Source organism: Methylobacillus draconifructus (assembly GCF_045984385.1).
Lineage (GTDB): Bacteria > Pseudomonadota > Gammaproteobacteria > Burkholderiales > Methylophilaceae > Methylobacillus > Methylobacillus flagellatus_A.
Genome location: NZ_JBJQIJ010000001.1, coordinates 576,716 through 689,903, shown reverse-complemented (window position 1 = coordinate 689,903; position 113,188 = coordinate 576,716). Strand labels below are relative to the sequence as shown.

At 58.2% G+C, this 113,188-nt stretch carries 112 protein-coding genes (2 of these 112 cut by a window edge); 43 read left to right on the top strand and 69 right to left on the bottom strand.

The genetic code is table 11. The features are described from left to right. From cydB to ACKF11_RS03365, 3 genes are all read left to right on the top strand, one after another. On the top strand, positions 1 to 437 hold the final stretch of the coding sequence (gene cydB, locus ACKF11_RS03375; protein WP_407994205.1) for a cytochrome d ubiquinol oxidase subunit II. The gene continues 571 nt to the left of window position 1, outside the view; 437 of the gene's 1,008 nt are visible here — the last part of the coding sequence; its start codon lies off the left edge, out of view; its stop codon occupies positions 435 to 437. Beyond that, positions 424 to 573 (top strand): DUF2474 domain-containing protein, encoded by a 150-nt coding sequence (locus ACKF11_RS03370; RefSeq protein ID WP_309564882.1) that lies wholly within the window; start codon positions 424 to 426, stop codon positions 571 to 573. Before cydB ends, ACKF11_RS03370 begins: the two co-directional genes overlap by 14 nt. Positions 574 to 735: 162 nt before the next feature. After that, a complete protein-coding gene (locus tag ACKF11_RS03365; protein ID WP_309564881.1) occupies positions 736 to 1,050 on the top strand; it encodes a DMT family transporter in 315 nt (104 codons plus the stop codon). 28 nt (positions 1,051 to 1,078) lie between these two features. On the opposite strand, the gene speG is transcribed toward ACKF11_RS03365, so the two are convergent. The 3 genes from speG to ACKF11_RS03350 form a co-directional block, all read right to left on the bottom strand. Next, the gene (gene speG, locus ACKF11_RS03360; RefSeq protein WP_407995946.1) at positions 1,079 to 1,651 is read right to left on the bottom strand and encodes a spermidine N1-acetyltransferase; all 573 of its coding nucleotides are present in this window, start codon (positions 1,649 to 1,651) and stop codon (positions 1,079 to 1,081) included. Between the two features lie 106 nt (positions 1,652 to 1,757). Beyond that, positions 1,758 to 2,624, bottom strand: a complete 867-nt coding sequence (locus tag ACKF11_RS03355; RefSeq protein WP_407995945.1) for a TraB/GumN family protein — start codon at positions 2,622 to 2,624, stop codon at positions 1,758 to 1,760. Positions 2,625 to 2,639: 15 nt separating this feature from the next. Then, on the bottom strand, positions 2,640 to 4,871 hold the full coding sequence (locus tag ACKF11_RS03350) for a YgiQ family radical SAM protein (RefSeq protein ID WP_407995944.1): 2,232 nt from the start codon (positions 4,869 to 4,871) through the stop codon (positions 2,640 to 2,642). 90 nt (positions 4,872 to 4,961) lie between these two features. Here ACKF11_RS03350 and ACKF11_RS03345 point away from each other — a divergent pair, with 90 nt between their 5' ends. Further along, complete coding sequence (locus ACKF11_RS03345; RefSeq protein ID WP_407995943.1) at positions 4,962 to 6,233, top strand: OmpP1/FadL family transporter; 1,272 nt, start codon at positions 4,962 to 4,964, stop codon at positions 6,231 to 6,233. A 36-nt stretch (positions 6,234 to 6,269) separates the two neighbouring features. On the opposite strand, the gene ACKF11_RS03340 is transcribed toward ACKF11_RS03345, so the two are convergent. The 5 genes from ACKF11_RS03340 to ACKF11_RS03320 all read right to left on the bottom strand — a co-directional run bounded on the left by ACKF11_RS03340 (position 6,270) and on the right by ACKF11_RS03320 (position 11,619). Further along, positions 6,270 to 6,833 (bottom strand): hypothetical protein, encoded by a 564-nt coding sequence (locus ACKF11_RS03340; RefSeq protein WP_407995942.1) that lies wholly within the window; start codon positions 6,831 to 6,833, stop codon positions 6,270 to 6,272. A gap of 12 nt (positions 6,834 to 6,845) precedes the next feature. Continuing rightward, on the bottom strand, positions 6,846 to 7,022 hold the full coding sequence (locus ACKF11_RS03335; protein WP_407995941.1) for a hypothetical protein: 177 nt from the start codon (positions 7,020 to 7,022) through the stop codon (positions 6,846 to 6,848). A 15-nt stretch (positions 7,023 to 7,037) separates the two neighbouring features. After that, positions 7,038 to 7,415 (bottom strand): hypothetical protein, encoded by a 378-nt coding sequence (locus tag ACKF11_RS03330; protein WP_407995940.1) that lies wholly within the window; start codon positions 7,413 to 7,415, stop codon positions 7,038 to 7,040. An 18-nt stretch (positions 7,416 to 7,433) separates the two neighbouring features. After that, positions 7,434 to 9,101, bottom strand: coding sequence for a GGDEF domain-containing protein (locus ACKF11_RS03325; RefSeq protein ID WP_407995939.1), 1,668 nt, complete (start codon positions 9,099 to 9,101; stop codon positions 7,434 to 7,436). A gap of 310 nt (positions 9,102 to 9,411) precedes the next feature. Beyond that, entirely contained in the window at positions 9,412 to 11,619 is a 2,208-nt protein-coding gene (locus tag ACKF11_RS03320; RefSeq protein WP_407995938.1) for a heavy metal translocating P-type ATPase, read from the bottom strand. A 134-nt stretch (positions 11,620 to 11,753) separates the two neighbouring features. Here ACKF11_RS03320 and ACKF11_RS03315 point away from each other — a divergent pair, with 134 nt between their 5' ends. After that, entirely contained in the window at positions 11,754 to 11,945 is a 192-nt protein-coding gene (locus ACKF11_RS03315) for a heavy-metal-associated domain-containing protein (RefSeq protein WP_011479302.1), read from the top strand. A gap of 28 nt (positions 11,946 to 11,973) precedes the next feature. On the opposite strand, the gene ACKF11_RS03310 is transcribed toward ACKF11_RS03315, so the two are convergent. Together ACKF11_RS03310 and ACKF11_RS03305 are read right to left on the bottom strand one after the other, a co-directional pair. Next, positions 11,974 to 13,341 carry a multicopper oxidase family protein gene (locus tag ACKF11_RS03310; protein ID WP_309565127.1) on the bottom strand — a complete coding sequence of 456 codons (1,368 nt, stop codon included), beginning with the start codon at positions 13,339 to 13,341 and terminating at the stop codon, positions 11,974 to 11,976. Next, positions 13,341 to 14,738: a TolC family protein gene (locus ACKF11_RS03305; protein ID WP_407995937.1), complete on the bottom strand. Its 1,398-nt coding sequence runs from the start codon at positions 14,736 to 14,738 to the stop codon at positions 13,341 to 13,343. The genes ACKF11_RS03310 and ACKF11_RS03305 overlap by 1 nt, the downstream gene beginning before the upstream one ends. 11 nt (positions 14,739 to 14,749) lie before the next feature. Between ACKF11_RS03305 and ACKF11_RS03300 the strand changes: the two genes are divergently transcribed. Beyond that, complete coding sequence (locus ACKF11_RS03300; protein WP_407995936.1) at positions 14,750 to 14,992, top strand: hypothetical protein; 243 nt, start codon at positions 14,750 to 14,752, stop codon at positions 14,990 to 14,992. 113 nt (positions 14,993 to 15,105) lie between these two features. Here ACKF11_RS03300 and ACKF11_RS03295 read toward each other — a convergent pair whose 3' ends face one another. Then, the gene (locus tag ACKF11_RS03295; RefSeq protein WP_407995935.1) at positions 15,106 to 15,471 is read right to left on the bottom strand and encodes a hypothetical protein; all 366 of its coding nucleotides are present in this window, start codon (positions 15,469 to 15,471) and stop codon (positions 15,106 to 15,108) included. 101 nt (positions 15,472 to 15,572) lie between these two features. Between ACKF11_RS03295 and aat the strand changes: the two genes are divergently transcribed. The 11 genes from aat (at position 15,573) to ACKF11_RS03240 (ending at position 24,902) form a co-directional block, all read left to right on the top strand. Beyond that, the gene (gene aat / locus ACKF11_RS03290; protein ID WP_407995934.1) at positions 15,573 to 16,268 is read left to right on the top strand and encodes a leucyl/phenylalanyl-tRNA--protein transferase; all 696 of its coding nucleotides are present in this window, start codon (positions 15,573 to 15,575) and stop codon (positions 16,266 to 16,268) included. Next, complete coding sequence (locus ACKF11_RS03285) at positions 16,265 to 17,023, top strand: arginyltransferase (protein WP_407995933.1); 759 nt, start codon at positions 16,265 to 16,267, stop codon at positions 17,021 to 17,023. The genes aat and ACKF11_RS03285 overlap by 4 nt, the downstream gene beginning before the upstream one ends. 182 nt (positions 17,024 to 17,205) lie before the next feature. Further along, positions 17,206 to 18,087, top strand: a complete 882-nt coding sequence (locus tag ACKF11_RS03280) for a prephenate dehydrogenase (protein WP_407994221.1) — start codon at positions 17,206 to 17,208, stop codon at positions 18,085 to 18,087. A gap of 2 nt (positions 18,088 to 18,089) precedes the next feature. Continuing rightward, on the top strand, positions 18,090 to 19,379 hold the full coding sequence (gene aroA, locus ACKF11_RS03275) for a 3-phosphoshikimate 1-carboxyvinyltransferase (RefSeq protein WP_407995932.1): 1,290 nt from the start codon (positions 18,090 to 18,092) through the stop codon (positions 19,377 to 19,379). A 24-nt stretch (positions 19,380 to 19,403) separates the two neighbouring features. Continuing rightward, the gene (cmk, locus tag ACKF11_RS03270; protein ID WP_407994223.1) at positions 19,404 to 20,093 is read left to right on the top strand and encodes a (d)CMP kinase; all 690 of its coding nucleotides are present in this window, start codon (positions 19,404 to 19,406) and stop codon (positions 20,091 to 20,093) included. Positions 20,094 to 20,177: 84 nt separating this feature from the next. Further along, positions 20,178 to 21,887: a 30S ribosomal protein S1 gene (gene rpsA / locus ACKF11_RS03265; protein ID WP_407994224.1), complete on the top strand. Its 1,710-nt coding sequence runs from the start codon at positions 20,178 to 20,180 to the stop codon at positions 21,885 to 21,887. A gap of 12 nt (positions 21,888 to 21,899) precedes the next feature. Next, complete coding sequence (locus ACKF11_RS03260; RefSeq protein WP_309564865.1) at positions 21,900 to 22,187, top strand: integration host factor subunit beta; 288 nt, start codon at positions 21,900 to 21,902, stop codon at positions 22,185 to 22,187. Positions 22,188 to 22,297: 110 nt separating this feature from the next. Further along, positions 22,298 to 22,555 carry a LapA family protein gene (locus ACKF11_RS03255; RefSeq protein ID WP_407995931.1) on the top strand — a complete coding sequence of 86 codons (258 nt, stop codon included), beginning with the start codon at positions 22,298 to 22,300 and terminating at the stop codon, positions 22,553 to 22,555. 71 nt (positions 22,556 to 22,626) lie between these two features. Next, positions 22,627 to 23,790 carry a lipopolysaccharide assembly protein LapB gene (gene lapB / locus ACKF11_RS03250; protein ID WP_309564863.1) on the top strand — a complete coding sequence of 388 codons (1,164 nt, stop codon included), beginning with the start codon at positions 22,627 to 22,629 and terminating at the stop codon, positions 23,788 to 23,790. After that, positions 23,787 to 24,485 carry an orotidine-5'-phosphate decarboxylase gene (pyrF, locus tag ACKF11_RS03245; RefSeq protein ID WP_407995930.1) on the top strand — a complete coding sequence of 233 codons (699 nt, stop codon included), beginning with the start codon at positions 23,787 to 23,789 and terminating at the stop codon, positions 24,483 to 24,485. The genes lapB and pyrF overlap by 4 nt, the downstream gene beginning before the upstream one ends. A gap of 117 nt (positions 24,486 to 24,602) precedes the next feature. Beyond that, on the top strand, positions 24,603 to 24,902 hold the full coding sequence (locus tag ACKF11_RS03240; protein WP_407995929.1) for a ComEA family DNA-binding protein: 300 nt from the start codon (positions 24,603 to 24,605) through the stop codon (positions 24,900 to 24,902). Positions 24,903 to 24,962: 60 nt separating this feature from the next. Here the strand turns inward: ACKF11_RS03240 and metG are convergent, their stop codons facing one another. Continuing rightward, positions 24,963 to 27,026: a methionine--tRNA ligase gene (metG, locus tag ACKF11_RS03235; protein WP_407995928.1), complete on the bottom strand. Its 2,064-nt coding sequence runs from the start codon at positions 27,024 to 27,026 to the stop codon at positions 24,963 to 24,965. A gap of 118 nt (positions 27,027 to 27,144) precedes the next feature. Between metG and apbC the strand changes: the two genes are divergently transcribed. Continuing rightward, a complete protein-coding gene (gene apbC / locus ACKF11_RS03230) occupies positions 27,145 to 28,233 on the top strand; it encodes an iron-sulfur cluster carrier protein ApbC (RefSeq protein WP_407995927.1) in 1,089 nt (362 codons plus the stop codon). A gap of 68 nt (positions 28,234 to 28,301) precedes the next feature. Here the strand turns inward: apbC and pgl are convergent, their stop codons facing one another. After that, positions 28,302 to 29,009 carry a 6-phosphogluconolactonase gene (gene pgl, locus ACKF11_RS03225; protein ID WP_309564858.1) on the bottom strand — a complete coding sequence of 236 codons (708 nt, stop codon included), beginning with the start codon at positions 29,007 to 29,009 and terminating at the stop codon, positions 28,302 to 28,304. A 148-nt stretch (positions 29,010 to 29,157) separates the two neighbouring features. Here pgl and gnd point away from each other — a divergent pair, with 148 nt between their 5' ends. From gnd to ACKF11_RS03205, 4 genes are all read left to right on the top strand, one after another. Beyond that, positions 29,158 to 30,069, top strand: a complete 912-nt coding sequence (gene gnd, locus ACKF11_RS03220) for a phosphogluconate dehydrogenase (NAD(+)-dependent, decarboxylating) (protein ID WP_309564857.1) — start codon at positions 29,158 to 29,160, stop codon at positions 30,067 to 30,069. A gap of 62 nt (positions 30,070 to 30,131) precedes the next feature. Further along, positions 30,132 to 31,610, top strand: a complete 1,479-nt coding sequence (gene zwf / locus ACKF11_RS03215; protein ID WP_407995926.1) for a glucose-6-phosphate dehydrogenase — start codon at positions 30,132 to 30,134, stop codon at positions 31,608 to 31,610. A 224-nt stretch (positions 31,611 to 31,834) separates the two neighbouring features. Next, on the top strand, positions 31,835 to 32,401 hold the full coding sequence (dcd, locus tag ACKF11_RS03210) for a dCTP deaminase (protein ID WP_309564855.1): 567 nt from the start codon (positions 31,835 to 31,837) through the stop codon (positions 32,399 to 32,401). A gap of 132 nt (positions 32,402 to 32,533) precedes the next feature. Continuing rightward, the gene (locus tag ACKF11_RS03205; RefSeq protein ID WP_309564854.1) at positions 32,534 to 34,774 is read left to right on the top strand and encodes an Orn/Lys/Arg family decarboxylase; all 2,241 of its coding nucleotides are present in this window, start codon (positions 32,534 to 32,536) and stop codon (positions 34,772 to 34,774) included. Positions 34,775 to 34,850: 76 nt separating this feature from the next. On the opposite strand, the gene ACKF11_RS03200 is transcribed toward ACKF11_RS03205, so the two are convergent. Continuing rightward, positions 34,851 to 35,336 (bottom strand): dihydrofolate reductase, encoded by a 486-nt coding sequence (locus tag ACKF11_RS03200; protein WP_407995925.1) that lies wholly within the window; start codon positions 35,334 to 35,336, stop codon positions 34,851 to 34,853. A 142-nt stretch (positions 35,337 to 35,478) separates the two neighbouring features. Between ACKF11_RS03200 and ACKF11_RS03195 the strand changes: the two genes are divergently transcribed. The 4 genes from ACKF11_RS03195 (at position 35,479) to ACKF11_RS03180 (ending at position 39,534) form a co-directional block, all read left to right on the top strand. Next, positions 35,479 to 36,915: a HAMP domain-containing sensor histidine kinase gene (locus ACKF11_RS03195; RefSeq protein ID WP_407995924.1), complete on the top strand. Its 1,437-nt coding sequence runs from the start codon at positions 35,479 to 35,481 to the stop codon at positions 36,913 to 36,915. After that, the gene (locus ACKF11_RS03190; protein ID WP_407995923.1) at positions 36,912 to 37,493 is read left to right on the top strand and encodes a hypothetical protein; all 582 of its coding nucleotides are present in this window, start codon (positions 36,912 to 36,914) and stop codon (positions 37,491 to 37,493) included. The genes ACKF11_RS03195 and ACKF11_RS03190 overlap by 4 nt, the downstream gene beginning before the upstream one ends. After that, positions 37,490 to 38,860 (top strand): sigma 54-interacting transcriptional regulator, encoded by a 1,371-nt coding sequence (locus ACKF11_RS03185; protein ID WP_309564850.1) that lies wholly within the window; start codon positions 37,490 to 37,492, stop codon positions 38,858 to 38,860. Before ACKF11_RS03190 ends, ACKF11_RS03185 begins: the two co-directional genes overlap by 4 nt. 281 nt (positions 38,861 to 39,141) lie before the next feature. Continuing rightward, on the top strand, positions 39,142 to 39,534 hold the full coding sequence (locus ACKF11_RS03180) for a hypothetical protein (protein ID WP_407995922.1): 393 nt from the start codon (positions 39,142 to 39,144) through the stop codon (positions 39,532 to 39,534). A 123-nt stretch (positions 39,535 to 39,657) separates the two neighbouring features. On the opposite strand, the gene ACKF11_RS03175 is transcribed toward ACKF11_RS03180, so the two are convergent. The 7 genes from ACKF11_RS03175 to ACKF11_RS03145 form a co-directional block, all read right to left on the bottom strand. Beyond that, on the bottom strand, positions 39,658 to 39,855 hold the full coding sequence (locus ACKF11_RS03175) for a YjfB family protein (RefSeq protein ID WP_309564848.1): 198 nt from the start codon (positions 39,853 to 39,855) through the stop codon (positions 39,658 to 39,660). Between the two features lie 158 nt (positions 39,856 to 40,013). Then, the gene (locus ACKF11_RS03170) at positions 40,014 to 40,538 is read right to left on the bottom strand and encodes a PepSY domain-containing protein (protein ID WP_407995921.1); all 525 of its coding nucleotides are present in this window, start codon (positions 40,536 to 40,538) and stop codon (positions 40,014 to 40,016) included. Positions 40,539 to 40,634: 96 nt separating this feature from the next. Then, positions 40,635 to 42,515 (bottom strand): putative bifunctional diguanylate cyclase/phosphodiesterase, encoded by a 1,881-nt coding sequence (locus ACKF11_RS03165; protein ID WP_407995920.1) that lies wholly within the window; start codon positions 42,513 to 42,515, stop codon positions 40,635 to 40,637. Between the two features lie 120 nt (positions 42,516 to 42,635). Continuing rightward, positions 42,636 to 43,430, bottom strand: coding sequence for a thymidylate synthase (locus ACKF11_RS03160; RefSeq protein WP_407995919.1), 795 nt, complete (start codon positions 43,428 to 43,430; stop codon positions 42,636 to 42,638). Between the two features lie 12 nt (positions 43,431 to 43,442). Continuing rightward, the gene (thrC, locus tag ACKF11_RS03155) at positions 43,443 to 44,870 is read right to left on the bottom strand and encodes a threonine synthase (RefSeq protein ID WP_407995918.1); all 1,428 of its coding nucleotides are present in this window, start codon (positions 44,868 to 44,870) and stop codon (positions 43,443 to 43,445) included. A gap of 52 nt (positions 44,871 to 44,922) precedes the next feature. Beyond that, positions 44,923 to 46,236 (bottom strand): homoserine dehydrogenase, encoded by a 1,314-nt coding sequence (locus ACKF11_RS03150; protein ID WP_407995917.1) that lies wholly within the window; start codon positions 46,234 to 46,236, stop codon positions 44,923 to 44,925. Between the two features lie 49 nt (positions 46,237 to 46,285). Further along, positions 46,286 to 47,575, bottom strand: coding sequence for a pyridoxal phosphate-dependent aminotransferase (locus ACKF11_RS03145; RefSeq protein WP_407994242.1), 1,290 nt, complete (start codon positions 47,573 to 47,575; stop codon positions 46,286 to 46,288). A 110-nt stretch (positions 47,576 to 47,685) separates the two neighbouring features. Between ACKF11_RS03145 and ACKF11_RS03140 the strand changes: the two genes are divergently transcribed. Both ACKF11_RS03140 and ccoG read left to right on the top strand, forming a co-directional pair. After that, positions 47,686 to 48,054, top strand: coding sequence for an Mth938-like domain-containing protein (locus tag ACKF11_RS03140; protein ID WP_407995916.1), 369 nt, complete (start codon positions 47,686 to 47,688; stop codon positions 48,052 to 48,054). A 124-nt stretch (positions 48,055 to 48,178) separates the two neighbouring features. After that, a complete protein-coding gene (gene ccoG / locus ACKF11_RS03135) occupies positions 48,179 to 49,588 on the top strand; it encodes a cytochrome c oxidase accessory protein CcoG (RefSeq protein ID WP_407995915.1) in 1,410 nt (469 codons plus the stop codon). 137 nt (positions 49,589 to 49,725) lie between these two features. Here ccoG and ACKF11_RS03130 read toward each other — a convergent pair whose 3' ends face one another. Beyond that, the gene (locus ACKF11_RS03130) at positions 49,726 to 51,150 is read right to left on the bottom strand and encodes a metallophosphoesterase (protein WP_407995914.1); all 1,425 of its coding nucleotides are present in this window, start codon (positions 51,148 to 51,150) and stop codon (positions 49,726 to 49,728) included. A gap of 538 nt (positions 51,151 to 51,688) precedes the next feature. After that, a complete protein-coding gene (locus ACKF11_RS03125) occupies positions 51,689 to 53,536 on the bottom strand; it encodes a methanol/ethanol family PQQ-dependent dehydrogenase (protein WP_407996034.1) in 1,848 nt (615 codons plus the stop codon). A 302-nt stretch (positions 53,537 to 53,838) separates the two neighbouring features. Between ACKF11_RS03125 and ACKF11_RS03120 the strand changes: the two genes are divergently transcribed. Further along, positions 53,839 to 55,737, top strand: a complete 1,899-nt coding sequence (locus ACKF11_RS03120) for a sigma-54-dependent Fis family transcriptional regulator (RefSeq protein WP_407995913.1) — start codon at positions 53,839 to 53,841, stop codon at positions 55,735 to 55,737. A 55-nt stretch (positions 55,738 to 55,792) separates the two neighbouring features. Here ACKF11_RS03120 and ACKF11_RS03115 read toward each other — a convergent pair whose 3' ends face one another. Continuing rightward, entirely contained in the window at positions 55,793 to 56,635 is an 843-nt protein-coding gene (locus ACKF11_RS03115) for a ferritin-like domain-containing protein (protein ID WP_407995912.1), read from the bottom strand. A 131-nt stretch (positions 56,636 to 56,766) separates the two neighbouring features. Here ACKF11_RS03115 and ACKF11_RS03110 point away from each other — a divergent pair, with 131 nt between their 5' ends. The 3 genes from ACKF11_RS03110 to ACKF11_RS03100 are packed head-to-tail and all read left to right on the top strand — an operon-like array spanning position 56,767 to position 60,191. Next, positions 56,767 to 58,272: a phage tail sheath family protein gene (locus tag ACKF11_RS03110; RefSeq protein WP_407995911.1), complete on the top strand. Its 1,506-nt coding sequence runs from the start codon at positions 56,767 to 56,769 to the stop codon at positions 58,270 to 58,272. Beyond that, positions 58,272 to 59,906 (top strand): phage baseplate assembly protein V, encoded by a 1,635-nt coding sequence (locus ACKF11_RS03105; RefSeq protein WP_407995910.1) that lies wholly within the window; start codon positions 58,272 to 58,274, stop codon positions 59,904 to 59,906. Before ACKF11_RS03110 ends, ACKF11_RS03105 begins: the two co-directional genes overlap by 1 nt. A 15-nt stretch (positions 59,907 to 59,921) precedes the next feature. Next, positions 59,922 to 60,191 carry a PAAR domain-containing protein gene (locus ACKF11_RS03100; protein ID WP_309564827.1) on the top strand — a complete coding sequence of 90 codons (270 nt, stop codon included), beginning with the start codon at positions 59,922 to 59,924 and terminating at the stop codon, positions 60,189 to 60,191. Between the two features lie 5 nt (positions 60,192 to 60,196). Here the strand turns inward: ACKF11_RS03100 and ACKF11_RS03095 are convergent, their stop codons facing one another. Beyond that, entirely contained in the window at positions 60,197 to 60,454 is a 258-nt protein-coding gene (locus ACKF11_RS03095; protein ID WP_407995909.1) for a Rossmann-fold NAD(P)-binding domain-containing protein, read from the bottom strand. A gap of 119 nt (positions 60,455 to 60,573) precedes the next feature. Here ACKF11_RS03095 and ACKF11_RS03090 point away from each other — a divergent pair, with 119 nt between their 5' ends. After that, a complete protein-coding gene (locus ACKF11_RS03090; protein WP_407995908.1) occupies positions 60,574 to 62,949 on the top strand; it encodes a phosphoketolase family protein in 2,376 nt (791 codons plus the stop codon). An 18-nt stretch (positions 62,950 to 62,967) separates the two neighbouring features. On the opposite strand, the gene ACKF11_RS03085 is transcribed toward ACKF11_RS03090, so the two are convergent. Next, positions 62,968 to 63,600 (bottom strand): hypothetical protein, encoded by a 633-nt coding sequence (locus ACKF11_RS03085; RefSeq protein ID WP_407995907.1) that lies wholly within the window; start codon positions 63,598 to 63,600, stop codon positions 62,968 to 62,970. A 241-nt stretch (positions 63,601 to 63,841) separates the two neighbouring features. Between ACKF11_RS03085 and ACKF11_RS03080 the strand changes: the two genes are divergently transcribed. Beyond that, positions 63,842 to 64,186, top strand: coding sequence for a helix-turn-helix domain-containing protein (locus ACKF11_RS03080; RefSeq protein WP_309564822.1), 345 nt, complete (start codon positions 63,842 to 63,844; stop codon positions 64,184 to 64,186). Between the two features lie 135 nt (positions 64,187 to 64,321). Here the strand turns inward: ACKF11_RS03080 and ACKF11_RS03075 are convergent, their stop codons facing one another. From ACKF11_RS03075 to ACKF11_RS03040, 8 genes are all read right to left on the bottom strand, one after another. Next, positions 64,322 to 65,188 (bottom strand): SMP-30/gluconolactonase/LRE family protein, encoded by an 867-nt coding sequence (locus ACKF11_RS03075; protein ID WP_407995906.1) that lies wholly within the window; start codon positions 65,186 to 65,188, stop codon positions 64,322 to 64,324. 104 nt (positions 65,189 to 65,292) lie between these two features. Beyond that, positions 65,293 to 66,504, bottom strand: a complete 1,212-nt coding sequence (locus ACKF11_RS03070) for an MFS transporter (protein ID WP_407995905.1) — start codon at positions 66,502 to 66,504, stop codon at positions 65,293 to 65,295. 115 nt (positions 66,505 to 66,619) lie between these two features. After that, complete coding sequence (locus ACKF11_RS03065; protein WP_407995904.1) at positions 66,620 to 67,189, bottom strand: hypothetical protein; 570 nt, start codon at positions 67,187 to 67,189, stop codon at positions 66,620 to 66,622. Positions 67,190 to 67,208: 19 nt separating this feature from the next. Then, positions 67,209 to 68,420, bottom strand: a complete 1,212-nt coding sequence (locus tag ACKF11_RS03060) for a PQQ-dependent sugar dehydrogenase (RefSeq protein ID WP_407995903.1) — start codon at positions 68,418 to 68,420, stop codon at positions 67,209 to 67,211. A 187-nt stretch (positions 68,421 to 68,607) separates the two neighbouring features. Further along, the gene (locus ACKF11_RS03055) at positions 68,608 to 69,087 is read right to left on the bottom strand and encodes an ankyrin repeat domain-containing protein (RefSeq protein WP_407995902.1); all 480 of its coding nucleotides are present in this window, start codon (positions 69,085 to 69,087) and stop codon (positions 68,608 to 68,610) included. A gap of 123 nt (positions 69,088 to 69,210) precedes the next feature. Beyond that, entirely contained in the window at positions 69,211 to 73,104 is a 3,894-nt protein-coding gene (purL, locus tag ACKF11_RS03050; protein WP_407995901.1) for a phosphoribosylformylglycinamidine synthase, read from the bottom strand. A gap of 78 nt (positions 73,105 to 73,182) precedes the next feature. Then, positions 73,183 to 73,344, bottom strand: a complete 162-nt coding sequence (locus ACKF11_RS03045) for a hypothetical protein (RefSeq protein WP_407994258.1) — start codon at positions 73,342 to 73,344, stop codon at positions 73,183 to 73,185. 4 nt (positions 73,345 to 73,348) lie between these two features. Further along, on the bottom strand, positions 73,349 to 73,477 hold the full coding sequence (locus ACKF11_RS03040) for a hypothetical protein (RefSeq protein WP_407994259.1): 129 nt from the start codon (positions 73,475 to 73,477) through the stop codon (positions 73,349 to 73,351). Between the two features lie 358 nt (positions 73,478 to 73,835). Between ACKF11_RS03040 and ACKF11_RS03035 the strand changes: the two genes are divergently transcribed. Beyond that, entirely contained in the window at positions 73,836 to 75,011 is a 1,176-nt protein-coding gene (locus tag ACKF11_RS03035; RefSeq protein ID WP_407995900.1) for a GGDEF domain-containing protein, read from the top strand. Here ACKF11_RS03035 and ACKF11_RS03030 read toward each other — a convergent pair. The 13 genes from ACKF11_RS03030 to htpG form a co-directional block, all read right to left on the bottom strand. Continuing rightward, entirely contained in the window at positions 74,989 to 76,083 is a 1,095-nt protein-coding gene (locus ACKF11_RS03030) for an endonuclease/exonuclease/phosphatase family protein (RefSeq protein WP_407995899.1), read from the bottom strand. The two genes, ACKF11_RS03035 and ACKF11_RS03030, sit on opposite strands and share 23 nt — an antisense overlap. 37 nt (positions 76,084 to 76,120) lie before the next feature. Continuing rightward, positions 76,121 to 76,534: a p24 family protein gene (locus ACKF11_RS03025; RefSeq protein WP_407995898.1), complete on the bottom strand. Its 414-nt coding sequence runs from the start codon at positions 76,532 to 76,534 to the stop codon at positions 76,121 to 76,123. Between the two features lie 61 nt (positions 76,535 to 76,595). Continuing rightward, complete coding sequence (locus ACKF11_RS03020; RefSeq protein ID WP_407995897.1) at positions 76,596 to 76,928, bottom strand: DMT family transporter; 333 nt, start codon at positions 76,926 to 76,928, stop codon at positions 76,596 to 76,598. 3 nt (positions 76,929 to 76,931) lie between these two features. Further along, positions 76,932 to 77,303: a glyoxalase superfamily protein gene (locus tag ACKF11_RS03015; protein ID WP_407995896.1), complete on the bottom strand. Its 372-nt coding sequence runs from the start codon at positions 77,301 to 77,303 to the stop codon at positions 76,932 to 76,934. 138 nt (positions 77,304 to 77,441) lie between these two features. Beyond that, positions 77,442 to 78,002 carry an RBBP9/YdeN family alpha/beta hydrolase gene (locus tag ACKF11_RS03010; RefSeq protein WP_407995895.1) on the bottom strand — a complete coding sequence of 187 codons (561 nt, stop codon included), beginning with the start codon at positions 78,000 to 78,002 and terminating at the stop codon, positions 77,442 to 77,444. 86 nt (positions 78,003 to 78,088) lie between these two features. Then, on the bottom strand, positions 78,089 to 78,769 hold the full coding sequence (locus ACKF11_RS03005) for a DUF4197 domain-containing protein (RefSeq protein ID WP_407995894.1): 681 nt from the start codon (positions 78,767 to 78,769) through the stop codon (positions 78,089 to 78,091). 77 nt (positions 78,770 to 78,846) lie between these two features. Further along, positions 78,847 to 81,327: a glycogen/starch/alpha-glucan phosphorylase gene (locus ACKF11_RS03000; RefSeq protein ID WP_407995893.1), complete on the bottom strand. Its 2,481-nt coding sequence runs from the start codon at positions 81,325 to 81,327 to the stop codon at positions 78,847 to 78,849. 331 nt (positions 81,328 to 81,658) lie between these two features. Further along, positions 81,659 to 82,084 carry an ExbD/TolR family protein gene (locus ACKF11_RS02995; RefSeq protein WP_309564809.1) on the bottom strand — a complete coding sequence of 142 codons (426 nt, stop codon included), beginning with the start codon at positions 82,082 to 82,084 and terminating at the stop codon, positions 81,659 to 81,661. Continuing rightward, the gene (locus ACKF11_RS02990; RefSeq protein ID WP_407995892.1) at positions 82,081 to 82,830 is read right to left on the bottom strand and encodes a MotA/TolQ/ExbB proton channel family protein; all 750 of its coding nucleotides are present in this window, start codon (positions 82,828 to 82,830) and stop codon (positions 82,081 to 82,083) included. Before ACKF11_RS02990 ends, ACKF11_RS02995 begins: the two co-directional genes overlap by 4 nt. Positions 82,831 to 82,881: 51 nt before the next feature. Further along, on the bottom strand, positions 82,882 to 83,652 hold the full coding sequence (locus ACKF11_RS02985; RefSeq protein WP_309564807.1) for an energy transducer TonB: 771 nt from the start codon (positions 83,650 to 83,652) through the stop codon (positions 82,882 to 82,884). Between the two features lie 46 nt (positions 83,653 to 83,698). Further along, the gene (locus ACKF11_RS02980) at positions 83,699 to 83,854 is read right to left on the bottom strand and encodes a hypothetical protein (RefSeq protein ID WP_309564806.1); all 156 of its coding nucleotides are present in this window, start codon (positions 83,852 to 83,854) and stop codon (positions 83,699 to 83,701) included. Positions 83,855 to 84,172: 318 nt separating this feature from the next. Next, complete coding sequence (gene rpsD, locus ACKF11_RS02975; RefSeq protein WP_309564805.1) at positions 84,173 to 84,790, bottom strand: 30S ribosomal protein S4; 618 nt, start codon at positions 84,788 to 84,790, stop codon at positions 84,173 to 84,175. A 274-nt stretch (positions 84,791 to 85,064) separates the two neighbouring features. After that, entirely contained in the window at positions 85,065 to 86,951 is a 1,887-nt protein-coding gene (gene htpG, locus ACKF11_RS02970) for a molecular chaperone HtpG (protein ID WP_407995891.1), read from the bottom strand. Between the two features lie 187 nt (positions 86,952 to 87,138). Between htpG and ACKF11_RS02965 the strand changes: the two genes are divergently transcribed. Then, the gene (locus ACKF11_RS02965; protein ID WP_407995890.1) at positions 87,139 to 89,547 is read left to right on the top strand and encodes a TonB-dependent receptor; all 2,409 of its coding nucleotides are present in this window, start codon (positions 87,139 to 87,141) and stop codon (positions 89,545 to 89,547) included. Positions 89,548 to 89,655: 108 nt separating this feature from the next. Beyond that, positions 89,656 to 89,919, top strand: a complete 264-nt coding sequence (locus ACKF11_RS02960; RefSeq protein ID WP_309564798.1) for a hypothetical protein — start codon at positions 89,656 to 89,658, stop codon at positions 89,917 to 89,919. Positions 89,920 to 89,928: 9 nt separating this feature from the next. On the opposite strand, the gene ACKF11_RS02955 is transcribed toward ACKF11_RS02960, so the two are convergent. The 5 genes from ACKF11_RS02955 to recO are packed head-to-tail and all read right to left on the bottom strand — an operon-like array spanning position 89,929 to position 93,510. Further along, positions 89,929 to 90,732, bottom strand: a complete 804-nt coding sequence (locus tag ACKF11_RS02955) for a tRNA threonylcarbamoyladenosine dehydratase (RefSeq protein ID WP_407995889.1) — start codon at positions 90,730 to 90,732, stop codon at positions 89,929 to 89,931. Next, complete coding sequence (locus ACKF11_RS02950) at positions 90,722 to 91,651, bottom strand: surface-adhesin E family protein (RefSeq protein WP_407995888.1); 930 nt, start codon at positions 91,649 to 91,651, stop codon at positions 90,722 to 90,724. Before ACKF11_RS02950 ends, ACKF11_RS02955 begins: the two co-directional genes overlap by 11 nt. A 3-nt stretch (positions 91,652 to 91,654) precedes the next feature. Then, positions 91,655 to 92,035 carry a holo-ACP synthase gene (gene acpS, locus ACKF11_RS02945; protein WP_407994276.1) on the bottom strand — a complete coding sequence of 127 codons (381 nt, stop codon included), beginning with the start codon at positions 92,033 to 92,035 and terminating at the stop codon, positions 91,655 to 91,657. Positions 92,036 to 92,056: 21 nt separating this feature from the next. Next, positions 92,057 to 92,782 carry a pyridoxine 5'-phosphate synthase gene (gene pdxJ, locus ACKF11_RS02940; protein WP_407996033.1) on the bottom strand — a complete coding sequence of 242 codons (726 nt, stop codon included), beginning with the start codon at positions 92,780 to 92,782 and terminating at the stop codon, positions 92,057 to 92,059. After that, positions 92,776 to 93,510: a DNA repair protein RecO gene (recO, locus tag ACKF11_RS02935; protein WP_407995887.1), complete on the bottom strand. Its 735-nt coding sequence runs from the start codon at positions 93,508 to 93,510 to the stop codon at positions 92,776 to 92,778. Before recO ends, pdxJ begins: the two co-directional genes overlap by 7 nt. Before the next feature lie 129 nt (positions 93,511 to 93,639). Here recO and pagP point away from each other — a divergent pair, with 129 nt between their 5' ends. Beyond that, positions 93,640 to 94,194 (top strand): lipid IV(A) palmitoyltransferase PagP, encoded by a 555-nt coding sequence (gene pagP / locus ACKF11_RS02930; protein WP_407995886.1) that lies wholly within the window; start codon positions 93,640 to 93,642, stop codon positions 94,192 to 94,194. Between the two features lie 246 nt (positions 94,195 to 94,440). Here pagP and era read toward each other — a convergent pair whose 3' ends face one another. The 9 genes from era to rpoE all read right to left on the bottom strand — a co-directional run bounded on the left by era (position 94,441) and on the right by rpoE (position 102,765). Further along, the gene (era, locus tag ACKF11_RS02925; protein ID WP_407995885.1) at positions 94,441 to 95,331 is read right to left on the bottom strand and encodes a GTPase Era; all 891 of its coding nucleotides are present in this window, start codon (positions 95,329 to 95,331) and stop codon (positions 94,441 to 94,443) included. Continuing rightward, on the bottom strand, positions 95,328 to 96,008 hold the full coding sequence (gene rnc, locus ACKF11_RS02920; protein ID WP_309564792.1) for a ribonuclease III: 681 nt from the start codon (positions 96,006 to 96,008) through the stop codon (positions 95,328 to 95,330). Before rnc ends, era begins: the two co-directional genes overlap by 4 nt. A 75-nt stretch (positions 96,009 to 96,083) precedes the next feature. Next, positions 96,084 to 96,449 (bottom strand): DUF4845 domain-containing protein, encoded by a 366-nt coding sequence (locus ACKF11_RS02915; protein ID WP_407995884.1) that lies wholly within the window; start codon positions 96,447 to 96,449, stop codon positions 96,084 to 96,086. 30 nt (positions 96,450 to 96,479) lie between these two features. After that, positions 96,480 to 97,226, bottom strand: coding sequence for a signal peptidase I (gene lepB, locus ACKF11_RS02910; RefSeq protein WP_309564790.1), 747 nt, complete (start codon positions 97,224 to 97,226; stop codon positions 96,480 to 96,482). Next, positions 97,223 to 99,016: a translation elongation factor 4 gene (lepA, locus tag ACKF11_RS02905; protein WP_407995883.1), complete on the bottom strand. Its 1,794-nt coding sequence runs from the start codon at positions 99,014 to 99,016 to the stop codon at positions 97,223 to 97,225. The genes lepB and lepA overlap by 4 nt, the downstream gene beginning before the upstream one ends. A gap of 118 nt (positions 99,017 to 99,134) precedes the next feature. Then, positions 99,135 to 100,568: a DegQ family serine endoprotease gene (locus ACKF11_RS02900; protein WP_309564788.1), complete on the bottom strand. Its 1,434-nt coding sequence runs from the start codon at positions 100,566 to 100,568 to the stop codon at positions 99,135 to 99,137. A gap of 160 nt (positions 100,569 to 100,728) precedes the next feature. Further along, positions 100,729 to 101,682, bottom strand: coding sequence for a MucB/RseB family sigma factor regulatory protein (locus ACKF11_RS02895; RefSeq protein ID WP_407994285.1), 954 nt, complete (start codon positions 101,680 to 101,682; stop codon positions 100,729 to 100,731). Between the two features lie 7 nt (positions 101,683 to 101,689). After that, positions 101,690 to 102,148 carry a sigma-E factor negative regulatory protein gene (locus ACKF11_RS02890; RefSeq protein ID WP_407995882.1) on the bottom strand — a complete coding sequence of 153 codons (459 nt, stop codon included), beginning with the start codon at positions 102,146 to 102,148 and terminating at the stop codon, positions 101,690 to 101,692. After that, positions 102,148 to 102,765 carry an RNA polymerase sigma factor RpoE gene (gene rpoE, locus ACKF11_RS02885; RefSeq protein ID WP_405029496.1) on the bottom strand — a complete coding sequence of 206 codons (618 nt, stop codon included), beginning with the start codon at positions 102,763 to 102,765 and terminating at the stop codon, positions 102,148 to 102,150. Before rpoE ends, ACKF11_RS02890 begins: the two co-directional genes overlap by 1 nt. A 194-nt stretch (positions 102,766 to 102,959) precedes the next feature. Here rpoE and nadB point away from each other — a divergent pair, with 194 nt between their 5' ends. Then, a complete protein-coding gene (gene nadB / locus ACKF11_RS02880; RefSeq protein WP_407995881.1) occupies positions 102,960 to 104,576 on the top strand; it encodes an L-aspartate oxidase in 1,617 nt (538 codons plus the stop codon). Positions 104,577 to 104,615: 39 nt separating this feature from the next. On the opposite strand, the gene ACKF11_RS02875 is transcribed toward nadB, so the two are convergent. From ACKF11_RS02875 to ACKF11_RS02845, 7 genes are all read right to left on the bottom strand, one after another. Next, positions 104,616 to 105,053, bottom strand: a complete 438-nt coding sequence (locus tag ACKF11_RS02875) for a DUF1841 family protein (protein WP_407995880.1) — start codon at positions 105,051 to 105,053, stop codon at positions 104,616 to 104,618. Next, positions 105,053 to 105,928, bottom strand: a complete 876-nt coding sequence (gene thiD, locus ACKF11_RS02870; protein WP_309564783.1) for a bifunctional hydroxymethylpyrimidine kinase/phosphomethylpyrimidine kinase — start codon at positions 105,926 to 105,928, stop codon at positions 105,053 to 105,055. The genes ACKF11_RS02875 and thiD overlap by 1 nt, the downstream gene beginning before the upstream one ends. After that, positions 105,929 to 107,026, bottom strand: a complete 1,098-nt coding sequence (locus ACKF11_RS02865) for an FIST N-terminal domain-containing protein (RefSeq protein ID WP_407995879.1) — start codon at positions 107,024 to 107,026, stop codon at positions 105,929 to 105,931. Next, positions 107,023 to 107,682, bottom strand: coding sequence for an endonuclease III (gene nth, locus ACKF11_RS02860; RefSeq protein WP_309564781.1), 660 nt, complete (start codon positions 107,680 to 107,682; stop codon positions 107,023 to 107,025). The genes ACKF11_RS02865 and nth overlap by 4 nt, the downstream gene beginning before the upstream one ends. Beyond that, positions 107,679 to 108,329 carry an electron transport complex subunit RsxB gene (gene rsxB, locus ACKF11_RS02855; RefSeq protein ID WP_407995878.1) on the bottom strand — a complete coding sequence of 217 codons (651 nt, stop codon included), beginning with the start codon at positions 108,327 to 108,329 and terminating at the stop codon, positions 107,679 to 107,681. Before rsxB ends, nth begins: the two co-directional genes overlap by 4 nt. Before the next feature lie 71 nt (positions 108,330 to 108,400). Beyond that, positions 108,401 to 108,934, bottom strand: a complete 534-nt coding sequence (locus ACKF11_RS02850) for an acyloxyacyl hydrolase (RefSeq protein ID WP_407995877.1) — start codon at positions 108,932 to 108,934, stop codon at positions 108,401 to 108,403. Between the two features lie 138 nt (positions 108,935 to 109,072). Next, positions 109,073 to 109,789 carry a flagellar brake protein gene (locus ACKF11_RS02845; protein WP_407995876.1) on the bottom strand — a complete coding sequence of 239 codons (717 nt, stop codon included), beginning with the start codon at positions 109,787 to 109,789 and terminating at the stop codon, positions 109,073 to 109,075. A 241-nt stretch (positions 109,790 to 110,030) separates the two neighbouring features. On the opposite strand from ACKF11_RS02845, the gene ACKF11_RS02840 reads away from it, so the two are divergent. The 4 genes from ACKF11_RS02840 (at position 110,031) to ACKF11_RS02825 (ending at position 112,560) form a co-directional block, all read left to right on the top strand. Further along, complete coding sequence (locus tag ACKF11_RS02840; RefSeq protein ID WP_309564778.1) at positions 110,031 to 110,171, top strand: DUF3149 domain-containing protein; 141 nt, start codon at positions 110,031 to 110,033, stop codon at positions 110,169 to 110,171. 134 nt (positions 110,172 to 110,305) lie between these two features. After that, positions 110,306 to 111,082 (top strand): Aq_1264-related membrane protein, encoded by a 777-nt coding sequence (locus ACKF11_RS02835; protein ID WP_309564777.1) that lies wholly within the window; start codon positions 110,306 to 110,308, stop codon positions 111,080 to 111,082. Between the two features lie 112 nt (positions 111,083 to 111,194). After that, positions 111,195 to 111,977, top strand: a complete 783-nt coding sequence (locus tag ACKF11_RS02830) for a TIGR01458 family HAD-type hydrolase (protein WP_407994294.1) — start codon at positions 111,195 to 111,197, stop codon at positions 111,975 to 111,977. 16 nt (positions 111,978 to 111,993) lie between these two features. Further along, positions 111,994 to 112,560, top strand: a complete 567-nt coding sequence (locus ACKF11_RS02825; RefSeq protein ID WP_405029481.1) for a YqiA/YcfP family alpha/beta fold hydrolase — start codon at positions 111,994 to 111,996, stop codon at positions 112,558 to 112,560. 2 nt (positions 112,561 to 112,562) lie between these two features. On the opposite strand, the gene ACKF11_RS02820 is transcribed toward ACKF11_RS02825, so the two are convergent. Beyond that, positions 112,563 to 113,188: the 3' portion of a hypothetical protein gene (locus ACKF11_RS02820; protein ID WP_407995875.1), read on the bottom strand. The gene runs 112 nt beyond the window's last position; 626 of the gene's 738 nt are visible here — the last part of the coding sequence; its start codon lies off the right edge, out of view; it ends in the stop codon at positions 112,563 to 112,565.

Here is a 113,188-nt window from a genome sequence, read left to right as displayed (position 1 = left end):
TGCTGCAAATCACCCGCCCTCTGGTAGGGCTGGTCGTGATAGCGCTGGCGGGCGTGAGCATCTGGACGCCGCTGGCCCACCCGAGTATCGCCGAGCGCTGGTTCAGCCTGCCAAATTTCTACTTCCTCTCCTTCGTGCCCGTGCTGGTCGCCATCAGCCTGTATTCCCTCATGCGCGAACTCAAGTCGGGCTACGACCGCCAGCCCTTCATCGCCGCCTTGATCATTGTGCTGCTGGGCTTGTTTGGCCTGGCGATCAGCATCTGGCCGCAGATCATCCCGCCGCACGTGACGATCTGGGAAGCCGCGGCGCCCCCCGCCAGCCTCAAGTTCGCGCTGGTCGGCACCCTGGCCATCATCCCCGTCATCCTGGCCTACACGATCTGGTCATACCGCGTCTTCAAGGGCAAGGTGCGGCACGGCGATGGCTACCACTGACCAGGACAAGGCGCGACCGGCCTGGATCAAGCGCCTGCTCTGGCTCGCCTTGATCTGGGCGGCCAGCGTCACTGCAATGCTGGCTGCCGCATTTCTCATGCGGCTTTTCATGCAGGCGATCGGCCTGCATTCCTGAACGGCGGTACTTCCCGGCCTGGTTTGACAGCCGTGCCGGGACGTGAAAGAATCAATCCATGTCTGTCGCTGGCGGTATTCTCAGCCAGCGCTCACGTGATGGGGACGGCCCCATCATGCTCCAAGATCGCGGGACGGCCCGAGCTGCATGAAAGGGTTGCATATGTCCTGGATATACCTGTTACTGGCCGGTGTGTTTGAAATCGGCTTCACCACCTGCCTGAAATTTTCCGAGAGCTTCAGCAAGCCTTTGCCTTCGATCGGCTTCCTGGTGTTCACGATCCTGAGCTTCTTCATGCTCACCAAGGCGCTGGAAGGCATCCCGCTGGGAACCGCCTATGCCATCTGGACCGGCATCGGCGCTTGCGGCACCGCCGTCATCGGCATCTGGCTGTTCGGCGACCCGGCCGGCACATTGCGCATCATGTTCCTGCTGCTGTTGATCGGCTCCATCATCGGCCTGAAGCTCGTTTCATGAAGACATTGCACTGATGAGGAAGGCAGGATCAGTCATCCTGCCACTCCCTCAAGACCGAGGCATCCACGGGCGCCGGCCCGACATGGCGCAGGTAATCGTCCTGCAACAAGCGCATGCGCAAGGCATCCCGGTAAGAGCCGTTGGAAAAGAACTCTTCCTTCAAATGCCCTTCCACCTCGAAGCCGCAGGTTTCATAAATATGGATCGCTGCCTGGTTGTCCGTGTCCACGACCAAGTACACCTTGTGCAGGTTCAACACGCGGAAGGCATAGCCCACCGCAATGCGCGTCGCCGACTTGGCAAGGCCGCGGCCCTGATAATCGGGCGCGATGATGATCTGGAACTCCGCGCGCCGGTGGATGTAGTTGATCTCCACCAGCTCGACCAGCCCTGCCAGCTCGCCGTTTTCCAGCTCGATAATGAAGCGCCGCTCGTTCTGGTCGTGAATGTGCCTGTCGTACAGGGCGACCAGCTCGTCATAAGCTTCGTAAGGCTCCTCGAACCAATAGCGCATGATGGTATCGTTATTGTTGAGCTTGTGTACGAAATGCAGGTCGTTGCGCTCCAGCGGGCGCAAGTTGATGCGGTCGGGCATCGCCATAATCAATCCATATGCATTATGTGGGATAGCTTGATTATAGCGCGCCTGGAATGTGAACAAGCGCTAGACAAAATGCCAAGCAAGCGCAGAGCTAATGAGGCATTGGCTATTTGACGGGAGACACGTTAAAACCTGAGCGGCTGAGCAAATCGATGACGCCGCCCTCTCCAGGCAAATGCGCAGCGCCGACAGCCACGAATACCGGCTGCCGGTCTGCGGCAGCGGCAATGCGCTCCGCCATGCGCACGTTGCGCTCGTCCAGCAACTTGACACGCAGCTTTTCCCATAGCCCGGCAGGCAGGTCATCCGCCGTCAGCTCGGAATCCAGCGCGGCCACTTTATCCAGATTGCCGGAAAGATAAGCCTGTATCAGCAGTTCGAAGTCTTTTTCCTTTTGCTCCTGGCTGCGCTTGAGCACGCTGCGCAATATCTGCAACTGCTCTTCCAGCTTGATGCTTTCCAGCGCGGAAAAATGCTCCTGCGGCGTTTCCAGCGCCTCGACGGCCTTGCCTGCGCGTTGCGCCTGCAGGTAAAGCTGCACATCCAGGGTATAGGGAGACTGCGATACGGGCAGGTCGAACACCATGGACAGCAGCCACGGCTTCATGCGCAACGCCATGTCGCGCGGCAGGCCGTGAAAATCGGCAGCGGCATAGACTTGCTCCAGCTCTGCCTCGGTCAGCATTTGAGCCAGGCTGCCCTGCATATAGTAAGGCGAGACGTCATTGGAGGGCAGCACCTCCATCATGAACGATTGCGCAGACTCAAGCGCCGTATTGACGGGCTCTGCCAAGGTCGTCACCCTGGGATCGTCCACATGGATGGTGCCGAACAGGTAGCTGACGGTGCCGTTGCCCGCCTGCACCTTCCACAGCATGCCGTCGCCAGCCGCCATCGCGACTGCGGACCACAGGCAGCAGGCGGAAAAAAAGCCCCGCAAGAGCAAACTTGTGAGGCTTAAGAAAGTACGCATCCCCGTCATGCAGCGTTACGGACGGCCAGGCTTCCTTGCAGGCCTGCCGGAATGCGAAGCGGCAGGACGCTTGCCGGCGACAGGCGTGCGGCCCGCCGGGCGTGGCGCAGCTGCTGCAGGCTTGGCCGCGCGGCGGCTGCCGTTGGCCTTGGCCTGCTCCTTGGGCAAGATCGGCTGCCAAGCGGGCACCAAATGCCTCTTGCCGTTGCCGATCAGATCTTCGCGGCCCATTTTCTTCAATGCCTCGCGCAGCATCGGCCAATTGTTGGGGTCGTGATAGCGGATGAAGGCCTTGTGCAGGCGGCGCACGCCGCCCGCCTTGGGGATCGGCACGTCTTCGCTGTCGTGCGTCACCTTGCGCAAGGGGTTCTTGCCCGAATGGTACATGGCGGTCGCCATCGCCATCGGCGTCGGGGTGAAGGTCTGCACCTGGTCGAGCTTGAAATCGTATTTCTTCAGCCACAAGGCCAGGTTGAGCATGTCTTCATCGGTAGTGCCCGGGTGCGCCGCGATGAAGTAGGGAATCAGGTATTGCTCCTTGCCCGCCTCGCGCGAGAACCTTTCGAACATTTCCTTGAATTCGTCGTAGGCGGTCATCGCCGGCTTCATCATCTTGCTGAGCACATTCTCTTCGGAATGCTCGGGCGCAATCTTGAGATAGCCGCCGACGTGGTGCTGCACCAGTTCCTTCACGTATTCCGGCGATTTCACGGCGAGGTCGTAACGCAGGCCGGAACCGATCTGGATGCGCTTGATGCCGGGGATCGCCCTCGCCTTGCGGTAAAGCTGGATCAGGTGCGAATGGTCGGTATTGAGGTTCTCGCAGATGCCAGGGAACACGCAGGAAAGCTTGCGGCAATTCTTCTCTATGGTCTCGCTCTTGCAGGCGAGGCGGTACATGTTCGCTGTCGGGCCGCCGAGGTCGGAGATGGTACCGGTGAACCCTTCCACCTTGTCGCGCACTTCCTCGATCTCCTTGAGGATGGAGGCTTCCGAGCGGCTCTGGATGATACGGCCCTCGTGCTCTGTAATCGAGCAGAACGTGCAGCCGCCGAAACAGCCGCGCATGATATTGACCGAGAAACGGATCATCTCCCAGGCCGGGATACGCTCTCCCTGGTATGCCGGGTGCGGCGTGCGCGCATAGGTGAGGTCGTAGACATAGTCCATTTCCTTGGTCGTCAGCGGGATCGGCGGCGGATTCAACCAGACTTCGCGGTCGCCGTGCCGTTGCACCAATACGCGCGCATTGCCCGGGTTGGCCTCGAGGTGCAGCACGCGCGAGGCGTGGGCGTACAGCACCGGGTCCTGGGCAACCTCCTCGAAAGCGGGAAGGCGGATGAACTGCCTGCTGCGCTCCGCCTTGGGCTTGTTCGGCTTGCGCACGATGGCGATGGCCTGCACGCCCGGCTCCAGGCCCTTGTTGGCCGCAGCGGCGGCCGTGGATGCGCACGACTCGCCGGTTTGCTCCATCGCCGGTTCCATCGCATAGGGGTCCACCGGCTTGTCTATCTTGCCCGGGCGATCCAGGGCGGTGGAGGATACTTCCTCCCAGCCTTCAGGCACGTGCTTGCGCAGGAAGGCGGTGCCGCGTATATCGGTAATCTCGCTGACGGTTTCTCCCTTGGCGATGCGGTGGCTGATCTCGACCAATGCACGCTCGGCGTTGCCGTAGATCAGGATATCCGCCTTGGAATCGACCAGCACCGAACGGCGCACCTTGTCGGACCAGTAATCGTAGTGCGCAATCCGGCGCAACGAGGCCTCGATGCTGCCGATCACCAGCGGCACGCCCGGAAAGGCTTCACGGCAACGCTGCGAATATACCAGGACGGCGCGGTCAGGCCGTTTGCCGGCTATCGCGCCAGGGGTGTACGCGTCGTCGGAGCGGATCTTGCGATCCGCCGTGTAGTGATTGACCATGGAGTCCATGTTGCCGGCGGTAATGCCGAAATACAGGTTGGGCTTGCCCAACGCGCGGAACGGATCGGCAGAATGCCAGTCTGGCTGGGCAATGATGCCGACACGAAAGCCCTGGGCCTCCAGCAAGCGACCCACCAAGGCCATGCCGAAACTGGGGTGGTCGATATAGGCGTCGCCCGTGACCAGGATAATGTCGCAACTATCCCAGCCCAATTTATCCATTTCTTCGCGCGTCATGGGTAAAATGGGGGCGGTGCCGAAGCGCTTGGCCCAGTATGGCCGATAAGCGCTCAGTAAACGTGGTGATTCCGGTCGTAATTCCATAGGGTCGGCATTTTACCTTGGAATCCCCGCAGCATGATGAAAATACGCTAAAAATTTATAAATTTAACTGATAAATCAGGCAATTATTCAATGACAACCAGTTTCATGCGCCTGAGGGCGCGGCAAGCAGGCCGGGGAGCGGCAACCTTGTTATTCACGCTGGCGATGCCGGTCCACGCCACCAACGGGTTCAACCTGATAGGTTTCGGGGCGGAATCGCTGCTCATGGGCGGCGCCGATGTGGCGGTAGCGCGCGACAGCTCCGCCATCAACACCAATCCTGCCGGGCTCGCCCAGGTCCAGGGCAAGGCGTTCGATGGTTTTGGCAGCGTATTGCGCACCTTGGACTTATCGCATGCGGATCAACACGGCAGCGACGTGCATGCATCCAACCGTTATACGCCCTTGGCGGGAGGCGGTTATGTGCAATCCCTAGAAAGCCTGCCATGTACGGCCGGAGTCGGCACCTTCGTGCAGGGAGGCGCCGGCGGCGTATTCCGCCACATCAATACATCACAGAACGGCCAGGATAATTTCTCTGCCAAGTTCGGGATTGCCAAGATTGGTGTCGGCATAGGCTGCCAGGTGACTGAGCGGCTATCGCTGGGAACCACCGTAGGGTTCACCTACGCCAGTATCCAACAATCGCTTTATCGCGACTCCCCCGGCATTGGCGGCATCAAGCTGGAAGATGCCGACGGCATACGCCCCAACTTCAAGATCGGCCTGCAATACAAGCTCAGCCCCACATTGACCCTTGGTGCGGCTTACACGGAAAAAACCAAGCTGCCCCTCACCGGAGGGTCGTTCTCGCTTAATGCCGGGGCCCAGACATTCCATTACGATGACGCCAAGCTGGACGGTTTTGCCACACCGAGGGAAGTAGCGATCGGCCTGGCCTGGAAGCCCAAGGCCGATTGGTTGCTCGCCTTCAAGCTCAACTGGATCAACTGGTCCGACGCGCTGAAGTCCACCACATTGACCGCCCGCAATCCGGACAGCGCATTCGCGCCCTCCCGAATCACAAGCAGCAACCGCATGGATTGGCATGACCAGGTGGTATTGGCGCTGGGACTCGCCCACGAACTGAATGACAAGACCACGCTCTATGCCGGATACAACTACGGACGCAATCCCATGCCCAGGGCATCCACCACGCCGTTCATCGCAGGCATACTCGAGCACCACTACACCCTTGGCGCCGCCTACAAGTTCAGTCCCGAATGGACGTTCACCGGCGGTCTGGAGTACTCCCCGGTGGTGAAGGTCAACTACAACAATAGAGAGCTGCCATTCGGCGATGCCCAGCTGCGGAATGAGGCCCTGTTCCTGCATTTCATGCTGAGCCGCCGCTGGCAATAGGCATCGGGCGCGTTTGCCGCGCCCGATGCCGGGGCCTTACTTCTGCTCCAGCTCGATGCTGGAATCGAAACCGAATACCTTGCCCGCCCAGATGAACACCACCCAGACCAGTACCCCGAATGGCAGGTAGCCGAAAAAGCCCAGCAACGGCATTTCCGCAAAAATGTGGATCACGTCGACATAGGGAATGTTGTAGATCCAGTAGTTGGGATTGGTCTGCAATTCAGGCAGCGGATGCGCGCTGCCGTAGTTCCATACTTCCCAGAAGAAGCCGTTGAACAGCGAAGCCAGCGCCACCAGGATCATCGGGGTCCAGTTGCCCTGGGCCAGCGCGCTGACCGGGTTCCAGATGTTGAGGCGCATGAGTATGCCCGCCACCACTGCGAACGGTCCGATCCATACTACCCAGAACAATGGGTAAGGCAGGAAGGTCATGAGGAAAATCAGCGCAAATCCGCCCCAGATCAGCAGCCAGGCAGGCAATGCCAGCTTCGGGCCCTGGCTATAGCGGCTAGCCAGTTTGGGACAGGTCTTGAGCAATGTGTACCATTCAAAGATGGCGGGCCACACGGTGGTGTAGGCAATGAGGAACAAGGCCACGATCAGGCCGTGCTACAAGCCGGGAATGTGCGTATTGGGGTAATACCAGTTCCCCAGCACGAAATAGTCGTAATACTCGAAGAACAGCCAGCCGAATACCGATACCAGCGCGCTGATGGCGAAGGTCTTCGGCTTGCTGGACAGCAGCGAGACGCCATTGTTGCGCCGGTAGGTCCAGCCATCCAGCACCAGGATGAAACCCCATCACATCGGGCTGAAGGCATAATAGACCAGGTTGCCGAATGGCGTGACGCGCGCCCACATCAGCCACCAGAAGAACAGGGTGAATGCCGCGCCTATCCAGAACCAGAGCGGGAACGGCTTTTTAGCCGGCTTAGGTGCGGGCGGGACCGGCTTGAAGCCGAACCAGCTCGGGAACAGCAGGAAAATGCCGAAGGCGGTTTCCACCAGGGCAATGACGATGAATATCGTCAGGTTGAACCCCGGCACGGGTTGGTCGTAATCCGGCGGGAATACGCCGAACCCCGGCGGCAGATGGGTATCGGGATAGGCGAACCATGCAGCGATCAATGGCAGTGCCAGACAGACCAGCACGGGCCAAAGCAAAGGCCATTTCTTCATTTTTTATCCTCCTTGTGATCAAACGATTGTCGTTGTTTTTCTCGGATGTTGCTCGGCACTACGCTGGCGCTCGCGCTTCTGCGCATACATGCGCGTGTCCGCCAGATACTTGAGCATGTTGCTGTCACGGCTTTCCATGGCATGGGCGATGCCGTAACTCATGCCCGCAAACTGGAACCCCTGCTTCCGCAGCATATCGATAGACCTCGCCAGGCATGCCTCCAGCTTTTGCACATTGCCTTGCGGACTGGTAATCGCAAACTCGTCCCCGCCGATCCGATGCAGGACGCCCAGTTCGCCGAGCGCCTCATTCACCGTGTAGGCAAAAGAACGCAGCAGTTCGTCACCGCGCTTGTGGCCGTAGTTGTCGTTGTAGAACTTGAGGCCGTCGATATCAATGAAGACTAGCACGCCGTCGACCGGCAGCGCGGACAACTCCTGGTCCAGCGCATAACGGTTGGGCAGCTCGGTCAAGGCATCGGTATGGGCGATCTTCAGGTGCCGCTTCGACAGCGTCAGGGCATGCTCTTTTTCATAGTTGAGCAAGGCAAACTGGCGCGCCAACACCAGGGCCAGCAGCACCATTTCGACCGTCACCGCCAGCATTCCCAGGTGCTCTATATAGAAAGTCTGCGATCCGCTCACGCGCGTATTGGTGATGGAATACGCGCCAATCACGAAAAAGGCCGAAATCGCGCCCAGGTAGTATTTCGCGATCAGGTTCCCCCGCCATGCCTTCCTGATCCCCGCCGTCAATCCATACAGCATGATCAAGCCGACCCCGACCCGCGCAAGTTCCAGCGAAATATTGGGCCAGATCAGGGCTGCCGGAATGAACAGTGCGAGCAGGAAAATAATGCCGTGCCCCAGCCGGCACAGCTTGGAATCGGAATACCTGCGCAGCTCGAGGAGGTAGATCACGAAATAGACATAGGCGATATTGGAGAACAGGATGGGGAAACTGATCAGGTAAAACCAATGCACGCCGAACAGGTCCGGCAGGATCAACAATGCCGTGCCGTTGTAGAAAATGTTCCCGAGGATGAACAGGGCGTACATGCGGTCCGTTGCCTGCTTGCGGATATACCCCAGGGCCGCGTAGTAGATCGCGAGGATCAACATGGCGCCGTATGACACCAGTACGACGGCGTTGCCGAACTTGATCGACTGCTGGTATTCCGGGAGCGTGGCGATGTAGGGCTGCGGGTGGGCAAGGAAAAACGGCGCACTGACCTCGCTCACCAGTTCGTAGCGCCCTGCTGGCAGCATGATGTCGCGCCCATGGCGCAGCATGTAGGGGTTGGCGACGCGGGATTGTATTCCGCCTTTGAGCTCCGCCACCTGCTCCCCCGCGGCATTATAGATATGGTGGGTAAAATGGCCGATGACGCTTGAGCTGTCGAAATCGATGACGTAATGCCCAGTCTTCGCCAGGTCGAATGCAGCCTTGTAGATGAAATACCCGCCGGTTTTGGCGGGGCTGGCGACAGGTTTCAATCGGCCCTGTTCGTGCCATGCCTCTTTCGAGCCGTCATGCTCGACGGCTTCATACCACGTGCCGCTCCCTGCCAACGGTTGGGCGTGTGCCAATAGCACTTGGCACGCCAACAGGCATGATAACAGCCAGCGCATAGTCCAGCGCTTGATCGGCATGGCTTTCACCATCAATGGCATGAACGCAACCATTCCCTCCCCTGAATGAAGCTGTATGAACCGGCCGACCCGAAGGCCTCCATGCTTGGCTGAGCATTCTACAATGCTGCCGCCGACCCCAGCATAAAAAGTTTTACCGGGCCTTGCCGATCCATACGCATGAACTGAGCGTTTGAGGCGGGCGCCTTGGCGGCGGACGCACTTGCATCATTCAGCTAATTTTTATTAAGTATCGAATACCGGATATCCGATTCCGGCATTGAATCACACCCTAAAATCGCTATCCCCCCATGAAGCAGTTCAAGCAATGGAACTCAAGCAATTAATGTTCCACAATACCCGGTCAATCGCCATCACTCCCTGAACGCGCCATTCCTGCAGGCCGCCAGCGCCGCAACATCAAGGCGTTGGTAACCACGCTGGCCGAGCTCAACGCCATCGCCGCACCAGCCACCACGGGGTTCAGCAAGCCCATGGCCGCCAGCGGGATTCCCACCAGGTTGTAAATGAACGCCCAGAACAGGTTCTGCCGTATCTTGCTGTAAGTTCGGCGCGAAATCGCGATCGTATCCGCCACCAGCAATGGGCTGCTACGCATCAAGGTGACGGCTGCGGTATGCATCGCGACATCCGTCCCGCTGGACATGGCAAAGCCAATATCCGCCGCAGCCAGCGCAGGCGCGTCATTGATGCCATCCCCGACCATGGCCACCACCCTGTCCCGTTGGCGCAAACCCGTCACGACTGATGCCTTGGTATCAGGCAACTGCTCTGCGTACACTTCGTCAAGCTCCAGTTGCCGGCTGATGCGCTCCGCGCTGGCCGGGTTGTCGCCAGTCAAGAGCAACACCCTGATGCCGAGCGCGTGTAGATGCTGTATCGACGCCGCAGCCTCGGACTTGAGCTCATCGCCGAATGCCATGAGGCCAAGCAGCTCAGGCTGCCCGACGTCGTTATCCGCAGCGAGCCAGGAAATGGTGTACCCGTGTTCCTTCAGCGACGCAAGCTCGGCTTGCATGCCTTCCGTCGATACGCCCGCCTGCTGCATGGCACGCTGGTTGCCCAGCCAGACGCGACGGCCATCGACCTTCGCCATCAGGCCGCTGCCCGACAATGCCACGGCATCCGTCGCGGTGGCAGCCTCCACCCCTGCGGCTTGTGCATGCTCCAGTACCGCAACAGCCAGCGGATGGTGGCTGCCCCGTTCCAGTGCCGCCGCCAGCCTGAGCAACTGAAGCTCCTGTCCCGGCACGCTGGCCACCTTGATCACGCGCGGCTTGCCCACCGTCAGCGTGCCGGTCTTGTCGAATGCCACCGTATCGATCCTGTGCGCCAGTTCCAGCGCATCCGCATCCTTGATGAGGATGCCGTAACGCGCCGCGACGCCGGTCCCGGCCATGATGGCAGTAGGCGTCGCCAGCCCGAGCGCGCAAGGGCAGGCAATCACCAGCACCGCCACCGCATTGAGCACCGCCTGCTCCCACTGCCCGTCGTGCCACACCCACCCCGCCAACGTCAGCGCGGCAATCAGCAAGACCAGCGGCACGAATACGGCGCTCACCTTGTCGACCAAGCGCTGAATGGCCGGCTTGGCGATCTGCGCATCCTCCACCATGCGGATGATGCGGGAAAGGGTGGTCTCTGCGCCGATCGCCGTCGTCTCCACCAGCAATACGCCATCCAGGTTCACGGCACCGCCTGTCACCTTGCCGTCCACCCCTTTCTTGACCGGCACGCTTTCGCCAGTGAGCATGGATTCATCAAGGTGGCTGCCGCCCTCGCGTATCACCCCGTCCACAGGCACTCGCTCGCCAGGACGCACCAGCACCATATCGCCTACCATGACTTCGGCCAATGGCACATCCTGCTCGACGCCGTTGCGGCGGACGCGCGCAGTATCCGGGCGCAATGCCTGCAATGCGCGTATGGCTTCGGTAGTCTGGCGCTTGGCGCGGCTTTCCAGCCACTTGCCCAGCAGGACCAGGGTGATCACGGCGCTGCTGGCCTCGAAATACAGATGCGCGGAGTGCTGCCAGAGCAGGTACACGGAAAGCCCGTAAGCTGCGGAAGTCCCGATAGAAACGAGCAAATCCATGTTGCCCGAGAGATTGATCGCGGCCTTCCATCCCGCACGGTAGAACCGGGCGCCCAGCCAGAACTGCACCGGCGTTGCCAGCAGCCACTGCACCCATCCAGGAAGCATCCAGTGCTGCCCTAGCAGCATCCCCGCCATCGGCAGCACCAGCGGCAAGGTCAGCAAGGCAGCGATGCCGACCTTCCAGCCGCCCTGGATATCCTCGACCGGCGCAATGGGCGCGTCCGGCCTGATCAGGCGGGCCTGGTAGCCCAGCTTGGACACCGCCTGCTCGACCTGTTGCGCCAGGTCGGCGCCAACCGCTTCCACATGCGCTTTTTCGGTTGCCAGGTTGACATTCGCCAGCTGCACGCCCGGCAACTTGTTCAAGGATTTCTCGATGCGCCCGGCACAAGCCGCGCAAGTCATGCCGGTAATGGCGAAATCCAGTTTTTCCAATGGTGGCTGCATTGTCATCGCGGCAACTTCCTTATCATATCAATCTTGCACGGGCCTCTCACAAGACGAAGGCTTGACTTTACCATGCGGGAAAGGCGCATACTGTTGCGCCTGTATCCAACCAATTCTCAATATTCAATCTGGAGCTTTTCATGCATACATTCAAGGTCAACGACATGAGCTGCAATCATTGCGTACAGGCGATCACCCAGGCTGCGCAGGCGGTCGACCCGCAGGCAAAAGTCACGGTGGACCTCGCGGGAAAGGCCGTGCATATAGACAGCAGCGCCGATATCGCCCGCTTTCGCGATGCGATCAGCGAAGCCGGCTACACGCCTGAATAGCGGCCGCATCAACCCGGAGGGCGTGACGCTAATGCCCTTCATGTCCGCCCGGCTTCCTGATATGCAAGGTATGCCCCTCGCCGTTTGCAGCGGGCGCCCTGCTCACCGGCACCCCGCTGGCGTCGACTTCGTGCGCCACAGTGCCGGGGGGATTCGGGTAATCTCCCGGATCGCTGTAATCTCCGGCCTTCAATCCCGCACGCACCTTGACCGCAGTAAACATGCCGCCCATGTGCATGTCCCCGAACTGGCCCTTGCCGCTCATCATCGGCAGGGTATTTTCCGGCAACGGCATGTCCATCTCGCCCATTTCCGCCATGCCGCTTTCCCCCATGGGCATGTAGTCCGGCAGCAGCTGCGTGATCTTGTCGACCAGCCCTTTCTGTTCTACGCCTATCATGGTCGGCACCTGGTGGCCCATGGCATTCATGGTATGGTGGCTCTTATGGCAATGGAAAGCCCAGTCTCCCGGCGCATCGGCGACAAACTCGACCGCGCGCATCTGGCCGACGGCGATATCGGCGGTCACTTCCGGCCAGCGCGCCGCAGGCGGGACCCAGCCGCCGTCAGTCCCCGTCACGGTAAACTCGTGCCCGTGCAGGTGGATGGGATGGTTGGTCATGCTGAGGTTGCCGACGCGTATGCGCACCCGCTCGTTCAGCCCGGCCACCATGGGAGCGATGCCCGGGAACACGCGGCTGTTGAAAGTCCAGAGATTGTGCTCCAGCATGGTCGCCACCTTGGGCGTGTAACTGCCGGGGTCAATGTCATAGGCGTTGATGAGGAAGACATAGTCCCGGTCCACGCGCATGAAATCGGGGTTTTTAGGGTGCGTGACCCAGAACCCCATCATGCCCATGGCCATCTGTACCATTTCGTCGGCGTGCGGATGGTACATAAAGGTGCCGGCACGCTTGGCCTCGAACTCATAGACAAAGGTCTTGCCGGCCGGGATCGCCGGTTGCGTGAGGCCGCTCACGCCGTCCATGCCGTTGGGCAGGCGCTGCCCGTGCCAGTGGACGCTGGTTGCCTCCGGCAGGCGATTGGTAACGTAGATGCGCACACGATCCCCCTCCACCACCTCGATCGTCGGCCCAGGGCTCTGGCCGTTGTAACCCCACAGATGCGCCTGCATGCCGGGCGCGATCTCCCGTACCACGGGTTCCGCCACCAGGTGGAACTCCTTGACGCCATCGCGCATGCGCCACGGCAGGCTCCAGCCATTCAAGGTCACCACCGGGTGAAAAGGCCTGCCGTTGCCAGGCGCGCGGGGCACCTGGGTTTCTGCACTGCCCATGCTGGCAATTTCCGGCAAGGCCGCCATCGCCACCTTGCTGACCGTGCCCGCAGCTACGGCAGCCGCTCCGAGCCTGAAAAAATCACGGCGATTCAGCATCATTCTCCCCTTCCATTCTCATCCAGGGATGCCACGGGCCCCATGGTCGCCATCGTCAGCCCGGCGTCCGCCAGCCAGAAATCACGCACGGCATTGATATACCGGCTCACGCTGCTGACCTGCTCCCGCGCGTCCGCAAGCAATTCGAAGGCGCTGAGCAGCATGCCGTTGTAGCGCAGCTGGTGCTCTTGCAGGATGCGCTTGCGCAGCGGCACGATCTCGTCTTGGACATGGCGCGCCATTTCGTAACGCACGCGGTACCGTGCATAGGCGGCCCGCACCTCGGTTTCCGCATCGATGGCTGTTTGTGCCGTACGCTCGAGCGCCTGCGTATAGATTGCCTCGGCGCGCTTCACGCGCGCGCTGCCCCAGTCGAACAATGGCAGTTCAAAGCCCAGCGTGATGCCCTTCTTGTAAGCCTCGCCGCGCCGCCCCTCCAGCACGCGGGCCGGGCCGATATCTAGCACATTGATCAGGCGCGTGGTCTTGCTCAAGCCGAGCTGCTTGGCGAGCGCATCCACCTCGGCACGCATCGCCAGCAAGTCCAGCCTCTGCAGGAAAGCCTGCTGCTGCACCTGCAAGAGATCCTCCTCCTTGGCCGGCAGATCAGGCAGGCGCGGCGGCAGCGTGAATTGCTCGCTGTTTCCCAGCCCGATCGCACGCGACAACCGCTCGCGCGTCATGCGCTGGTGTTCGCGCGCCGCCGCATACTCCAGCGCGGCATCGGCATAAAAGCTTTGCTCGCGCGCCTGGTCCAGCTTGCTCCAGTTGCCTTGCTGGTGCATGCGCCGCGCCAGCTCGGCCGCCGCTTCCGCCGCCTGCATCACCTGCGCGGCATACAGCGACGATTGCTCCGCCGCGACAGCCGCAACCCAGGCCTGCCGGGTTGCCTGCGCCAAGACCAGCACCTGCAGGCTTACCTCGCGCTTGGCCTGTTCGAAGCGTTGCTGCTCCACGGCCTTGGCCTGCGGCATCGTCAGCAGGGAAAATAGATTGAAGGTGAACGACTGCTCGATCTTGTAGTCGCCGTCATGGCGCGTGTACAGCATGGAGAAACGCGGATTGGGCAAGCGCCCGGCCTGCACCAGGTCCGCTTCGGCAATGCCAAGCGCGGCTAAACCGGCTTTCAGGCCCCGGTTGTTCAACAAGGCCAGCTGCACAGCTTCCTCGACTCCGAGCGGCTTTGCTAACAATTCCTCCGTCCGCTGCTGCGAAGAAACCTCTCCAGCACTATCCAAGGCCACGTCCTGTTTCAGGCGTTGGGCAACCGTGGAGCGTACATCGTCCATGCCGCCGTTGCGGCTGAACGTGGCGCAGCCGGCGAGCAGGCCAGTGACGATGGAAAGAGCAAGAACGGCAAGGCAGGATATATATTGCTTAGGCAACAACTTGACCATGATCATTCCCCATGCATGTGATGGTGGCCGTCTCCGTGCTGCCCATCGTCATGTTGCGTGGCATGCTGATGCTGCTCATGGCCGGCATGGTCGTGGTGCATATCGTGTTCGGCATGCGGCTGCAGCGGGGCGGCTGCGGCACCCTGCTCGAATTTCTGGTATTGCCCGAGGACCGGCTCATGGCGCAAGGCCGGACTAGACTCAGTTTCAGCCTCTGCTGCCACCACGGGCAGGACAAGGCACAGGCAGCCTAACGCTGACAAGGCTATATTGAATCGCATGATGCTCTCCATTCATGATATGAAGCCTGCTTGATGCAAGCGGGCCATTAAAACCTTTGGCCGCAGAGGCAGCGGCCATGACGAGATCAGATGGAGGGCGAGATCGGCGGGCGCTGCCATTGCGCCAGGGCGGGCGGGAAATAAATCAGGCTTGACGCGATGTCCACCTGGCGAGGCGGCAAATCGGGCGTAGACATGCGGATGGAAATGGGCAATACGCTGAAGCATGACAGGCAATCATGGCAGTTCCTGCAATGGTCGCTATGCTGCTCATCATGCTGATACGCGCCGTCATCATGCTGCGCATGATCGTGGGTAGCATGATGCTGATGCGCCGCTGGCTGCGCTGTCGCAGGGGAAACATCAGGCAGATGAAGGCTGCTGCTAGCCGCTACGGTATCCGCGAGGAACATGGTCAGCAGCAACAGGATGATGGTGCGATAAAGGCGCATGGAAGAAAAATAGCACAATCAGGACATGCAGCAAAGCCGCAACTGCATTATGCTAAGCTAATCCTGACCATGTCACCACAATCCGTTACCCACCAACGCTCATGAGCCATCAATACTACCGCCTGCCTGGCGGCCTGGTGCGTGCATTGCAGGCAAATACGCCCTTCCCTCCCTTGGAGGCTGCATTGCAGGAGCCCAACGGGTTAATCGCAATCGGCGGCGAACTGACTGCCGAACGCCTGCTCACCGCCTATTACCAAGGCATATTCCCCTGGTTCAGCGAAGGAGAGCCCGTATTGTGGTGGAGCCCGGACCCGCGCATGGTGCTGTTCCCCGGTGAGCTGAAAATATCCAGGTCGTTAGCCAAGCGGCTCAAGCGCCAGGATTACGAAATCCGCTACAACACAGCCTTCAAGGAAGTGATCGCCGCATGCGCGGCCACCCCACGCGAAAGCCAGAACGGCACCTGGATCACCGAAGACATCATGGAAGCCTATACCGCGCTGCACCAGCTCGGGCATGCCCACAGCGCCGAGACCTGGATGGACGGCAAACTGGTAGGAGGCTTGTATGGCGTCAGCCTGGGCAGGATGTTCTATGGGGAATCCATGTTCCACCATGCCACCGACGCCTCCAAGCTCGCATTCGTGCATATGGCGCAACGCCTCCAGGCTTTGGGTTGCGACATGATCGATTGCCAGATGAAAACCCAGCACCTGGCCTCATTGGGCGCACGCGAGATTCCACGTGCAGAATTTTCACAACGGCTGCATGAATTGGTACACTATCCGACATGACATTGCCCGGCGAACAGCATCTGCATAAAATCCAGTTCTACGCCACCACGGCGTATTCCTGCGGTTACCTTGCAGATAAACCAGCGCAATCGCTGATTGCCACACCGCACCACCTGATTGACGCCCATGCCTACAGCGGCCTGATACAGCTTGGTTTCCGCCGCAGCGGCAAGTTTGCCTACCGTCCCCATTGCGAGACTTGCCACGCCTGCATCCCCGTCAGGCTGCCGGTCGCGGATTTCCAGCCCAGCCGCAGCCAGCGCCGAGCCTGGAAACAGCACCAGAACCTGTCCGTCGCCCTCATGGAACTGACTTTCTCGGAAGAACACTTCGCCCTCTATTCCGCCTACCAGGTCGCCCGGCACGAAGGCGGCTCCGGCGACCCGGAAACCGCAGAGCAATACCGCAACTTCCTGGTACAGAGCAATGTGGAAAGCCTGATGGTGGAATTCCGTGAAGACGGCGTACTGAAAATGGTCAGCGTGGTGGACATCGTGCGCGACGGCGTTTCTGCGGTCTATACCTTCTATGATGCGGCGGACCGCCATGCGAGTTACGGCACTTACAACATCCTCTGGCTGCTGGACTGGTGCGCGAGCCTCAACCTGCCTTACCTTTACCTGGGCTACTGGATCAAGGAAAGCCGCAAGATGGCCTACAAGCAAAACTTCCTGCCCCAGGAAGGCTTGATCGACGGCGAATGGCGCCCGATCCATGCAGAACAGCCTACTGAACAGCCTGAACAACAAAAATAATACTGCCTGCAGTGAACCAATTCCGCGTTCACCACTCCTAGCATTACTCCTTGTCATCTCCTGCAACCGGCGTTTTGTGCTTATCTGCCTTCGCACAAAACGCCTTGGTTGCCTTTCCCCATCCAGCTGATGACAGCCGGCATGTTACAATTGCGCTTTTAACTCCGCGCTTTATCCTCATCTTGAAAAAACTGCTTGTTTTCGGCGTCGGCCTGATTGGCGGCTCGCTCGCACTTGCGCTCAAGGCAGCAAACGCAGGCTGGCATATCACTGGCGTCGGACGCACAGGCGACAGCCTGCAGGAAGCCCTCACGCTTGGCATCATCGATGAAGCCGTGAGCGACCTCGCCGCAGCACTCCAAGATGCAGACGTGGTCATGATCGCCACCCCGGTAGCACAGATTGCCCCGATCTTGCAGCGTATTGCCCCCCACCTCGCAGACAAGACCATCGTCACTGATGCAGGCAGCACCAAGGCCGATATCGCCGAACAGGCACGGCACATCCTCGGCAATGCGGCATCGCGCTTCGTGCCCGGCCACCCGATCGCAGGCGCGGAGAAAAGCGGGCCCTCTGCCGCGCAAGCCACGCTGTACCAAAACAAGAACGTGGTGCTCACCCCGGGCAAGCATACCGATCCGGCCGCGGTCCAGGCAGTGCGCGCGCTCTGGGCCAGCACAGGCGCTATCGTGCGCGAAATGAGCCCAAGCGGGCATGACACCGTCTTTGCCGCGGTCAGCCACTTGCCGCACCTGCTGGCCTTTGCCCTGGTGGACGAATTGGCCGCCCGCCCGGATGCGGACCAGTTCTTCGAGTTCGCCGCCAGCGGCTTCCGCGACTTCACCCGTATTGCGGGCAGCTCACCGGAAATGTGGCGCGACATCAGCCTTGCCAACCGTACCGCCTTGCTGCAGGAGCTGGACCGCTACCAGGCAGCTCTCGCCGATCTGCGCCACACTTTGGAACAATGCGATGCAGACGGCCTGCAAGCTACCTTCGAACGTGCCAGCCATGCCCGCAATGCCTGGGCCGGGCGCAACACATCCGCATCATGGAAGAATTAAGCATGAAAACCCTGACCCTGCCTGCCGCACGTCACGCCCATGGCACAGTCAAGCTGCCGGGCTCGAAAAGCATCTCCAACCGTACCCTGTTGCTTGCAGCGCTGGCGCAAGGCAATACCGAGATTCACGAGCTGCTGGCATCTGACGATACGCAACGCATGCTCGAAGCCCTGCACACGCTCGGCGTCAAACTGGAGCAGACCGGCACTCACCAATGGCAGGTGGAGGGAACGGGAGGGCAATTCCCGGTCAAGCAGGCCAAATTGTTCCTCGGCAATGCCGGCACCGCCTTCCGCCCATTGACGGCGGCCCTGGCCTTGTCGCAAGGGGACTATGAACTGTCGGGCATCGCGCGTATGCACGAGCGTCCGATCGGCGATCTGGTGGATACGCTCAATGCTGCTGGCGCCACCATCGAGTATCTGCAAAACCCAGGCTTCCCTCCCTTGCATATCCGACCGGCACAACTGGACACCAGCCAGGCGCTCCGCGTGCGCGGCGACGTCTCCAGCCAATTCCTGACCGCCCTGTTGATGGCCTTGCCGCTCACGGGCAGGGAAGCCCGCATTGAAGTCGTCGGCGAACTGATTTCCAAGCCCTATATCGAAATCACGCTCAACCTCATGCGTAGGTTCGGCATCGAAGTGTTGCGCGACGGCTGGAACGCATTCACCATCCCTGCCGGCAGCACATACAAGAGCCCTGGCATTGTTCAGGTCGAAGGAGACGCCTCCTCCGCTTCCTACTTCCTGGCAGCAGGGGCGATTGGCCACGGCCCCGTCAAGGTGGAAGGCGTAGGCCGCAACAGCATCCAGGGCGACGTGCGCTTTATAGAAGCGCTTGAGTTGATGGGGGCCGCCGTCAGCACCGGGGACAACTGGATCGAAGTCCGTTCGACGCCCGGCAAGCTCAGGGCCCTGGACCTTGACTGCAACCACATCCCGGATGCGGCGATGACGCTGGCCATCCTAGCGCTGTTTGCCGAGAGCCCGAGCACCTTGCGCAATATCGCAAGCTGGCGCGTCAAGGAAACCGACCGTCTCACCGCCATGGCGACAGAGCTGCGCAAGGTCGGAGCGATTATCGAGGAAGGCAGCGACTATCTGCGCATCACGCCTCCTCCGGAACTGGCTCCCAACGCACAAATCGACACCTATGACGACCACCGCATGGCGATGTGCTTCTCGCTGGTCGCCCTCGGCGGCGTGCCTATCGTGATCAACGATCCGAATTGCGTCGCCAAGACCTTTCCTGATTATTTCGAGCGCTTTGCCATGCTGCTGCAAGCGTAAAACAAGATTGCTTTCGTATTTCCAATGACCGATATACCAACATCCGCCGTTCCCGTCATCGCCATCGATGGCCCATCCGCCTCGGGCAAGGGCACCGTTGCACAACGCGTGGCGCAAACCCTGGGCTATCACTACCTTGATTCGGGAGCCATTTACCGCATTGCCGCCCTTGCAGCACTCAGGCGCGGCATCAGCTGGCAGAATGAAGCCGCGCTGGCAGACATGGCTGCAGGCCTGGATATTCGCTTTTCTGCAGGAGAAATCTACCTGGACGGCGAAACCATCACCGAAGCGGTACGCACCGAACAAATCAGCCGTGGTGCCTCGGAAGTCGCCGTTCATCCGTCATTGCGCCGTGCGCTGCTCGACCTGCAGCAAAGCTTCCGCAAGGCGCCCGGCCTGGTCGCGGATGGACGCGACATGGCGACCGTAGTCTTCCCTGACGCCCAAACCAAGATATTCCTCACTGCCAGTGCCGAGGTCAGGGCGGAGAGACGCTATAAACAGTTGATAGAAAAAGGAATCCATGCTAATCTCGCGGAAATCTTGCAGGATTTGCAAACCCGCGATGCAAGGGACAGCCAACGAGCCGTTGCGCCATTGCAAAAAAGCGAGAACGCGAGGTTGCTGGAAACCAGCGACCTTAGCATAGACCAGGCGGTCGATGCGATACTGGATTACAGCCGCGCTGACACTGGAAATCAAGTTTTGTAGTAGTACGAGTGCCGTGAATCTCACCGGTTCATGGTTTTTTTAATTTGACCCGCTGCACGGCGGGATTATCTGGATATTTTTTTAATGGCTAACCTTTCAACCACAACCTCCTCCATGGAAAGCTTCGCAGCCCTGTTCGAGGAAAGCCTGGCTCGCCAGGAAATGCGCTCCGGTGAAGTGATCACCGCCGAAGTTGTCTCCGTCGATGACGACTTCGTTATTGTCAACGCCGGCTTGAAGTCGGAAAGCGTGATCCCCGCTTCCGAGTTCCGCAACGACCGCGGCGAACTCGAAGTGAATGCAGGCGACTTCGTCAAGGTCTGCATCGAATCCCTGGAAGATGGTTATGGTTCCACCAAGCTGTCGCGCGAAAAGGCCAAGCGCCTCGCGGCATGGCAAGACCTCGAAGAGGCAATGAACGAATCCCGCATCATCAAGGGCATGGTCAATGGCCGCGTCAAGGGTGGCTTGACCGTCATGGTCAACAGCATCCGCGCGTTCCTGCCAGGCTCCCTGGTTGACCTGCGCCCTGTCAAGGACACCACTCCTTTTGAAAACAAGGAATGGGACTTCAAGGTCATCAAGCTCGACCGCAAGCGTAACAACGTTGTGGTTTCCCGCCGCGCCGTACTGGAAGAAACCATGGGCGCCGACCGCGAAGCACTGCTCGAATCCCTGAAGGAAGGCGCAGTGGTCAAGGGTATCGTCAAGAACATCACCGACTACGGTGCGTTCGTTGATCTCGGCGGTATCGACGGCCTGCTGCACATCACCGACCTCGCATGGCGCCGCGTCAAGCACCCATCCGAAGTGCTGACCGTAGGTGAAGAAGTTGAAGCCAAGATCCTCAAATTCGACCAAGAGAAGAACCGCGTTTCCCTGGGTATCAAGCAATTGGGCGACGATCCATGGGTTGCTTTGGGCCGCCGCTACCCAGTCGGCACACGCCTGTTCGGCAAGGTGACCAACCTGACCGACTACGGCGCATTCGTTGAAATCGAGCCAGGCATCGAAGGTCTGGTGCACGTTTCCGAAATGGATTGGACAAACAAGAACGTTCACCCTGCCAAGATCGCTCAACTGGGCGACGAAGTAGAAGTGATGATCCTGGAAATCGACGAAGACCGTCGCCGTCTGTCCCTGGGCATGAAGCAATGCCAGGCCAACCCATGGGATGACTTTGCTGCTTCCCACAAGAAGGGTGACAAGGTCAGCGGCCAGATCAAGTCCATCACCGACTTCGGCGTATTCATCGGTCTGCCTGGCGGTATCGACGGCCTGGTGCACTTGTCCGACCTGTCCTGGAATCAGCCCGGCGAAGAAGCGATCCGCAACTTCAAGAAGGGTGACGAACTCGAAGCCGTCGTACTCAGCATCGACGTTGAGAAGGAACGTATCTCCCTGGGCGTCAAGCAGCTCGACAGCGACCCGTTCAGCGCCTACACCGCACTGAATGACAAGGGCGCCATCGTCAAGGGCACCGTCAAGTCTCTCGAAGCCAAGGGTGCCGTGATTGCCCTGGACAACGAAGTTGAAGGTTACCTGCGTGCTTCCGAAGTTTCCCGTGACAAGGTAGACGACATTTCTACCGTGCTCAAGGAAGGCGAAGAAATCGAAGCCCGCATCACCAACATCGACCGCAAGAACCGCTCCATCGCCTTGTCCATTAAGGCGAAGGATCTTGCCGATGAAGCTGATGCATTGCAGAAGTTCAGCAATGATGCCGGTTCCGCTGGCACCACCAACCTTGGTGCATTGCTGAAAGCCAAGCTCGACGGCAAAAACAACGAGTAAGGTCATAGCGTCATGACCAAATCGGAGTTGATTGCCAACCTGGCTGCGCGCTTTCCGCAACTGGTCGTCAAGGATGCAGAACTTTCCGTCAAGGCCATCCTTGACTCCATGACGGATAATCTCGCTTCTGGTGAACGCATTGAAATCCGTGGTTTCGGTAGCTTCAGCCTGAACTACCGCCCGCCACGACTGGGACGCAATCCCAAGACTGGCGAAAAGGTGCAGGTGCCCGAGAAGCATGTGCCTCACTTCAAGGCAGGCAAGGAATTGCGTGAGCGTGTAGACGGCAACAGCGATTAAGCACGCAGACTGCTGTGCTAGGAAAAGCGGTAGCATTCAGGTGCTACCGCTTTTTTATTTTTTTACATCAAATCCTGCACGCCTTGGCGATGCTTGGGTAAAATCGGGGCATGCGCACCATATATACGATACTTGGCGTCTTGCTGTTCATCCTGCTGCTTGGATTTGCCTTCAAGAACGCAGAGCCCGTCGAGCTTGCCTATTACCTGGGCTATTCTTGGAAAGCGCCGCTTTCCCTCATGCTTCTGATCACATTCTTCAGCGGCATCATTGCCGGCATCATTGCCTGTCTGGGATCGCTGATCGGCCAGCGCCGCAAGCTGCTGGCGCTGGAAAAAGAAATCAAGAACCTGAAGATGAACAAATAACAAGCGTATGACTTGTGATGCCATCCCTAGCTGAATGCCTGTCATGTTGATTACAGGCCTGGAAACCGATCATGGAATTTGAATACTGGTGGCTACTCGCCCTCCCCCTTTTTTTCACGCTTGGCTGGCTGGCCGCACGCGTGGATATCAATCAACTGCTGACCGAATCCACCGCCTTGCCCGCAGCTTATTTCAAGGGCTTGAACTTTCTTATCAGCGACCAGCATGACAAGGCGATCGAAGCCTTCATCGAAGCCGTGCAAGCCAATGCCGACTCCATGGAGCTGCATTTCGCGCTGGGCAGCCTGTTCCGCCGCCGCGGCGAGGTAGACCGTGCCATTCACCTGCACCTCAACCTGCTGGAGCGCAAGGAGCTGCCGGACCAGCAGAAGCAGGCTGTCATGGCGGAGCTCGCACAAGATTACCTCAAGGCCGGCCTATTCGACCGCGCCGAAGAGCTATTTAGCTCATTGCACGACAGCCGCTACAAGCAGACCGCATTACGCGCGCTGCTGGAAATCTATATCCGCGAGCGCGAATGGCACCATGCCATCAAAAGCGCCATTGAGCTCGAACGCCTGTCCGGCATTTCCTTCCGTAAGGAAGTGGCGCAATTCCACTGTGAAATCGCGATGAAGGCCATTCTTGAGCATGATGCACATAGCGCGCGCCATGAGTTGGAAACGGCAATTGAAGCCGACAAGCGCTGTGTCCGCGCCAACATCATGCTGGGCGATCTCGAGGCCGGCACCGGCAACCACAAACAGGCCATCTCCTTCTGGAAGCGCGTGGAGTTCCAGCGTCCCGAATATCTCGGGCTCGTCGCCCCCAAACTGCTCAACAGCTACAAGGCGTTGAACAGCCTGGATGAGGGTATCGCCCTGCTCAAGGGTTATTTGCAGACATACAAGCTTCCCGCCATCCTCAACCTGGTCTATGAAACCACCTTGAGCGAAGAAGGGGCAGCCAGCGCCGAAGAACTTGCGCGGGAGGAACTGCGCCGCAAACCCAGCCTGCAGACCCTGGATCAGTTCCTGCGTGCGCAATCGCTGTTGGAAGGTGCCAACCAGCAGGATGCCTTGCTGATGCAGCAGACCGTACGTTACGCCATTGGCAACCGCAGCGCGCATTACTGCGACCAATGCGGCTTCCGCGCGCGCAACTTCCATTGGCAATGCCCGGCATGCAATGCCTGGGAATCCCTCTCACCCGAAACCAAAGAATCCGCCGTATGACCGACCCCAAGATTATCGTCGCCCTTGACTACGCTGATGCTGCAAGCGCCCTCGGGCTGGCCCGGCAACTCGACCCTACCCTGTGCCGGGTCAAGGTAGGCAAGGAGCTGTTCACGGCTGCCGGCCCGCAACTGGTGGAAGAGCTGGTCAAGCGCGGCTTTGGCGTGTTCCTCGACCTCAAGTTCCACGATATTCCCAACACGGTTGCCAAGGCTTGCGAAGCAGCAAGCAAACTCGGCGTATGGATGCTCAACGTGCATGCTTCAGGCGGCAGCCAGATGATGCAGGCAGCACGCGAGGGCGTTGCCCGCAGTGGCCATTCGCCATTACTGATTGCAGTCACGGTCTTGACCAGTATGAACCAGCAAGGACTGACAGAACTGGGAATTGATACCCCGCTTGAACAGCATGTGCTACGCCTGGCAACACTCGCGCAGCAAGCAGACCTGGACGGCGTTGTCTGCTCCGCCCAAGAAGCCCCTGTGCTGCGCCGGACACTGGGCAATGACTTCCGCCTGGTGACGCCCGGCATCCGCCCTGCCGATGCCGCCATCGACGACCAGTCCCGCGTGGTCACTCCTGCCGATGCACTTGCACTGGGCTCCAATTATCTGGTGATAGGCCGTCCCATCACCAAGGCTGCCGACCCGTTGGCCGTCCTGCATCATATCCGGGAATCAATCCTGGAAAAATAAGGAAAATCGCTTACAAAAAAACTATACTTTCCTCCAATAGCTCATGCTCAACATGAGGCATATGATGGCTTTTCCCTGGAACAACAGGGTCTTACCAACATTTTAGAGGAGAGCATCATGAAGTCTTTGTTGTTTGCAGTCCTGATCTTGCTTGGGTTGACGTTCAATGCCATGGCTGCGGTTGACCTCAACACCGCCTCTGCGGTGGAACTGGAATCGGTAAAAGGCATCGGCCCGGCAAAAGCCCAGGCGATTGTCGATTACCGCAAAACTAACGGCAATTTCAAGTCGGTTGACGACTTGGGCAACGTGAAAGGGTTTGGCAAGAAGAGCGTAGACAACCTGCGCGGTGAACTTTCCGTCGGCAAAACGTCCAAGGCGGAAAAAGCGACAACGGCGAAAAACGACAAGAAATAAGCGCTGCATTAAAAAACAAAAGCCCCTATGAAGGGGCTTTTGTTTTACCTGGCAATCTATTTATTTAACGCGCATGCCTGGTTGGGCACCGCTATCCGGTGAGAGGATAAATGGTCCGCCTCGCTCATCGCTCGCAGCGAGCACCATGCCTTCCGACAGGCCGAACTTCATCTTGCGTGGGGCAAGGTTCGCCACCATCACGGTCAGGCGCCCCTTCAGGCTTTCAGGATCGTAGGCAGACTTGATGCCTGCAAAGACCTGGCGCGGCTTTTCCTCGCCAATATCCAGGCTCAACTTGAGCAGCTTTTCAGCGCCCTCCACATGCTCGACATTGACGATGCGCGCAATACGCAAATCCACCTTGGTGAAATCGTCGATCGAGATGTAAGCACCTTCCGGTGCCGCTTCTGGCGTTGCCTGCTTTTGTGCTGGCACAGCCGCGGCCTGGGTTTGCAGCGATTCCTTGTTCGCTTCGACCATGGCTTCCACATGCTTGGGGTCAATACGGGTAATCAGGTGCTGATAGGCCTGTATCTGGTGGCCGGCCGGCAACGGGCGGTCAATATCAGCCCAGGTCAACGGATCGATATTGAGGAATGTCTCGATAGCTTGCGCCAACCCCGGCAATACCGGCTTGAGGTACAAGGTAAGCAGGCGGAATATTTCCAGGGCGGCAGAGCAGACTTCATGTAGCGCTGCCGTTTGCTCAGGCTGCTTCGCCATATCCCATGGCGCGTGTTCCGCTACATAGGCATTAGCCTTGTCCGCCAATGCCATGATGTCGCGCAGGGCGCGTGCAGTATCACGGTTGTCGAAACTGTCGCGTATGCTGTCCGCAGCGGCGCGCAATTCCGCAATCACCACGTTCCCGCCCACGGCTCCCAGCTTGCTGTCGAAGCGTTTGGCAATAAATCCGGCAGTACGGCTGGCAATGTTGATGTACTTGCCCACCAGGTCGCTGTTCACGCGCGCGACGAAATCCTCCAGGTTGAGGTCGATATCTTCCATGGTGCCGTTGAGCTTGGCCGCGTAGTAATAGCGCAGGTACTCGGGATTCTTCACGTGGTCGAGATAGCTGCGCGCGGTGATGAAGGTGCCGCGCGACTTGGACATTTTCTCGCCGTTCACGGTGAGGAAGCCGTGGGCGAATATCCGCGTGGGCTGGCGATAGCCGGAGAATTTCAATGTGGCGGGCCAGAACAGAGCGTGGAAATACAGGATATCCTTGCCGATAAAGTGGTATAGCTCGGCTTGGCTGTCCTGCTTCCAGTACTCGTCGAAATCCAGCCCTTCGCGCGTTGCCAGGTTCTTGAAGCTCGCCATGTAGCCGATAGGTGCATCGAGCCAAACATAGAAATACTTGCCCGGCGCATCGGGAATCTCGAAACCGAAGTACGGCGCATCGCGGGAGATATCCCAGTCCGACAGGCCCGAGGCAAACCATTCTCCCATCTTGTTGGCGGCTTCCGGCTGCAAGGTGCCGGAGCGCGTCCATTGCTTGAGGAAATCCTCGCACTCGCTCAGCTTGAAGAAGTAATGTTCGGTTTCCTTGCGCACCGGCGTTGCGCCGGATACCGCAGAATAAGGCGCAATCAATTCGGTCGGGCTATACGTCGTGCCGCAGGATTCGCAGGAGTCGCCATACTGGTCCTTGGCATGGCACTTGGGACATTCGCCCTTGATGAAGCGGTCGGGCAGGAACATGTTCTTGACTGGGTCGTAATACTGCTCGATCGTGCGCGTGGCGATCTTGTCGTTCGCCTTGAGCTCGCGGTAAATCCTGCTGGACAACTCGCGGTTTTCCTCGGAGTTGGTGGAATAATAGTTATCGAACGCCACGAGGAAATCGCTGAAGTCCGCATAGTGCTCGGTGTGTACGCGGCCGATCAGCTCCTCCGGCGTGATGCCCTCTTTTTCCGCCCGCAGCATGATGGGCGTGCCATGGGTGTCGTCGGCGCAGACGTAATGCACGGTATGCCCCTGCATCTTCTGGAAACGCACCCAGACATCGCTCTGGACATACTCCACCATGTGGCCAAGGTGAATACTGCCATTGGCATAAGGCAAAGCAGAGGTAACCAGTAATTTGCGTGACGCGGTGTTGGCAGGCGTGTTTCCGGACATGATCATCAATCATTAAACGACAAAAGAGAATCTCGCATTCTAGCAAACTACCACGGTTTCACATAAGCAATCCGCATACGCTAGAATGTCCCATCCAACGAATCTGCAGGAAAACCACATGCCGCTTACCGAATCCCAGGTGCAGGATGTTCTTCGCGCCGTGATTGACCCCAACACCGGCAAAGACTTCGTCAGCAGCAAGTCTGCTCGCCAGATTGCCATTACCGGCAGCCATGTCTCGGTCGATATCGTGCTCGATTACCCGGCACACAGCATCCTGGGAGAGATCAGGAACTTGGTGACGCAGGCAGTGAAATCATTGCCCGACGTGGATAACGTCACGGTGGGCGTCACCAGCCGTATTGTCTCGCACAAGGTGCAACGCGGTGTACAGCTCATCCCCAACGTCAAGAACATCATCGCCGTCGCGTCGGGCAAGGGCGGCGTCGGTAAATCCACCACGGCAGTCAACCTGGCCCTGGCCCTGGCCGCGGAAGGCGCACGCGTCGGTATTCTTGATGCAGACATCTATGGCCCCTCGCAGCCGCAGATGCTGGGCCTGAGCGGCAAACCAGAAAGCACTGACGGCAAGAGCATGGAGCCGTTGGAACACTACGGAGTCCAGGCCATGTCCATCGGCTTCCTGGTCGATGTCGACACGCCCATGGTCTGGCGCGGCCCGATGGTCGTGGGCGCATTGGAGCAATTACTGCGCGACACGCGCTGGAGGGACCTGGACTACCTGGTGGTCGACCTGCCGCCAGGCACAGGTGACATCCAGCTCACCCTGGCGCAGAAAGTGCCGGTCACCGGCGCCATCATCGTGACCACCCCGCAGGACATTGCCCTGCTGGATGCCCGCAAGGGGCTCAAAATGTTCGAGAAAGTCGGCATTCCCATTCTCGGCATCGTCGAGAACATGAGCACGCATATCTGTTCGCAATGCGGGCATGAAGAGCACATATTCGGCGCCGGGGGCGCCGCCAGGATGTGCGCCGACTACGATACGGAACTATTGGGCAGCCTGCCGCTGGATATCCGCATCCGCGAAGAGACTGACGGCGGCAAGCCCACCGTCGTCGCCGACCCGGCAGGCGAGATTGCCGGCATCTACAAATCGATTGCCCGCCGTGCCGCGGTCAAGCTGGCAGACCTGAGCCAGGATTACAGCAGCAAGTTCCCCAATATCGTGATCCAGAAAACCTGAGGCAGAGACTTCAGGCCTCCCAAACCATCAAGGCCCTCGCCCGGCCTTGATGGTTTGACATGTCAGCTTTATAAATTCACACCAAATATATAGACATCCACGCCGTTTTTGGGCTTGATCAGGCTAGCCGGGATAGGCTCGCCGCGGCGCCAGTTGTCCACGGCTTCCTGCTTGCCCGCGCCGGTGACGAAGAAGATGACTTCCCGTGCCTGGCTCAGGCGCGCGGCACTGATGGAGACCCGCTCCGGCGGAGGTTTGGGCGCATCGAACACCGGCACTGCCGACTGCGCGTCGTCCCAGCTATGACCGGGAAACAGGCTGGCGGTATGGCCGTCCTCGCCCAAACCCAGCAACACGAGATCGAAGTCGCCCACCGCTGCCAAGGTCTGGTTGTACGCCTGTGCCGCTTCCACCGGGCCTCGCTCCGCTGGAATGTCGTGAACCTGGGATGAGGGAATCGCCACATGCTTGAGCCAGGCTTCATGCGCCATCAGACTATTGCGCTCTTCATGCTCAGGCGGCAGGCAACGGTCATCGCCGTAGAATACATGCCATTTGCTCCAGTCGGTGTCGATCCTGGGCAGCAACTGGTAGATGCTCTTGGGGGTGCTACCGCCGGCGAGCACGATGCTGAACTTGCCATGGCCGGCAATGGCATTGCGCGCAGCCTCTTCGATATGCTCGACGGCGCTGCTGTATAGCGCCTCCTGCGCGCTGTACACCTGCCATCGGCTCACCTGATTATTAATCACCAGGGACTGTGTTGTATTTTGCATGATATAAAACCTTCACGTTATAATTACCGAGCTCTATCTTGAGAATTTTAACATTATCAACCCAGGCCCATCTCACCTAAAACGGTCTTGCCCAAAAGGAAGCGCCTCAAAGTGACGATGGCATGATCCTCATCAAGGAAAAAACTCAATGAAACTCGCAATCATCGGTCTAGGAAAAATGGGCGGCAACATGGCGCGCCGCCTCCTGAAACACGGTATCGAAGTCGTCGGCTTCGATTTCAACCAGGATGCAGTGAACCAGATTTCCCTGACCCACGGCATGGTTCCCGCCACCTCCGTTGCAGATGCGGTGTCCAAGCTATCGGGCGAACCCAAGAAAATCGTCTGGATCATGCTGCCTAGCGGCGAGATCACCGAAAACCAGATCAAGGACCTGGTGCCACTGCTGGGCAAGGGCGACATCATCGTCGATGGCGGCAACTCAAACTACAAGCATAGCCAACGCCGTGGCGCATGGCTGGCCGAGCATGGCATTGATTTCATTGACTGTGGGACTTCCGGCGGTATCTGGGGCCTGGAAAACGGCTACTGCCTGATGTACGGCGGCACCAAGGAAGCGGCAGACACCATTGAGCCAATTGCCAAGGCGCTGACTCACGAAGATCGTGGCTGGGCTCATGTCGGCCCGATTGGTTCCGGCCACTTCACCAAGATGATCCACAACGGCATCGAGTACGGCATGATGCAGGCGTTTGCCGAAGGCCTGGACCTGCTCAAGGGCAAGGAAGAATTCAACCTCGATCTTGCCCAGATCACCGAACTCTGGCGTCATGGCTCCGTCGTCCGCAGCTGGCTGCTGGACCTGACCGCCGAAGCATTGGCGCATGATCAGGAACTCTCCACGATCGCCCCGTACGTCGCAGACTCCGGCGAAGGCCGCTGGACCGTGGTGGAAGCCGTGGATCAAGGCGTGGCGGCTCCAGTATTGACCGTGGCATTGCAAGCGCGTTTCAGAAGCCAGGACTCCAAAGGCTATAGCTACAAGCTGCTGTCCCTGATGCGCAACGCGTTTGGCGGCCACGCAGTCAAGACCAAGTAATACGCCCAGGCCATGCCCAGGCATGGCCTTTTATGATATCCATCCTATTTAGAGAATACTGAATGAAAGTCATAGACCCCTGTACCCTTGTCCTGTTTGGTGCGAGCGGCAACCTCTCCCGCATCAAGCTCATGCCTGGCCTGTTCCGTCTTGACCAGGCAGGCCGCTTGCCGGAAAAAATGGCCATCCTTTCTGTCGGACGGGGCCAGGTTGCCCGCGAAGCCTGGTTGGCCGACATCAAGGGCATGCTGGATGCCAAGTTTCCCAAGGGCTATGACCAGGCAGTGTTCAAGCGCTTCATCGAGCGCCACCACTACCATGCCAATCCGCCCGATGATGCCACCTCCTTCACCCGCCTGAAGGAGACCTTGTCGAACGAGGCCATTTTCCCGCAGAACCTGGCTTATTTCCTCTCCGTGCGCCCTTCCGACTTCGCGACCATCGTCGACCAGCTGGCTGGCGTCGGGCTGACCCAGGAAGACAAATACTGGCGTCGCGTCGTCGTGGAAAAGCCGTTCGGCACTGACTTGAAGACCGCGCAGGAGCTGCAATCCTCGATCACCAAGCACCTCAAGGAAAGCCAGATCTACCGCATCGACCATTACCTCGGCAAATCCGCCCTGCAGAACATCATGCTGCAACGTTTTGCCAATGCCATCCTCGAGCCCTTGTGGAACAAGAACTACATCGACCACGTGCAGATCACCAACACCGAACAGCTCGGCGTCGGCGAGCGCACCCAGTTCTACGATGCCACGGGCGCCTTGCGCGACATGATCCAGAGCCACGTGCTGCAAACCCTGGCGCTGACCGCCATGGAACAGCCCGCGTCCCTGAGCCCGGATGACATCCGCGCCGAGAAGATCAAGGTGCTGGAAGCCATTCGCCCGATTCCAGTCAACGAACTGGAAAAGAACGCATTCCGTGCGCAATACTCCTCAGGCGAAGTCAAGGGCGAAAAAGTGCCTGGCTACCTGGAAGAACTCGGCGACAATAGCAGCGTGGTGGAAACCTATGCCGCGCTTAAGCTGTTCATCGACAACCCGCGCTGGGAAGGCGTACCTTTCTATATCCGCACTGCCAAGCGCCTGCACGAGGCAGACACCCGCATCGCGATCCGCTTCAAGAAAGCGCCGCTGCAACTGGGCAACGGGCAAGACCAGAACTGGCTCATCATCGGCATCCAACCGCGTGAGTGCATCAAGCTGGAAATCCAGTCCAAGATTCCCGGCCTGGATATCGCCACCCGCACGATCGAGCTCGATGGCGCCAACCGCCAGGAAGGCGATGAAACCATCGACGCCTACGAGGCCTTGCTATTGAACCTGATGGAAGGCGACAACTCGCTCTACCTGCACATCAGCGAGGTGGAAGCCCAGTGGCGCCTGGTCGACCCGGTCATCGAGGCCTGGGCCAAGGACCGCAAGCCTGTGTATCAATACCCTGCCGGCAGCAGCGACCCGGAAGCCTCCAAGGTGATTTTCGAGCACGAAGACCAGTTCTGGCGCTATAGCATCAAGCTGGGCGGCGACAAGCATTAAGAGCGGCTGCAAAACTCTCCTGGCGTTGTCGCTTTGCCTTGTCGTGCGACTTGTACTGCCTGCGGCAAAGCGCCTAGCCAGGAGCGCTTCGCTCAGTTTTGTAACCACTCTAAGCCTTTTTGAATTTTTGACAAACTGATCAAAGCGTAGTGATCCGGATGACTGGAAAGAAAAGCCGGTTATCCGTACACTTCGCTTTTTTGTCTTTCTGACGGAAGAACATAATGAGCATCAAATCCGACAAATGGATACGCCGCATGGCAGAACAGCATGGCATGATCGAGCCATTCGAGCCCAACCTGATCCGGGAGGTCAACGGCCAGAAGATCGTCTCCTACGGCACTTCGAGCTATGGCTACGATATCCGTTGCGCTGATGAATTCAAGGTCTTCACCAATATCAACAGCACGATTGTCGATCCCAAGAATTTCGATCCCAATTCATTTGTCGAATTCAAGAACGATTTCTGCATTATTCCGCCTAACTCATTTGCCTTGGCACGCACGGTCGAGTATTTCCGCATCCCGCGCAGCGTATTGACCGTATGTTTGGGCAAGTCCACCTACGCGCGTTGCGGCATTATTGTCAACGTCACCCCTTTCGAGCCGGAATGGGAAGGCTACGTCACATTGGAGTTCAGCAATACCACCCCGCTGCCGGCCAAGATCTATGCCGGCGAAGGTTGTGCCCAGGTGTTGTTCCTCGAATCTGATGAAGAATGCGAGACTTCCTACAAGGACAGGGGCGGCAAGTATCAGGGCCAGGTGGGAGTCACCCTGCCAAAAATCTGACCGCAACACATCGCCCGCGGTCATATTAATCGCAAGTGATTGTGCTATATTGCGCTTTTTTAATGAGGGGTCTGTTGCCAGGTTGTCCGTGAACAGCCTGGCAACAGACCCTGTATGCCTTTAGGAGGCTTCATGAAATTCCGTTTCCCCGTCGTCATCATTGACGAGGACTTCCGCTCAGAAAACTCTTCCGGTCTCGGCATCCGCGTACTTGCCAAGGCGATCGAAGATGAAGGATTCGAGGTGCTGGGCGTCACCAGCTACGGCGACCTGACTTCGTTTGCCCAGCAGCAAAGCCGCGCCTCCGCCTTCATCCTGTCGATAGATGACGAGGAGTTCATCGAGGAATCGCCGGAAGCGCTGGAAAACCTGCGTAATTTCGTGGACGAGATCCGCTTCCGCAACGAGGAAATCCCCATCTTCCTGCATGGCGAAACCCGCACCTCGCGCCATATTCCCAACGAAATCCTGCGCGAACTGAATGGCTTCATCCATATGTTCGAAGATACGCCCGAATTCGTCGCGCGCTACATCGTGCGTGAAGCCCGCACCTACCTGGACAGCCTGCCGCCGCCCTTCTTCCGCGCCCTCACCCATTACGCGGCAGACGGCTCATACTCCTGGCACTGTCCCGGTCACTCAGGCGGCGTCGCCTTCCTCAAGTCGCCGGTCGGCCAGATGTTCCACCAGTTCTTCGGCGAAAACATGCTGCGCGCCGACGTCTGCAATGCAGTGGACGAACTGGGGCAACTGCTCGACCACACCGGGCCGGTGGCGGCTTCCGAGCGCAATGCAGCGCGCATCTTCAATTGCGACCACCTCTATTTCGTCACCAACGGCACCTCCACCTCCAACAAGATCGTCTGGAATTCCACCGTGGCGCCGGGCGACGTGGTGATCGTGGACCGCAATTGCCACAAGTCGGTACTGCACTCCATCATCATGACCGGCGCTATCCCGATCTTCCTGATGCCGACCCGCAACCATTTCGGCATCATCGGCCCTATCCCGAAAGAAGAATTCTCCTGGGAAAACATCCAAAAAAAGCTGGAAGCGAATCCTTTCATCGGCGACAAGACTGTCAAGCCGCGCGTGCTGACCATCACCCAGTCCACCTACGACGGCGTGCTCTACAACGTCGAGGAGATCAAGGAGATGCTCGACGGCAAGATCGACACATTGCATTTCGACGAAGCCTGGCTGCCGCACGCCACTTTCCATGATTTCTATGGCGATTACCACGCCATCGGCGCCGACCGTCCGCGCTGCAAGGAATCCATGGTGTTTTCCACCCAGTCCACCCACAAATTGCTCGCCGGCCTGAGCCAGGCATCGCAAATCTTGGTGCAGGACGCGCAGGACATACAACTGGACCGCGACCTCTTCAACGAGGCCTATCTCATGCACACGTCGACCAGCCCGCAATACTCCATCATTGCCAGCTGCGATGTCGCCGCGGCCATGATGGAGGCGCCGGGCGGCACCGCCCTGGTGGAGGAGTCCATCATGGAAGCCCTGGATTTCCGCCGCGCCATGCGCAAGGTGGACGAGGAATGGGGCAGCGACTGGTGGTTCAAGGTCTGGGGCCCGGACGACCTCTCCGAGGAAGGCATAGAGGAGCGCGCCGCCTGGATGCTGAAGGCCGGCGAGCGCTGGCACGGCTTCGGCAACCTGGCCGAAGGCTTCAACATGCTGGATCCGATCAAGGCCACCATCATCACGCCGGGACTGGATGTGGATGGCGCGTTCTCCGACGAGATCGGCATTCCCGCCGCCATCGTCACCAAGTACCTGGCCGAACATGGCGTGATTGTGGAAAAAACCGGCCTCTACTCTTTCTTCATCATGTTCACCATCGGCATCACCAAGGGCCGCTGGAACACCATGGTGACGGCCTTGCAGCAGTTCAAGGACGACTACGACAAGAACCAGCCGCTATGGAAGGTGTTGCCAGAGTTTGTCGCCAAGCATCCGCGCTACGAGCGCATCGGCCTGCGCGAATTGTGCACCCAGATCCACGAAATATACAAAGCCAATGACGTGGCGCGCCTGACCACGGAAATGTATCTGTCCAACATGATCCCTGCCATGAAGCCTACCGATGCGTTCGCCAAGGTGGCCCACCGCAAGATCGACCGCGTCCTGATCGACGAACTGGAAGGCCGCATTACCGCGGTGTTGCTGACGCCCTACCCGCCTGGCATTCCGCTGCTGATTCCCGGCGAGCGCTTCAACAAGGTCATCATCAACTACCTGCGTTTCGCGCGCGACTTCAACGAGCGCTTTCCTGGCTTCGAGACCGACGTACACGGACTGGTGAAGGAAGTCGTGGATGGCAAGGCGCGCTACTTTGTGGATTGCGTTGCCAATTGAGACTTAAATTGAACCTGCGAGACCACGCAGGTTCAACCCAGCTGTTTCCAAGCTGTTGCGTTACCTGTCTCGCTCGCTATTGCTTGCGTTCATAAGTCAGGTAGCGGAACGGCAGGCCCTTGGCGCTGACCGCTGCTTCGTTTGACACTTCCCGCCAGTCTTGCAAATCGAACTCCGGCAGGAAGGCATCGCCCGCAAACTCGGCGTCAATCTCAGTGATGTAGAGGCGGTCGGCCAGCTTCAATCCCGCCTGGTATAGCTCCGCCCCGCCGATCAGGAATGCCTCGTCGTCATTCGCAGCCAGGTCAATCGCCTGCTCCAGGCTATTGGCAATCACGGCGCCTGGCACCTGGTAATCCTGGTTACGCGTCACAATGACAGTGGTACGGTCCGGCAGCAAGCGATTGAGCGACTCGTAAGTCTTGCGGCCCATGATGATATGATGCCCGGTGGTCAAGGCGCGGAAACGCTTGAGGTCTTCCGGCAGATGCCAGGGCAAGGTGTTGTTCAGGCCGATGACACGGTTCTGGGCAACAGCGACGATAAGGGATAGATTAGCCATGGCATCATTATACTTGGAGTTGCTTGCCAAGGTTTTGTAGGACAATCGTATGCCTGTTCTAAATGAGATAGTTTAAGATTAAGGCCGGTTTCCTCTTCCATCATTCAAGCATCGCTAACGATAAAGAAACGGAACACAAGTTTTGCAGATTGCCTACCCAAAATCCTTTCTCAAGCTGCTCTTGATCGGCTTTGCGCTAGCCATGCTGCCGCTGCTGTTTGCGTTTGGCAACGCCGCCCTCTACCTAGACCGGCTCGCTACCCAGAGCCGCGATGCAGTGACCCAGGCAGTACAGGCCACGCGCGCAAGCCGTGCCCTCGTCGAGCAGATCACTTTCATGGAGCGCAGTGCGCGGCAGTATTTCGTGCTGGAAGATGAATCGCTGCTGGAAAACTATGAAAAAGCGCATGAGAAATTTGTCGATTCATGGCAGGACCTGGACCAGCTTCCCATGACCAGCAAGCAGAAGCTTGCCCTGGCCAGGCTCTCCGCCGAGGAGCAATCGCTTTTCCAAAGCGTCGTACAATATCCTAGCGAATCCGCACCTATCGAAGAAATCGTTGGCCGCTTTGCGGACCTGACAGCCCAAGCCCAAGATATCCTGGATGAAAATAACCGGCAGATAGACCGGGAATCCGCCATCCTCGCCGAAACCGCCGAGCGCACCCAGCAAATCATGCTCTGGCAGACACTCACCTTGATCCCGGTCGCATTGCTGGTCGCACTCATGATCACCTTCCTGCTGGCGCAGCCGATCCGGCGCATGGATGCCGCCATCCGCAAGCTAGGCGAAGGCGACTATACCGAACCCATCAGCATTGACGGGCCCGGCGACCTGCGCAACCTGGGCGAGCGCCTGGACTGGCTGCGGGCGCAACTGAACGAGCTCGACCAGCAAAAGCAACGCTTCCTCCGCAATGTCTCCCATGAGCTGAAAACCCCGCTCACTGCAATCCGGGAAGGCAGCGAACTGCTCAGCGACGAAGTCGGCGGCACCCTAACGCCTCAGCAGCGCGAAATTGCCGGTATCCTGCGTGAAAGCAGCTTAAGGCTGCAAAAAATGATAGAAAACCTGCTGAGTTACACCGCCGTGCAATTCCATGCGCCGCAGCTCAAGTTGGAGCCCGTCGCCCTGACCAAGCTCGCAGAGGAAATCCTGGCAGATTACTCCTTGACCATCAGCAGCAAGAATATCGACATCCAACGGGATTTCTTCCCTACCGAAATCCAGGCAGACCGCGAGAAAATTCATTCCGTGCTGGACAACCTCGTTTCCAATGCCATCAAATACACATCGTCATCCAGTAGCATCCGCATCAGCATCACGCACCAGGCTGACCAGGCCATCATCGAAGTGCATGACGGCGGACCAGGGGTCATGTCTGCCGACAAGGCCAAGCTGTTTGATCCGTTCTACCGTGGCGACAGCGTCTATGAAAGCCTGGTCAGCGGCAGCGGCCTCGGGCTGTCAATAGCCAAGGAATACGTTGACGCCCATGGCGGTGAAATCATTTTATTACCTTCAGAACGCGGTGCTCATTTCCGCGTCTCCCTCCCCTTGAAAGCTGCGACCAAATGAACCCGAAATACCTGCTCCCGATTGCAATGACAGGCATGCTGCTCAACGCATGCGCACACCAGGCTAAGCCAACTGCCGCCCCCGGCAGCCAGGAAGCCCTGTCAAGCCAGGCCGCTCAGCCTGCCGTCAACAAAGGACACCATCCTGCCCCCGACTTGCTGGAATTCGTCAGCAATTTTTCCGAGCTGCCATTGGAGTCCCAGAAAAAGGAACTGGCAGACGCCTTGCAGAAAATCAGCAGCAACAATAACGACTTACATCAGAAAACGCGGGTCGCAATCATCTATGCCATCCCGACCAGCAAGCTGCGCGACCCGCTCAAGGCACAACCCTTGCTTGATGAGTTGGCGCGCGAAAAACGGCTGAGCAAGGAAGAAGGCGCCATTGTGTCCATCCTCCGGGAAAATGCGGCAGAAACCGCCAAGCTCAACCAGCGCCTGCGCGAGGAACTGCGGCGCGCTGAAGAAAACCAGCAAAAAGCCAATGGCCTGCAGCAAAAGCTGGACGAATTAAAGAAAATTGAGAGGACCATGATGCAGAAATCGCTGAAAGATCCGAACCGGAGCAGCAGTAAATGACTGAAGCAGCAAAGAAAATTCTTACCGTTGATGATGACCCCGATATCCTCAAGCTCATGGGCATGCGGCTGCAGGCAGCCGGTTATCAGGTCATAACGGCAACCAACGCGGAGGAAGCACTGTCGCAAATTGCCATCAGCCGGCCTAGCCTTGTCATCACGGATTTACGCATGCCGGGCATGGACGGCCTGGCCTTGTTCGATGTCATCCATCAATCCGATCCCTCCTTGCCCGTAATCATGGTCACGGCCCACGGCTCGATCCCCGAGGCTGTGGACGCCACGCAGCGTGGCGTATTCGGCTTTCTCACCAAGCCGTTCGACAGCAAGTCGTTGCTGCAGCAGGTAGAGGCTGCATTGCGCATCGGCACGGGGTCGCTGCAGCATAACGCGCAGGATGAGGACAACGAATGGCGCAAGAGCATCATCACCCGCAGCCCGCAGATGGAAAACCTGCTCGGGCAAGCCAAGCTCATGGCGATTTCCGATGCCAGCGTGTTTATCCAGGGGGAGAGCGGCACCGGCAAGGAGCTGCTTGCACGCGCCATCCACCACGCCAGCCCGCGCCGGGACAAGCCTTTTGTCGCCATCAATTGCGGCGCCATCCCTGAAGCATTGCTGGAATCAGAACTCTTCGGCCATAGCAAGGGAGCATTTACCGGCGCCCTTCGCGACCACAAGGGGCTGTTCCAGACCGCCGATGGCGGCACCCTGTTCCTGGATGAAATTGGAGACATGCCGCTCCCCTTGCAGGTAAAACTGCTCCGCGCCTTGCAGGAGCGCGCCATCCGGCCTGTAGGCGCCAATGCCAGCATCAATATCGATGTGCGGGTGATTTCGGCGACCCACCGCAACCTTGCGGAGGAAATGAAGTCGGGAAGGTTTCGCGAGGACTTGTACTATCGCATCAACGTAGTCGGCCTTGAAATCCCGGCCCTGGCTGCGCGGCGCGAAGACATCTCCCTATTGGCCAATAACTTCCTCAATGAACTGACCAGCAAATACCGCAAAAAACTCAACGGCTTTGCCCCTGAAGCCTTGGAACTACTGATTGCCGCGCCATGGCCGGGCAATGTCCGCCAATTGCAGAACATCGTCGAGCAGACGGTAGTGCTCTGTACCACGCCCTTGATCCCGGCCACCTTGGTACAAAAAGCGCTGCAAGAAGACATCGGCGGCATCGTGCCGTTCGAAGTCGCCCGCAAGAATTTTGAGCGCGACTACCTGGTCAAGCTGCTCAAGGCCACCAATGGCGGCGTGACGCAAGCTGCACGCCTGGCCCAACGAAACCGTACCGAGTTCTATAAATTGTTACAGCGCCACCAACTTACGCCGGCGTTGTTCAAAAACGACAACACCCCCAACTGATGTCTCTTTCAGGAGACGTAGCTATTCTTTTATTTTCAATAAGTTAATCAAACGATAAGGATTTTGTCTCACTTTTGAGACAAAATCCTTATAAGAGAATACTCCCAATAAAACCTTATCTATTTGATTATTAAATATTTAATCAAGTTGGCACAATCTTCGCTATATAGTCATTAAATATTTCGGCTGCATACACCAAGCAAAATCAATAGTCGGAGATGTAAAGTATGGGATCCAATATCAAGAAAACGCACCCTATGGTTCTGGTCGCTGCAACGACCATGACGATATTCAGCCTGGTTGGAAGCGCCGCGATTACCGGCCTGATTCCTGTCGAGCATACCTATCGTCCTGACCTAGCGCAGGAATTGATTACCGATCCCAATGCAGCCATGGTGATCAGCAACACGCTCAACCAGGGGATGGAAAATTCCCGCGAGAGCGAGCCAGTCCGCTCCACCTGCACGGACTGCGGCATTATCGTGTCGATCCGTTCTTTCGAGAACAATATGGCAGACAGTTACAAGATGAATGAAAAAGTTGCTGGCGCAACTTATCTTATCAAGGTCAAGATGGGTAATGGACACTTTCATACCATTACCCAGTACAGTACGCCGCGCTACTCCGTGGGAGACAATGTCAAGCTCAAGAGTGGCCGGTTAGTGAGTGCATAGCATGTATTGAATCTCCAAGCTCCTCATAGCAGGCCTTTATCCTCCCCGAGAAGGTCTGCTTTTTTTCTTCAAAAAATAAAGCCCTGCAAATGCAGGGCTTTATTTTTGTCTTGGCTTAAATTGTTAAGCCGTCGTATTCACGTTTTGTCCCAGGTGCGCTGGCAAGTTGGCGGCAGGAGGTGACGGCAATGCCTCCAGCAAAGCCAAGGCATTGGCCGAGCTGATATCCAAGGCCTTTTTCAATACTGTCGTCCCGACTTCCTGCTGCAAGCGCGTAGCCGCAAGGTCGGTAGCGACACTGGCAATTGCATTGACATCCATTGTGGTTCCCATCAATAACTTCGATATATTGATTAACGGCTCCCCAGAGCGGAAGTTAAGCCTTGCCTGCCAACTTTCTGGTTTCCATTCCATTAATAACAGGCAAAAAAAACGCCCCCGAAGGAGCGTTGTCGACTGTCCGTCCAGTCAAAAACCCATTATTCCTTGCCGATCTGGTAGAACTCTTGGTGGGATTCCACGATCTTGCCGCTAGTTGCGTCTACTTCGACCTTGAATTCCTTGCCATCCTTGGTCTTGATATCGAATTCGTAGGAGGCAGCGCCATTCTCTTCGATCTCGTACTCAACCTCGATAATTTCGCCAGGATGTGCAGCCAGCGCTGTCTTGCGTGCGTCAGCTTCGCTTACCTTTTGCTTGGCCTTGAAAAGGGGATGGTCTGCAGAATCGACTTCCTGCTCCACTTCCACGATCTTGCCAGTGTTAGCATCGCATTCTACATCCCAAGCGGTACCATCGCTAGACTCAATATCAAATTCATAGACTGGCGTCTTGCCTTCCAGTTTGTACTCCACCTTCACCACGGTACCCTGCTTGGTCTTGAGCGCAGCTTCCAGACAGGTTTCCAGGCTTACCTTGCCCTTAGGAAAGTGATGGTCGGCAAACGCCAGGCTGCTGGATACGGCCAAGACTAGCGCGCTAATCGCAACGACGGTTTTCCCCATAATTAAGCTCCATGTAGTCATTATCTAATGTTGCAATTATAAATGAAGAAGCAAGAGCTGGGAGAAACTCCCCATTTATTTAGGATTAAATCACAATTAAATTTGCCGTGCCTTGCTTGCCAGGGCGATTTCCGTCATATGGGTTGCATCCATCGGGTGGCTGAACAAATAGCCTTGTACCATGTCGCTCCCCTGCTCCAGCAGGAATTGCAGCTGAGCCTTGGTCTCCACCCCTTCTGCCACCACTTCGAGTTTCAGGCTGTGCGCCATTTGGATGGTGGCCGTCGTAATCGCGACATCATCGGCATCGTATGGAATATCCCGGATAAAACTGCGATCGATCTTGAGGCGGCTGACCGGAAAACGCTTGAGATACGCCATTGAGGAATAGCCTGTGCCAAAATCATCGATTGCCAGGTGCATGCCCATGGCCTTCAGGTCCATCAGACGGGCAGTCGTTACTTCCGCATCTTCCATCAGCACGGTTTCAGTAATTTCCAGCTCCAGCAAACTGCTATCCATGCCAGTTTGCTCAATGATCTTGGTCACGGCCTGCACCAAGTTCTCCTGGCGGAACTGACGGCCCGAGAGGTTGACGCTCATGCGCAGCGCCACTCCCATCTCTTTCCATTCCATGGCCTGTTTGCAGGCCTCTCGCAACACCCACTCCCCAATGCGCACGATCAGGCCGGTTTCTTCTGCGATCGGAATAAAACTGCTTGGATACAAGATGCCGCGCTGCGGATGATGCCAGCGTATCAAGGCTTCTACGCCGACCAGCTTGCGGCCCGGCAGGCTGAACTGCGGCTGGTAGTAGAGTTCGAACTGCCTTTCTTCCAACGCAACGCGCATTTCCGTCTCGAGGATCAAGCGTGTCGAGCTTTTATGATGCATTTCTGCCGAGAACATCTGGAAGTTGTTCTTGCCGCGGCTCTTGGCGTAATACATGGCTGCATCGGCATCACGCAGCAGATGGGCGGCGTCATCTCCGTCGTATGGATAGATGCTCGCGCCGATACTGACGCCGATATAGAAGTTCCGCTCATTCATTACGATAGGCTGTGTCAGCGCCCGGATGAAGCGGTTGGCGACGGCTTCCACGTTCTCGACATCGGCCGGCTGGTTGAGGATCATGGCAAACTCATCCCCTCCTACACGGTAGACCGTGTCTTTCTTGCCTGCAGCAGATACCAAGCGCTGCGCGACCAGATGCAATAATTTGTCGCCGACATCATGGCCGAGGGTATCGTTGATGACCTTGAAATCATCCAGATCGAACACCAGCAATGCCAATACGCCATGACGATGGCGCGCTTCGTCCAACAATGCATGGAATCGCCGGTTGAAAGCATGACGGTTAGGAAGGTCGGTCACCGTATCGTAATTGGCGAGAAAGCCGGCACGCTCCTCGGCCTTCAGCATTGCACGCTGCAGTCGGCTCAACAACAAGGCGGCAGCAAACAAGGTGACCAGCATCACCATCACTGTGGTGCCGATGTACCAAAGCAGCTGGCGATACAGCCCCTTCATGTTGGATCGCATATACAGCACGCCAATCTGCATGTCGTCAGATATCACGGGCTGCCATATTTCGATCTTCTGCAAATCCGCCTGGCGCTGGGCCTGGGCCACGACCATCATGTCGAACGGGCGCAACAGGCTGCCAGGCCGCACATATTCGGCAAAACGATTTTGCTGCATGTCATATAGCGTCGCCGTATCTATCTCCGGCGCTTCGGCCAGGCTGGCGAGCACTTCAGAGGCCACTTCCCGCTCCCCGCGCACCAGCGCCTGTGCAATATTGCCCGCCATGATGCGCATCTGGATCTGCATGGTGACGGCCATATTGTGCCTGAGCGAAGCATATTCCATGCTGATGAGTGTCACGGTGGCAATCAACAGTGCCAGGCCGACCGCCAGGATGTGCGCCACACGCAGTTTGGGCGGCACAGGTTGATGATGTGCGGAATTAACCATGAAACACTACGACCATGAATCGATAACGCTGACAGATTGATACGGAAAATAAACGCGCAACCATCGGCGCCCGCATCGCAACAGCATGAAGGGAGAACAACATAGAGTCAAACCAGGGAATTACACTGCGACAGGCGCCTTGATGGCAGGGTGAGACTGATAATTTTCCAGCGAGAAATCCTCGAAGCGGAAACCAAAAATATCCTTCACTTCGGGATTGATCCTCATCACAGGCAGAGGATAAGGCTCGCGCGATAATTGCTCTTTCACTTGCTCGAGGTGGTTGAGGTAGATATGCGCATCGCCCAGGGTATGCACGAAATCGCCAAGCTTGAGTCCGCACACCTGCGCCACCATCATGGTGAGCAAGGCATAGGAGGCAATATTGAACGGCACGCCGAGGAAGATATCGGCGCTGCGCTGATACAGCTGGCAAGAGAGCTTGCCGTCCGCCACATAGAACTGGAAGAACGCATGGCAAGGCGGCAGCTTCATCTTGTCGACATCGGCCACGTTCCATGCCGACACGATCAGGCGGCGCGAGTCTGGGTTGCGCTTGATCGCCTCGACCACCTGGCTGATCTGGTCGATATGGCCGCCATCCGGCGTCGGCCAGCTACGCCATTGGTAGCCATAGACCGGGCCCAGGTTGCCCTGCTCGTCCGCCCATTCATCCCAGATGCTGACGCCGTTTTCCTTGAGATAAGCGATATTGGTGCTGCCCTGCAGGAACCAGAGCAACTCATGGATGATGGACTTCAGGTGCACTTTCTTGGTGGTAAGCAGCGGAAAGCCCTCGGTCAGGTCGAAGCGCATCTGGTAACCGAACACCGAGAAGGTGCCGGTGCCGGTACGGTCTTCCTTCTTGTGGCCGTGCTCCAGTACGTGGCGCATCAAGTCGTGATAGACCTTCATGACATCTCCCGATCAAATATGCTCAACAATGAACTGCTTGATGGCGGCGGCATCGGCCTCCATCACTTCAAAGCGCTGCGGCAGGGCTTCCAGCCCCTCAAGACTCTGTGGGCGCTCTGGCCTCTGCCCCAGTGCTTCGACGATCGCATCCTCGAACTTGGCCGGCAATGCGGTTTCCAGCACCAGCATCGGGGTGCCTGCCTCGCGGTGCTCCAGCGCCACCTTGAGGCCGTCCGCGGTATGTGTATCAATAGTGACACCGTAGCGCTCATGCGTCGCCTTGATGGTCTGCATGCGGTTGGCATGGTTGCTGCTGCCGGAAACGAAGCCGTAATCCGCCACCTTGGCAAACCAGCCGCCTTCATTGAGGTCGAAACTGCCGCCGGCATCCACCTTGCCCCACAGCTCGCGCACCTTAGCGGCGTCACGACCCACCAGGTCGAAGACGAAGCGCTCGAAATTGGACGCCTTGGAAATATCCATCGAGGGACTGGAAGTATGGTAGGTATTGGCTGAGCCGCGCGGACGGTAGACGCCGGTCTTGAAGAACTCGTCCAGCACGTCGTTTTCGTTGGTCGCCACAACCAGCTTGGCAATCGGCAAGCCCATCATGCGGGCGATATGCCCGGCGCAGACATTGCCGAAGTTGCCGGAAGGCACGGCGAAGCTGACTTGCTGCGCATTGTTCGCGGTCACGGCGAAATAGCCCTTGAAGTAATACACCACCTGGGCCGCCACGCGCGCCCAGTTGATGGAGTTCACAGCGCCGATCTTGTTCTTCGCCTTGAAGGCATGGTCGTTCGACACTGCCTTGACGATGTCCTGGCAGTCGTCGAACACGCCCTTGACCGCGATGTTGAAGATATTGTCGTCCTGCAGGCTGAACATCTGCGCGGTCTGGAAACGGCTCATCTTCTGATGCGGCGAAAGCATGAACACCTTGACGCCCCGCTTGCCACGCATGGCGTATTCCGCCGCGGAGCCGGTGTCGCCGGAGGTCGCGCCGAGGATGTTGGTAGTCTCGCCTTTTTGCGCCAGCACGTACTCGAACAGGTTGCCCAGCAACTGCATCGCCATGTCCTTGAACGCCAGGGTCGGGCCGTTGGACAAGGACAACAGGTACAGGTCGTCCTCCAGCTTATAGGTAGGCGTAATGTCCTCGGCACTCTGGCCCGGGCGCGCATAGGCATACACATCTGCGCGGTAGGTCTTGTCGACGATGGCGCGCAGGTCGTCAGCGGGGATGTCATCGATCAGGCGCGAGAGGATGGCGAACGCCAGGTCGCGGTAATTCATGCCGCGCATCGCATTCAGTTCGTTCTGGCTGAATTGCGGATATTGCTCGGGCAGGTAGAGGCCGCCGTCGGGCGCCAGGCCGCCAAGCAGGATTTCGGTAAACGACTGTGCAGGCGACTGCCCGCGGGTGGAAACGTATTTCATGGCACAACTGATGCAGCAGGCTGCTATGCCTGCCTGCAACCCTTTCCTCAAGTTATCGGCTTAGCTCTTCCATGCGCAAGCGGGTCACACTGCCGGAAATGGCAGGCAATGCCTCGATGGCGGCAATCGCGTCATCCATGTTCTTCTCGACCGTGACATGGGTCAGGATGATGATGTCGGCCTGGTCTTCGCCTTCCTGCGGTTCTTTCTGGATCATCGCATCGATCGAAATCTGGCGGTCGCCCAGGATGCGGGTCACATCGGCCAGCACGCCCGGCTTGTCCACCGCGCGCAGGCGCAGGTAATAGGCGCTGCTCACCTCGCCGATAGCGAGGATCGGCAAGTCCACGAGCTGGTCGGGCTGGAAAGCCAGGTGCGGCACGCGCTGGTGCACGTCGGTGGTATGCGTGCGCGTCACGTCGACGATATCCGCAACCACGGCGCTCGCGGTGGGCTCGGCACCCGCGCCGGCACCGTAATATAGAGTAGGCCCGACTGCATCGCCCTTCACCAGCACGGCGTTCATGGCGCCGTTGACATTGGCGATCAGGCGCTTCTCGGGGATCAGGGTCGGGTGCACGCGCAGTTCCACGCCCTTGCTGGTGCGCTTGGTGATGCCGAGCAGCTTGACGCGGTAGCCCAGTTCCTCCGCATAGCGGATATCAAGGGCATCCAGCTTGCTGATGCCCTCTACGTAGGCCTTGTCGAACTGCATCGGGATGCCGAAGCCGATCGCGGCCAGGATCATGAGCTTGTGCGCGGCGTCCACACCCTCGACGTCGAAGGTCGGGTCGGCCTCGGCATAGCCCAGGCGCTGCGCCTCCTTGAGCACGTCGGCAAAGGCCAGGCCCTTTTCGCGCATTTCCGAGAGGATGAAATTGGTGGTGCCGTTGATAATGCCCGCAATCCACTCGATTCGGTTGGCGGCCAACCCCTCGCGCACGGCCTTGATGATGGGAATACCGCCCGCCACGGCCGCCTCGAATGCGACAATCACGCCCTTCTGTTGCGCAGCGGCGAAAATCTCGTTGCCATGCAGCGCGATCAGCGCCTTGTTGGCCGTGACCACGTGCTTGCCGTTCTCGATCGCCTTCATCACCAGTTCGCGCGCGATGGTGTATCCGCCGATCAGTTCGACCACGATGTCGATGTCTGGGTCTGCCACCACGGCAAATGCATCGTCTGTGACGTCAATCTGGCCTCCCGTTACCTTGCGGGCCAATTCAAGATTGCGGTCGGCGACGCGCGTGATGGCAATTGGGCGGCCGGCACGGCGCGCGATTTCTTCCTGGTTGCGTGTAAGAACGGTATAGGTGCCGCCACCGACAGTACCGATGCCGAGCAGGCCAACATTGATGGGTTTCATTCAGTTTCCAGTTATCTTGCTTTTCAATCTTGTATCAAGAGCCGCGCGGTCATGCCGTCGCGTTCTGCGGTCTTGCCTGCGTGTCTTTCGAGGCTTTGCCGTCCACCACGGTGAGGGTGCTGTGCTGCTTGCGGTAGTTTTCCAGGAAGCGGGCGATGCGGGTAAAGGCTTCGGTGAGGTCGTCCACGTTCGGCAGGAACACGACGCGGAAATGGTCCGGCGCGCGCCAGTTGAACCCCGTGCCCTGCACCAGCAAGACCTTTTCCTCCAGCAACAGGTCGAGGATGAATTGCTGGTCGTCCTCGATGGGATATATCTTGGGATCGAGGCGCGGGAACAGGTACAGGCCGGCCTTGGGCTTAACGCAGCTCACGCCGGGAATGTCGGTCAGCATCTTGTAGGCGAGGTCGCGCTGCTTGCACAAGCGGCCGCTAGGCGCCACAAGGTCGTCTATACTCTGGTAGCCGCCCAGCGCGGTCTGGATCGCCAGTTGCCCGGGCACGTTGGCACAGAGGCGCATCGAGGCCAGCATATTGAGGCCCTCGATATAATCCTTGGCATGGCGCTTCTCGCCCGAGATCACCAGCCAGCCGGCGCGGTAGCCGCAGGTGCGGTAGTTCTTGGACAAGCCGTTGAAGGTCACGAACAACACGTCATCGGCCAATGAGGCGATCGAGGTATGGGTATTGCCGTCGAACAGCACTTTGTCATAGATTTCGTCGGCGAAAATCACCAGGCCGTGGTGGCGCGCGATCTCGATGATGCCTTCCAGCGTTTCACGCGGATACAAAGCACCGGTCGGGTTGTTCGGGTTGATGATGACGATGCCGCGCGTATTCGCCGTGATCTTGTTCTCGATATCCTTGAGGTCGGGCAGCCAGCCGGTCTGCTCGTCGCAGACGTAATGACGCGCAGTGCCGCCCGCCAGGTTCACGGCCGCGGTCCACAACGGATAATCCGGCATCGGCACCAGCACCTGGTCGCCATTGTTGAGCAAGGCCTGCATGGCCATGACGATCAGCTCGGAAACGCCGTTGCCGATAATGATGTCGTCTATGGTCACGCCCTGGATGTTCTTCTGCTGGGTGTAATGCATGATCGCCTTGCGCGCGGCGAACAGGCCCTTGGAATCCGTATAGCCGGAGGCGGAATCCATGTTGCGGATCACGTCCTGCAGGATTTCCTCGGGGGCGGCAAAACCGAAAGGCGCAGGATTGCCGATATTGAGCTTGATGATGCGGTGCCCGTCCTCCTCCATCTGGCGCGCTCGGTCCAGCACTGGGCCACGGATGTCGTAGCATACGTTGCTGAGCTTGCTGGACTTGGAGATTTCTTGCATGGCGGCCTGCAGATTCCGGTTGGGGAAAATGTGCTATCTTACATTGAGTTGGCATGCAATTGAAGCATGACGCCTCAAAAGACCTCATTAGATTATTCGATATATCTCTCATGAAATTACACCTTACCCAGGCTGCGGGCAGCCACCTGATTACCGGTTACGGCGACGGTTGGGTCGAAATCAACCACCAGCGCCACGAACACAGCCTGATCGTATTGCCGGGCAGCCTGCTGCCTGCGTGGCCGGTCGAGAGTTTCGACCATCTGCAGGCGACGAACTTCCAGGAGCTGCTGGCGCTCAAGCCCGAACTGATCCTGCTCGGCACGGGCAATAGGCACCGCTTCCTGCATCCTTCCATAGTCCGCGACCTCATCGCCGCTGGCATCAGCGTGGAATGCATGACCACGGAAGCCGCCTGCCGCACCTACAACATCCTGATGGCGGAAAGCCGCCAGGTGGCGGCAGCCTTGATTGTCTGAGAAAACACAGACACAGCAATGCATCGCAGCAATCTGATACTATAAATTTATTCACACCTGAATCTGTTATATTACCGCCCGCTTCCGCACAATTCCGCATAGCATCACTCACTCAGGAATTGCCATGCAAGCAGAAGCCACCATCGCCCGCCCGAGTGCGGCACGCAAAGTCATTCCCATCGTGCCTTATTCGGTGAAGGGACGTTACCGCAACCTGAAGTCCATCATCCTCAATGCCGCTTTCGGCGTGTATTTCCTCTTGCCGTGGCTCCCCTGGCCCAACAAGGTCGGGCAGGCATTGTTGTTTGATATCGGCAATTCGCGCTTCCATATCTTCAACCTGGTGCTCTACCCGCAGGATTTGATGGTGCTGGTGGGCATCATGGTGGTGGCAGCCAGCCTGCTTTTCGTCTCCGCAGCCATGTTCGGGCGGATATTCTGCGGCTTCTTCTGCTTCCAGACCTTGTGGACGGATGCCTTCCGCTTTATCGAAAAATGGATACAGGGTGAAGCCCAGGCCAGGAAGCGCTTGCAGCAAGCACCCTGGAGCCTGCGCAAAGCCGCACTGATCGGCAGCACCCATGCGCTCTGGCTGCTGCTGTCATTTGCCACGGCCGTCACCTTCACCTTGTATTTTGCCGAGTCGGGCACGCTCTTGCGGCAGGTGTTCGCCGGGGAAGCGGCGATTGCTGCCTACGTCACCATTTCCGTGCTTACCGCCACGACTTATGTCGCCGCCGGCTTCGCACGCGAGGACGTATGCTTCGTCGCCTGCCCTTACGGCAAATTCCAGGGCGTGATGCAGGACCCTTCCACCGTCACGGTGATCTACGACGAGGCACGCGGCGAAGGCCTGCATGGCCGCCAGGCGCCCACGGCCAAGCTCAAGACAGCGGAAATCCGTCGCAGCCAAGGCTTCGGCGACTGCATAGACTGCAACTACTGTGTGAACGTCTGCCCGACAGGCGTCGATATCCGCAAGGGATTCCAGATCGGCTGCATCTCGTGCGGCTTGTGCGTGGATGCCTGCAATAACATCATGGACAGCCTCAAGCTGCCGCACGGCCTGATACGTTTCGACCGCGACGAGAACATCCAGGAACCCGACGTACGCATGCAACGATGGTCCAAGGCAAAGCGGCTCGGCTACCTCTGCGTATTGATCGCCAGCATCGCCTTCACCTGGCATTCCATCAGCACGCTCACCCCCTTCACCGCCATCGTGCAACAGCAAAGGCAGCCTCTGGTCACCCAGCTTGCGGACGGCAGCCTGCGCAACCGCTATGAATTGCGCATCAGCAACAAATCCGGCAATGCGGAAACCTATGCCATTCAGGCGCATGGGCTTCCGGCAGGCAGCTTCAAGGGACGCGAGGCAATCACCATCCCCGCAGGCAAGTCATACGCCAGCAGTTTCAGCGTATCCCTGACGCCGGCAGTGGCCGCCAGCATCCCCAGCTTCATTGTCAGCGTCACGCCGCAAACGCAGCCCGATGCGGCAGAGAACCTGACGGCAAGCTACTTTGCAAAATGACCTTGGCAGGCAAAGCCAGCTTCCTGCTAGCAGCCGGGCAGTTGATTGCCGGCCCGGCAATGTTGTCTGCAAAAACAAAGGACTGCCGCAGCAGTCCTTTCTTCCTAAATTATGTGGCGCAGTCCAAGATATGGCACTCAGGCACGGCGACGGCGCAATGCCAATAGCACACCGAACCCGCACAGCATGAGCGCCAGCGCGGAAGGCTCCGGCACGGCAGCCACGGCGAACTGCCCATTGCGGTCGATCACAGCCCATACCAGATTATTGGCCGTATCCACACCATAGGTGCCCAAGCCATACGAGGCCTGCCAGGCGCCAATGACGAAGCGCGACGTGCCCTCGGTGTTGGCGTCCACTGCGAGCACCCATTGGCCGTCGAGCTGATACACCAGGCGCAGCAACGCTTCGTCGATTGCAATATCTTCGCCATAGCTCAGGGTGAGCACGAAGGGATCGGCGACGCCATCGAGCTGGTCGTCCATGCCGCCCAGGTAAAGGATGTCGCTGTACAGTCTGTCCGTTCTCGCCACCCAGCCGAAGTTGACGATGTTGCCAAGCTGCTGGGTGATGCCTGCGCCCGAATCAGGTTCGGTTGTCACGGAGCGCCCATCAAGGTTTTGGCCAGCCAGGATCTCGGCTTTGGTGCCAACGAATCCATTGCCCTCCACAATCGCGCTCTTGAGGCCGGCATAGGATTCACCAACATTGACGGCATACGACTTGCCGTTGGTCGAGAACGTGGTGCGATCGGCCACGCGCCACTCGGGCTCCCAGGCCTCGGAGAAGTCCGATGAGGCCGACGGGGTCGCCGAATAGTGTGTGAAAGTCACGAACGGCCCGTTGATATCGACGACGCTGTAGCCGACCTCGTTGTTGACCAGCGCGGCGCCGACTTCTTCACCCACGTTGAATTCATTCTCGAAGCGATAGTATTTTTCGGCGTTCGAACCCGCAACGATGTGATGCAGCAGCACGTCCTGACCGTCGACTGCCGCCGAGCGGCTGTACTGGTGGTCATGGCCGCTGAAGTAGGCATCGACGCCATTTTCGCTCAACTGGTTAAGCACCTGCATCCGCAGTGGGCTGTCGCCAAGCACGCCCTCGCGCGCACGGCCGAAGAATGGCTCGTGGGCGTAGACGAACATGTGGTCGTAGCTGCCCTTCTGCTGGCTGCCTACCCAGCCGATCAGCTCGCTGGGCATCGCGCCATATAAGTCGAGCGAGACAAACAGCGTGTTATTGTAGGCGAATGAGTAGGACGCTCCCGGCCCCGTCGTGACCGTTGGCCCGCTCAAGCTGGGAAAGGCCGAGGACCAGGTGTCGGTACCCCGGTAAGCCGAAGGCCCGAGCAAGGGGTCAATGCCCCCGATGGTGCTCTCGGCACGCACGTCGTGATTGCCGCGTGTCAGATAGAGAGGAATGCCGGCGTCGGCCAGCGGCTTCGCAGCCTGTTTCCATGTATCGAATTCAGCCGCCGTGCCGTTCTCGGTCAGGTCGCCGATGGAAATGAGCAGGTCGATGTTGTGGTTGTTCACGAAGCGGTCCACTACCGGCTGCATCAGCCTGACGGATACGCCACGCGGGTCGCCGGCACCCTGGGTGTCGGTAAGGAGACCAAAGGACCACTGGGCAGGAGGCGTGCCGGCGGCGGATACGGCAAGCAGCGGCTGCCCGCCGAGCGCGATCCCGATCCAGGCAGCGGCGACAAAACGATTTCGAGCGATAGACTTCAGCTTCATAACAACTCCCCTAATCAACATGAGCAAAAATGAATGGAGTGAGTCTCTCCGCCGGCGATGACCTCAGCATGAATGGGGGACTAGTAACGCAGGCGGCCTTCGCCAGACCAGGAACGCGAAACCTGGCGAATCACTGCACGGACCTCATGCCACTGCATCGCGACAATGAATGCAATGTCCCGCCTAGCGAAAATTTTCGCGCCTAATTGAGGTCGCGTAAAACCTCTAAGTCATTCGTTCATGGATAAAAAAAAGCCCGGCAGGAAGGGGCCGGGCAAAAGGACTCAGACATTACTCAGTGGAGATGAGCCAGAATGAGTCGAGGAGATGATGCGTCAATACATCAATAAAACCGTCCTTACAGGCTGAACACGTTCATGGCGCCGCCGCCAGGAGCCGCGTTCCAGTCCTTCAGTTCCTTGTAGCCACCAGCAGCGCCCAGGCCCGCAGTTTCCTCTTCCAGGCCCAGGTTCATCGCTACGCCGGCCCAGCCGCCGATACCGGACAATACGCCGACATATTGCTTGCCCTTGTGGGTATAGGTGATCGCGTTGCCGACCACGCCGGAGCCGACCTGCATCTTCCATAGCTCCTTGCCGGTCTTGGCATCCAGCGCCTTGAACCAGCGGTCCAGCGTGCCGTAGAACACAAGGTCAGAGCCGGTTGCCAATGCGCCGCCCCAGGCCGAGAACTTCTCCTTGTTGTACCAGGCCGCCTTGCCCTTGAGGCCGTCCCAGGCCATGAAGCCGCCCATCACGCCGTCAGGCCCCGCGAACATGGTCAAGGTCGCCCCTACCCAGGGCTGGCCCGCGATGTACTTGGACTCGGTCGGCTCGTAGGTCATGCACACATGGTTCAGCGGCACATAGAACATCTTGGTGCGCGGCGAGAACGCGGCCGGCTGCTCGTCCTTCACGCCCAGCGCGGACGGGCAGATACCCTGCGCGTTGTAGTCCTGGTGGGTGGAGTACTTGGGGTCCTTGTTCGGGATGCCGGTCTTGAGGTCGATCGACTTCGCCCAGTTGACGAACGGGTGCATTTTCTCGGCCACCAGCAATGTGCCGTTGGTACGGTCGAAGGTATAACCGAAGCCGTTGCGGTCGAAATGGGTGGCGAGCTTCTTGCCGTCGGCTTCCCAGAGGATGATTTCGTTCATGCCGTCGTAATCCCATTCGTCGTGCGGCGTCATCTGGTAGCCCCAGCGCGCCTCGCCGGTATCCACGTCGCGCGCGAAAATGGTCATGGACCACTTATTGTCGCCGGGACGCACGTCCGGATTCCAGGTGCCGGGATTGCCCGTGCCGTAATACATCAGGTTGAGGGAAGGATCATAGGAATACCAGCCCCAGGTCGGGCCGCCGCCATGCTCCCAGCCGTTCTTGACAGCCTGCGGCTTGAGCCAGGTCTTGATGCCCAGGTCCTTTTCCGGGAACTTGAGCTTTTCCTTGGGCAGGGGCTTGAAGGAGCCGCCCTCCTTGTTGCCGCCGTTCACGTCCTCATACAGCGACAAGGCGCTGTAATGCGGGTTGTCCTTGTTGAAATCCTTGCCGATCAATGCGTCCGCGTCCGAACCCGTGCTGTAGGCACGCCATACCAGGCTGCCGTCCTTGATGTTGTAGGCCGAGATATAGCAACGCACGCCATACTCGCCGCCCGAACAGCCGGTCACGACCTTGTCCTTGATCACGTGCGGCGCGTTGGTGGTGGAAGCGCCGGACTTGGTATCGACCACGGCCACGTCCCAAAGCTTCTTGCCGGTCTTGGCGTCCAGCGCGACCAGGATGCCGTCGTTCTGCTGCAGGAATATCTTGCCGTCGCCGAACCCCAGGCCGCGGTTGACGTTGTCGCAGCACAGCAGTGCCTGCACGGCAGGGTCCTGCTTGGGGAAATACGACCAGAGGATTTTCTGGTTGTTGTTGAGGTCGAGCGCATACACATTGTTGGGGAACGCGGTGTGGATATACATCACGCCGTTGACCACGAGCGGCGCGCCTTCATGGCCGCGGTTCACGCCTGTCGCAAAGGTCCAGGCGTACTTCAGGTTCTTCACATTGCTCTTGTTGATCTGCGACAGGCCGCTATAGCCGGTGTTGGCGTAATCCTTGCGCGGATGCGCCCACTGCCCGTCGTCCTTCATCAGGTTTTCCAGGTCGGTCGCCAATGCGGGGATTGCTGCAAGCCCCAGCAAACCGGCTCCAACCGCCATCGCTATCGTTCTAGCCTTCATGCCATTCTCCATAGTCTATCGTTCACGAATTATTTTCTTATGTCGTATACTGACCCGGGAGTTTTTCCCGGCAATTGACTATGGCAAGGCCTGTGCCAGCCTGTTGAAAACTGTAGAAATAACAGCCAAGACCCAGGCTGGACAAGGGATTGCAAAGGACCGCCAATGCCCTCCCGCCCATACGGCGACAGAGAAAAACAAGGGATAGTTGTGTCATGAATGAACAGGTGCTACATTGGCTGACACACTAGTTCAATCCCTTACAATCAGGTACTTAACCCATGCAAAATCCTGCCCCTGACGAAACCCTGCTGTTGAATGCAAGAAGCGAATTCCTTGCGCACGGCGTCGTGGAAAGCGGCGGCGTCTCCAAGGAGATCGAGCGCTCCTGGCGCAGGTGCGTGGAAAACGGCATGGAAGCCGGCACCCAGGTGCGTACCGAAATACTGACCCGTCAGGAACTGCTGGTAAAACAAGAAGCACATCAATTGCTGCTCTCGCAGGCCCGGCCGGAAATGGAAAGCCTCAACGAGCAGATCAGCCACACCCGCAGCGTCATCGTGCTGACCGACCCGCAGGGCTTCATCCTGCACAGCCAGGGCAATAGCGAATTCCTCGACGATGCCCAGCGCGTCGCCTTGATTCCCGGCTCTTCCTGGCAGGAAAGCCTGCGCGGCACCAATGCCATCGGCACCGCGTTGGTGGAGCGTTCCGCCATGACGGTGCAGGGAGCCGAGCACTTCCTCGAACGCAACCATGTGCTGGCCTGCTCGGCAGTGCCTATATTGAGCGCCCGCAACCAGGTGATGGGCACGCTGGACGTGTCGACAGACGCCAGCATGCCGCAGCAGCATACCCTGGCATTGGTGAGAATGTCGGCGCAGATGATCGAGAACCGGCTGTTCACCGCCAGCCATGAAGGGGCTTACTCGCTGCATTTCCATGCACGCCCTGAATTCATCGGCACCTTGTGGGAAGGCATCGCCATCTTCGACGAGCGGCATCGCCTGGTGGCATTGAACCGCAGCGGCCAGTTCCAGCTCGGCATGACGCATGAGGAAATGGAAGACTCGCTGTTCAGCGAATTATTCGCCAGCAGGCCGGAAACCCTGATGCAGGCATCGCAGGCAAATTCAATGATTACGCCGCTTTACACCGCTCGCGAAGCCAGGCTGTATGCGCGGATCGAGCTGCGCCAGCCGCTTGCCGCGCGCAATGCGCGCGTAAGCAGCGCCTCGGCCAGCAAACGCCACTGCCCTGCCAGCCTGCAGATGTTGAATACCGGCGACCCGCGCGTCGCCCGGGTCATCAGCCAGGTAGAGCTTGTCGTCAACCAGGACATTCCCATCCTGATCGAGGGTGAAACCGGCGCAGGCAAGGAGTTGTTCGCGCGGGCCATCCACGAAGCCAGCGACCGCAGCCAGGGCCCCTGGGTCGCCGTCAACTGCGCGGCATTGCCCGAGGGCCTGATCGAGGCGGAACTGTTCGGCTATGAGGAAGGTGCCTTTACCGGCGCTCGCCGCAAGGGCAGCCCAGGCAAACTGGAGCAAGCCGACGGCGGCACCCTGTTCCTGGATGAAATCGGCGACATGCCATTGGCGTTGCAGGCGCGCCTGTTGCGGGTATTGCAGGAGCGCAGCGTCACACCCTTAGGCAGCACAAAATCCAAACCCGTCAATTTCGCGCTGTTGAGCGCCACCAACCAGAAACTGCGCGAGAAGGTAGAGAGCGGCGAATTCCGCCGCGACCTCTACTACCGCCTGAACGGCCTCACCGTCACCCTGCCTGCATTGCGGCAGCGGCAGGACTTGCCTGGATTGGTCAAGACCATCCTGCACACCGAGAACGCCGCAGGAAAAGCGATCGACCAGGATGTCACGACCTTGTTCAAGGCGCATCCATGGCCGGGCAACATCCGCCAACTGCATAATGTGCTGCGCACGGCGCTGGCGCTGTCCGGGACCGCGCCCATCTCCATGATGCACCTGACGCAGGATTTCCTCGACGACATGGAAAACGCCGCCGAGGACGACGCGGCCCCTTCATTGACCAGCCTGACGGCGGAAGCCATCAAGGCCGCCATGCAGGCGCATGCCGGCAATGTCTCGGCGGTGGCGCGGCAGCTCGGCATCAGCCGCAATACGCTGTACCGGCGCATGCGTGCAATGAACCTGGTGTAAACAGCGCTTTAGAACGGCTAGCAAAAGTTAGCCACTCTGAATGTAATGCGGCTTGCTATTCGTGATGATCGCCCATCAGCGCCAGCTCGGCTTCGCTGAAGCCTGCCGCCCTGCGTGCCGGGAAATTGAACGGGCCGCGCAGCTTGGGAGCCTGGTATTGCGCTGTAAGCAGGGCATAAGTGGAGACAGGCTCCAGCCCGCGCTGCTCGCATAGCCAGCCATACCAGCGGTTGCCGATCGCCACATGGCCGATTTCGTCCCGCAGCAGGATATCGAGGATCGCAGCCGCCTCGAGGTCGCCCGCCTGCGCCAGCTTGGCCCGCAGCGGCGGCGAAGCATCCAGCCCGCGTGCCTCCAGGGTCCGAGGCACCAATGCCATGCGCGCCAGCACGTCGTCACTGGTTTTCGCCACCATTTCCCACAAACTGTCGTGCCCGGTGAAATCGCCGTAGCGATAGCCCAGGCTTTGCAGGTGCGCGTGCAGCATGGTGAAGTGCAGCGCCTCTTCCGCCGCGATCTTGAGCCAGTCCGCGTAGTATTGCGGCGGCATGCCGGCAAAGCGCCAGACCGCATCCAGCGCGAGGTTGATCGCATTGAACTCGATATGGGCCAGGGCATGGATCAGCGCCGCCCTGCCCTCGGCGGTCCTCATCGAGCGCCGCTCCAGCAGCAGCGGCGATACCAGCTCCGGCTTGTCGGGACGGCCGGGGATGGGCCCCGTCGCTTCCAGAGCCGCCTGCGGATCGACGCTGAGCTCGCCCGCGAGCCAGGATTGCCGCAAGGCTTTGACGGCTTCCGTCTTGTCTTCGGGCGAGCGCAGGCAAAGCAGCGCCAATGCCGCATGGCGCAATTCTTGACCGCTATCCTGGAACGAACCTGTTTCTGCTTGCAATGTCATGCGCGCATTCTAACCGCACGCGTCCCGTTCACCAACGGCAAGCCGGGCTTACAAAAATTTACATCAAGCTGAAATACAAAGCAGAATTTGCAGTAATATGGATATATTTAAAATAAACTAGGGAGCAAATCATGGGAGGGTATGAAGTTCCCGGGGGTTATGTGGAAGAAATACCGCACACCACCAGTATCGTGCAATCCACAGTAACCTGCCTGCCCTTGTTCATCGGCTATACCGAAAAGGCAATCGACCAGGATGGGCGCTTACTGGCTCGCGGCGAACGGTGCGCCATCACCTCGTTTACAGAGTATGAACGGTGCTTTGGTCAAGGGGCGCCGGAAATCCTCCGGGTCATGCTCGATGTGCATGGCCGGATTGTCACCAAGGAAAGCTACAGCCCGTTTTATCTGCACGCCTGCATGCGGCAATATTTTGCCAATGGCGGTGGAGTTTGCGAAATCCTTTCGCTCGGGCCGTTCCCGGAAGCCCCGCATGCAAAAACCTTTGCATCGGCGATCGCCCAGCTGCCGGCCAATCCGTCTTTCACCATGGTCGCCATCCCGGATGCCGTTTCGCTGGAAGAACTTCCACAATTGCAGCAGCAGTTGTTGCAATATTGTGAACAACAGCACCATTGCCTGGCGGTGCTGGACGTCCCCTACTGCAACGACATATCCCTGAACACTACCGTTGCGCAATTCCGCCACCACCTGGGCCAGCAGGGTCTGCGCCATGGAGCCGCCTTCCTGCCGTGGTTGGCGGTGGCGATACCCAGCGCTCACCAGTTTGCCCACCTGGAGATCAAGTACACTCCTGGCGTAGCCAATGCCTGGAGCCAATACCACAAGGCAACCAAGCTCCAATCCACGCTGCTGCGCAAACGCATGCTGGAATCTCCCGATATGGCTGTCAGCAGGATGATTCCTCCCAGCGCCACCGTCATCGGGCTTTTTCATGCGAATGACCTTCACCGTGGCGTATGGAAGCTCCCCAGCCATGTCCAGATCAAAGAGGTGCAATCCCTCGCTGCAGCGATCAACGATGAGCAGCAGGCGTCCTTGAATATAGATAAGGATGAAGGAAAGTCCATCAATGTCATCCGCCGCTTCACCGGCAAGGGGATTCTGCTGTGGGGAGGGCGCACGCTGGCGGGCAATGACGCCGAATGGCGCTATATCTCCGTGGCACGTACCCATGACTTTATCAATGCATCGCTGCACCGCTATCTGGCTGCACAGCATTTCAAGACGAATGACGCCGCGACCTGGACGGCCGTCCGCGAAAGCTTCAATCAATTCCTGCTTACATTCTGGCGTGCAGGCGGCTTGGTCGGCAATAAGCCTGAGCAGGCTTTTTATGTGAAGTCAGGCCTGAATGAGACCATGACCAGCGACGATATAGCCGCTGGACGCCTCATCATCGACATTGGCCTGGCATTCGTCCGCCCTGCCGAATTCATGACATTGAGAATACAGCACGCCCTCACCACAGACCGCAAACGCACGACGCCGGCATCGCGCAAAACAGCGCCTTTGCCCAAGAAAACCAGGGTTCGCGCTAAAACCAGTCCGCTCAATGTCGCGATCAAGAACATTGCCACCACACAAGCCAAGCCGCCATCGCTGGAACCCTCCTGATGCTGGCCCCGCAACTATATGTCGTCGCCCAGGACAAGGTATTTCGCAATCTTGATGCACTATCATCCATCGAGCATCGTCTGAATGCCCTGCCTCGCGCCTCGGTGCAGCTGGTGTTCAGCTCCATGGACGAGCTTGACCAGGCTGGCAGCGTCCTGCTGCCGGGCCAATCGATCGAGTTTCGCCACGGCGAGCAAACCCTGTTCGCCGGGAAAATTGCAAAGCACAGCATCCACTATTCAAAAGCAGGATGCCTGCTGATCCTCGAGTGCGCCCATCCCGCCTTTGCATTGGCAACACAGCCGCGCAGCCGTTATTTCACCGACATTCCTGACAGCAGGATTATCGAGGAGGTGCTGGCTGAACATGGCATTAGCGCCGACATCAATGCGCCTACTCTCCATCTCGATAGCGTGGTCCAGCACAATCTCAGCGACTGGGACTTCGTATTACAGCGCCTGGCGGCTAATGGACTGGTGGCCTATTGCAGTGAGCGCGCCGTGATCGCCGCGATACCGGCATTGGATACAAAACGCGGCTTTTCCCTGCCTGAGCAAGACCTTATCAGTGCGGATATTGCCGTTGACGCCACCCGGCAAGTTGCCAAGCTCGAACTTTCCGCCTGGAACCCTCACGACCAGGAGCTTATGCAAGTGGAGGCTGAGGCTGTCGATTTCCCAGCCAACGACCGCCTGGCGGCTACTCTCCAGTTGCTCGAGCAAGGCATTTATAGCAAACGCCTCGCTGGCGAATACTCGCTGCAGGAATTACAGACCCTGGCCAATGCGCAGCTTGCGCAATCGCGACTCGCCATGATCCGCGGCAAGGTGACAGCTACTGGGTTGTATACCGCCTCTCCAGGCCAGGCGCTGCTCCTTGAGCAATGCGGCAGCCACCTTTCCGGGCAATATTTCATTGCCAGCGTCACATATGCGCTATCCCCTGGTGCCGCACCGGTAACGCACTTTGATATTGGTTTGCCGCTGCCCACGGATATCCAAGAAACAACCCAGGGGTTTTCAGGCCTGCTGATCGGGAAAGTGCTCGAAACCGACAACGATCCTCAAGCCGCCGGCAGGATCAAGATCACCGCCCCTTTGATCGACCCGCACGGAGCAGGCACCTGGGCCAGGCTCGCCACCCTGCAAGCCGGCATGAATTCAGGCACCGTGTTCCGTCCGGCCGTAGGCAGCGAGGTGATATTGGGGCTCTTCGGCGCGAATCCGGACGACATTGTGGTATTAGGCGCCTGCCACAGCAGCGCCACCCCTGCGCCTTGGGAAAATGCCGATTTGCACGGATTTCAAAGCCCCGGGCAGCTCAAATTGGCTTTTGACGACGAGAAACAACGAATCGTGATCAGCGCCAGGGACGGCACCAAGTTATACCTGAGCCAGGATGCCGCGGAAACCTTCCTGCTCGAGGATCAGCAACAGAATAAAATCCGCTTTACCAGTGACGGGATGCACCTGCAGAGCCACCAACTCGTCCTAGAAAGCGATAATCTCAAGCTCAAGGGCCTCAATGTGGACGTGGAAGCCAAACACTCCTTGCGCCTGAAGAGCGGAACCAGTATGGAAATAAGCACCTCTGGCAACCTGAAGCTCAAGGGAAGCCTGGTCAGCATCAACTAACTGCAGGGGAAGCCGATGAAACCAGCTGCACGCGCGGGAGACAACCTTCTGACCCTTGACCGGATGATGATGCCCCGCATCAGCCGTATCATGAATGGCTGCCCCACGGTATTGATCGGCGGCATGCCTGCAGCCTGCGTGGGGCATGGCGCCGGCGCCGATGTCATAGTGGAGGGATCGCCGACCGTCCTGATCAATGGCTTGCCCGCGGCCCGCATAGGCGACCCTACCGGAAGAGGCGGCTACGTCATGCCGCCTGGCGCTATCTACGTATTGATCGGCTAGGGCAATCAGCCCTCATCCTGCAACAGGATGGCCAGCCTCGCCTGCAGCACCATGTTTTCCAGGATAAGGCGCGTCACGGTCGCCGCCATCACCATTTCCCGGTCCTCGGCAGGATTGTCCTCACGAAACCTTTCCATGATCTCGGCTACATTGATGCAGGCGAGTTGACGCAAGTCATCGGCATCAAACGGCAAGCCGGAGAAATCGACCGGGTCCTCGCTTTCGATTTCCTGCAACAATTGCATCAAGGTCTGTACTTTCATGCTGCAAAGTATAGAACCAGCCTGCCTAAGCCGCCAGCAATGAAACTTCACAGTTTCAAGGTTGCCATACCCGTCCCTGCTGTTATCATGAAATAACGCCCCTCCCAAGGAGAATGTAAATGCAGCCCCAAGCCGCGGACCACGCCCTGGATGAACAAGAATTGGCGCAATTGCATGCCTACTGGCGCGCCGCCAACTATCTCTCGGTCGGCCAGATCTACCTTTACGCCAACCCGCTGCTCAAGACGCCATTGCTGCCGGAGCATATCAAGCCGCGCTTGCTGGGCCACTGGGGAACGACGCCGGGACTCAATTTCGTCTATGTCCACGCCAACCGCGTCATCCGCGAACACGACCTCAACATGATCTACATTACCGGGCCAGGACACGGCGGCCCGGCCGTCGTCGCCAACACCTACCTGGAAGGCAGCTATACCGAGCTTTATCCGGAAATCACCGAGGACGAGGCCGGCATGCTCAAGCTGTTCAAGCAGTTCTCCTTCCCTGGCGGCATTCCTAGCCATGCCTCAGCGCAGACGCCGGGGTCGATCAACGAGGGCGGAGAGCTAGGCTATTGCCTGCTGCATGCGTTCGGCGCGGTATTCGACAACCCAGACCTGATCGCCTGCTGCGTGGTCGGCGACGGCGAGGCGGAAACCGGTCCGCTGGCCACCTCGTGGCACGGCAATAAATTCCTCAACCCCAAGACCGACGGCGTGGTATTGCCCATCCTGCATCTCAACGGCTACAAGATCGCCAATCCCACCATCCTGTCGCGCATCGGCGATGAGGAACTGCAGAAACTGTTTGAAGGCTACGGCTACAAGCCCTATTTCGTCGAGGGCAGCGACCCGGACTTCATGCACCAGCGCATGGCAAGCGTCATGGACCAAGTCATCGGGGAAATTCAGCAGATCAAGCGCGAAGCCGGCCTGAAACGCGAAGTCAGCCGTCCGCGCTGGCCCATGATCATCCTGCGCTCGCCCAAGGGCTGGACCGGGCCTGCGGAGGTGGACGGCAAGCCGAATACCGGCACCTTCCATGCGCACCAGGTGCCTTTCGGCGAGTTGGACAAGCCAGAGCATATCCAGCTGTTGCAAGACTGGATGCAATCCTACGCGCCGCACGAATTGTTCGACGGGCAAGGCAGGCTCAAGGAAGAGCTGCGCGCGCTCGCCCCCAAGGGCGAACGTCGCATGGGCGCCAACCCGCACGCCAACGGCGGCCTGCTGCTCAAGCCGCTGGAACTGCCTGATTTCCGCAAGTTCGCTTACGCCGTGACCCAGCCGGGCGAACGCCAGGCGAGCACCACGGGCGAACTCGGCAAGTACCTGGCCGAGGTATGGCGGCTGAATCAGCACAACTTCCGCGTATTCAGCCCGGATGAAAACAACTCCAACCGCCTGCAGGCATTGTTCGAGGTCACCAATCGGCAATGGATGGCGGAGCGTCTAGAAGGCGACGAGAACCTCGCGCCGCATGGCGGCGTGATGGAGATACTCTCCGAACATAGCTGCGAAGGCTGGCTGGAAGGCTACCTGCTCACCGGCCGCCATGGCTTCTTCTCCTGCTACGAGGCATTCATTCACATCATCGACTCGATGTTCAACCAGCATGCCAAATGGCTCAAGGAGTGCGGGCACATCCCCTGGCGCAAGCCGATCGCCTCGCTCAACATCCTGCTGAGCTCCCATGTCTGGCGCCAGGACCACAACGGCTTCTCGCACCAGGATCCCGGCTTCATCGACCATGCCGCCAACAAGAAGCCGGACATCATCCGCATCTACCTGCCCGCCGACGCCAACACCCTGATCGCGGTGACCGACCACTGCCTGCAAAGCCGCAACCTCATCAACGTCATCGTCGCTGGCAAGCAGCCGCAAGGGCAATGGCTGGACATGCCCGCCGCGATCGAACATGCGCGCCGCGGCACCAGCATCTGGGATTGGGCCGGCAACTGCGCCGCAGACGAGGAGCCCGACCTGGTGATCGCCAGCGCGGGCGACGTGCCGGTGATGGAGTCGCTCGCTGCCGTCATGCTGTTGCGCGAGCGTGTGCCCGAACTCAAGATACGCTACGTCAACGTGGTCGACCTCATGGCCCTGGTGCCTCACGAAGTGCATCCGCACGGCCTCACCGATGAGGCCTTCGACGAACTGTTCACGCAGGACAAGCCGGTGATCTTCGCCTTCCACGGCTACCCCGGGCTGATTCACCGACTTGCCTACAAACGGCACAACCATGCCAATTTCCACGTGCACGGCTTCCTGGAGGAAGGCACGACCACGACCCCTTTCGACATGACCGTTCTCAACCGCCTGGACCGCTATAGCCTGGTCAAGAATACCTTGCGCTGGCTGCCGCATATCGAGAACGCCGCGGTGCTGGATGCGCTCATGGATGAGAAGCTCGCGCAGCACAAGCAATACATCTGGCAGCACGGCGAAGACATGCCGGAAATCCGGGATTGGAAATGGCAGCCTGCCAATATTTAATGGTTTGGATACAGTTGCTCAGGGCAACTGCGGCAAAGTCTCGTCAAGGGCCGCCCTGGTGGTATTGGACGGTCCCAGGCTGATCGACTCAAGCAGGGTGCGGTCGGCTGATAGCTTGTTGATCACGGTGCTTTCAGAAAGCTCGACCAAGTAGCCGACCCCGTCCAGGTTGCCCTGGATAACGGCCTCGGTCATCTCCCTCGCCTTCTTCAGCAGGAGATCCCACTCATGCTCGGCATCAACCACGACTTGGCTTTCCAGGAGCTGGACATGCGGTTCCAGCCATGGCGTGCCCCGCAACATCACTTGATAATGCAGGCAGAACTCACAAGAGCGCTTTACACGCATCCAGCCGGCTTGCTGCACCAGCTGGATGCAAGGGGAAATCCGCAACATCAGCTCCGGTTTGCTGTGCATGGCGTTCCGTTCGCTGAGCGCCCCTGCATGAAAGGCCTCTTCATGTATTTTGCGCAATGCCGTACGGTAAGCAACGTCCTTGCTTTCCAGCTCCGTCTGGTATTCGTCGCGCAAATCCGTGATATGCACCAGCTGGAGATGGATCTGGCGCTCAAACTCCTGTCTTTGCCTGAATATCTCGTCCTTCAGTTGCTCAACCTGTCTCAACGTTTTGACATACTTATGTATTAGCATGCACTACCGCCATATTGACCGCTACGTTCAGTCCAGTGCCGATACATATGATTTCTCTCCTGCCTTGGTCAGCAGCACGCCACCACCTTATTTTTCATTTCAAATCAGGTCATTAAATAAATCGCACAAAATATAGATATTTAATGTCTATTTTCTAATAGACATATTAGTTCCTTATAAACAGCAAGGTCAATAGCGATCCTATATGTCTATTAAAATGTAGACATATAGGATCAAGTCCATGAAGGATTCACTCAGAAAGAAATTGGGCCTGTCCATCGCAACCCGCAGGAAGAACCTGGGATTGACGCAAGAATTCGTCGCCCAGCGGCTGGGGGTTGAGATCGAAACTGTGTCGAGAATCGAGCGTGGCGTCACCGCACCGTCGCTCAAGACTCTCAACAAGATTGCACATGAATTATCCAGCCCGATACAGGAATTTTTTGAAGCATCGAGTCCCGTATCCGTCGACCCCGACATAGAGGGGCTGGTCGCGATCTTGCAGAACCTGGAGGAAAAAGACCGGAAATACGTGATTGAAGCGACGAAGTCGTTGAGCAAGCACCTGCTCAAAAGAGTCAATTAGCAGGTAAAAACAGTGCATCGTGCCTGCGCTGTTTACCATCACTGAGCCTGCCACGCACGACAATACGAGACAGGCTAAGAGCAAGAACGGCTGATAAGACCGGCAAACTTAATCCAGAATGTCAGCCGCTTCTCATCAATGCAAATGCAGCCAGGTCACCGTGCCCGCTTTCATGTCGGGCACCAGCAACACCTTGCCGTCTGGCGTAATGCCGATGTCGGCTGCGCTCTGGAACCCCTCGTGCTCAAGCGTGACTTCATCGTCGATACTGAGGCTGAATACCTTGCCGTTTATGTAATCGCTGATGTAAAGCTTGCGGTTCGCCCCGAGCGCCAGCCCGTCACCGCCGCCGAACCCCTTGGCAAGCTCGATCAGGTGGCGGTTGAGCAAATCGAGCTTGTACAACACGCCGCTGGCAAAATCGACATAGATCAATACTTCGCCAGTATCGTCCATCCACAGTCCGTTGGGCGCCTTGATCCTGGCATCATGCTGGTGGTGAATGACGGTATCGACCTTGCTTGTGGCGAGGGTAATCCTGTAGATCGCGCCGCTGGCGCCGCCCTGGTTGGCAATGTCGCCGCTGTCGCTCACGTACAGGTATTTGCCTTCGTAATCAGGCTCCAGGTCATTGAGGAAGCCTGGAGGCGCAGGAAAAGCGCTTTTATCGACCAGCACCACCCATTCGCCATCCTTGTCCACCTTGAGGATGCGGTCCTTGTCCGCGACATAGAGCTCGCTCCCGACCAAGGCCAGCCCCTTGGGGTCGTTCATGCCCTTGGCAAACACGCTGCGCTTGCCGTCCGGCTCGATCACGCTGATCTGCCCGTCGCCGTCCTTGTCGAACTCGCCGATCTCGGAGACAAACACCCTGCCCGCCTTGTCCGCAAGCACGGATTCCGGGTTCTTGAAACCCTTGACTACCTTAACCTCGTGCCCTGAGGCCACGCCGGAAAACATTAACGCACTGCCGAGCAAGGCAGCCACTACGGTTTTAACCATCTACTCCTCCTGCGTTCATCTATATTATTGTCCTGGCATCATGCCATGCCTGGGATTATGCGGTCGAACGCAGGCGAACTCAACCTGCCACGCAGGTATGCGCCCTATTGGCTATGATGGGGCTTCAACAATGGCGTCGCCAGCAGCATGAGCACTGCCACCAACACCAGCAGCCAGCTCGCCAGATGGAAATCCTGCGTCAGGTCGCGCAGGAACCCCACCGACAACGGCCCGGCGGCCGCGATCAAATAGCCTACCGTCAAGACGAAAGCGTTCCAGGCGTTGGCTTCATCAACGCTATGCGTGTTATCGAGGGGCAAGGTCATGCCCAGGGTGAATGCGCCGCCCAGGCCGAAAGCGCAAATGGCGATGCTGATGAATGGCGACCAGGCAGGCGCAACCGCCATCAGCAGCAGGCCGATGACGGCCAAAGCCGCGCAAGCTGCAAGCAAGCCTCGCCTGTCGGTCGATTTGCTGATCGCGCCCAGTATGGGGTTGGATATCATGAATACCGTGGTGAACGTCGCGAGGATGAAGCCGGCCACCGAAGGCGCGGTGCCGTATTCAATATACATGGGCGCCGTCCATGACAACACCGCATAGAACAGGAAATTGTCGGCGGCGAAGAACAAGGCCACCAGCCAGGCAGTGCGGTTGTCCCAAGGCAAGCGGGCCGGGCGGGCTGGTGGTTGCGCGAGTCCCCGCTCCAGTCTTGCGATCCAAAGCCAGCACAACAAGCCAATAGCCGCGCAGAGGCTCCACATGCCGGCGCCCATGCGCCACCCTACTGCGGAGTGCATCGCGACGGGGCCGGAGACGGCGGCGGACAATGTGCTGCCGAAAGAGAGCGCAGTGGCGTAGATGCCCATGACCATCGCCGCCTTGTGCGGGAAATTGCCCTTGATGTACCCGGCGATCAACGCACCCGCGATGGCGATCCCGGCACCGACGCCGGCCGTGCTCAGCAGCAGCATGTCCACGCTGCGGGAAAACGCGCGCGCCGCAATCGCCACGCAGAGCAACAGCAATGCCAGCAGCAAGACGGGGTCTCGCCCGTACCGTCGGGCCAGCCAAGGGGTGGGCAAGGCAAGCAGGCCCATCAATAAATCCGGGATGGCGGTGAGCAGCGACGCCGTGCTGTGGGAAAGCTGGAACTCGTCGATAATAGCGGGAAGCAAGGGTCCCATCGAGACAATGCCGGGACGCAAGGCGATCGCGACCAGGATAATCGCCGCGATGGCAAAACCGACAGGGACTTTTGAAACAGGCCGCGCGGGACGCTGCGGCACAGACGCAGCTTCAAGGGATGTTGCCATGGACGGATTCTCTCATACACGATCAGGATGAGCAGCAATATAGTATGGCGGCAGCGCCATGCACCATACGTTATCTTGCGTAGCGCGGATCAAGCGCTACGCAAGGTCGCACCGCTTATGGCTTTTTCAGGCCGGGCAATACTGCGATCATGGCACAGGGCGTATACGACTCCCTGTCGGAAAGGCCGTCGTCGATCAGCTTCTTGATGGCCGGATCGGCCTGTATCTTGTCCGCCACCTGCTGGATTGCGAGGTCGTAAGTGGCCTGCACCGTGTTGGCAGGCAGGATATCGAGATCGCCGCTCAAGCGCGATTCCCCGGTATAACTGGCAATCGCCTTGCCGCTGCCGGTGTAGACGGTAGCATTGATCGTGCCGTAGAAATTGCGCATGTGCGGGTTGTAGAACATCTTGGGCTTGACCCACAGCAGCACATTGGCGGTAACGCCAGCATCGCACATCACGGTGTCACCCAGCTTGGCGCTGAGCGTCCTGGTCAGCACCGGCTCGATCAATGGGCCCTGGGCAAACCAGTAATCCTTCATGAAGTGCCAGAGCTTGATCTCGTTGGTGTATTCGTACGGGCTGATGTACACCGCCACCTTGCTGGTCGGCTGCGGCTCTTCGGCATGGGCCAGGCTTGACGCCAACAGCAAGGCCGCCAATCCCATCACGCATTTTTTCATTGCATTGCTCCTCACACGGTTATTTCTTGTTGTAGGTAATACGATACACCAAACCCGCCCGGTCATCCGAGACGTACAACGCGCCATCAGGCCCGGTAATCACATCAACGGGGCGCCCCCAGGCGCTGTTCTTGGTTTGCCAGCCGGTGACGAAATCCTCCACGGCCACCGGTTTATTGTCCTGGAAGCGGATGCGCACCAGCTTGTAGCCGTATGGCTGCACGCGGTTCCAGGAGCCGTGCAAAGCCACGATCGCATCCTGCTTGTATTCGCCGGGGAAATTAGCCTTATCGAGGAAGGTGATGCCTATCGGCGTGGAATGCGCGCGCAAGGTGATGGCAGGCGGCTGGGTATTCTCGCAGAAACCGGGCTTGCCGGGGAAATTGGGGTCCGTCACTCGGTTGCCCCAGCAATGCGGCCAGCCGTAATGCTTGCCCGGATCGATCTTGTTGAGATGCTCGGGCGGCAGTTCGTCGTTCATGGCGCCGCCCTTGGTTTCGGAACGCATATCCGCGCCGTTGTTGGTAGCATAGAGATCGCCAGTGCCAGGCTGCCAGGCCAATCCTTGCGAATTGCGCAGCCCGCTCGCCCAGACCGCGCTCCTGGCGCCGCTCACGCTGCCGTCCGGCGCCCCGGCAGGCTTGCCGTCCAGGGTATAGCGCAAAATCGTGGCCCTGAGCGGGTCGTTCTCCACGCAGACGTTGCAACTGGAGCCTACGTTCAGGTAAAGGTGGTTGTCCGGTCCCAGCTTGACCGTCTTGAGCGTATGCCCGCCACTGGGAAGATGGCTGATCAAGGGCACCAGCTTGGTGGCCGGGCGCGTTTTATCCTGCGCCTGCTCGACGCGCACCACCCCGTCCTGGTTCGCCACCAGCATGGTATTGCCGGCAAAAACCAGGCTATTGGGCGCGTTCAGCCCTTCCACCACAGGCACCACATCATCGGCCACGCCGTCATGGTTGCGGTCCGGCAGCATATACACCGTGTTGTCCACGCTGCTGGCAAGGTACAGGTTGCCGTCCGGCCCAAACGCCATGAAGCGCGGGCCGCGGAAATAATCGCCCTTGGCCGGGTTGAGCTTGGCAAAGGTGCTGATCTTGAAACCCGGCGGCAATGTCAGGCTGCCCGCAACGTCGTCCGGCGCCTTGCTCACCGCGGCTACGGTGGTGCATGCCATGAGGGCTGCACTGGCGGCCAGCGCAGGCAATACACTCATCGAAAGTTTCTTCATCGCGCTCCCCCTATCTATGTATGCTCAATCAAGTTGATCGTCAGAGATTACGAGCCCGGGATCAGGCTTAGGTTCCCCTGTGAACGGGTTCTTCAAGAAATGAAAATGCCGGAACAAGTCCGGCACCCATTATGCGGCAGGCAAGGCCATGCCTGACATGGCGTTTGCAACCAGCATCATTGTCAACTCAATGGCACTTTTCTTCCTGGCAGCCGTCGTTCTTGGCGCCGGCAGCGGTCAGGAACTCCACCATGTCGGTACGTCCCTCGTCCTTCAGGGCGCGGATGATGGAAACATTGCCGCGCAGCTTGGCATTGACGTCCGCACCATGGTCGATCAGGTATTTGACGACATCCTTGTTACCTTGATAGGCAGCCAGGTGCAATGCGGTCATCTTGGTGATCGGGTGCTTGTAGTTCACATCGGCACCGTTCTCGACGAAGAACTTCACGGCATTCAACTGGCCCTTGTTGGCTGCGATTTCAAGAGCGGTCCAGGCAAAGAACAATTCATCGACCTTATACGGGTTGTTGAAGTACTTCTTCACAACCTTCATGTCCCCCTTGCCAATGGCGTCGGTATATTCCACCTGAGGATCCTCGGCATGCGCCATCACGGCCCAGCCAAGCACCAACGTTGCCAGGATAACTTTCAACATCTTCTTCATGCGACTTCTCCATAGTAATCATCATTTAATTAAGTGTGCTTATTATTGTTGAGGCTGCGAGGCGCGAAGATATCGCCTCCGCACCTCATAGCCTAACGCACATCTCGTACCCGTTGTTGACCGCTAGCCGATGAACTTCCTGGCATTGCGGAACATACGAATCCACGGCCCATCCTCACCCCAGCCATCGGGATGCCATGAATGCTGCACGGTGCGGAAAACCCGCTCAGGATGAGGCATCATAATACTGAAACGGCCATCGGCGGTAGTCAGGCCGGTAATCCCCTTGGGCGAACCGTTCGGGTTGAACGGATACACCTCGGTCGGGGCGCCGTTGTTATCGACGTAGCGCAGCGTCACCAGTTGCTCCGCCTGCACTCGCTGCTGCGCCGCCGTATCGGCGAACTCGGCATAGCCCTCGCCATGCGCGACGGCAATCGGCATGCGGCTGCCGGCCATGCCACTGAAGAACAGCGACGGTGATTCCAGCACCTCCACCATGGCAACACGTGCCTCGAACTGCTCAGAACGGTTACGCACGAAATGCGGCCAATGCTCGGCACCCGGAATGATGCTATGCAGGTTGCTCATCATCTGGCAACCGTTGCACACGCCCAGCGCAAACGAGTCCGTACGGTTGAAGAACGCGGAAAACTCGTCGCGCGCACGCGGGTTGAACAGGATGGACTTGGCCCAGCCTTCGCCGGCACCGAGCACGTCCCCGTAAGAGAAGCCGCCGCAGGCGACGAAACCGGCAAAGTCCTTGAGGCTGACGCGCCCGTTGATGACGTCGCTCATATGCACATCGAAGGCAGTAAAGCCTGCACGGTCGAATGCGGCCGCCATCTCCACCTGTCCGTTGACGCCCTGCTCACGCAGGATCGCCATCTTGGGGCGTGCACCCGTCGCGATATAAGGCGCGGCAATATTCTCGTTGAGATCGAAGCTGAGCTTGGCATGCAGGCCGGCATCGCGCTCATCCAGCAGGCGGTCGTATTCCTGTTGGGCGCATTGCGGGTTGTCGCGCAGCTTCTGCATCTGGTAAGTCGTCTCCGACCAGGCACGGTGCAACTCCACACGGCTCTCGGCAAACACCAGCTTGCCTCCCTGGTGGATCAGGATATCGCCATGGCTGGCCGGCGCGCCGATCACATGCACCTTGCCGCTCAAAGTTTCATGCAGTTCAGCGATGATGGCATCCGCATCGGCGGCGCGCACCTGCAATACCACGCCCAGCTCCTCGTTATAGAGCGCTGCCACGGCATCGCTGCCCAGGCTGGCGATATCGAGTTCCAGGCCCGTGCGGCCGGCAAACGCCATTTCCGCCACGGCGGCGAACAAGCCGCCATCTGAACGGTCATGGTAGGCCAGCACACGGCCTTCGCGGTTCAGCTTCTGCACCGCATTGAACAAATGCTTGAGGCTGTCCGCGTCGTCCAGGTCCGGCGCGGCATTGCCCACGCTGCCGTATACCTGCGCCAGAGCGGAACCGCCCAGGCGGTTCTTGCCCGCGCCGAGGTCGATCAGGACCAGACGGGTATCGCCCAGGTCAGTGCGCAATTGCGGCGTCAGGGTCTTGCGCGCGTCAGGCGTAGGCGCGAACGCCGTCACCACCAGAGAGATGGGCGCGGTCACCGCCTTCTTTTCGTTACGCTCTTCCCATACAGTCTTCATGGACATGGAATCCTTGCCGACCGGAATGCTGATGCCCAACTGCGGACACAGCTCCATGCCGACGGCCTTGACGGTATCGAACAAGGCGGCGTCCTCGCCGGGATGCCCAGCGGGGGCCATCCAGTTCGCGGAAAGCTTGAGGTCTGCAATATCGTCGATCAGGCTGGCGGCGATATTGGTGATCGCCTCGCCAATCGCCATGCGGCCGGAAGCAGGCGCATCGATCAGCGCCAGCGGCGCCTTTTCGCCGATAGCAAAGGATTCGCCGCGATAGGTCTCGAAGCCATCCAGCGTCACCGCCACGTCCGCCACCGGCACCTGCCACGGGCCGACCATTTGGTCGCGCGCGATCATGCCGGTCACCGTGCGGTCGCCGATGGTGATGAGGAAAGTCTTGTCCGCCACGCCGGGCAGGCGCAGCACGCGCTGCGCGGCCTCCTTGAGGTCAATGCGGGAATGGTCGAAAGCGGGCAGCTCGCGCGCTACATGTGTCACGTCGCGCGTCATCTTCGGCGGCTTGCCCAGCAGCACGGATAAATCCATGTCCACCGGGTTGTTGCCGAAGTGGCTGTCAGCCACGGTCAGGTGCTTTTCCTCGGTCGCCTCGCCGACGACAGCGAACGGACAGCGCTCGCGCTCACAGATTTCGGCGAACAGCGGCAAATCTTCCTTGCGCACCGCCATCACGTAGCGCTCCTGCGCCTCGTTGCTCCATATCTCGCGCGGCGCCATACCGGGCTCTTCGTTATGCACATCGCGCAACTGGAACCTCGCGCCCACGCCCGCGTCGTTCACCAGTTCAGGGAAAGCATTGGAAATGCCGCCCGCGCCCACGTCGTGAATGCTCAGGATCGGGTTCTCGTCGCCCAACTGCCAGCAGCGGTCGATGACTTCCTGCGCGCGGCGCTCCAGCTCGGGATTGCCGCGCTGCACGGAATCGAAATCCAGGTTCTCGGTGTTCGCGCCGGTATCCATGCTCGATGCCGCGCCGCCGCCAAGGCCGATCAACATCGCCGGGCCGCCGAGCTGGATCAGCGCCGCACCCGGAGGAATCGGGTTTTTCTTGGAATGCTTGGCCGAGATATTGCCCACGCCGCCCGCGAGCATGATGGGCTTGTGATAGCCGCGGATTTCCCCTGCCGCCTCGAGTTCCAGCGTACGGAAATAACCGGCGATGTTCGGGCGGCCGAATTCGTTGTTGTACGCCGCCCCACCCAGCGGGCCATCCACCATGATCTGCAACGCGGAAGCAATGCGGCCAGGCTTGCCGTTGTTTTGTTCCCAAGGCTGCTTGAAGCCGGGAATATGCAAATTGGAAACCGAGAAGCCGGTCAGCCCAGCCTTGGGCTTGGAGCCGGAACCGGTCGCGCCCTCGTCGCGGATTTCACCGCCCGCGCCGGTCGCAGCGCCCGCGAACGGCGAAATCGCGGTCGGATGGTTATGCGTTTCCACCTTCATGAGGAAATGCATGTCCTCTTCCACAAAGCCGTATTGGCCGTCCGCCTGCGGATAGAAGCGCTTGGTCTTGCCGCCCTCGACGATAGAGGCGTTGTCGGCATAGGCCACCACGGTCTTGCCGGGGTTGAGCTTGTGCGTGTTGCGGATCATGCCGAACAGCGACTGCGCCTGGGCGACGCCGTCGATCACCCAATCCGCATTGAAAATCTTGTGCCTACAGTGCTCGGAATTGGCCTGCGCGAACATCATCAACTCGACATCCGTCGGATTGCGACCCATGCGCTGGAAATTCTCCACCAGGTAATCCACTTCATCAGGCGACAGGGCAAGGCCCATATCGGCATTGGCGGCCTCCAACGCGGCCTTGCCGCCCGAGAGGATATCCACCGTGGACAAGGGTGCAGGCTCGGCGGTGTGATACAGCTTTTGCGCGTCTTCCAGGGCTGCGAACACCGCCTCGGTCATGCGGTCATGGATCAAGGGGCGCAATGCGGCCTTTTCCGCATCCGTGAGCGGGCTGCCATCCGCCGTGGCAGCGTAAAACGCAATGCCGCGCTCCAGGCGCTGGATGGCCTCGATGCCGCAATGGCGCGCAATGTCCGTAGCGCGCGAAGCCCAGGGCGAAATCGTCCCTGGACGCGGCACCACTAGGAACAACTCCCCTGCCGGCGCTTCCTCGCTCATGCGCGGCCCATAGGTGAGAATCTGCTTCAGCACCGCCTGCTGCGTATCGCTCAAAGGCTGATCAGACCAGGCGAAATGCCAGAACTCGGCGTACAAGTGCGTGATGCGCGGCGCCGCGCCCTTGAGCGCAGCCAGGATTTTCTCGATACGGAACGGGGATAAAGCGGCACTGCCACGAAGACTGATCATTGGGCTGGACATGAAGAAATTCGAAGTGATGGCAAAAGCGGGATTTTACCAGATTATGCCTCGCCTTACTGCTTTGAGGATTAAGGAAAATCAGCCTTCCGCTGACACTAGCAGCAACATGCTCAACTCCCAAACCAGGAGCAGGAAAAACATCCCAGGCAGGATATCACCAACCAGCTTTGGTGCGCCAAAATACGCTGTAGCCAGCGTTTGGGCACCATAAGGTTTTTTCAGTAGTTGCGGCATGGCCATATGTTTATTTCCTGGGATCGAATTCATACGTCAAGCTGACCCAAGCCCGCCCTTGGTGCTCGCCTTGCCAATCCGCGCTGTTGTAGTTGAAGCCGCTTGCACCAATCGCGCCGCGAATTGGGAGAGAAAACATTGAGTCCAAGACGCCCGGCACTGGCGCATTGCTTATCAAACAAGTTATTGACTTGCAAACCCCATGTCCATTCCGGTGCCAGCTTGTAGGAGGTATACCGCATAGCCAGCTGTTTTTCCTGAGCCAAAATCTGTACGATTTATTGATCCAGGCACGCAACCCATGCCTGATGCTCCTGATACAGCAGCTGGATGACGCCTTGTTTGCAGAGTGAATCTTGTGGCATTTTCAGCCAACTAAAGAACCATATTGTCAGCTATTGCATTAAGCAGAACAGCACAATCGCGACGAACGCTAAGATTTTCCAGGGATAAGCCGCTATAATCACCTGCTCCCAATAGGCTTATTGCCCGCAGAGATGCTGCAGCTCGATGTCAAAACCATTTATTTCCTAGTCGGCTTATTCGCCACGACTACCGGTGTAGTGCTGTCCATCCTCACCATGACAGGGCGTTTCGACCGCTGGCTGAAATACTGGGGAATCAGCAACCTGTGCACGGGTTCCGGCATCCTGCTGCTGACTTTCCGCGATATCGTCCCCGATTTTTACAGTATCGTGGTGGCCAATATGCTCGCCATTGCCGGCTATTTCCTGTTGATGGCCACGGCGCAACGCCTGTACTACCGTCATATGCCGTGGCGGCCGCATTTGCTGTTCCTGAGCCTGATGACCGGGTTGTTCCTGCTGATGCAGGATGCGGACAACTACTATGCCGAGAGGACCGCGCTCAGTTCAATCGCCTGCGGGTACTATGCCTTGCGCGTCGCCAAGATCACGCAACGCATCGCGCGCGAGGAGGATATCGTCTCGGCCTACCTGGTTTCCGGGATATTCACGCTGGCGGCCCTGGTTTTCGGCTTGCGGATATTGGCTGGCCTGACCCACCATCTGGGCGGGGATTCGATATTTTCCCCTGGCGGCGTCAATATGTGGGTGATCCTGCTCGCTGCAGGCATCGGCCCGCTATGGAACATGTCGATGCTGCTCATGATCATGGAGCGCATCAACCGCAACTGGATCGGCCGCGCCTTGCGGGACCCGCTCACAGCCGCGCTCAATCGCGAAGGGCTCAGGGCCGCCGTGGAAAACAATACCATGCGCCGCCATTCCGACGACCATCCGTTCACGGCTTTGCTATTGGTGGACATCGACCATTTCAAACAGGTCAATGACCAGCTGGGACACGCATTCGGCGATAAACTGCTGCGCAGCTTCGCGGATATCGTTCATCACCAATTGCGCAGCTCCGACTTGTTTGCGCGCCATGGCGGTGACGAGTTCGTCATCATCCTGCCCTCGAGCGGCGAGAAGGAAGCCAGGGATGTCGCTGAGCGGTTGCAGAAGGCGTTTGCCCAAGCGACTGACAAATTGAAGCATGACGGCCTGGCCGTGACCTTGAGCATCGGCATTGCGGTCACGGCCAGCGAACAGCTTGGCAGCTCGCTGCACAAGCTCATGGAACAAGCCGACTCGGCGCTCTATCAATCCAAGCACCATGGACGCAACCGCATTACATCGGCCCAAGCGGCTTGAAGCCTGACTGCTCCGACTTCTCCACTCCATCCTCCACTTTTTCCCGAGCCTCCTCCTGATCGGCCTGTGATGCAGACTCAGGTTCATGAATGAATTCCAGATTGCGCTCAAGCTGCAAATGGGTAAATACGGGAAAATGATCAGACCCGATATGTGGCAGGCGCTGCATATTGATTAGGCCGAAATCCGCGCTGTGGAAGATATGGTCCAAGGCCCAACGCAGGAAAGGATAATCGGCATGATAGGTATTGATATGATGGCGGCCCTTGCGGGGATCCAGCAACTTACTCACTCGCTGGAACAGACGCGTGGTGCGTGACCAAGCCACGTCGTTAAGGTCACCCATGACAATCACGCTGTCATCGCTTTCTCCCACTTGCTTACCCACCACCAACAGCTCGGCATCTCGCAAGATCGAATCTGGCGCCTCGGTCGGGCTGGGCGGCTCGGGATGCAGGCAATGCAGCTTCACGGGAGCGCCGCATGGCAAGACAACGGTGGCATGGATAGATGGAATCTCAGGGCTGAGCAGGAACTTCACCTCCGGCTTAAGCAACGGCAACCGGCTGTACAAATGCATGCCATAAAGATTATCCAAGGGGACGCGCACGGCATAAGGATATTCGGCCTCGATCGCCGTCAGGGCCTGCTCCCAGATACGGTCCGACTCCAGTGTCAGCAGCAGATCGGGCTTGAATCGCCGAACCTGCTCGATTAGCTTGAAATGCCGGTTATTGCTCATCAGCACATTGGCGACGATCATCGAGATTTGCCTGTCGCGCCGGTAATGTCCGGGAGTGATCGCCTTGACCTCGAGCGGCAGCATGAAGGTGTAAGGCAGAACCATGCGCAATTGGTGCAGCAATGCCAGCAACAATATACATAGTACCAGCCATCGCACCATGGTCCACTCGGCATCCGGCAAGACCAATCCTACAATTGCAAATACTGCCAGTGCAATAATCTGCAACCTTGGAAAGTCCAAGCCCCGGAACCACCATTCGCTGCGGCGTACCAAAGATCCGGCCGTCAACAGCAGCGCGAGGCTGGCAAGGAAATATCCCGCCAACATGGGATTTTCTAGCCAGGAATCAGCAATATAGACAGGATCAAGTGATGCCCCCCAAAGGCGGCAGGTGCCAAATCCATGCTGCAACCGCGAGCATGGCGATCACCAACACCACCACGATCCTCGATAGCCTTGCAACGCGGCGGCGGCCGTCCTCCAGCTTGGCGACCAATTGCTCATTCTGGTCCGCCAGGGTCTTGAGCAGTTTCGAGGATTCCACCATCTGGGTCTGCAATTGGGCAATCCGCATTTCCAACGACTGGATACGGGCCTCTTTGTCGTCATCGGTCCCAAGCTCGCTATAAGGCACATCGTAGACCTGGGGTTCGGGCTGTTGCTGCTTGCCGGATACGGCCTGCCAGAACTTCCTGGCGCCCTCGGCAATCTCGGGCGCCTTGCGGATCACCTCTATCCAGGGAACCACCTTCAATACAGTCAGCCATGGTGCGGCCACAATCCATTCCTTTCATTCACAAGGGCAAGGCCCCGTTTATCGATCAAGAGGCAAACGTCCGTCAATGTCCCGCCGTCCTGGAAAACAACTGCATCACCACGGCGCCCGTGATGATCAACGCCATGCCGACCACGGCGGGCAGGTCGGGTTTCTGCCCATACAGCACCAAGGCAATCACCGACACCAGCACGATGCCCAGCCCCGACCAGATCGCATAAGCCACCCCGACCGGGATGCTGCGCAGCGTCAAGGCGAGAAAATAAAACGCCAGCCCGTAGCCGACGATCACCAGCAGGCTGGGCAGCCATTGCGTAAAGCCGTCGCTGGCCTTGAGCGCCGAGGTTGCGATCACTTCGGCGATGATAGCGATCCCCAGGTAAGTCCAGTGCTGCATCTATCACAGTTCCGTCACGGTGATGAAGCTCAGCCGGTTGCCATCCGGGTCTACCATGAGCATATTGCGCACGGTCGGGCCCAGGTCGTTGCCGGGCGGCTCGGTAATGTGCAAGCCCTGCCCTACAAACTCCTCATGCACCGCATCGACGTCGTCCACATAAAAATGCACCAGCGCACCAAAGGCGCAATCGCCGGTATGCTCAGTGAGGAATATCTGCATGTCGCCACGGGCAATCGCGGCAAAAAAGGGAAACCCGGGCTCGAACTGGTGCGTCCACAATTCGCGGAACCCCAGTTTTTCATAGTACGGCTTGCTCAGCGCATAGGATGCGACGCGTACCGCCGGAACGACAGGCTGGGTGATTTTTTTCATTGCTCCCTCCTTCTTGCAGTGTGGCTTAGTACGGCTGACAAAACTCAGCTCAACATTCCCGGTCAGGCGCTCTGCCGCACGCAGTACAAACAGTACGACAAAGGCAGGGCAACGACGCCAGGAATGTTTTGTTAGCCGCTATTGTTCGCGCATACTGACAATGGCGTCATATAGCGCAGGAAACTCGGTGAAACCGTCTTGCGCCATGAAGTGGCCTCCCCGTTCAAACAACTCCCAATCCGCGTCGAGCTTTTCCGCCAGGCGCAACGAATAGGGGTAAGGCACGATATGGTCATCCTGGGCAGCCAGCACGATGCGCCTAGGCGCCAGCCTGATCAGTTTTTCCACATCCAGCGGCGCCGCGGTGAACGCGTCCAGCGCCGGCAGGAAGCTCAACGGCTCGGCAAATCCCGAGACCAATGCCATGCCGCCTATGGGCCGCTCTTGCTGCTCTAGATAACGCAGCAAGGTGATGCAACCCAGGCTGTGCCCGATAAAAAAGGTATGCTGGTCCGGCTGGGTAATATGGGTGCGCAGGCAATCAAGCCATCGCTCGATGTCAGGATGGTCGGGCGCAGGCAACGCCAGCACCGTGACCTTGAAGCCTTGCTGTTCCAATGCGTTCTTGATCCATGGAAACCAGTGGCTTTCCGGCGAAGCCTGGTACCCATGGATGATATAGACAGTCCCTGCTTGCATGTTCCTCCCCACACTGCAAATATGTGGTTAGAACACTTTCTGGGCTTTAGTTCTCCATCAAGCCCAGCCCAACGCTAAAAACAAGGTTATTTGACAGCGCCGAACACTTTCTTGAGCAAACTGCTGGCCTGTCCCATCGGGTCCTGGCGGATGGCTTTTTCCTCTTCCGCCATCATGAGATAGACGCCGTCCAGTGTCTTCTGGGTCACATATTGCTCAATGTTCGCCTGGTCCTTGTTGACCAGCCCGTATTTGCTGCCCATTTCGGCAAATTTGTTGTATTGCTGCGCCAAGTCGACGTTTTGCGTCGCCTTTTTCACGATGGGCAGGAATTTCTCCGCCATCGGCGCAGAAGTGGTCTTGCGGAAATATTGCGTGGCGGAGTCCTGCCCGCCGGTCAGGATATCCTTGGCATCCTGCACACTCATCTGCTTGACCGAATTCACGAGCAAGGTCTTGGCCTCAGGCACCGCGGCTTCCGCTGCCTGGTTCATCTTCAGCACCAGTTCGTCCGCCTGCTTGCCCATGCCGAACATGCGCATGGCCTTCTCGGCCTTCTGCATGGATTCAGGCAGGGGAATCTTGACCTGCGGGTTATTGAGGAAGCCCCCTGCCTGCCCTAGCTGGCTGACCGCGCGCTCGGCGCCTTGCACCAGTGCCTGCTTGAGGCCCTGGCTGGCATCGGCATTGCTGATGCTGCCCAGGTCCAGCGCAGCGGCATGGCCGGAAAAAACAACGAATGATAATGCAGTCACAAGATGGCGCATGGCTCCTCCTAGATGGTGGATTGAGGTTCTCACCGCATTTTAACCTCATCGGCGAAGCATGCGCACAGTATTACCGTTTAATGTTGCACCGGTTTGACGCGCCAGATTTTCTCAACGTATTCGCCGATGGTACGGTCGCTGGAGAACTTGCCGATGCGCGCCACATTGAGGATTGCGCGGCGGCTCCACTCATCCTTGTCCTTGTAGAGCTTGCCCACGGCATCCTGGGTCTCGATATAACTCGCGTAATCAGCCAGCAGCAGGTATTGATCCCCGTTGTTCAACAAGGCGTCGCCGATCGCATGGTAGCGATCGGGCTCGTCCACGGAGAAGAAACCGTTGGTGATCATGTCCAGCGCCTGCTTCAGCTCGGAGTTGCCGTGGTAATAGTCCCATGGGTTGTAATGGTTGGCTTTCACCTCGGCCACCTGTTCCGTCGTCAGGCCGAAAATGAAGATATTGTCTTCCCCCACTTCCTCGCGGATTTCCACATTGGCACCATCCAGCGTGCCGATGGTGAGGGCGCCGTTCAGCGCCATCTTCATGTTGCCGGTGCCCGATGCCTCGGTGCCGGCGGTGGATATCTGTTCGGAAAGGTCGCTGCCCGGGAACAAAAGCTCCGCCGCCGACACCTCGTAATTCGGGTAGAACACCACCTTGAGCTTGTCTCCTACGGCAGGGTCCTCGTTGACGATGGAGGCTACGTCGTTGATCAGGCGGATGATCAGCTTGGCCAGCCAGTAGCCCGGCGCCGCCTTGCCGCCAAAAATCACGGCGCGCGGCGTCACATCCTTGGCTTGCCCGCTGCGGATGCGGTTATACAGGGTCACGATGTGCAACACATTCAGCAGCTGGCGCTTGTATTCGTGGATGCGCTTGATTTGCACGTCGAACAAGGCGGCAGGGTTCAGCTTGACTCCTGTCACCTGTTCAATCCGCTTGGCAAGCCGCTGCTTGTTGGCATGCTTGACCGCGAGGAAAGCCTTGCGGAAATCGGCATCGTCAGCCAATGGCTCCAATGCGCGCAGCTTGTCGAGATCATGGTGGAAGTCCTTGCCGATGACGCTTTCCAACAGGCTAGTCAAGCCGGGATTGCACTGGTTGAGCCAGCGCCGGGGCGTGATGCCGTTGGTGACGTTGATGAAGCGGCCCGGGAAGATGCGGTTGAAATCGGCAAACAAGGTAGATCGCAGCAATTCGCTGTGCAATGCCGCCACTCCGTTCACGGTGTGGCTGCCGACCACGGCCAGGTGCGCCATGCGCACGCGGCGACCGTGCTCTTCGTCAATAATGGAAACGCGCGTCAGCAGATCGGTCTCGCCCGGGAACTTGTGGTTCACCATCTGCAGGAACTCATGGTTGATGCGGTAGATGATGCCCAGGTGCCGCGGCAGCAGCCTGCCGAACATCTCCACCGGCCAGGTCTCTAGCGCCTCCGGCATCAAGGTATGGTTGGTGTAGGCAAATACCTTTTCGCTGATTTTCCAGGCCTTGTTCCAGTCGAGGTGGTGCACGTCCACCAATTGGTACATCAGCTCGGCCACCGCAATCGCAGGATGGGTGTCATTGAGCTGGATCGCCACCTTGTCCGGCAACACGCTCCAGTCGTCATGCTTAGCCAGGAAGCGGCGCAGGATGTCCTGGATCGAAGCGGAGACGAAGAAATACTGCTGCTTCAGGCGCAGCTCCTTGCCCAGCACGGAAGTATCGTTGGGGTACAGCACCTTCGAAATATTCTCGTAGGCATTGCGCTCCTCGACAGCTTTCTCGTAATTGCCTTCATTGAAGTGCGCAAGGTCGAACTCACGCGCCGCCTTGGCAGACCACAAGCGCAAGGTATTCACGGTTTCCGTGTCGTAGCCGGGCACCGGCATGTCGTAGGCAATGGCCAGCACGCTTTCTGCATCCACCCAATGGTATTCCGTACCCTTGGCAGCCGGGAACTCCACCACCTTGCCATAGAACCTCACCGGGTACTGGCTTTCCGGCCGCTGGAACTCCCAGAGGTTGCCGTAACGCAGCCAGTTGTCGGGGTTTTCCACCTGCTGGCCCTGGCTGATCGACTGGCGGAACATGCCGTATTCGTAACGGATGCCATAACCCGTGCCCGGGATGTCCATGCTGGCCATCGAATCGAGGAAACACGCCGCCAAACGCCCCAGGCCGCCATTGCCCAGCGCGGCGTCGTTTTCCAGCTCGACCACGTCCTCCAGCTTGTGCCCCAATGTTTTCAAACCCTCCTGCACCTCGCCCTCGATGCCCAGATTCAGTGCGGCATTCTGCATCATGCGCCCAAGCAGGAACTCCAGCGAGAAGTAGTACACCCGTTTCGGATCTTGCTCGCTATATGCTTCAGCGGTCTTGACCCAGCGCTCAACCACATGGTCGCGTATGGTGTATCCGGTCGCCACATACCAGTCGCGCGGCGTCGAAGCCTCGCTGGTCTTGAATGCGGAAAAGATCAGGTGGTTCTGCAGTGCCTGGGCAATCGGGGTTTTCTCGGTGGTAATCACAGGCGTGGAGGCTTTGGGCTTTTTGGGTTCTTTTTCAGCGGTCATTGGCGTCTTTCCGTGTGAGTTTACAAAATGCCACCCGTTGGCTTGAGTTCAGAAGCTCATATTGAATGGCCAACATGAAATTCTTGCGAACTTGATGCACTAATTTTCAACCAGCAAAAATCAGGCCACTCTAGGAGCAGGATTACGCGCAGGACAATCCATCACGCCCACAACAGGTGAACTCTTTTACAAGACTACAATAGTGGGAAAAAGTTGAACAGCGATTGCGAAAACATCTTCGCATCTTCCCTACTGGCTCAGGGAAGCGACATGGCCAAAGCAAAACAAAAAAGCCGGGCATGCCCGGCTTTTTGCATTTCAGTCCCGCAGGTTATTTGGGCGTAGGATCGCTCACGAACCCGAGCTTCTGCACGCCTGCATTCTGCGCATACGCCATGACCTCGGCGAGCACCTGGTAACGCGTCTCCTTGTCGGCGCGGATATGCAGTTCCGGCTGCGGGTCCTTGTTGGCAACCTCGTGCAGCTTCACGTTCAGCTCTTCGAGCGTGAGGGTCTGGTCGTTCCAGTACATGGCGCCTGCGCTATCGATGGCGACATCGATGATATCCGGCTTCTCCGGGGAAGGCTGGCTCGTCGCTTGCGGCAGATCGATCTTCACCGCATGCGTCAGCAAGGGGGCGGTGATGATGAAGATCACCAGCAACACCAACATCACGTCCACAAGCGGCGTGGTGTTGATCTCGGACATGGGACGGCTGTTGCCCTCCCCGCCACCGATTCCGCCGCCTGCCATCATGCCGTCACCTCTTTCAATGTGGCGCCGGTACGGACAGCGGCGGCGCCTGGGGTGGTCTTGCTGCTAGGGTTCAATGGAGCGCCGGTGGTCAGCAGGATATGCAGATCATTGGCAAACCCCTCCACTTCGCCCAGGATGAGGCGGTTGCGGCGTACCAGCGCGTTGTATGCCAATACCGCAGGAATCGCCACAGCCAGGCCGAGCGCGGTCATGATCAAGGCTTCGCCAACCGGCCCGGCCACCTTGTCCAGTGTCGCCTGGCCGCTTTGGCTGATGCTCGCCAAGGCGTGGTAAATACCCCATACCGTACCGAAGAGGCCGACGAAAGGCGCCACGCTTCCTACCGATGCCAGCATAGTCAGGCCGTAATCCATGCGCTCGCTTTCAGTGGAAATCTGACGGCGCATGGCGCGGGCGATGAATTCGTCCTTGTTGCAAGCCTCTTCGACATTGCTGGCGACATGTGCCTGATGATGCTCGGCAGCGTCAACGGCCTGGTTTGCAACGCGGGAAACGATGGTTTCGCCGCTCTTGTGGCGCAGTGCCGACTCGATCGAGGGCGCCTGCCAGAAGTTATTGCTGTACTCGCGGTTGGCACTGCGGATGGTCAGTGCCTGATAAAACTTGACGACCATGAGATACCAGCTTGCCACTGACATGAAGACAAGCACGACTGCAACCAGAATGGAAACCGGACCGCCGTCCAGAATGAAATCCAAGCTGCTAAATTCGTATGCATTTTCCATATTGCATTAATCCTATATGTTTTAAAGTATGACTAACCTGGTTGAACTTGCTTAATCCGAGATGGAGAACCGGACCGGGGCAATCACGGACACCTTCATCGGCTTGTTGTTACGCTTGTACGGGTTGAACCTGGACTTCTTGGTCGCCTCCAGCGCGGCCTTGTCCAGCCGCTCGGAACCACTGCTGGTCTCGATCTGGATGGTCTCGGGCACCCCTGCTTCAGAGATCAGTATCCGCAACATCACGACGCCCTGCTCTCCCAGCCTTCTGGACATGGCGGGATAAACGGGAATTTCCTGATGCGAATATGAAACCCCGCTGATCGCCACTTCCGGGATAGGCTGATCCTTGGGCTCAGGCGGCTTGACCGGCTCCACCTTCTCGGCAACCACGGGCTTGTCCTGGACGGGCGCTTGCGAAGGCGCCTGCTTGACTTCCTGGGGCTGCGGTTCGGACACCTCCTCCTTGACCTCCTCCACCTGCTCGACAGGCTGGGGAGCCTCGATTGGAACCGGCTTGTCCACCACCTTCGGCTTGGGCTTCGGTTTTGGCTTGGGCTCAGGCGGTTTCGGCTGGGGTTGGGGCTCCGGCTCGGTGATCGCCACCTCGGGAATAGGCTCCGGACTTTTCACCAGGCTCACCATGATAGGCGGCGCAGCCTCTTCCTTGTGGGGCTCCCTGGTGGAAACGGCGATCAGGGCGGCAAACACGGCGGCATGGATCGCCACGGTGGCGATCAGCGCCTTGGCAGAAAAATCCTGTGTGTCTTGTTCTCGGAAAACCCGTTTTGGAACTAAATTGCGCGTTGGTTTTTGACTCAATTGCCCCTCAACATATTGCTCTTTTGAAAGGCGTGCAAGTGAAGACTCAATGGACATTTTTGATGCTGGCAGTGAATTGACTATGAGATTTGTTGGCACTATATATTGCCAGCCGGGTCGCCGCTTCCTGAATCATTTCAGCAAGCGAGTTGAACGCGTGGTCTTCCAGGCGCAAACTCAACGCACCGACTTCAATTTCCATGACATTACATTCCTCACAGTACAACACCCTGCATCCTTCAGCTCCAGCAAGCACTACACGCCTACAATTGTTCGCTGTCTTCATCGTTATCCTGCTCGTTGTTTGGGGTTGCAGTCAATGATGCAAGGCCACCCTTGCAACAAGAGCGAAAAATGATAACTATTCTCATATATGCAGTCAAGAATAATACGCATTCTAGCAGCTAATTAAGCACGATTCTTATTATTTCTTGCATATAATATGCATACGCACTGCGTCAAATTGCCGCACAAAACAAAAAAGGCCGCTGATAGCGGCCTTTTCGATTCCGTCAAGAAATTACAGACGGTTGGCGTAGTATTCAACAACTTGTTGAACGTCAACAGGGAATGGAACATCTTCCGCTGCTGGCAAGTGGGCAACCTTGGCTTGCTGTGCTTGCTCTGCCCAGGTGATCCACTCTGGACGGATCAAAGGCGGGTTGGCCAATGTTTCCACCACGATAGGCAGCTTGGTGCTGCTGGCCTTCAGGGAAATCTCGTCACCCACGCGCAAGCGGATGGACGGGATGTTCACGGACTTGCCATTCAGCAATACGTGACGGTGGGAAACCAATTGGCGTGCAGCGGCAATCGTCGGTGCGAAGCCAGCGCGGAACACGACGTTGTCGAGGCGGCGCTCCAGCAGTTGCAGCAGTGTTTCGCCGGTAGGGGACTTGCCCTTACGCGCATCTACCACCAGGCGGCGCAGTTGCTTTTCGGACAGGCCGTAGTTGAAGCGCAGCTTTTGCTTTTCTTGCAGCTTGACGCCGAAATCGGACTTCTTGCGGCGTGTATTCTTGGCGCCATGCTGGCCAGGAGGGGTTGGGCGCGCCTCGATGGTCTTGCGGGACAAGCCAGGCAGATCAATACCAAGTGCGCGCATTACTTTAAGGCGTGGGCCGGTGAATCTAGACATTCTTCAAAACTCCTTCAATAGTTGGATTGATCAGGCTGACCTGACAAATAGCTTCCTGCACCCCGGCAATCATGTTCGGGATGGATAGCTCGACGCTATCACCATGCCTGCAAGGCATGGCATACCTGCACACTACAAACTCCGCGTAAGCCCGTGGCTTTACACGAAGCCGCGGATTATACAATAAAAAACCGCCATTGACCAAGCATCAATGGCGGTTTTTCGAGTGCCTGCCGCTTTAGCCAGACGCGGCAAGGCAGCAACGTGGCCGCGCTCAGGCCAGCATGGCGTTCACGCGACGCACAAAGGCGGCCGGGTCTTCCAGTTGGCCGCCTTCCGCCAGCAAAGCCTGGTCAAACAGGAGATGAGCCCAGTCTGCAAATTTGGCGTCGTCCGTCACCGCCTTCAGGCGCTGCACGATGCCGTGATCCGGGTTGATCTCCAGGATAGGCTTGCTGCCCGGCGTCTTCTGGCCTGCGGCCTTGAGCAGGCGCTCGAGGTTGCCCGATAGGTCGTTCTCTCCCGCCACCAGGCAGGCCGGGGAATCGGTGAGGCGGTGCGTGACGCGGACCTCCTTCACGCTGTCGCCCAATGTGGACTGGATACGCTCGACCAGGGACTTGTATTCGTCCTCGACCTTCTTCTGCTGCTCCTTCTCGGCCTCGTCTTCCAGCTTGCCCAGGTCGAGGTCGCCCTTGGCCACGGATTGCAGCTTTTTGCCGTCGAACTCGGTAAGGCTGCCCAGCAGCCATTCGTCAACCCGGTCGGACAGCAGCAATACCTCGATGCCCTTCTTGCGGAAAATTTCCAGGTGCGGGCTATGCTGCGCCGCGGCAAAACTATCGGCGGTGATGTAGTAAATGGCTTCCTGGCCTTCCTTCATGCGGCCGATGTAGTCCTTGAAGGACACCACCTGCTCGTCGGTATCGGCATGGGTGCTGGCAAAGCGCAGCAGGCCGGCGATCCTTTCCTTGTTGGCGAAATCCTCGCCCGGGCCTTCTTTCAGCACGCGGCCGAATTCGTTCCAGAACTTGGCATATTCTTCGGGCTTGTTCTCCGCCAGGTCTTCCAGCAGGCCCAGTACGCGTTTCACAGAACCGGTCTTGATCGCGTCGATGTCCTTGGAATGCTGCAGGATTTCGCGCGAGACGTTGAGCGGCAGGTCGGCGCTGTCGATCACGCCGCGCACAAAGCGCAGGTATTGCGGCATCAGCTGCTCGGCATCGTCCATGATGAACACGCGCTTCACGTAGAGCTTGATGCCGTGCTGGCGTTCGCGGTCATAGAGGTCGAACGGCGCCTTAGACGGGATATAGAGCAGGGAAATGTATTCCTGCTTGCCCTCCACGCGGTTGTGGCTCCAGGTCAGCGGATTCTCGAAATCGTGCGAGACATGCTTGTAGAACTCCTGGTACTCCTCTTCGGAAATATCGCCTTTGCTGCGCGCCCACAAGGCGGAAGCCTTGTTCACGGTTTCGTCTTCATCGGTGGCCACCTGCTCGCCGTCCTTCCACTCGGACTTCTTCATGATGATGGGCAGGGTGATGTGATCCGAGTACTTGCGGATGATGGACTTGAGCTTCCAGTCATTGAGGAACTCGTCTTCGCCCTCGCGCAGGTGCAGGACGATGTCGGTGCCGCGGCTTTCCTTGTCGGCAGGCTCCAGCGTGTAGTCGCCCTCGCCACTCGACTCCCAGCGCACGGCCTCGTTGCTGCCGGCACGGCGGGTGGTCAGGGTCACTTTGCTGGCAATGATGAACGCGGAATAGAAGCCGACGCCGAATTGGCCGATCAAGTTGGCATCCTTGGCCTGGTCGCCGGTGAGGGACTGGAAGAATTCCTTAGTGCCGGACTTGGCAATGGTGCCGATATTGCGGATCACTTCCTCGCGGCTCATGCCGATCCCGTTGTCGGAAATGGTGACGGTGCGCGCTTCCTTGTCAAAGCTGACGCGAATCTTGAGATCGCTGTCATTGCCGTACAGGCTGTTATCCGCCAGCGCCTCGAACCGCAGCTTGTCCGCGGCGTCGCTGGCGTTGGAAATCAGTTCGCGCAATACGATTTCCTTGTTGCTGTAGAGCGAATGGATCATCAATTGCAACAGCTGTTTGACTTCGGCCTGGAAACCCAGGGTTTCCTTTTGTAGTGTCTCTGTGGACATCTTGCTAACTCCCGTTATGCAGTTGAATGACAATGCTCCGTATATAAGGACGGCTTAACAAATTTCAAGCGCCTGGCATCAAATGCCGCCATTTAGATATAAAATACGTAAAAAATCATCAAAATAAGTCATACAGTTGTCATTAACGAGATGGCGGTTCTGCCAACCTCACAAGGGAGTTCCAGTCTTGAAGTACTGCATCATGGGCGGCAGCATGCTCGCCCTCATCGCCACGTCCAGCCCCAGCCATGCCCATGATGAACCGCCTTCAGCCGAAACCGAACGAATCCAGGAACTCGAAGCCACCAGCGTGACTGCCAGGCGGCGTCTGGAGAAGGAGCAGGACGTCCCCGCGACCGTGTCCGTGGTCAAGGGCGAACAGCTGGAAGCCAGCAGGATCTACCAATTGCAGGATTTGCCGCAGCTCATGCCCAGCCTCACGGCGCAATTCCTGCATCCGCGCCAGTCCAGCATCGCCATCCGCGGCATCGGCAACAACCCGGCCAACGAGGGGCTGGAAGGCAGCGCCGGCATTTATCTCGACAACGTATTCCTCGGCCGCCCCGGCCTGGCCGTGTTCGACCTGCTGGATATCGAGCAGGCCGAACTGCTGCGCGGCCCGCAAGGTACGCTGTTCGGCAAGAACACCACCGCCGGCGTACTCAACATCACCACCCGCAAGCCGGTTTTCAAGCCGGAATATTCGGCGGAAGCGAGTTATGGGTCGCGCGACTTCGAGCAATACAAGGTCATGCTCAACCAACCGATCAACGAGATCGCAGTCTTTCGCATTGCCGCCTACAAGACACATGACGACGGCTGGGTGAAGAACACCTACGACGGCAAGAACCTCAACGAGATCAACCGCACCGGCGCTCGCGGCCAATTGCTGCTGCAACCCAGCGAATCGTTCGACCTGCGCCTGATTGCCGAGCACAATGAGGAAGATTCCAGCACCGGTACCCTGGTGCCTTATAGCCGTGGGCCGTGGACTCCTAACTCATTGATATCTATCGGAGTAAATCCTATTACGGGACGACCAATTCTTATTCCAGATCTTTCCTTTTCACGTAATACACCAGCGGGTACCCCAGGCTCCAACGCCACCGACGCCATCACCCACGCCAATGGCCAGGACGCATCCAATCGCGCCTACGACCCCAAGGACTACAAGGTCACGTTGGACGGCAGGCAGCGCACCCGCACTCGCCAGGACGCCCTCTCGGCAGAGGCCAACTGGCATTTCAACGGCTACACCCTCACCTCGATCACCGCCTGGCGGCAATGGCAGTTCAAGCCGGACAATGACCTCGACCGCACCGACCTGTTTGCGGTCAACGGCGGCGTCGATGCCCGCCACAAGCAATACTCGCAGGAAATACGCCTGGCTTCGCCCCTGAGCGATGTGTTCGACTATGTGGCGGGCGCTTATTACTACTACCAGGATATTTCCAACCACGAGCAATACATTACCGGGCCGAACGCTTTCGCGCTGACCACCATCTACCCCAACAATTCGGCGTTTTCCGGGTCAGGCTATGCCAAGACCCACAGCTATGCGCTTTTCGGCCAGGGCACCTGGCACCTGACGGAAAAGCTGGACCTGACCGCAGGCCTGCGCGCCACCGTGGAGAAAAAAGAAGCGAGAGTGGTGCAAAACCAGATTACCCCGCTGCCGCCGATCCTCTCTCCCTTGCTCGATCACTACGATACCGGGGTGCAACGCCAAAAGGATGAAAGTCTTTCCAGCCTGCTGACAGCGAGCTATTGGCTGAATGACCGCGTGCTTGGCTACGCCACCTACTCATCCAGCGAGAAATCAGGGGGCTTCAACACCAACGGCGTGGCTTCGCCTGGCGCGGTGCTGGGCACGGATGCCTTGAACATAGACCCGGAAAAAGCCAAAAATCTCGAATTCGGCATTAAGTCAAGCTGGCTGGACCAGCGCCTCGTCGCCAATGCCAGCATATTCCTGACCAAGGTCAAGGATTACCAGACCACTACCGGCACGGCCATCGACGGTACCTATACCGCGTTGCTCACCAATGTAGGCGACATTACCAGCAAGGGGGCGGAGCTGGATTTGCGTGTCCGGGTCAACCAGCACCTCAGCCTCAACCTGAGCGGCGCCTACACCGATGCCAGCTTTGACCGCGGCACCGCCCCCACCCCGGCCGAGGAATTCAACGGGCCCGGCGGCAACAGCGACAGCGGTTACGGCAAAGGCACGCGCAGCATCGCGGGCAACCGAGTGAACGGCGCATCACGCTGGGCATTCAGCACCGCCGCCCACCTGCGCTGGAACCCAGGCGACAACCTTGAGCACTACGCAAATGCGCAATACAGCTGGCGCTCCGAAAACTATGGCGACGTCAACAACTCGGAATACTCGAAGATTGCCGGATACGGCATCCTCAACTTCAGCACCGGCTTGCGGGTAACCAGCGGCAAGCACCGTTGGGATTTGTCGCTGTGGGCCAAGAATTTATTGGACAAGCGCTATTTCCTCGGCGTCACCAATGCAGGCAGCAATCTTTATGTCGGTTCGGCCGGCCAACCGCGCACCGTTGGAGCAAGCCTGCGCTACGACTTCTAACTCGGCAAAATACTTAAGCCACCTGGCTTACGCAGCAGGTGGCTGATTTTTTATGTAGATAGCCATATTTCACGCTACACTATGCCCTACTCATCAAAGGGGATTGCGATGGCGAAGATCACCGTCAACAAACTGGATGAACATGCTTTCGAAGTAGCCGTTGAGGCAAGCTCGGCGACTACGCACCGGGTGACAGTGGCGCCAGACTACGCGACAAAACTCAGCTTGGGACGCTTTGACAATGAGGAATTGATCCGGCGCTCTTTCGAATTTCTGCTGGAGCGCGAATCCAACACCAGCATTTTGCGCAGCTTCGACCTCTCCGTGATTTCGCGCTATTTTCCGGAATACGAGCGCACCATATCCCGATAACAATCCAAGCTATCCCGCCAATAATAGCTTGAGCACTTCCGCCGCCGCAGCCATGCCGCACGGGGCTGTGACGGCGACCGAGGAGCCGTACCCGGCGCAATTGAGACCAGTGATGCCGCCTGCATCCGCACTGCAACTGGCATCCGGCTGCTGTATGGGTTCGTCGGAATAAATACAGGCAATGCCGAATTTCTGTAACTTCTTTTTACTGCCTGGCTTGTTGCCATCCAGGCCTTTCGGAAAACCGTGATCGCGCCGCAACTGGTTGCGTACCTTTGCCAGCAGCCTGTCGCCGTGCACCTCTGCCAAGTCCGCCACCCGGATACGTGTAGGATCGACACGTCCCCCCGCCCCGCCTGCCATCACCAATGGAATCCCAAGCTTGCGGCACCAGGCAGCCAATGCCACCTTGGCCCGGGCATCGTCGATCGCATCCAGCACGGCATCGAAACGCGTAGCCAATAGCGCGTCGAGGTTGTCCGGCGTAATGAAATCCTCGATCTCGCTCACCTCGGCCAGCGGGTTGATCGCATGCACGCGCTGCGCCATGGCGGCGACCTTGGCGAGGCCGAAATTGCCCTCGACAGCATGCAGTTGGCGATTAACGTTGGATTCGGCAATATTGTCTAGGTCAACCAAAGTCAGCTTGCCTACCGCGCTGCGCGCCAGTGCTTCGACCGCCCATGAGCCCACGCCTCCCATGCCGATCACGGCGACATGCGCATGGCGGAAGCGTTGCAGCGCGGCCTCGCCATACAGTCTGCGCACGCCACCGAACCTACGCTCCCAATCGATGTCCCGGCTATCGCCCACTTGGCGGCTCCTCGCACCCGACGGCACGGATCTCGCGCTGGTATTGGTCCAGGCCATGGATGGCGCAATGGTTTTTCTCAGCATCATCGGCAATGCGCGTGAGTTGATCGAGGTATTTCTGCATGGTGTCGCAATACAGGGCATGGGCGTCGACATCGGCCTGCACGCGCGCTTCCAGCGCTTGCAAGTCGCTCAATGTCGCCTTGCAGGCATCCTCCTGGAACGGGTTGCGCGCGGGCGTGGCTGCCGGGCTGCAAATCGCCTTGGCAAGATGCTGCGCCGTGGCCGACTTGTCCACAGGCGCAAAGGGTTGCGGTTTGTCGAACAGGGGCTCGGCCTTGCCGTCGCGCAACCTTTGCGCCTGCAATATCCTGAAGGTGCCTTCGCCGCAATTGAATTGCAGCGCGCTCAGGGTCTGTTCATTCTTGTTGAACAGCTTAACGCGGGTATTGACCCTGAATACCTGGCCGGGCAGTGTTTGCAGGGAAGCGCGGTCCAGCGCCACCTCGCCCGCATTGCTGTTGCTGACCACTTCCCATCTGGGTACCGATGACGAAGGCGTCGCAACGGGAGCGGCGCAATACCGCTGCTCCAGCTGGTCCGGCAGCGAGCCTGGGTTGATCGGCTCTTCCGCACGCGGGGCTTCGAACCTGACCACCTGCTTGCCGTCCTTGAGTTGGAACCCCTTGAGGTAGCTGAAGCGCTTGGTCCTGCAATCCACCTGCATGGTGGTCACCCAGATGCCATCGGCCTGCTCCACCTTGGTCTGCACGGTAAACTTCTGCTCTGCGGTATTGCGCACCACGCTGGCCTGGTCGACATAGTGCTTGCCGACGCTGCTCTCCCCCGCCAGCTCCCATTGCTCGGCACTCGTCGCAGCGCCTGCAAATAGCAGGCAGGCAAACCACAGGCTACGCATCGTTCAGGCTTTTTCCAATACCACAAAGGCGGCGGCAAGCGCTTTTTCATCGCTGATGGATAGATGCAGGCCGCCCACTCCCTTTTCCGCCAGCCACGCCTGCAACAAGGGGGCAAGCCGAAACTCCGGCTTGCCCAGGTCATCATGCCCGATGCCGATATTCTCGAAGCTGGCTGCGCCGCGTATGCCCGTGCCCAACGCCTTGGCGAACGCCTCCTTGGCGGCGAAGCGCTTGGCCAGGAACCTGGCCTTGACCCGGCTCGCCTCGTATTCCTGCCATTCGGCGGCATTGAGGATGCGCTGGGCGAATGCATCGCCGAAGCGGCTGAGCGATTCCTCTATACGCACCACCTCGACAATATCGGTACCTATCCCGTAAATCATGCTGGATGTTGGCCGAACCGCCTAGTTCGCCTTCTGCACGATCAGCGCCTTCATTTCGCGCACCGCGTATTCCCAGCCGACAAACAAGGCATGGGCCACGATCGCATGGCCGATATTGAGTTCTTCGATGCCGGGGATGCCGACAATCTCATGCACGTTGTGGATATTGAGGCCGTGCCCGGCATTGACGGTCAGGCCCAGCGCCAACCCATGGTCCACCGCCATGCGGATGCGCTGCAGTTCGGCATGTTTCTCGGTGTTGGTCTTGGCATCGGCGAATGCGCCGGTATGAATCTCGATCACGGGCGCGCCGGCGGCCCTGGCCGCCTCGACCTGCTCCAGATCGGGGCCGATGAACAAGGAGACGCGGATACCCGCATCCCCTAGCGTCTTGCAGGCTGCCTTGATGGTGCCCAGGTTGCCGGCCACGTCCAGGCCGCCCTCGGTCGTCCGCTCCTCGCGGCGCTCAGGCACCAGGCAGACGTCCTGCGGCTTGACCTGGAGCGCGATGCCCACCATTTCGTCGGTCACGGCCATTTCCAGGTTCATCTTGGTCTGTAACAACGGACGCAAGGCAAACACATCCGCATCCTGAATATGGCGCCTGTCCTCCCGCAAATGGATGGTGATGCTGTCCGCCCCGGCCTCCTCGGCACGCAGGGCGGCCTGCACGACGCTGGGATATTGGGTGCCGCGCGCCTGGCGCAGGGTGGCTACATGATCGATATTGACGCCTAGTTTCATAATGCCTGCAAATCCATGAGTAATTGTCGGGTATGTAAGGGTTTGTCGCCCAGGTAATGCGCCAGCAAGGTACGCATCAACTGCTTGCTTTGCTGCTGGGTCAAGGCATCGCTGTAGTCATCCTGCGCCATGGCGAGCAATGTCCTGCCGGATAATTGTACGCCATTTGCCGGCGCTGCATGCTGGCTTGTGCGGGCCGCGCCCTGCTCGGCCACATAGGAATATACATATTCAGCCTGGATGGCATTGCCAGCGTCATCATGTTCCAGCGGCACGGCATAACCCAACTCCTGCAGCATCTTGAGCTCGAAACGGCGCAAGGTGGTCGCGGGCGGCACCTGGTCTTGCGTAAGGATGCGCAAGGTCTGACAGTAATAGTCGAACAGGGCGTCATGCCCATCCTCGCGAGGAAGCAAGCGCAACAGCAACTCGTTGAGGTAAAAGCCGCACATCAATGCCTCGCCACGCAACAGGAGCAAGCCCGCCCCCCATTCCATGCTGTGCAGGTTCTTGAGCTCGGCCTTGCCCGACCAGGTCGCCTGCAATGGCTGGAACGCCTGCAGCATGCCGCGCATGGCCGAACGCGGACGCCTCGCGCCCTTGGCGACGGCCGCCACCCGGCCGAACTCGCGGCTGAACAACTCGACCACCAGGCTGGTTTCCTTGAACGGATAGGTATGCAGCACATAAACAGGCTGATTGTCTTGGCGGTGGATGTTACTGAGTGCCATGCAAACTTTATGTTAGATTAAGAACCAGCACGCATTTTATCTCAGGTTTCCTCGCCCATATCAGCGCAGTGGAGAAACCTTTCCTCATGCTCTGCTGTCAGGTCTAGCAGATGGTTAAGGTATAGGCTTATGAATATCAGGCACGGCATCATCGCGATGAGCAGCACCATGCTCGTCCCACTGGCGGCAGAGGCCGCGTGCAACACGGACTACTCATGGATAGACAAGTCATGCGAGCGCATCTCGGATACCTGGAAAAACGGCGATCATGACCTCTACATCCCGCTTTGGACCCACCACTTGCGCTTTGCCTACGATAACGACAAGATCGACTCGTTCCGTGAATTCACCTGGGGCCTGGGATACGGACGCAGCCGCTACAACGCCGCAGGCAATTGGGAAGGTGTTTACTTGATGGCATTCTCTGACTCGCACAGCAATGTGCAACCTATGCTGGGCTATGGACACCAATGGATGATGGGTTCTCGGTCGGGACTGCATGCCGGCGTCGGCTACACGGCATTCCTCACTTCGCGTGCCGATATCTACAAGAACTTCCCCATCCCCGGCATATTACCGATTGCGTCGCTCAACTACAGGCAATACTCGGTGAACACCAGTTATGTGCCTGGCGGCCGGGGCAACGGCAATATCCTGTTCTTCTGGTCCAGGGTCGGCTTTTAGAGCCTGCTCACAATTTTTTCATGAGGTACGTTGCTCCGGCAGTGTAGTCGAAGCAAGGCGCAAACCACAGACGGGCTCATTGCCCGGCGAGGATTTGCAACGCAGCAGCGGCTGCGCTGCCGGAGCAGCCCGGAGAGCATGCCCCTAAAACACATCCGCCACGTTGCAGCATTACCTGCAAACTGGGCCTTGACCGGACACGTTTTGGGGCCATGCGTACCCTATGAAAAAATCGTGAACAGGCTCTCAGTACCCCAGGGACTTCAGGGCGCGCTCGTCGTCCGCCCAGCCGCCCTTGACCTTCACCCAGGTCTCGAGCCAGATCTTGCCGCCGAACAGCTTTTCCATATCTTGGCGCGCCTCGGTGGAAATGCGCTTGAGCTTTTCGCCGCCCTTGCCGATCAGCATCGGCTTCTGGCTATCTTTGTCGACAATGATGGCGGCATGGATACGGCGCAAATTGCCTTCCTGCTCGAACTTCTCGATCTCCACCGCTACGGAATACGGCACTTCATCTCCCAGCAAACGGAATATCTTTTCACGCAGCATTTCTGCCGCCAGGAAGCGCTCGTTACGGTCCGTCAGCTCATCCTCGCCATAAATCGCCGGTTGTTCAGGCAGGTGTTCACGGACGGCAGCCAGCAGCTCATCCAGATACAGATTTTTCTTGGCGCTTACGGGAATGATGCCGGTGAATGGAAACTCCAAGTCGAAATCCTGGATCAACGGCAACAGGTTCCCCTTGTCGCCCATCAGGTCGGCCTTGTTGACGACCAGGAATACTGGCTGATTCTTCGGCAGCAGCTCCAGCACCTTGCGGTCCGCATCTCCCAGGTGCATGGGCTCGATCACAAACAACACCACATCCACCTCGCTCAGCACCTGGGTGACGGTGCGGTTCAGGTTGCGGTTGAGCGCATTGATATGCTTTTGCTGGAAGCCTGGCGTATCCACGAACAGGAATTGCGTATCTTCCGTGGTATGTATGCCCAGCAGGCGGTGCCGCGTGGTTTGCGCCTTGCGTGACGTAATGCTCAGCTTGAGGCCGAGGATATGGTTGAGCAAGGTGGACTTGCCCACGTTGGGACGGCCGACGATGGCGACAGTGCCACAACGAAAAGCGTTGGATGATGTCATTTCTTTCCTTTTTCGAGCAATTGCTCGTAAGCCAGCTGGGCGGCCTGCTGCTCAGCCGCACGTCGGCTGGAGCCTTTGCCTTCGGTGGTAATCTGGAACTTGGTGATATGGCAGCTCACCCGGAATGTCTGGCAATGCGCTTCGCCCTCGGTTGCCAAGACGTTGTATTCGGGCAGGTCTATTTTGCGCCCTTGCAGGAATTCCTGCAGCAAGGACTTGGCATCCTTGCCGATCGCCTTGGGATCTATGCTTTCCATGCGCGGCAGGAACAAGCGCTTCACCAGCGCCTCGGCAGCCGGGTAGCCCCCGTCCAGGAAAACCGCGCCGATGATGGCTTCCATGGCGTCGGCCAGCACGGAGGGGCGGCGCCAGCCGCCGCTTTTGAGCTCGCCCTCGCCCAGGCGGAGAAATTCGCCGACATCCAGGCCAGTGGCAATCTCGCTCAGGGTTTGCTCCTTGACCAGCTGGGCGCGCAAACGGCTGAGGTCGCCCTCGGGCAGTTTGGGGAAACGCTGGAACAACTGATGCGCTACCAGGAAATTCAGCACGCCGTCACCAAGGAATTCCAGGCGCTCATTATTGTTTCCGGAATAGCTGCGGTGCGTCAACGCCAGCGTCAGCAGGCTTTTATCCTTGAATTCGTACGCAAGCTGGCGTACCAGGCTGTTCTGGCTCAAAACGGCAGCCCGCCACGAGATACATGCAGCATTGAAAAAGCCATGCAAGCCACACGGCCAGGGCAAGATTGACGATCAACGGGCATTGTCGGTAGATGCCTCGAAGTCCAGCAAGACACTGATATTGGAAAACAAGGGCACCACGACCTGGTAATCGACCGAAAGCGCCGTCTTGCCGTTCTCATCGCGCAGGAAGGTCAGGTCCCGGGCTTCGACGCTGCGGATATCGTCTATGGTCGCGCTTTTCTGGAAAGCGGTAATCATGTCGGCCTTGCCCATGCTGGAAAACGCCGGATCATGGGCAATGCGGCTGATCGCTTTCTTGACGGCAAAATACTCGATGTAGGCAGGCGTGAGCTTCATCGCCAGCACTGCAAAAAACATGCCCACTGCAATAACGACCACCAGGCTCAGGAATGTCATGCCTTGCTGTTTTTTCATGCTGGCTCTCCCTTCGAGTTGATTGGATATTTATTTGATCTTGGTGCCAATTCTGCCAAAGTCGTCGAAATTCCACCAGATGAAGAATGCCTTGCCGACCAGGTTGTCCTCGGGCACAAAGCCCCAGACGCGGCTGTCCTTGCTGTTGTCGCGGTTGTCGCCCATCGCGAAGTAATGGCCTGCCGGCACTTCCACTTCACCATCGAACGCCATGCCGTTTTCCTCGATGAGGATATCGTGCCTGACCTCGCCAAGCTGCTCCTGATAGCGCTTGGTCGCGATCATGTTGAGGCCGGAGCCGACATATTTGTAATCATCGACATAATCGGTCTGCACTGCCTGGCCGTTCACGTACAGGCGCTTGTTGCGGTAGGCAATGCGGTCGCCCGGCACGCCGATGACGCGCTTGATGTAATCGATCGATGGATCAGGCGGGTAGTGGAAGACGAAAACGTCCCCGCGTTGCGGATGATCGACCTCGAAGAAGGTCTTGTTGAGGATGGGCACGCGCAAGCCGTAGGAAAACTTGTTCACGAGAATGAAATCGCCGGCCAGCAGCGTCGGCATCATGGAACCGGATGGAATCTTGAACGGCTCGACAATGAAGGACCGGATCAGGAACACGGCCAGGATCACGGGGAAGAAGCTCTTGGAGTACTCCACGATCACGGGGTCGGCCGCATCCGCAGCACGCCTCTTGCGCCAGAACAGGCTATCCAGCAACCAGATCACCCCGGTGATCACCAGCACCGCCAACATGAACAATGCAAACATCATTTGTCTTCAACCCTCAAAATAGCCAGGAATGCTTCCTGTGGAATTTCAACGTTACCTACCTGCTTCATGCGCTTCTTGCCCTCTTTCTGTTTTTCGAGGAGCTTTTTCTTACGCGTGATATCGCCGCCGTAACACTTGGCCAACACGTTCTTGCGCATGGCCTTCACGGTTTCGCGCGCGATGATGTTGGCGCCAATGGAGGCTTGTACGGCGATATCGAACATCTGGCGCGGAATCAGCTCGCGCATCTTGGATACCAATTCGCGGCCTCGGTAGACGCTGTTTGAACGGTGCACAATCAACGACAACGCATCGACGCGTTCGCCGTTGACCATGATGTCGAGCTTGACCAGGTCGGCCGCGCGAAACTCGAGGAACTCATAATCCATGGAAGCGTAGCCGCGAGATACGGACTTCAACCGATCGAAGAAATCCAGCACCACTTCATTGAGCGGCATTTCATAGCTCAGCATCACCTGGCGCCCCATATACTGCATGTTGCGCTGCACGCCGCGCTTGTTGTTGCACAAGGTCATCACCGGGCCGACGTAATCCTGCGGCATCAGCAGGTTGATGGTAATGATGGGCTCTCGTATCTCGTCAATGCGAGATGGCTCGGGCAGGCGCGAAGGGTTCTCGATCTGCACCACCTCGCCGGTCTTGAGCAGCAACTCGTACACCACGGTCGGCGCCGTCGTGATGAGGTCCATGTCGTACTCGCGCTCCAGGCGCTCCTGCACGATTTCCATGTGCAGCAGGCCGAGGAAGCCGCAACGGAAGCCAAAGCCCAATGCGCTGGAGTTTTCCGGCTCGAACTGCAGCGAAGCGTCGTTAAGGCGCAGCTTTTCCAGCGCCTCACGCAAGGCCTCGAATTGATTGGATTCGACCGGATAGAGCCCGGCGAACACCTGCGGCTGCACTTCCTTGAAGCCGGGCAAGGCCTCGCTTGCGGGCTTGTCGGCCAAAGTGATGGTATCGCCGACCTTGGCGCTGGTGAGCTCCTTGATGCCGGCGATGATGAAACCCACCTCGCCCGCGGACAACGAAGCGCGCTGACGCGACTTGGGCGTGAATACGCCGACCTGCTCGCAAAGATAGGTCGTCTTGGTCGCCATCATGCGGATCTTGTCCTTGGGCTTGAGCACCCCGTCCACCACGCGCACCAGCATGATCACGCCGACATAGTTGTCGAACCATGAATCGATGATCAAGGCCTTCAAGGGTTTTTCCGGATCGCCCACAGGCGGCGGGATCTTGGCAATCATGTTTTCCAACACGTCCTGCACGCCAACGCCGGTCTTGGCGGAACAGCGCACGGCCTCGGAAGCATCCACGCCGATCACGTCCTCGATTTCCTGCATCACGCGTTCCGGGTCGGCGGCGGGCAGGTCTATCTTATTGAGGACAGGCACCACTTCGACGCCCTGGTCGATCGCGGTATAACAGTTCGCCACGCTTTGCGCTTCCACCCCTTGCGAAGCGTCCACCACCAGCAAAGCGCCCTCGCAGGCGGCGAGGGAACGGCTGACTTCGTAGGAAAAGTCGACGTGGCCCGGCGTATCGATCAGGTTGAGGTTGTAGACCTGCCCATCCAGCGCCTTGTACTCCAGCGCGGCAGTTTGCGCCTTGATGGTAATGCCGCGTTCGCGCTCGATATCCATGGAGTCCAGCACCTGGGCCTCCATTTCACGGTCTGAGAGTCCGCCGCACAACTGGATGATGCGGTCCGCCAGCGTGGACTTGCCGTGGTCGATATGAGCGATGATAGAAAAATTGCGGATATTCTTCATGTAGTTATTCTAGATTAAGCCAAGTAAAGAAGGGCGCCGAAGCGCCCTTTTACAACACACTAATTAGAGTCGGATTTTACAGCAAATACCGGCTCTCAGCATATTTACTTGGCATGCCTTACTTGCCGATCTTGACCGGCACGTACAGGGTATTGTTTTCCCGCTGTACCAGCAACGCGACCGTCTTGCCTGCCTGCACGGCGTTCACCTGCTTGGTGAATTGCTCCAGGCTTTGCACTTCAGTGTTGTTCAATGCCAGCACCAGGTCGCCGCGGCGGATGCCTGCCTGCGCCGCAGCGCCCTGCGCATCCACCACTACCAGAGCGTTGCGGCCGTTCAGGTTGCGGCGTTGCTGAGGCGTCAGCTCGCGCAAGGTCAATCCCAGACGGTTGGACTCCGGCTTGGCATTAGGCTGTGAAGCGGGCACGACCTCGTCCTTGTCGGCCGGCATTTCGCCCAAGGTAATGCTCAGCGTCTTGCTAGCGCCCTTGCGCAGTACTTCCACCGGCACTTGCTTGCCCGGCTTGGTGGCGCCGACGATGCGTGGCAGGTCGGAGGAAACATTGACCGCTTTGCCGTCGAACTTGACGACGACGTCACCCGCTTCCAGGCCGCCCTTTTCAGCAGGGCTGCCCTTCTCCACGCCTGCCACCAGCGCACCGTTGGTATTCTTCATGCCGAACGACTCGGCCAGGTCCTTGGTGATTTCCTGGATGCCGATGCCAAGCCAGCCGCGTGCCACGCGGCCGGAAGATTTGAGCTGGTTGGAAACATCGATCGCCACGTCAATCGGGATGGCGAACGACAAGCCCATGTAACCGCCGGTACGGCTGTAAATCTGGGAATTGACGCCGACCACCTCGCCCTTGAGGTTGAACAGCGGCCCGCCGGAATTGCCCGGATTGATCGCCACATCGGTCTGGATGAAAGGCACAAAGTTTTCCTGGGGCAAAGCGCGGCCCTTGGCGCTCACCACGCCGGCGGTCAGAGTGCTTTCAAGCCCGAATGGCGACCCGATCGCCACCACCCATTCGCCTACCTTCAACTGCTCCGGATTGCCGATCGTCACCTTGGGCAGGCCAGTCGCCTCGATCTTGAGCAACGCCACATCGGTACGGCGGTCCGCTCCCACGATCTTGGCCTTGAACTCGCGCTTGTCATTGAGCTTGACGATCACTTCGTCAGCTTCGCGAACCACATGGGCGTTAGTCAGGATGTAACCGTCGTTGCTGATGATGAAACCCGACCCCAAGGACTGGGACTTGTATTCAGGCTGCTGCGGACCGCCCTGCCCGCGCGGCGCTCCAGGGAAGCCGGGGATGCCAAAACGCCGGAAAAACTCGTTCAACGCCTCGTCCTCGGGCAACCCCTGGAAAGGAGAACCGCCAGGCCCTGACTGCATCACCTGGGTCACGCTGATATTGACAACCGCAGCCCCTTGCTTTTCCGCCAACTCCGTAAAATCGGGCAACTCCTTGGCTAATACCGGTGTTGCCGCAGCCAGACCAACAGATAAACAAATTGCTGACACGGCAATTAGTTTCTTGAACATTGATTCACCTCGTTAACACGTCACACTCACACGCCGCCTAGGCAACCGGCGGCAAACTCACACACCATTCACGAATTCACACGATACTCAGACCGCATAGTTTATATGCTGCAAGGCGGGCATTCGGATACAACGAAACCGCGCTTTAGACCTCGAACAGCTATTTGAAACTGACCGCGCTGCCTATCTGTGCCACCGTCGCAGCGGGGACCTCGCCTACCACCAGTATCTGATAACCCTTGCTGACATTGGCATAGAAATGGGTAGCCCCTTTCGATGTCTGGCCGATTTTAGGACGAATACCTTTGGACAAAGGTTCAATGAAGAGGGAAACGGAAGCCAGTCCGTCAGTGAAAATGACTTGCGTGACAGGAGCGCTCTTGCCCGGCACGAGGCGGGTGACCTGCTCGACCTTGCGGTAGCCTGCGGGCAAAGCGCCTACCGTCCAGCTTGACACTGCTTCCTGTGCCGGCTGGGCATGAGCTTCCTCGAGAATATAGTGCTTGTTGTGATCGACATTCGGGTGGAACCAGTCCATGCCCTGGTCCTCCATCATATTGACCTGGCTGAAAGCCATCTGCTCGAGCATCTGCTTTTGATCGTTCAGCATCAAGGACTTGAGCAGCAAGCCATACTCACGGTCCGCCCAGAACTTGTAGGCATAGCGCAAGCTATCGCGTGGATCGAGGAAGACAACGCGGCCATCGCGGCCGGCAATGCGTTCCGTACCGCCTATCCTGGCTTGGTAGCTGGCCTTGAGGAGCTCCATGTCGTCAGGCAGGACTGCCGGGAACAGATTGTGCGCCCGGCGTTTTTCCATGATGACTTTTTCATTCTTGGAGCTGAAAATAACCACGTCCCCGCCCTGGCTGAGCATTTCGCGCGGCGTGCCGTCCAGCACTACCATGCGCGCATACTCGCCCTGGCCTGAATTGGTATGGGTAATTTGCACGGACTTGATGTTGTCGCCCGACTGGTAGATGAAGACCCCTTTATAGCTCAAGTCGTGGGCTGCGCGGGCAGCCTTTTGCAGGACAAGCCAGGGGTCTTCAGGTTCGGCATGCACAACCACAAACGGAGTTGCCAGCAAACAAGCCAGCAGGAAACGCTTCATCTACCCACTACTCCGCGTAATTGGCTGGCTGGATATAGTAGGCGGAATTGTTGGAAGCCTGGGACTGGTGCGCCAACCAGTAGTCGGAAGGCAGGCTTTGCGCGATTTCCATCGGCGTCGCGTCATCCTCGAGCCCGCTTTGCACTTGCTGCTGCAATACCACCCACCCGACAAACGCCACGGCGGAGACGGATGCAGCCACAGACCAGAGTTTGCTGCTCTTGAGCATGGCCTGCTTGCGCTTGACGGCGGGCACCAGCAGCACAGGCTCGTCCTCGAGGCTGGCTAACAGCCGTTCGGTAAAGTCGGGCTTGAAAACAGGATTGCCGCGCATGGCGTCGCCGATCAGATGATAATCAGACCACGCCTGGGCGGATTCGCCTCCAGACTTCAAAGTCGTATACAGGTACTCTGCATCCTCAAGCGCTATATCGCCATCCATCAGCGCCGAAATTTGACTTTTCATTACCATCTCCTGTTTTCGGGGGTGTCCAGCAAAGGACGCAACTTCTGGGCAATCGTTTCACGGGCACGGAAAATTCGCGAACGTACCGTCCCTATCGGGCAATCCATCATCGTGGCAATCTCTTCGTAGCTCAAGCCTTCTATCTCGCGCAAGGTGATCGCCGTACGCAACTCTTCCGGCAACGAGGCTACCGTATCGTTCACAGTCTGGGCAATTTCCTTGCCCATCAATTCGGTTTCAGGCGTATCCATGGTGCGCAATTCGTCACCATCGTCGAAATTCTCAGCATCCTCGATTTCGATATCACCTGTGGCTTGGGGCCTGCGCCCCATTGCAACAAGGTAATTCTTCGCGGTGTTAATGCCAATGCGGTACAGCCAAGTATAAAACGCGCTATCGCCACGAAAGCTGGGCAGAGCCCGGTAAGCCTTGATGAAGGATTCCTGGACGACATCCTCGACCTCGGCAGGGTCCCTGATCAAGCGCGAGAGCAAACGCCCCAGCTTGCGCTGGTACTTGTCCACCAGCAAGCCAAACGCGCGCTTGTCGCCGCTTTGCGCGCGCTCAACTAGCTGCTGGTCCAACTCCCGATTGCCCGCCGGCGGGGTTACTGCCATCGCGGCCATGCTCCCTGTCTGTGTTTTCTTGACAGACGGAGTATACCCGCGGACTCCCGTATCGACGAAGCCCATGCGCGAAAATTCCTCGAAATTATTTGTCTTGATCATGACCTTCCCTTTGTATTTTCATGACTAGCTTAGTGCTACAGACAGCGCTACACTCGCTAAAGTTCATCCATTTCTAGGTTCTTATGCAGCAATACGACGTCCTCATCATCGGCAGCGGTTTGGCTGGCCTCACGCTCGCGCTCAAGGTAGGGGCGGATAAAAAAGTCTGCCTGATCAGCAAGCGCGGCATCAATGACGGTTCCAGCAACTGGGCGCAGGGCGGGATTGCCGCCGTACTTGCAGATGATGACTCAACGGAAGCACATATTCAAGATACCCTTATCGCTGGCGCGGGTTTATGCGATGCCGCCGTCACCCGCCTGGTGGCCGAGCACGGCAGGGAAACCGTGGAATGGCTGATCGCAGAAGGAGTGCCCTTCACGCGCGAGGACGACAATAGCGGCTTCCACCTTACCCGTGAAGGCGGACACAGCCATAGGCGCATCATTCACGCTGCCGACGCCACCGGGCACGCCGTCCAGAAAACCCTGGCCGAGAAAGTGCGCCAGCACCGCAACATTACCGTATTGGAAGAGCATATCGCGGTAGACCTCATCACCGCAGGCAAGGTGAACATGGAAGGCAGCGCCTGCCTGGGCGCCTACGTGCTGGACAATACGACGGGAAAAGTGCTCACCGTCGGGGCGCAGCACACGGTATTGGCCACAGGCGGGACAGGCAAGGTCTATCTCTACACAACCAATCCCGACGTAGCCTCAGGCGACGGCGTCGCCATGGCCTGGCGCGCGGGCTGCCGTATTGCCAACATGGAATTCATCCAGTTCCATCCCACCTGCCTCTATCATCCGGAGGCAAAGTCGTTCCTGATCACGGAAGCCGTGAGGGGCGAAGGCGGCATACTCAAGCTGCCTGACGGCGCGCGCTTCATGCCTTGGCATGACGAGCGCGCCGAATTGGCGCCTCGCGACATCGTGGCCCGTGCGATTGATTTTGAAATGAAAAAGCGCGGCCTAGACTGTGTATACCTCGACATATCGCACAAACCGGCCGACTTCATCCTCTCGCACTTCCCTACTATTTACCGCCGCTGTTTCGAGCTGGGCATCGACATCACACGCGAACCCATTCCCGTCGTGCCCGCAGCCCATTACAGTTGCGGCGGCATCATGACCGACCATATCGGCCGCACCGACATTCCCAGGCTATATGCGATTGGAGAGACGGCCTGTACCGGGCTGCACGGCGCCAACCGTCTAGCCAGCAATTCGCTGCTGGAATGCCTGGTGTTCGGCCAAGCCGTGGCCCATGACATCCTTGCACAGCAGCCGATGCCGGTGGTTACCCTGCCCTATTGGGACGAAAGCCGCGTTACCGATGCTGACGAGGAGATCATCATCACCCACAACTGGAGCGAACTGCGGCGCACCATGTGGAATTATGTCGGCATTGTCCGTACCAACAAGCGGCTGACGCGCGCTTTGCACCGCATCCATTTGCTGCGCGACGAAGTGCACGAGTTCTACAGCAATTTCCGCATCAGCAACAACCTGATCGAATTGCGCAACCTATTGCAGGTTGCCGAACTTATCGTGAAGAGCGCCATGGAGCGCAAGGAAAGCCGCGGCTTGCATTACAGCAAAGACTATCCCTTCCTTGCCGACGAAGCCGTGCCTACCGTGCTGGAACCGTCCAACTACTATAGTTTGCTGGACAGCCATCACGGCCATGAGCATCACTGAGGCCGAGCTGTCACTGGATATCCGGCGGAGCTCATTGCGCTACCCTCGCGCCTTGGCCTCGATACAAGCGGCATAAGCCTGCGCATCCAGGCCGGCACCAGTGCGTTGGGCTTGCCAGATGGCCTCTGCCAGGCAGTCCATCAGCACATGCTGCGCCTCGACCGCGTCGCCATGCTTGCGCCATAAGGCGTGGTAGGCAGCGTTAATGCCTGGCGGCTGGTCTATGGACACCTGTTCGAGCACGGAAAGGTGCAGGCTCATATGCAGGAAGGGGTTGGTTTCCCCCATTTCGGGAAAATAGGATTGATCCAGATAACGCTCTGGCGCATCCAGCACGTGATGGTACTCAGGATGGGCCTGCACGATGCCGACAGCCATGGTCTCGAGGTCGGTCAACACTTGATGCCGCTGAAACTTAGCCCAGGCATCGAAGAAAAACTGGCGCACCTGGTCGCGGCTGGGGTTGAACAGGGCCATCAGGCTTCCCACACCTTCATGGCCTGCGGGGCAAAGCCATGGTTCAGCGGCCCGACTCCTGCGCCGGTCCTGACGTTCGAGCCGGCATACAAGGCGGAGCGCACGTAAATCCTGGCCGCCTGCACCGCATCCGGCAAGTTGAAGCCCAATGCGAGGTATGCCGCGACCGCCGATGACAGAGTGCATCCCGTGCCGTGCAGGTTATGGGTGGAAATGCGCAGCGAATGCAGCTTGTGCAGTTCGGTCACTTGGCCTGCCGCATTGGCTTGCACCAGTATGTCCAGGACATCATGCCCGGGCAGGTGGCCGCCCTTGAGCAGGACGGCATGGGCGCGCTGCCCGAGCAGTTCCTGCGCAGCCTGCTCCAGCTCGTCGGTCCCGGTCAGCGGTCGGCCCAACAGCAATGCGGCCTCATCGAGGTTGGGCGTGACGACGAGCGCCCGGGGGAAAAGCTCGTTGACCAGCACCGAGATGGCTTCATCCGAAATCAGCTTCGCACCGTTGGCCGCGACCATGACCGGGTCCAGCACGACCTGCTTGAGACCGTGCGCATCCAGCGCTTCCGCCACGGTCATGACCACTTCAGGCGAATGCAGCATGCCGATCTTGACCGCGTCGACGCCGATATCCTCCACCACGGCGTCGATCTGGTCGCGCAGCATTTGGGGCGGCACGCTATGAATGGCGCGCACGCCCTGGGTATTCTGCGCGGTCAGGGCCGTAATGGCGGTCATGCCGTAGCAGCCCAGCGCGGAAAACGTCTTGAGGTCGGCCTGTATGCCTGCGCCGCCGCTGCTATCCGAGCCCGCGATGGAAAGCACGCGAGGATAACGGTTGGTGGCAGCGGCATTCAACAATGGTGATACATTCATCATTCAACTTTCAGCAGTAAACAATCCCAGCACGACAGAGTGCTGCCACAAGGCATTGCGGCCATTGACCGGGGCGATTTCGCCATTGCCGTAAAACCCGATCACCGGCATGCCGGGATAATAGCGCTTCAACAGGGCAAGATCATGATCCACCCCGTCATAAAAATGTGGTCCGCGCGCCAAGCAGGAGAACATCAAACCAAAAGTGGGCTCATTGCGCAACCTGGCGCCCATGGATGCAATTTTGGAGGCGAGATGCCGCTGTGCGGCATCTCGGTCCAACACCCCCCAGGCGAGCCAGTCGCCCGGCACGGCTTCCTTCGCCAGAGTCACGGATTGAGTGTCGGCGTTGGCTCCCACAATTGGAATTAATTGGCAATCTCCCCGGGATAAGGCTGCCTCGCTCTCGGCCAACATCAGCATCATATGGTGACAGGGTATGCCCGCTTGGTGCTCAATACCTTGCGCACTTAGCGCATTGGCCAGGCTAGACCATGCGGATTGGCGGGAAGCGGATTGATTGGATAATACAAGCAAGTCATGCCCGCTGGCCTGGTCGATCCGCTGCGACACGCCAATCGGCTTGAAGGGGTGCGCCACATCGACCACGCCCGCGGCTCCCTCCAGCGCCAGATCACAATGCCCGGTCAAGACCTTGCCATTGCCCCATAGCGAGAACTGCCCTTGGCCTGTCGCATCCCCTGCCACCCCGCCAAAGCGTATTCCGGGCGACTCCATCCAGGATGCGTTGAATGCGTTTGGCGCCGTCAGCGTCAACAATACGCCATCCTTCTGGTCTCTCGCCATAGCGATAGCCGCGCCATCGCCCAGCACCAGCGCTGCGGCAGCGGAACCGTCCAGCACCCACTCGTCCTGCGTAAAAATCCCGGGCGCGGAACAGCCGCTGACCTGGGTGGTGCTCGCCGCCGTCGCGGCGGTACGTAAGGCCGGTTGCGGGTCTTGTGCGAAATCCTCGCTCAGGAACAGCAGCACCCCAGTGGCGATATCAAGCCCTGCTTGATCCAGGGCCTGCCTGACGGCTTGTGCAGCGAGCTCTGGCAGCGGCTGGCGCCCTTGTGCCAGTCCTGTTCCAACTTTCAAACAGCCTCCACGGCAGCGGAAGCTGGCGTTGATTTGGCCTTGAACTCGCAAAGATCGTAAATCACGCATTCGCCGCACTTGGGTTTGCGTGCCACGCAGACGTAGCGCCCATGCAAGATCAGCAAATGATGCGCATCGTGCAAGTACTCCTTGGGCACCACTTTCATCAGCTTGTTTTCCACCTCGAGCGGTGTCTTGCCGGGCGCCAGGCCGATGCGGTTGCCCAGGCGGAAAATATGCGTATCCACCGCAATGGTGGGTTGGCCGAATGCCGTGTTCAATATCACGTTGGCCGTCTTGCGCCCCACGCCCGGCAGGCTTTCCAATGCTTCGCGCGTATCCGGAACCTCGCCATTATATCGGTCCACCAACAGGCGGCAGGTGGCCATTACGTTCTTGGCCTTGCTGCGGTAGAGGCCTATCGTCTTGATGTAGCTTTCCAGGCCCTCGATGCCAAGATCAAGGATTGCCTGGGGCGTATTGGCTACCGGGAAGAGCTTCGCCGTCGCGATGTTCACGCCCTTGTCGGTGGCCTGGGCAGAGAGAATGACCGCGATCAGCAGTTCGAATGTGCTCGTATGCACGAGTTCGGTCGTCGGCTCCGGAATGGCAAGGCTGAGCCGGCGGAACAATTCCTGGCGTTTTTCTGCGTTCATGCTTTTTGTGGGATATCTGTTTTCCGCTGGGCACGGACACGCGCCATGGCGGCGGCCAAGGCTGCTTTCTTGGCGTCTATTGTATTGGGAGCCTGGCCGTCAGCCTCGCGAGAGCTGGCGTCCGCTAATGGTTTTGGAGAATTGCGGTCAAGACGCTGCAAGCGAGCCTGATACCGCCTGCGGGCGGCATCGGCCACCCGGCGCGCAGGGCTTGCCGGCAGGGTGTAATCCCAATCCTGGTTTGCCAAAGGCTCCATATCGATACACTCTACAGGACAAGGTGCCACACACAACTCGCAGCCGGTACATTCATCCGCAATCACCGTATGCATTTGCTTGTGCGTGCCCAGGATTGCATCTACAGGGCACGCCTTGATACACAAAGTGCATCCTATGCAACTCTCCTCGTCGATGACAGCTCGCATCTTGGGGCGAACAACGCCGTGAACCGGGCTTAAAGGCGCATAAGGCTGACCGAGCAGCTGCGCCAGCGCATGGATCCCGGACTCGCCGCCGGGAGGGCATTGATTGATGCCTGCCTCTCCCCGGGCGAGCGCATCTGCATATGGGCGGCAGCCAGCATATCCGCATTGCGTGCATTGCGTCTGCGGCAATATGGCGTCTATGCGATCTGCAAGTTCGATCATTCCGTTATGTGCCATCAATGAATAACAGAATTATACCCGCCGCCCGAGATGAATCTGCCTATTAAAATAAATTAGAAATGATAGCCAAAGCGGATTTCATTGAAATTGACGCCTGGATTGGTACTGGTAATGCCTGCATTGGAGAAATGCTGAAAGCGGTAGCCGAGGTCATATTGCTGCTGGTCGCCGAATGTGACCCCAAAGCCGAGATGGCTGCCGAATTCGAAACGGGTCCCCATGCTGACGCTTCCATGCACGCGGCGGCCCGAGAATTGATAGGCCCCTACGCCGGCTTCGACATAGGGATTGAATATCCCTGGAGGTTCGGAGCGCTGCAAGCGGAACACCGGCGCTATGCCGATTGCATACAGCTCTTTTTCGGGAGAAGGTCCGTCGCCTTTCCAGGCCGTGCCGGTCAATTCCCAATACCCTCCGAGATGCCAATCGCCTTCCGTGAACCAGCGCTTGTCCCAATCCCACGTCAGCGAAACCGCGGCCATGTTGGCATCAGGGCCGGAGCCGCCAGTGAACGCAATACCATCCACAGCATTGGCAGGGTTATTCAGAGTACAGCATGCTAGTAACGCGAGTGCAATTTTCTTCACGTGATCTCCTGGCAAGTTGTTACTTCATTGAAAGTGACTGCAGAACCTAGGGCTATATCCCAGCGCGATTGTATGCAAAAAACAGCTTTCCTTACCATAGCGATTTAACAGGCTTGTGCTCCCTTGTTCAGAGCGTGCCTAGACCAGGTTTTGCCGTCTATCGACCAGGCATTCATAAACGTAATGGCGCACGATCAATTGCACGTTGCTTTCCAGTGCCACAAACTCAAGGCCGGCAAGAAAGCTTGCGCCGCCTGACGGAGCTACTAGCACCACGTTGCGCACCCTGGCCTCCAGGGTAATGGCGGACGTCTCATCCTCATGCAATTGGGGCAGGTTGAAATTCAAGACCAGCTGGCCGTCAATCTTGCCTATGTCACGATCAACCAACACCTGGCATCCAGTGGCGCTAATATTGGTCAACTTCACCGGCACGGTTGTACGATCTTCCAAACCCAGCTGTCCTTCAATATCCGCCTTGATCCGCATTTCCCTGCGGATTTTCTTTACCTGGATGGCATGAGGAAAGGAAATGCATAAGCAATTCAAGGGATGCTGAATCGTCTGGATCACGCTGGCGTCAAAGCTGCTGATCATGATCCCGGAAAAAACACGCACCGTGACTTTCTCGCCATCGTAAAAAGTCAGGAAAGTGCCCTGCGCCTTGGGCAAACGCAACAGCAGGTATTCATTGCGCTCCATGCCGATAAAGGTGGAAAGATATTGTACGGGGGTGTGGCCTCGATGCCGCAGTAACTGCAGCCGAGTTCCTGGTTGCAGATTGATTTCTTCAAACCCGACCTTTTCCGGCCCGTCGTTTTCTGCTTCAGGCGGATTTTCAATGATGTCTGTCATGATGGCTTGTTCTTAATTGCGCTTATTATTCCAGGCAAACCATGGCTTGCCCGCTCATGTTTTTATCCGTCAGATTATTGCTGATGTCAGATAGCGAGACAAGGTAACACCGATGCAGCAGGATAAAATTTAACCACTTTTAAATAAAGGTCTTTACTCTTTCCGGCAAAAGCGTAGCATACCCATAAAAATATTATGGTTATTAATCTTTACACCGCGATAACGCTAAAAGGAGGCTGCTATGCTTAAAGTACTGTTTGGTTCGTGGGTGGGCATCGCATCGATCGGCACCATCATCCTGACCATTATCGTCATCAGCTATTGGATTGGATTCTGCATACTGAACGCCCGCAAAGAGCGAGAAAACGCCTCATCGCACTGACTTATTCCACCGATGCAAGCCTTACTTCGACAGTAAGGCTTTTCATTTGCAATAACCCTACTAAAACTAGGTGCTATATCTCAAATTGAGGTATGCTTGCGTTGCTTGTATTTTTAACGCTAGACGAGAATGCCATGAAAGAAACGCCCTCCAGCCTGCCTTGGCTCAACCTCCCCAACCTTCCCACTTCGATCAAAACCCTGTTTATTGGCTACCTTCTGGTAATCGGCGTCGGCCTTTGCATGGCCGGGCTGCAGATCATGCTCACGCACGGCATGGCGGATGGCAAGCTGGGCCTGTCCAAGGATGATATCGTCTATAGCTACTACGGCGACCGTAGCGGCAGCAAGCTCGAAAGCAAGCTCAACGGCTCGATGAAACCGCATGCGCCTCCTGAAGTGCGCCTCGACATCATCAAGTGGGTACGCAACGGCGCGCCCGAGGATCAATGGGAAAACCACTTCAAAGGCGTGTTCGCGGAGCGCTGCGTCATGTGCCACAGCGTAATCCCCGGCATCCCCGACTACAGGACCTATGAGGGCGTGAAGCAAGTGTCCGCCGTGAATGAAGGCGCCACCATCCAGAGCCTGACACGGGTTTCCCATATCCACTTATTCGGCATTTGCTTCATTTTCTTTCTTATGGCGTTCATCTTCAGCTTTGCCGTGAACGTGCCGCGCATCCTGAAAATCCTGGCGATCGCCTTCCCGTTCGCGTTCCTGATCCTCGACGTATTGTCATGGTGGCTGACCAAGCTAAACCCTGGGTTCGCCTGGCTCACGATCATTGGCGGCATTGGCTACAGCATTGCGTCCACGTTCATGTGGGTGACCAGCATGTACCAAATGCTGATCCTGTCGCGCAATGGCAAGACCTATGGCAACGCCTGGGAAGCAGACTTGAAGAATTAATGGCTGTTTCGGGCAGCTAGCTACAGCATAACGGAGGCTTGGCGGCCTCCGCTGTTTTTGTAACGGCACGAGCCTTGCTTGCCCATGAATGAACATTCCAGGAGGTACGCATATGGACACTTCATCGGTCAACGCCGTCCTGTTCGACCTGGATGGCGTCCTGCATATAGGCAACAGCCCGATTCCCGGCGCGATAGAGACGGTCGACTTGCTGCGTACAAAGGGCCTTGGCTGCCGCTTTGTCACCAACACCAGCACCCTTTCGCGCTATTCCTTGCACCAGAAAATCCTCGGCATGGGGTTCTATGTCGCGCCGGAGGAAATCATCAGCGCGCCTGAAGCAGCATTGAAATATCTTGAACAGCTCGGCAACCCGCTTTGCCGCTTCCTGTTGGCCGACGACGTCAAGAAAGACTTCTCGCACTTTCGCCAATCCAACACCGCGGCGGAATACATCGTCGTGGGCGACATAGGCAAGGCCTGGACTTACGACGTCATGAACGAGGTGTTCAACTGCCTCAAGAACGGCGCGAAGCTGATCGCGATCCACAAGAACCGCTTCTGGCAAACCGAGGCTGGGCTGCAAATGGATATCGGCGGCTTCATCACCGCGCTGGAATATGCCGCCGGTACGCAAGCCATGATTATCGGCAAGCCCGCTACCGAGTTTTTCCAGATCGCCCTCGCCGACCTCAAGCTCCCGGCATCGGAAGTGTTGATGATCGGGGATGATGTCGATTCGGATGTCGGGGGTGCACAAAAAGCGGGCATTCGCGGAGTGCTGGTGCGCACCGGCAAGTTTCGCGAGGAGTACCTTGCCTCCGCAACCGTTGCGCCCGACATGGTGATAGACTCTGTCGCCGACCTGCCTGCACTGCTAGGATTGCAAGACTGACACCATTCAGGAGAGTATGCGCTTGAACATTCTTTATTTGCCGGGCTTCAACTCCAGCCCGGCAAGTGAAAAATCCTCGCTGCTGCGGCAACACTTTCCCCAGGCCGTCATTCCTGAGTACAACAGCTGGGATCCTGATATTTCCTACATTCAGCTCGAACAGGCCATCCTGCCGTTGCTGGCCCAAGGCGTCTTGCTCACGGGCTCATCGCTCGGCGGTTTCTGGGCTTACCAATTCGCATGCCGCTATCGCCAACCCTGCCTGTTGATCAATCCTTGCATGCACCCTGAGTTGAGCTTGCAGCGCTACGTCGGCAAAGTGGAAAATTTCTACTCGCAGGAGCAAGGCTGGCTGACCAAAGCCCATTTGGCAAAATATGCCGCTTACCGCCTGAGCGGAAAGCCCGGCAGGGTAACCGTACTACACGAACAAGGCGATGAATTGATTCCCTACATGGAGAGCGTGGCCAATTTCTCCGGCAAGGCCAAGCTGATCCTGCCCGGCGGCGGCCATCACCGCTTTGCCCGGACCGACCTCATCGTGACCAGCATGATGGATATGCTTCCACCTGGCGGTCATTAGCATCAAAAAGCATAAATCAGCCGCCATGACGCCAGCCACTCGGTCTTCATGTCGTCGCTAAGCCGCGAAGGCCCGATACCAAACTGCAAAGTACGGTGCTTGTCGAAGTTGTAGTGCAACTGGGGCGTAATGCGGTACCGCCATTTCATGCGGTGGTCGATCTCATTGTTCACTTCCAGCCCCAATACAAGCCGGCTGGAGTAGCTGTAAAACAGGCTGTTGTTCGAAAGCACCACGTTCCTGCCACGGCTGCCCAGCTCGGTGCGCCGCACACCCAGCATATTGAACGTGCTCCACTTAGGACTCATACGGTATCCATGCAAATACAAAGCGTCTGCAGAATACGTATTCTCATGCGCCTTGCGCTTGGCAATCACCTGCCAACCATGAATCATCCGCTCGCTCGCGGGAGAATCCAGCGTCCCCTGCAACGCCAGCTTGTAAGTCGATAGCGAGGAATTCTCGAACGGCAGCTCGATCTCGAGCGCGTAACCGTCGGCAAACGCATATTCAATTTCCGGCGCCCACTGGATATCGCCATTACGTAGCGAGTGTTCCGCCAGATTGTTCACCTCCAGCTCACCCTTGGGAGAACCCAGGGGCCGCACAAGATCAAACAGCATGGGCT

Excerpts from the sequence above, each read along its gene's own strand:
- ACKF11_RS03370 (WP_309564882.1), top strand. The coding sequence starts at position 424 with ATGGCTACCACTGACCAGGACAAGGCGCGACCGGCCTGGATCAAGCGC.
- ACKF11_RS03365 (WP_309564881.1), top strand. The coding sequence starts at position 736 with ATGTCCTGGATATACCTGTTACTGGCCGGTGTGTTTGAAATCGGCTTC.
- speG (WP_407995946.1), bottom strand. The coding sequence starts at position 1,651 with ATGGCGATGCCCGACCGCATCAACTTGCGCCCGCTGGAGCGCAACGAC.
- ACKF11_RS03355 (WP_407995945.1), bottom strand. The coding sequence starts at position 2,624 with ATGCGTACTTTCTTAAGCCTCACAAGTTTGCTCTTGCGGGGCTTTTTT.
- ACKF11_RS03350 (WP_407995944.1), bottom strand. The coding sequence starts at position 4,871 with ATGGAATTACGACCGGAATCACCACGTTTACTGAGCGCTTATCGGCCA.
- ACKF11_RS03345 (WP_407995943.1), top strand. The coding sequence starts at position 4,962 with ATGACAACCAGTTTCATGCGCCTGAGGGCGCGGCAAGCAGGCCGGGGA.
- ACKF11_RS03330 (WP_407995940.1), bottom strand. The coding sequence starts at position 7,415 with ATGAAGAAATGGCCTTTGCTTTGGCCCGTGCTGGTCTGTCTGGCACTG.
- ACKF11_RS03325 (WP_407995939.1), bottom strand. The coding sequence starts at position 9,101 with ATGGTTGCGTTCATGCCATTGATGGTGAAAGCCATGCCGATCAAGCGC.
- ACKF11_RS03320 (WP_407995938.1), bottom strand. The coding sequence starts at position 11,619 with ATGACAATGCAGCCACCATTGGAAAAACTGGATTTCGCCATTACCGGC.
- ACKF11_RS03315 (WP_011479302.1), top strand. The coding sequence starts at position 11,754 with ATGCATACATTCAAGGTCAACGACATGAGCTGCAATCATTGCGTACAG.
- ACKF11_RS03310 (WP_309565127.1), bottom strand. The coding sequence starts at position 13,341 with ATGCTGAATCGCCGTGATTTTTTCAGGCTCGGAGCGGCTGCCGTAGCT.
- ACKF11_RS03305 (WP_407995937.1), bottom strand. The coding sequence starts at position 14,738 with ATGGTCAAGTTGTTGCCTAAGCAATATATATCCTGCCTTGCCGTTCTT.
- ACKF11_RS03300 (WP_407995936.1), top strand. The coding sequence starts at position 14,750 with ATGCATGTGATGGTGGCCGTCTCCGTGCTGCCCATCGTCATGTTGCGT.
- ACKF11_RS03295 (WP_407995935.1), bottom strand. The coding sequence starts at position 15,471 with ATGCGCCTTTATCGCACCATCATCCTGTTGCTGCTGACCATGTTCCTC.
- aat (WP_407995934.1), top strand. The coding sequence starts at position 15,573 with ATGAGCCATCAATACTACCGCCTGCCTGGCGGCCTGGTGCGTGCATTG.
- ACKF11_RS03285 (WP_407995933.1), top strand. The coding sequence starts at position 16,265 with ATGACATTGCCCGGCGAACAGCATCTGCATAAAATCCAGTTCTACGCC.
- aroA (WP_407995932.1), top strand. The coding sequence starts at position 18,090 with ATGAAAACCCTGACCCTGCCTGCCGCACGTCACGCCCATGGCACAGTC.
- cmk (WP_407994223.1), top strand. The coding sequence starts at position 19,404 with ATGACCGATATACCAACATCCGCCGTTCCCGTCATCGCCATCGATGGC.
- rpsA (WP_407994224.1), top strand. The coding sequence starts at position 20,178 with ATGGCTAACCTTTCAACCACAACCTCCTCCATGGAAAGCTTCGCAGCC.
- ACKF11_RS03260 (WP_309564865.1), top strand. The coding sequence starts at position 21,900 with ATGACCAAATCGGAGTTGATTGCCAACCTGGCTGCGCGCTTTCCGCAA.
- ACKF11_RS03255 (WP_407995931.1), top strand. The coding sequence starts at position 22,298 with ATGCGCACCATATATACGATACTTGGCGTCTTGCTGTTCATCCTGCTG.
- lapB (WP_309564863.1), top strand. The coding sequence starts at position 22,627 with ATGGAATTTGAATACTGGTGGCTACTCGCCCTCCCCCTTTTTTTCACG.
- pyrF (WP_407995930.1), top strand. The coding sequence starts at position 23,787 with ATGACCGACCCCAAGATTATCGTCGCCCTTGACTACGCTGATGCTGCA.
- ACKF11_RS03240 (WP_407995929.1), top strand. The coding sequence starts at position 24,603 with ATGAAGTCTTTGTTGTTTGCAGTCCTGATCTTGCTTGGGTTGACGTTC.
- metG (WP_407995928.1), bottom strand. The coding sequence starts at position 27,026 with ATGTCCGGAAACACGCCTGCCAACACCGCGTCACGCAAATTACTGGTT.
- apbC (WP_407995927.1), top strand. The coding sequence starts at position 27,145 with ATGCCGCTTACCGAATCCCAGGTGCAGGATGTTCTTCGCGCCGTGATT.
- pgl (WP_309564858.1), bottom strand. The coding sequence starts at position 29,009 with ATGCAAAATACAACACAGTCCCTGGTGATTAATAATCAGGTGAGCCGA.
- gnd (WP_309564857.1), top strand. The coding sequence starts at position 29,158 with ATGAAACTCGCAATCATCGGTCTAGGAAAAATGGGCGGCAACATGGCG.
- zwf (WP_407995926.1), top strand. The coding sequence starts at position 30,132 with ATGAAAGTCATAGACCCCTGTACCCTTGTCCTGTTTGGTGCGAGCGGC.
- dcd (WP_309564855.1), top strand. The coding sequence starts at position 31,835 with ATGAGCATCAAATCCGACAAATGGATACGCCGCATGGCAGAACAGCAT.
- ACKF11_RS03205 (WP_309564854.1), top strand. The coding sequence starts at position 32,534 with ATGAAATTCCGTTTCCCCGTCGTCATCATTGACGAGGACTTCCGCTCA.
- ACKF11_RS03200 (WP_407995925.1), bottom strand. The coding sequence starts at position 35,336 with ATGGCTAATCTATCCCTTATCGTCGCTGTTGCCCAGAACCGTGTCATC.
- ACKF11_RS03190 (WP_407995923.1), top strand. The coding sequence starts at position 36,912 with ATGAACCCGAAATACCTGCTCCCGATTGCAATGACAGGCATGCTGCTC.
- ACKF11_RS03185 (WP_309564850.1), top strand. The coding sequence starts at position 37,490 with ATGACTGAAGCAGCAAAGAAAATTCTTACCGTTGATGATGACCCCGAT.
- ACKF11_RS03180 (WP_407995922.1), top strand. The coding sequence starts at position 39,142 with ATGACGATATTCAGCCTGGTTGGAAGCGCCGCGATTACCGGCCTGATT.
- ACKF11_RS03175 (WP_309564848.1), bottom strand. The coding sequence starts at position 39,855 with ATGGATGTCAATGCAATTGCCAGTGTCGCTACCGACCTTGCGGCTACG.
- ACKF11_RS03170 (WP_407995921.1), bottom strand. The coding sequence starts at position 40,538 with ATGGGGAAAACCGTCGTTGCGATTAGCGCGCTAGTCTTGGCCGTATCC.
- ACKF11_RS03165 (WP_407995920.1), bottom strand. The coding sequence starts at position 42,515 with ATGGTTAATTCCGCACATCATCAACCTGTGCCGCCCAAACTGCGTGTG.
- ACKF11_RS03160 (WP_407995919.1), bottom strand. The coding sequence starts at position 43,430 with ATGAAGGTCTATCACGACTTGATGCGCCACGTACTGGAGCACGGCCAC.
- thrC (WP_407995918.1), bottom strand. The coding sequence starts at position 44,870 with ATGAAATACGTTTCCACCCGCGGGCAGTCGCCTGCACAGTCGTTTACC.
- ACKF11_RS03150 (WP_407995917.1), bottom strand. The coding sequence starts at position 46,236 with ATGAAACCCATCAATGTTGGCCTGCTCGGCATCGGTACTGTCGGTGGC.
- ACKF11_RS03145 (WP_407994242.1), bottom strand. The coding sequence starts at position 47,575 with ATGCAAGAAATCTCCAAGTCCAGCAAGCTCAGCAACGTATGCTACGAC.
- ACKF11_RS03140 (WP_407995916.1), top strand. The coding sequence starts at position 47,686 with ATGAAATTACACCTTACCCAGGCTGCGGGCAGCCACCTGATTACCGGT.
- ccoG (WP_407995915.1), top strand. The coding sequence starts at position 48,179 with ATGCAAGCAGAAGCCACCATCGCCCGCCCGAGTGCGGCACGCAAAGTC.
- ACKF11_RS03130 (WP_407995914.1), bottom strand. The coding sequence starts at position 51,150 with ATGCAGCCGGTAGTGGACCGCTTCGTGAACAACCACAACATCGACCTG.
- ACKF11_RS03125 (WP_407996034.1), bottom strand. The coding sequence starts at position 53,536 with ATGGCGGTTGGAGCCGGTTTGCTGGGGCTTGCAGCAATCCCCGCATTG.
- ACKF11_RS03120 (WP_407995913.1), top strand. The coding sequence starts at position 53,839 with ATGCAAAATCCTGCCCCTGACGAAACCCTGCTGTTGAATGCAAGAAGC.
- ACKF11_RS03115 (WP_407995912.1), bottom strand. The coding sequence starts at position 56,635 with ATGACATTGCAAGCAGAAACAGGTTCGTTCCAGGATAGCGGTCAAGAA.
- ACKF11_RS03110 (WP_407995911.1), top strand. The coding sequence starts at position 56,767 with ATGGGAGGGTATGAAGTTCCCGGGGGTTATGTGGAAGAAATACCGCAC.
- ACKF11_RS03105 (WP_407995910.1), top strand. The coding sequence starts at position 58,272 with ATGCTGGCCCCGCAACTATATGTCGTCGCCCAGGACAAGGTATTTCGC.
- ACKF11_RS03100 (WP_309564827.1), top strand. The coding sequence starts at position 59,922 with ATGAAACCAGCTGCACGCGCGGGAGACAACCTTCTGACCCTTGACCGG.
- ACKF11_RS03095 (WP_407995909.1), bottom strand. The coding sequence starts at position 60,454 with ATGAAAGTACAGACCTTGATGCAATTGTTGCAGGAAATCGAAAGCGAG.
- ACKF11_RS03090 (WP_407995908.1), top strand. The coding sequence starts at position 60,574 with ATGCAGCCCCAAGCCGCGGACCACGCCCTGGATGAACAAGAATTGGCG.
- ACKF11_RS03085 (WP_407995907.1), bottom strand. The coding sequence starts at position 63,600 with ATGCTAATACATAAGTATGTCAAAACGTTGAGACAGGTTGAGCAACTG.
- ACKF11_RS03080 (WP_309564822.1), top strand. The coding sequence starts at position 63,842 with ATGAAGGATTCACTCAGAAAGAAATTGGGCCTGTCCATCGCAACCCGC.
- ACKF11_RS03075 (WP_407995906.1), bottom strand. The coding sequence starts at position 65,188 with ATGGTTAAAACCGTAGTGGCTGCCTTGCTCGGCAGTGCGTTAATGTTT.
- ACKF11_RS03070 (WP_407995905.1), bottom strand. The coding sequence starts at position 66,504 with ATGGCAACATCCCTTGAAGCTGCGTCTGTGCCGCAGCGTCCCGCGCGG.
- ACKF11_RS03065 (WP_407995904.1), bottom strand. The coding sequence starts at position 67,189 with ATGAAAAAATGCGTGATGGGATTGGCGGCCTTGCTGTTGGCGTCAAGC.
- ACKF11_RS03060 (WP_407995903.1), bottom strand. The coding sequence starts at position 68,420 with ATGAAGAAACTTTCGATGAGTGTATTGCCTGCGCTGGCCGCCAGTGCA.
- ACKF11_RS03055 (WP_407995902.1), bottom strand. The coding sequence starts at position 69,087 with ATGAAGAAGATGTTGAAAGTTATCCTGGCAACGTTGGTGCTTGGCTGG.
- purL (WP_407995901.1), bottom strand. The coding sequence starts at position 73,104 with ATGTCCAGCCCAATGATCAGTCTTCGTGGCAGTGCCGCTTTATCCCCG.
- ACKF11_RS03045 (WP_407994258.1), bottom strand. The coding sequence starts at position 73,344 with ATGGCCATGCCGCAACTACTGAAAAAACCTTATGGTGCCCAAACGCTG.
- ACKF11_RS03040 (WP_407994259.1), bottom strand. The coding sequence starts at position 73,477 with ATGTTTTCTCTCCCAATTCGCGGCGCGATTGGTGCAAGCGGCTTCAAC.
- ACKF11_RS03035 (WP_407995900.1), top strand. The coding sequence starts at position 73,836 with ATGCTGCAGCTCGATGTCAAAACCATTTATTTCCTAGTCGGCTTATTC.
- ACKF11_RS03030 (WP_407995899.1), bottom strand. The coding sequence starts at position 76,083 with ATGTTGGCGGGATATTTCCTTGCCAGCCTCGCGCTGCTGTTGACGGCC.
- ACKF11_RS03020 (WP_407995897.1), bottom strand. The coding sequence starts at position 76,928 with ATGCAGCACTGGACTTACCTGGGGATCGCTATCATCGCCGAAGTGATC.
- ACKF11_RS03015 (WP_407995896.1), bottom strand. The coding sequence starts at position 77,303 with ATGAAAAAAATCACCCAGCCTGTCGTTCCGGCGGTACGCGTCGCATCC.
- ACKF11_RS03010 (WP_407995895.1), bottom strand. The coding sequence starts at position 78,002 with ATGCAAGCAGGGACTGTCTATATCATCCATGGGTACCAGGCTTCGCCG.
- ACKF11_RS03005 (WP_407995894.1), bottom strand. The coding sequence starts at position 78,769 with ATGCGCCATCTTGTGACTGCATTATCATTCGTTGTTTTTTCCGGCCAT.
- ACKF11_RS03000 (WP_407995893.1), bottom strand. The coding sequence starts at position 81,327 with ATGACCGCTGAAAAAGAACCCAAAAAGCCCAAAGCCTCCACGCCTGTG.
- ACKF11_RS02995 (WP_309564809.1), bottom strand. The coding sequence starts at position 82,084 with ATGATGGCAGGCGGCGGAATCGGTGGCGGGGAGGGCAACAGCCGTCCC.
- ACKF11_RS02990 (WP_407995892.1), bottom strand. The coding sequence starts at position 82,830 with ATGGAAAATGCATACGAATTTAGCAGCTTGGATTTCATTCTGGACGGC.
- ACKF11_RS02980 (WP_309564806.1), bottom strand. The coding sequence starts at position 83,854 with ATGGAAATTGAAGTCGGTGCGTTGAGTTTGCGCCTGGAAGACCACGCG.
- rpsD (WP_309564805.1), bottom strand. The coding sequence starts at position 84,790 with ATGTCTAGATTCACCGGCCCACGCCTTAAAGTAATGCGCGCACTTGGT.
- htpG (WP_407995891.1), bottom strand. The coding sequence starts at position 86,951 with ATGTCCACAGAGACACTACAAAAGGAAACCCTGGGTTTCCAGGCCGAA.
- ACKF11_RS02960 (WP_309564798.1), top strand. The coding sequence starts at position 89,656 with ATGGCGAAGATCACCGTCAACAAACTGGATGAACATGCTTTCGAAGTA.
- ACKF11_RS02950 (WP_407995888.1), bottom strand. The coding sequence starts at position 91,651 with ATGCGTAGCCTGTGGTTTGCCTGCCTGCTATTTGCAGGCGCTGCGACG.
- acpS (WP_407994276.1), bottom strand. The coding sequence starts at position 92,035 with ATGATTTACGGGATAGGTACCGATATTGTCGAGGTGGTGCGTATAGAG.
- recO (WP_407995887.1), bottom strand. The coding sequence starts at position 93,510 with ATGGCACTCAGTAACATCCACCGCCAAGACAATCAGCCTGTTTATGTG.
- pagP (WP_407995886.1), top strand. The coding sequence starts at position 93,640 with ATGAATATCAGGCACGGCATCATCGCGATGAGCAGCACCATGCTCGTC.
- era (WP_407995885.1), bottom strand. The coding sequence starts at position 95,331 with ATGACATCATCCAACGCTTTTCGTTGTGGCACTGTCGCCATCGTCGGC.
- ACKF11_RS02915 (WP_407995884.1), bottom strand. The coding sequence starts at position 96,449 with ATGAAAAAACAGCAAGGCATGACATTCCTGAGCCTGGTGGTCGTTATT.
- lepB (WP_309564790.1), bottom strand. The coding sequence starts at position 97,226 with ATGATGTTTGCATTGTTCATGTTGGCGGTGCTGGTGATCACCGGGGTG.
- lepA (WP_407995883.1), bottom strand. The coding sequence starts at position 99,016 with ATGAAGAATATCCGCAATTTTTCTATCATCGCTCATATCGACCACGGC.
- ACKF11_RS02900 (WP_309564788.1), bottom strand. The coding sequence starts at position 100,568 with ATGTTCAAGAAACTAATTGCCGTGTCAGCAATTTGTTTATCTGTTGGT.
- ACKF11_RS02895 (WP_407994285.1), bottom strand. The coding sequence starts at position 101,682 with ATGAAGCGTTTCCTGCTGGCTTGTTTGCTGGCAACTCCGTTTGTGGTT.
- ACKF11_RS02890 (WP_407995882.1), bottom strand. The coding sequence starts at position 102,148 with ATGAAAAGTCAAATTTCGGCGCTGATGGATGGCGATATAGCGCTTGAG.
- rpoE (WP_405029496.1), bottom strand. The coding sequence starts at position 102,765 with ATGGCAGTAACCCCGCCGGCGGGCAATCGGGAGTTGGACCAGCAGCTA.
- nadB (WP_407995881.1), top strand. The coding sequence starts at position 102,960 with ATGCAGCAATACGACGTCCTCATCATCGGCAGCGGTTTGGCTGGCCTC.
- ACKF11_RS02875 (WP_407995880.1), bottom strand. The coding sequence starts at position 105,053 with ATGGCCCTGTTCAACCCCAGCCGCGACCAGGTGCGCCAGTTTTTCTTC.
- thiD (WP_309564783.1), bottom strand. The coding sequence starts at position 105,928 with ATGATGAATGTATCACCATTGTTGAATGCCGCTGCCACCAACCGTTAT.
- nth (WP_309564781.1), bottom strand. The coding sequence starts at position 107,682 with ATGAACGCAGAAAAACGCCAGGAATTGTTCCGCCGGCTCAGCCTTGCC.
- rsxB (WP_407995878.1), bottom strand. The coding sequence starts at position 108,329 with ATGATCGAACTTGCAGATCGCATAGACGCCATATTGCCGCAGACGCAA.
- ACKF11_RS02845 (WP_407995876.1), bottom strand. The coding sequence starts at position 109,789 with ATGACAGACATCATTGAAAATCCGCCTGAAGCAGAAAACGACGGGCCG.
- ACKF11_RS02840 (WP_309564778.1), top strand. The coding sequence starts at position 110,031 with ATGCTTAAAGTACTGTTTGGTTCGTGGGTGGGCATCGCATCGATCGGC.
- ACKF11_RS02835 (WP_309564777.1), top strand. The coding sequence starts at position 110,306 with ATGAAAGAAACGCCCTCCAGCCTGCCTTGGCTCAACCTCCCCAACCTT.
- ACKF11_RS02830 (WP_407994294.1), top strand. The coding sequence starts at position 111,195 with ATGGACACTTCATCGGTCAACGCCGTCCTGTTCGACCTGGATGGCGTC.
- ACKF11_RS02825 (WP_405029481.1), top strand. The coding sequence starts at position 111,994 with ATGCGCTTGAACATTCTTTATTTGCCGGGCTTCAACTCCAGCCCGGCA.